This is a genomic window from Kitasatospora cheerisanensis KCTC 2395 (genome assembly GCF_000696185.1).
In the GTDB taxonomy this organism is placed as follows: domain Bacteria; phylum Actinomycetota; class Actinomycetes; order Streptomycetales; family Streptomycetaceae; genus Kitasatospora; species Kitasatospora cheerisanensis.
The window spans coordinates 7,457,102-7,567,440 of the sequence record NZ_KK853997.1; the positions used below are offsets into that span (position 1 = coordinate 7,457,102).

Annotated in this window: 95 protein-coding genes and 11 pseudogenes (1 of these 106 cut by a window edge); 40 read left to right on the forward strand and 66 right to left on the reverse strand. The window is 74.1% G+C overall.

Annotation, left to right across the window (positions count from 1 at the left end):
* Positions 1-3,246, forward strand: partial view of a DNRLRE domain-containing protein gene (locus KCH_RS33530; protein ID WP_051653731.1) — the 3' portion only. The gene continues 2,973 nt to the left of window position 1, outside the view; only the last 3,246 of its 6,219 coding nucleotides appear in the window; the start codon falls outside the window, past its left edge; it ends in the stop codon at positions 3,244-3,246.
* A gap of 121 nt (positions 3,247-3,367) precedes the next feature.
* A complete protein-coding gene (locus KCH_RS33535) occupies positions 3,368-3,595 on the forward strand; it encodes a hypothetical protein (RefSeq protein WP_035869500.1) in 228 nt (75 codons plus the stop codon).
* 273 nt (positions 3,596-3,868) lie between these two features.
* Here KCH_RS33535 and KCH_RS33540 read toward each other — a convergent pair whose 3' ends face one another.
* The 7 genes from KCH_RS33540 to KCH_RS38230 all read right to left on the reverse strand — a co-directional run bounded on the left by KCH_RS33540 (position 3,869) and on the right by KCH_RS38230 (position 12,971).
* A complete protein-coding gene (locus tag KCH_RS33540; protein ID WP_035874972.1) occupies positions 3,869-5,104 on the reverse strand; it encodes a cytochrome P450 family protein in 1,236 nt (411 codons plus the stop codon).
* A gap of 1,403 nt (positions 5,105-6,507) precedes the next feature.
* Positions 6,508-8,526, reverse strand: coding sequence for an ATP-binding cassette domain-containing protein (locus tag KCH_RS33550; protein WP_051653732.1), 2,019 nt, complete (start codon positions 8,524-8,526; stop codon positions 6,508-6,510).
* Positions 8,523-8,828 carry a hypothetical protein gene (locus KCH_RS33555; RefSeq protein ID WP_035869505.1) on the reverse strand — a complete coding sequence of 102 codons (306 nt, stop codon included), beginning with the start codon at positions 8,826-8,828 and terminating at the stop codon, positions 8,523-8,525. The genes KCH_RS33550 and KCH_RS33555 overlap by 4 nt, the downstream gene beginning before the upstream one ends.
* 35 nt (positions 8,829-8,863) lie before the next feature.
* Positions 8,864-9,757, reverse strand: coding sequence for an aminoglycoside phosphotransferase family protein (locus KCH_RS33560; protein ID WP_035869510.1), 894 nt, complete (start codon positions 9,755-9,757; stop codon positions 8,864-8,866).
* 43 nt (positions 9,758-9,800) lie between these two features.
* On the reverse strand, positions 9,801-10,751 hold the full coding sequence (locus KCH_RS40465; RefSeq protein WP_051653733.1) for an NUDIX hydrolase: 951 nt from the start codon (positions 10,749-10,751) through the stop codon (positions 9,801-9,803).
* A complete protein-coding gene (locus KCH_RS45440) occupies positions 10,748-12,229 on the reverse strand; it encodes an NUDIX hydrolase (RefSeq protein WP_063750225.1) in 1,482 nt (493 codons plus the stop codon). Before KCH_RS45440 ends, KCH_RS40465 begins: the two co-directional genes overlap by 4 nt.
* 355 nt (positions 12,230-12,584) lie before the next feature.
* Positions 12,585-12,971 carry a hypothetical protein gene (locus KCH_RS38230; protein ID WP_157032300.1) on the reverse strand — a complete coding sequence of 129 codons (387 nt, stop codon included), beginning with the start codon at positions 12,969-12,971 and terminating at the stop codon, positions 12,585-12,587.
* A gap of 340 nt (positions 12,972-13,311) precedes the next feature.
* Between KCH_RS38230 and KCH_RS33585 the strand changes: the two genes are divergently transcribed.
* Positions 13,312-13,539: a hypothetical protein gene (locus tag KCH_RS33585; RefSeq protein WP_035869513.1), complete on the forward strand. Its 228-nt coding sequence runs from the start codon at positions 13,312-13,314 to the stop codon at positions 13,537-13,539.
* Positions 13,540-13,769: 230 nt separating this feature from the next.
* Here KCH_RS33585 and KCH_RS33590 read toward each other — a convergent pair whose 3' ends face one another.
* The 4 genes from KCH_RS33590 to KCH_RS33600 form a co-directional block, all read right to left on the reverse strand.
* Complete coding sequence (locus tag KCH_RS33590; RefSeq protein ID WP_035869514.1) at positions 13,770-14,432, reverse strand: NAD(P)-dependent oxidoreductase; 663 nt, start codon at positions 14,430-14,432, stop codon at positions 13,770-13,772.
* 69 nt (positions 14,433-14,501) lie between these two features.
* Positions 14,502-14,666 carry a DoxX family protein gene (locus KCH_RS45445; RefSeq protein WP_244305544.1) on the reverse strand — a complete coding sequence of 55 codons (165 nt, stop codon included), beginning with the start codon at positions 14,664-14,666 and terminating at the stop codon, positions 14,502-14,504.
* Between the two features lie 56 nt (positions 14,667-14,722).
* Positions 14,723-14,860: a hypothetical protein gene (locus tag KCH_RS43605; protein WP_208866016.1), complete on the reverse strand. Its 138-nt coding sequence runs from the start codon at positions 14,858-14,860 to the stop codon at positions 14,723-14,725.
* Between the two features lie 34 nt (positions 14,861-14,894).
* A complete protein-coding gene (locus tag KCH_RS33600; RefSeq protein ID WP_244305545.1) occupies positions 14,895-15,644 on the reverse strand; it encodes a DsbA family oxidoreductase in 750 nt (249 codons plus the stop codon).
* 66 nt (positions 15,645-15,710) lie between these two features.
* Here KCH_RS33600 and KCH_RS33605 point away from each other — a divergent pair, with 66 nt between their 5' ends.
* The gene (locus tag KCH_RS33605; RefSeq protein ID WP_035869524.1) at positions 15,711-16,154 is read left to right on the forward strand and encodes a winged helix-turn-helix transcriptional regulator; all 444 of its coding nucleotides are present in this window, start codon (positions 15,711-15,713) and stop codon (positions 16,152-16,154) included.
* Between the two features lie 815 nt (positions 16,155-16,969).
* On the opposite strand, the gene KCH_RS33615 is transcribed toward KCH_RS33605, so the two are convergent.
* The gene (locus KCH_RS33615; RefSeq protein ID WP_035869529.1) at positions 16,970-17,770 is read right to left on the reverse strand and encodes an exodeoxyribonuclease III; all 801 of its coding nucleotides are present in this window, start codon (positions 17,768-17,770) and stop codon (positions 16,970-16,972) included.
* 197 nt (positions 17,771-17,967) lie between these two features.
* On the opposite strand from KCH_RS33615, the gene KCH_RS33620 reads away from it, so the two are divergent.
* Both KCH_RS33620 and KCH_RS33625 read left to right on the forward strand, forming a co-directional pair.
* Positions 17,968-18,729: a GntR family transcriptional regulator gene (locus KCH_RS33620; protein ID WP_035874987.1), complete on the forward strand. Its 762-nt coding sequence runs from the start codon at positions 17,968-17,970 to the stop codon at positions 18,727-18,729.
* A gap of 242 nt (positions 18,730-18,971) precedes the next feature.
* Positions 18,972-19,589 carry a hypothetical protein gene (locus KCH_RS33625; RefSeq protein WP_035869532.1) on the forward strand — a complete coding sequence of 206 codons (618 nt, stop codon included), beginning with the start codon at positions 18,972-18,974 and terminating at the stop codon, positions 19,587-19,589.
* A 36-nt stretch (positions 19,590-19,625) separates the two neighbouring features.
* Here the strand turns inward: KCH_RS33625 and KCH_RS33630 are convergent, their stop codons facing one another.
* Both KCH_RS33630 and KCH_RS33635 read right to left on the reverse strand, forming a co-directional pair.
* A complete protein-coding gene (locus tag KCH_RS33630; RefSeq protein WP_425268860.1) occupies positions 19,626-20,981 on the reverse strand; it encodes an ROK family protein in 1,356 nt (451 codons plus the stop codon).
* 191 nt (positions 20,982-21,172) lie between these two features.
* A complete protein-coding gene (locus KCH_RS33635) occupies positions 21,173-22,978 on the reverse strand; it encodes an alpha/beta fold hydrolase (protein WP_035869537.1) in 1,806 nt (601 codons plus the stop codon).
* A gap of 165 nt (positions 22,979-23,143) precedes the next feature.
* Here KCH_RS33635 and KCH_RS33640 point away from each other — a divergent pair, with 165 nt between their 5' ends.
* On the forward strand, positions 23,144-23,839 hold the full coding sequence (locus tag KCH_RS33640; RefSeq protein WP_157032301.1) for a class I SAM-dependent methyltransferase: 696 nt from the start codon (positions 23,144-23,146) through the stop codon (positions 23,837-23,839).
* 7 nt (positions 23,840-23,846) lie between these two features.
* On the opposite strand, the gene KCH_RS33645 is transcribed toward KCH_RS33640, so the two are convergent.
* Positions 23,847-24,494 (reverse strand): carbohydrate binding domain-containing protein, encoded by a 648-nt coding sequence (locus KCH_RS33645; RefSeq protein ID WP_051653736.1) that lies wholly within the window; start codon positions 24,492-24,494, stop codon positions 23,847-23,849.
* A gap of 144 nt (positions 24,495-24,638) precedes the next feature.
* Here KCH_RS33645 and KCH_RS33650 point away from each other — a divergent pair, with 144 nt between their 5' ends.
* Complete coding sequence (locus tag KCH_RS33650; protein WP_035869540.1) at positions 24,639-25,061, forward strand: GNAT family N-acetyltransferase; 423 nt, start codon at positions 24,639-24,641, stop codon at positions 25,059-25,061.
* A gap of 22 nt (positions 25,062-25,083) precedes the next feature.
* Here KCH_RS33650 and KCH_RS33655 read toward each other — a convergent pair whose 3' ends face one another.
* The 9 genes from KCH_RS33655 to KCH_RS33695 all read right to left on the reverse strand — a co-directional run bounded on the left by KCH_RS33655 (position 25,084) and on the right by KCH_RS33695 (position 36,600).
* Complete coding sequence (locus KCH_RS33655) at positions 25,084-25,869, reverse strand: SDR family oxidoreductase (protein ID WP_035869543.1); 786 nt, start codon at positions 25,867-25,869, stop codon at positions 25,084-25,086.
* A 148-nt stretch (positions 25,870-26,017) separates the two neighbouring features.
* Positions 26,018-26,602: a TetR/AcrR family transcriptional regulator gene (locus KCH_RS33660; protein ID WP_035874995.1), complete on the reverse strand. Its 585-nt coding sequence runs from the start codon at positions 26,600-26,602 to the stop codon at positions 26,018-26,020.
* A gap of 46 nt (positions 26,603-26,648) precedes the next feature.
* Positions 26,649-28,976, reverse strand: coding sequence for an arylsulfatase (locus KCH_RS33665; protein ID WP_035869544.1), 2,328 nt, complete (start codon positions 28,974-28,976; stop codon positions 26,649-26,651).
* On the reverse strand, positions 28,973-30,571 hold the full coding sequence (locus KCH_RS33670) for a dipeptide ABC transporter ATP-binding protein (RefSeq protein ID WP_035869546.1): 1,599 nt from the start codon (positions 30,569-30,571) through the stop codon (positions 28,973-28,975). Before KCH_RS33670 ends, KCH_RS33665 begins: the two co-directional genes overlap by 4 nt.
* Entirely contained in the window at positions 30,568-31,425 is an 858-nt protein-coding gene (locus KCH_RS33675; RefSeq protein ID WP_035869548.1) for an ABC transporter permease, read from the reverse strand. Before KCH_RS33675 ends, KCH_RS33670 begins: the two co-directional genes overlap by 4 nt.
* A 43-nt stretch (positions 31,426-31,468) precedes the next feature.
* On the reverse strand, positions 31,469-32,413 hold the full coding sequence (locus tag KCH_RS33680) for an ABC transporter permease (RefSeq protein ID WP_035869550.1): 945 nt from the start codon (positions 32,411-32,413) through the stop codon (positions 31,469-31,471).
* A gap of 3 nt (positions 32,414-32,416) precedes the next feature.
* Positions 32,417-33,970 (reverse strand): ABC transporter substrate-binding protein, encoded by a 1,554-nt coding sequence (locus tag KCH_RS33685; protein ID WP_035869552.1) that lies wholly within the window; start codon positions 33,968-33,970, stop codon positions 32,417-32,419.
* A 115-nt stretch (positions 33,971-34,085) separates the two neighbouring features.
* On the reverse strand, positions 34,086-35,060 hold the full coding sequence (locus KCH_RS33690; RefSeq protein WP_035869555.1) for a TauD/TfdA dioxygenase family protein: 975 nt from the start codon (positions 35,058-35,060) through the stop codon (positions 34,086-34,088).
* Positions 35,061-35,628: 568 nt separating this feature from the next.
* Complete coding sequence (locus KCH_RS33695; protein ID WP_035869557.1) at positions 35,629-36,600, reverse strand: hypothetical protein; 972 nt, start codon at positions 36,598-36,600, stop codon at positions 35,629-35,631.
* A 215-nt stretch (positions 36,601-36,815) separates the two neighbouring features.
* Between KCH_RS33695 and KCH_RS41940 the strand changes: the two are divergent.
* Positions 36,816-36,974, forward strand: a pseudogene (locus KCH_RS41940) (mycothiol transferase); the annotation flags it as partial.
* Between the two features lie 75 nt (positions 36,975-37,049).
* Here the strand turns inward: KCH_RS41940 and KCH_RS43000 are convergent.
* Both KCH_RS43000 and KCH_RS33705 read right to left on the reverse strand, forming a co-directional pair.
* On the reverse strand, positions 37,050-37,253 hold the full coding sequence (locus tag KCH_RS43000) for a hypothetical protein (protein WP_035869561.1): 204 nt from the start codon (positions 37,251-37,253) through the stop codon (positions 37,050-37,052).
* A gap of 41 nt (positions 37,254-37,294) precedes the next feature.
* A complete protein-coding gene (locus KCH_RS33705) occupies positions 37,295-38,254 on the reverse strand; it encodes a LysR family transcriptional regulator (protein ID WP_035869563.1) in 960 nt (319 codons plus the stop codon).
* Positions 38,255-38,370: 116 nt separating this feature from the next.
* On the opposite strand from KCH_RS33705, the gene KCH_RS33710 reads away from it, so the two are divergent.
* Both KCH_RS33710 and KCH_RS33715 read left to right on the forward strand, forming a co-directional pair.
* Positions 38,371-39,261, forward strand: a complete 891-nt coding sequence (locus KCH_RS33710; protein WP_084224080.1) for an aldo/keto reductase — start codon at positions 38,371-38,373, stop codon at positions 39,259-39,261.
* Positions 39,262-39,656: 395 nt separating this feature from the next.
* Positions 39,657-39,947, forward strand: a complete 291-nt coding sequence (locus tag KCH_RS33715) for a hypothetical protein (protein ID WP_157032302.1) — start codon at positions 39,657-39,659, stop codon at positions 39,945-39,947.
* 397 nt (positions 39,948-40,344) lie between these two features.
* On the opposite strand, the gene KCH_RS33720 is transcribed toward KCH_RS33715, so the two are convergent.
* Positions 40,345-40,560, reverse strand: coding sequence for a hypothetical protein (locus tag KCH_RS33720; protein WP_035869568.1), 216 nt, complete (start codon positions 40,558-40,560; stop codon positions 40,345-40,347).
* Between the two features lie 453 nt (positions 40,561-41,013).
* Here KCH_RS33720 and KCH_RS33725 point away from each other — a divergent pair, with 453 nt between their 5' ends.
* The gene (locus KCH_RS33725) at positions 41,014-41,394 is read left to right on the forward strand and encodes a hypothetical protein (RefSeq protein WP_157032303.1); all 381 of its coding nucleotides are present in this window, start codon (positions 41,014-41,016) and stop codon (positions 41,392-41,394) included.
* 80 nt (positions 41,395-41,474) lie between these two features.
* Positions 41,475-42,476 carry an RICIN domain-containing protein gene (locus tag KCH_RS33730; RefSeq protein ID WP_167574162.1) on the forward strand — a complete coding sequence of 334 codons (1,002 nt, stop codon included), beginning with the start codon at positions 41,475-41,477 and terminating at the stop codon, positions 42,474-42,476.
* A gap of 153 nt (positions 42,477-42,629) precedes the next feature.
* On the opposite strand, the gene KCH_RS33735 is transcribed toward KCH_RS33730, so the two are convergent.
* The 3 genes and pseudogenes from KCH_RS33735 to KCH_RS47530 all read right to left on the reverse strand — a co-directional run.
* Entirely contained in the window at positions 42,630-42,878 is a 249-nt protein-coding gene (locus tag KCH_RS33735; RefSeq protein WP_051653738.1) for a hypothetical protein, read from the reverse strand.
* A 117-nt stretch (positions 42,879-42,995) separates the two neighbouring features.
* Positions 42,996-43,307: a dienelactone hydrolase family protein gene (locus KCH_RS47525; protein ID WP_425268925.1), complete on the reverse strand. Its 312-nt coding sequence runs from the start codon at positions 43,305-43,307 to the stop codon at positions 42,996-42,998.
* A gap of 2 nt (positions 43,308-43,309) precedes the next feature.
* Positions 43,310-43,738 (reverse strand): annotated as a pseudogene (locus tag KCH_RS47530) (dienelactone hydrolase family protein); the annotation flags it as partial.
* Positions 43,739-44,040: 302 nt separating this feature from the next.
* On the opposite strand from KCH_RS47530, the gene KCH_RS33745 reads away from it, so the two are divergent.
* On the forward strand, positions 44,041-46,521 hold the full coding sequence (locus tag KCH_RS33745; RefSeq protein WP_035869574.1) for an RICIN domain-containing protein: 2,481 nt from the start codon (positions 44,041-44,043) through the stop codon (positions 46,519-46,521).
* 51 nt (positions 46,522-46,572) lie between these two features.
* On the opposite strand, the gene bioD is transcribed toward KCH_RS33745, so the two are convergent.
* The 6 genes from bioD to KCH_RS33775 all read right to left on the reverse strand — a co-directional run bounded on the left by bioD (position 46,573) and on the right by KCH_RS33775 (position 52,234).
* Positions 46,573-47,307, reverse strand: a complete 735-nt coding sequence (gene bioD / locus KCH_RS33750) for a dethiobiotin synthase (RefSeq protein ID WP_035869577.1) — start codon at positions 47,305-47,307, stop codon at positions 46,573-46,575.
* Positions 47,308-47,367: 60 nt separating this feature from the next.
* On the reverse strand, positions 47,368-48,678 hold the full coding sequence (locus KCH_RS33755) for an adenosylmethionine--8-amino-7-oxononanoate transaminase (RefSeq protein ID WP_063750226.1): 1,311 nt from the start codon (positions 48,676-48,678) through the stop codon (positions 47,368-47,370).
* Positions 48,678-49,904, reverse strand: coding sequence for a biotin synthase BioB (gene bioB / locus KCH_RS33760; protein ID WP_035869580.1), 1,227 nt, complete (start codon positions 49,902-49,904; stop codon positions 48,678-48,680). Before bioB ends, KCH_RS33755 begins: the two co-directional genes overlap by 1 nt.
* A gap of 262 nt (positions 49,905-50,166) precedes the next feature.
* Positions 50,167-50,661 carry a GNAT family N-acetyltransferase gene (locus KCH_RS33765; RefSeq protein WP_035869583.1) on the reverse strand — a complete coding sequence of 165 codons (495 nt, stop codon included), beginning with the start codon at positions 50,659-50,661 and terminating at the stop codon, positions 50,167-50,169.
* Between the two features lie 115 nt (positions 50,662-50,776).
* The gene (locus KCH_RS33770; protein ID WP_035869586.1) at positions 50,777-51,589 is read right to left on the reverse strand and encodes an SAM-dependent methyltransferase; all 813 of its coding nucleotides are present in this window, start codon (positions 51,587-51,589) and stop codon (positions 50,777-50,779) included.
* 99 nt (positions 51,590-51,688) lie between these two features.
* Positions 51,689-52,234 carry a hypothetical protein gene (locus tag KCH_RS33775; protein ID WP_051653740.1) on the reverse strand — a complete coding sequence of 182 codons (546 nt, stop codon included), beginning with the start codon at positions 52,232-52,234 and terminating at the stop codon, positions 51,689-51,691.
* 179 nt (positions 52,235-52,413) lie between these two features.
* On the opposite strand from KCH_RS33775, the gene KCH_RS33780 reads away from it, so the two are divergent.
* The 3 genes from KCH_RS33780 (at position 52,414) to KCH_RS33790 (ending at position 53,879) form a co-directional block, all read left to right on the forward strand.
* Positions 52,414-52,677: a hypothetical protein gene (locus tag KCH_RS33780; protein WP_035869589.1), complete on the forward strand. Its 264-nt coding sequence runs from the start codon at positions 52,414-52,416 to the stop codon at positions 52,675-52,677.
* A complete protein-coding gene (locus KCH_RS33785) occupies positions 52,674-52,934 on the forward strand; it encodes a hypothetical protein (protein ID WP_035869592.1) in 261 nt (86 codons plus the stop codon). Before KCH_RS33780 ends, KCH_RS33785 begins: the two co-directional genes overlap by 4 nt.
* Positions 52,935-53,141: 207 nt before the next feature.
* Positions 53,142-53,879, forward strand: coding sequence for a hypothetical protein (locus KCH_RS33790; RefSeq protein ID WP_157032307.1), 738 nt, complete (start codon positions 53,142-53,144; stop codon positions 53,877-53,879).
* Here the strand turns inward: KCH_RS33790 and KCH_RS33795 are convergent.
* The 6 genes and pseudogenes from KCH_RS33795 to KCH_RS33820 all read right to left on the reverse strand — a co-directional run bounded on the left by KCH_RS33795 (position 53,866) and on the right by KCH_RS33820 (position 62,376).
* A pseudogene (locus KCH_RS33795) lies at positions 53,866-54,938 on the reverse strand (MFS transporter). The gene KCH_RS33790 and the pseudogene KCH_RS33795 sit on opposite strands and share 14 nt — an antisense overlap.
* Before the next feature lie 217 nt (positions 54,939-55,155).
* Positions 55,156-55,643 (reverse strand): annotated as a pseudogene (locus KCH_RS47535) (RrF2 family transcriptional regulator).
* Positions 55,644-55,653: 10 nt separating this feature from the next.
* Entirely contained in the window at positions 55,654-58,851 is a 3,198-nt protein-coding gene (locus tag KCH_RS33805) for a tetratricopeptide repeat protein (RefSeq protein WP_035869598.1), read from the reverse strand.
* Complete coding sequence (locus tag KCH_RS33810) at positions 58,812-59,456, reverse strand: hypothetical protein (protein ID WP_035869600.1); 645 nt, start codon at positions 59,454-59,456, stop codon at positions 58,812-58,814. The genes KCH_RS33805 and KCH_RS33810 overlap by 40 nt, the downstream gene beginning before the upstream one ends.
* A gap of 233 nt (positions 59,457-59,689) precedes the next feature.
* Complete coding sequence (locus KCH_RS33815; RefSeq protein ID WP_244305548.1) at positions 59,690-60,247, reverse strand: fibroblast growth factor; 558 nt, start codon at positions 60,245-60,247, stop codon at positions 59,690-59,692.
* A 332-nt stretch (positions 60,248-60,579) separates the two neighbouring features.
* A complete protein-coding gene (locus tag KCH_RS33820) occupies positions 60,580-62,376 on the reverse strand; it encodes an acyl-CoA dehydrogenase (protein WP_035869603.1) in 1,797 nt (598 codons plus the stop codon).
* A 119-nt stretch (positions 62,377-62,495) separates the two neighbouring features.
* Between KCH_RS33820 and KCH_RS33825 the strand changes: the two genes are divergently transcribed.
* Entirely contained in the window at positions 62,496-63,350 is an 855-nt protein-coding gene (locus KCH_RS33825; RefSeq protein ID WP_035869607.1) for an acyl-CoA thioester hydrolase/BAAT C-terminal domain-containing protein, read from the forward strand.
* Between the two features lie 10 nt (positions 63,351-63,360).
* On the opposite strand, the gene KCH_RS33830 is transcribed toward KCH_RS33825, so the two are convergent.
* Both KCH_RS33830 and KCH_RS33835 read right to left on the reverse strand, forming a co-directional pair.
* Positions 63,361-63,744, reverse strand: coding sequence for a VOC family protein (locus KCH_RS33830; protein ID WP_035869609.1), 384 nt, complete (start codon positions 63,742-63,744; stop codon positions 63,361-63,363).
* Between the two features lie 10 nt (positions 63,745-63,754).
* Entirely contained in the window at positions 63,755-64,042 is a 288-nt protein-coding gene (locus KCH_RS33835) for a hypothetical protein (RefSeq protein ID WP_157032308.1), read from the reverse strand.
* A gap of 116 nt (positions 64,043-64,158) precedes the next feature.
* Between KCH_RS33835 and KCH_RS33840 the strand changes: the two genes are divergently transcribed.
* On the forward strand, positions 64,159-64,710 hold the full coding sequence (locus KCH_RS33840) for a P-loop nucleotide/nucleoside kinase family protein (protein ID WP_208866018.1): 552 nt from the start codon (positions 64,159-64,161) through the stop codon (positions 64,708-64,710).
* On the opposite strand, the gene KCH_RS33845 is transcribed toward KCH_RS33840, so the two are convergent.
* The 9 genes and pseudogenes from KCH_RS33845 to KCH_RS33885 all read right to left on the reverse strand — a co-directional run bounded on the left by KCH_RS33845 (position 64,689) and on the right by KCH_RS33885 (position 75,747).
* Entirely contained in the window at positions 64,689-65,870 is a 1,182-nt protein-coding gene (locus KCH_RS33845) for a type III PLP-dependent enzyme (RefSeq protein ID WP_035869613.1), read from the reverse strand. The genes KCH_RS33840 and KCH_RS33845 overlap by 22 nt on opposite strands.
* Positions 65,867-67,548: pseudogene (locus KCH_RS40480) on the reverse strand (IucA/IucC family protein). The gene KCH_RS33845 and the pseudogene KCH_RS40480 overlap by 4 nt, the downstream one beginning before the upstream one ends.
* 43 nt (positions 67,549-67,591) lie before the next feature.
* Complete coding sequence (locus tag KCH_RS33855; RefSeq protein ID WP_051653742.1) at positions 67,592-68,791, reverse strand: MFS transporter; 1,200 nt, start codon at positions 68,789-68,791, stop codon at positions 67,592-67,594.
* A pseudogene (locus KCH_RS33860) lies at positions 68,788-70,475 on the reverse strand (IucA/IucC family protein). Before KCH_RS33860 ends, KCH_RS33855 begins: the two are co-directional and overlap by 4 nt.
* Entirely contained in the window at positions 70,457-71,653 is a 1,197-nt protein-coding gene (locus KCH_RS33865; protein ID WP_035869619.1) for an ATP-grasp domain-containing protein, read from the reverse strand. Before KCH_RS33865 ends, KCH_RS33860 begins: the two are co-directional and overlap by 19 nt.
* Before the next feature lie 38 nt (positions 71,654-71,691).
* Complete coding sequence (locus KCH_RS33870; RefSeq protein ID WP_035869621.1) at positions 71,692-72,687, reverse strand: ABC transporter substrate-binding protein; 996 nt, start codon at positions 72,685-72,687, stop codon at positions 71,692-71,694.
* 84 nt (positions 72,688-72,771) lie between these two features.
* A complete protein-coding gene (locus KCH_RS33875) occupies positions 72,772-73,602 on the reverse strand; it encodes an ABC transporter ATP-binding protein (protein ID WP_051653743.1) in 831 nt (276 codons plus the stop codon).
* Positions 73,599-74,737: pseudogene (locus KCH_RS33880) on the reverse strand (iron chelate uptake ABC transporter family permease subunit). The gene KCH_RS33875 and the pseudogene KCH_RS33880 overlap by 4 nt, the downstream one beginning before the upstream one ends.
* Positions 74,734-75,747 carry a FecCD family ABC transporter permease gene (locus KCH_RS33885; RefSeq protein WP_035869624.1) on the reverse strand — a complete coding sequence of 338 codons (1,014 nt, stop codon included), beginning with the start codon at positions 75,745-75,747 and terminating at the stop codon, positions 74,734-74,736. The pseudogene KCH_RS33880 and the gene KCH_RS33885 overlap by 4 nt, the downstream one beginning before the upstream one ends.
* 185 nt (positions 75,748-75,932) lie before the next feature.
* Between KCH_RS33885 and KCH_RS33890 the strand changes: the two genes are divergently transcribed.
* Together KCH_RS33890 and KCH_RS33895 are read left to right on the forward strand one after the other, a co-directional pair.
* Positions 75,933-76,619, forward strand: coding sequence for a (2Fe-2S)-binding protein (locus KCH_RS33890; RefSeq protein WP_244305549.1), 687 nt, complete (start codon positions 75,933-75,935; stop codon positions 76,617-76,619).
* Positions 76,620-76,660: 41 nt separating this feature from the next.
* Positions 76,661-77,239, forward strand: a complete 579-nt coding sequence (locus KCH_RS33895) for a hypothetical protein (protein WP_157032309.1) — start codon at positions 76,661-76,663, stop codon at positions 77,237-77,239.
* Positions 77,240-77,252: 13 nt separating this feature from the next.
* Here the strand turns inward: KCH_RS33895 and KCH_RS33900 are convergent, their stop codons facing one another.
* Together KCH_RS33900 and KCH_RS47705 are read right to left on the reverse strand one after the other, a co-directional pair.
* Positions 77,253-78,005, reverse strand: a complete 753-nt coding sequence (locus tag KCH_RS33900; RefSeq protein WP_035869629.1) for a maleylpyruvate isomerase N-terminal domain-containing protein — start codon at positions 78,003-78,005, stop codon at positions 77,253-77,255.
* Between the two features lie 344 nt (positions 78,006-78,349).
* A pseudogene (locus KCH_RS47705) lies at positions 78,350-79,248 on the reverse strand (aminoglycoside phosphotransferase family protein).
* An 85-nt stretch (positions 79,249-79,333) separates the two neighbouring features.
* On the opposite strand from KCH_RS47705, the gene KCH_RS33910 reads away from it, so the two are divergent.
* Positions 79,334-79,780 (forward strand): hypothetical protein, encoded by a 447-nt coding sequence (locus KCH_RS33910; RefSeq protein WP_035869631.1) that lies wholly within the window; start codon positions 79,334-79,336, stop codon positions 79,778-79,780.
* A gap of 46 nt (positions 79,781-79,826) precedes the next feature.
* On the opposite strand, the gene KCH_RS33915 is transcribed toward KCH_RS33910, so the two are convergent.
* Both KCH_RS33915 and KCH_RS33920 read right to left on the reverse strand, forming a co-directional pair.
* Entirely contained in the window at positions 79,827-80,246 is a 420-nt protein-coding gene (locus tag KCH_RS33915; RefSeq protein WP_035869634.1) for a carboxymuconolactone decarboxylase family protein, read from the reverse strand.
* A gap of 133 nt (positions 80,247-80,379) precedes the next feature.
* Positions 80,380-81,389, reverse strand: a pseudogene (locus tag KCH_RS33920) (zinc-binding dehydrogenase).
* Between the two features lie 145 nt (positions 81,390-81,534).
* On the opposite strand from KCH_RS33920, the gene KCH_RS33925 reads away from it, so the two are divergent.
* The 4 genes from KCH_RS33925 to KCH_RS38245 all read left to right on the forward strand — a co-directional run bounded on the left by KCH_RS33925 (position 81,535) and on the right by KCH_RS38245 (position 87,752).
* Positions 81,535-82,218, forward strand: coding sequence for a TetR-like C-terminal domain-containing protein (locus KCH_RS33925; protein ID WP_244305550.1), 684 nt, complete (start codon positions 81,535-81,537; stop codon positions 82,216-82,218).
* Positions 82,219-82,360: 142 nt separating this feature from the next.
* Positions 82,361-83,233 (forward strand): MBL fold metallo-hydrolase, encoded by an 873-nt coding sequence (locus KCH_RS33930; protein WP_035869639.1) that lies wholly within the window; start codon positions 82,361-82,363, stop codon positions 83,231-83,233.
* 25 nt (positions 83,234-83,258) lie between these two features.
* Positions 83,259-83,792 carry a chloramphenicol phosphotransferase CPT gene (cpt, locus tag KCH_RS33935; protein WP_208866019.1) on the forward strand — a complete coding sequence of 178 codons (534 nt, stop codon included), beginning with the start codon at positions 83,259-83,261 and terminating at the stop codon, positions 83,790-83,792.
* A 90-nt stretch (positions 83,793-83,882) separates the two neighbouring features.
* Positions 83,883-87,752 carry a CU044_2847 family protein gene (locus tag KCH_RS38245; RefSeq protein ID WP_244305551.1) on the forward strand — a complete coding sequence of 1,290 codons (3,870 nt, stop codon included), beginning with the start codon at positions 83,883-83,885 and terminating at the stop codon, positions 87,750-87,752.
* Positions 87,753-87,759: 7 nt separating this feature from the next.
* On the opposite strand, the gene KCH_RS33945 is transcribed toward KCH_RS38245, so the two are convergent.
* Entirely contained in the window at positions 87,760-90,294 is a 2,535-nt protein-coding gene (locus KCH_RS33945) for a DEAD/DEAH box helicase (protein WP_425268861.1), read from the reverse strand.
* 418 nt (positions 90,295-90,712) lie between these two features.
* Here KCH_RS33945 and KCH_RS33950 point away from each other — a divergent pair, with 418 nt between their 5' ends.
* The gene (locus KCH_RS33950) at positions 90,713-91,717 is read left to right on the forward strand and encodes a nucleotidyl transferase AbiEii/AbiGii toxin family protein (protein ID WP_244305552.1); all 1,005 of its coding nucleotides are present in this window, start codon (positions 90,713-90,715) and stop codon (positions 91,715-91,717) included.
* A 40-nt stretch (positions 91,718-91,757) separates the two neighbouring features.
* Here the strand turns inward: KCH_RS33950 and KCH_RS33955 are convergent, their stop codons facing one another.
* Together KCH_RS33955 and KCH_RS33960 are read right to left on the reverse strand one after the other, a co-directional pair.
* Positions 91,758-92,708, reverse strand: coding sequence for a beta-ketoacyl-ACP synthase III (locus KCH_RS33955; RefSeq protein WP_035869647.1), 951 nt, complete (start codon positions 92,706-92,708; stop codon positions 91,758-91,760).
* Positions 92,709-92,819: 111 nt separating this feature from the next.
* Complete coding sequence (locus KCH_RS33960) at positions 92,820-93,953, reverse strand: NADAR family protein (protein ID WP_035869653.1); 1,134 nt, start codon at positions 93,951-93,953, stop codon at positions 92,820-92,822.
* Between the two features lie 128 nt (positions 93,954-94,081).
* On the opposite strand from KCH_RS33960, the gene KCH_RS33965 reads away from it, so the two are divergent.
* The 13 genes and pseudogenes from KCH_RS33965 (at position 94,082) to KCH_RS34020 (ending at position 103,825) form a co-directional block, all read left to right on the forward strand.
* A complete protein-coding gene (locus KCH_RS33965) occupies positions 94,082-94,408 on the forward strand; it encodes a hypothetical protein (RefSeq protein ID WP_035869657.1) in 327 nt (108 codons plus the stop codon).
* Positions 94,409-94,470: 62 nt separating this feature from the next.
* Positions 94,471-95,085, forward strand: coding sequence for a hypothetical protein (locus KCH_RS33970; protein ID WP_035869660.1), 615 nt, complete (start codon positions 94,471-94,473; stop codon positions 95,083-95,085).
* A 104-nt stretch (positions 95,086-95,189) separates the two neighbouring features.
* Positions 95,190-95,801, forward strand: a complete 612-nt coding sequence (locus KCH_RS33975) for a TetR/AcrR family transcriptional regulator (protein WP_035869662.1) — start codon at positions 95,190-95,192, stop codon at positions 95,799-95,801.
* 528 nt (positions 95,802-96,329) lie between these two features.
* The gene (locus tag KCH_RS33980) at positions 96,330-96,758 is read left to right on the forward strand and encodes a serine hydrolase (RefSeq protein ID WP_084224083.1); all 429 of its coding nucleotides are present in this window, start codon (positions 96,330-96,332) and stop codon (positions 96,756-96,758) included.
* A gap of 258 nt (positions 96,759-97,016) precedes the next feature.
* Positions 97,017-97,859: a nitrilase-related carbon-nitrogen hydrolase gene (locus tag KCH_RS33985; RefSeq protein WP_035869664.1), complete on the forward strand. Its 843-nt coding sequence runs from the start codon at positions 97,017-97,019 to the stop codon at positions 97,857-97,859.
* 5 nt (positions 97,860-97,864) lie between these two features.
* Positions 97,865-99,253, forward strand: coding sequence for a dihydropyrimidinase (gene hydA / locus KCH_RS33990; RefSeq protein WP_035875038.1), 1,389 nt, complete (start codon positions 97,865-97,867; stop codon positions 99,251-99,253).
* A gap of 16 nt (positions 99,254-99,269) precedes the next feature.
* A complete protein-coding gene (locus KCH_RS33995) occupies positions 99,270-100,271 on the forward strand; it encodes a TIGR03842 family LLM class F420-dependent oxidoreductase (protein WP_035869667.1) in 1,002 nt (333 codons plus the stop codon).
* 191 nt (positions 100,272-100,462) lie between these two features.
* Positions 100,463-101,113: pseudogene (locus tag KCH_RS47540) on the forward strand (multicopper oxidase family protein); the annotation flags it as partial.
* A 275-nt stretch (positions 101,114-101,388) separates the two neighbouring features.
* Positions 101,389-101,637, forward strand: a pseudogene (locus KCH_RS47545) (multicopper oxidase domain-containing protein); the annotation flags it as partial.
* Between the two features lie 202 nt (positions 101,638-101,839).
* Positions 101,840-102,319, forward strand: a complete 480-nt coding sequence (locus tag KCH_RS34005) for a macro domain-containing protein (RefSeq protein WP_035869671.1) — start codon at positions 101,840-101,842, stop codon at positions 102,317-102,319.
* A 52-nt stretch (positions 102,320-102,371) separates the two neighbouring features.
* Entirely contained in the window at positions 102,372-103,064 is a 693-nt protein-coding gene (locus KCH_RS38250; RefSeq protein WP_244305553.1) for a nitroreductase/quinone reductase family protein, read from the forward strand.
* Positions 103,004-103,267 (forward strand): hemerythrin domain-containing protein, encoded by a 264-nt coding sequence (locus tag KCH_RS45455; protein WP_341865453.1) that lies wholly within the window; start codon positions 103,004-103,006, stop codon positions 103,265-103,267. The genes KCH_RS38250 and KCH_RS45455 overlap by 61 nt, the downstream gene beginning before the upstream one ends.
* 63 nt (positions 103,268-103,330) lie before the next feature.
* A complete protein-coding gene (locus KCH_RS34020) occupies positions 103,331-103,825 on the forward strand; it encodes a MarR family winged helix-turn-helix transcriptional regulator (protein WP_051653747.1) in 495 nt (164 codons plus the stop codon).
* A gap of 41 nt (positions 103,826-103,866) precedes the next feature.
* On the opposite strand, the gene KCH_RS34025 is transcribed toward KCH_RS34020, so the two are convergent.
* From KCH_RS34025 to KCH_RS43610, 6 genes are all read right to left on the reverse strand, one after another.
* Positions 103,867-104,451 (reverse strand): AMIN-like domain-containing (lipo)protein, encoded by a 585-nt coding sequence (locus KCH_RS34025; RefSeq protein WP_157032311.1) that lies wholly within the window; start codon positions 104,449-104,451, stop codon positions 103,867-103,869.
* Positions 104,452-104,575: 124 nt separating this feature from the next.
* Positions 104,576-105,244, reverse strand: coding sequence for a thiaminase II/PqqC family protein (locus KCH_RS34030; protein ID WP_051653748.1), 669 nt, complete (start codon positions 105,242-105,244; stop codon positions 104,576-104,578).
* A 111-nt stretch (positions 105,245-105,355) separates the two neighbouring features.
* Positions 105,356-105,964, reverse strand: coding sequence for a YbhB/YbcL family Raf kinase inhibitor-like protein (locus KCH_RS34035; protein WP_051653749.1), 609 nt, complete (start codon positions 105,962-105,964; stop codon positions 105,356-105,358).
* A 152-nt stretch (positions 105,965-106,116) separates the two neighbouring features.
* Positions 106,117-106,899, reverse strand: a complete 783-nt coding sequence (locus tag KCH_RS34040; RefSeq protein ID WP_063750228.1) for a hypothetical protein — start codon at positions 106,897-106,899, stop codon at positions 106,117-106,119.
* 388 nt (positions 106,900-107,287) lie between these two features.
* Entirely contained in the window at positions 107,288-109,045 is a 1,758-nt protein-coding gene (locus tag KCH_RS43010) for a hypothetical protein (protein ID WP_051653750.1), read from the reverse strand.
* Between the two features lie 92 nt (positions 109,046-109,137).
* Positions 109,138-110,339 (reverse strand): helix-turn-helix transcriptional regulator (locus KCH_RS43610; RefSeq protein ID WP_244305554.1); only part of this gene is annotated, 1,202 nt, incomplete at its 5' end.

Sequence of the window (110,339 nt, forward strand, 5' to 3'; positions counted from 1 at the left end):
TACATGATCGCGCCGACCTCCGCCGCCACCGCCACCGCCTGCGCGGCCGACCCGGCCACCAAGGGCTGCCGCGTCCTGCAGTTCGTCTACGCCACCGCCACCACCGCGACCGGCAGCACCAACGGCACCGACTTCGGCGACTTCGCCGGACAGGTCTCCACCATCAAGCTGTGGGCCACCGCCCCCGGCGCCGCCAACGCCACCGCCACCGACGTCGCCGCCTACCGGTACGACCTGGCCGGCCGGCTGCGCCAGTTCTGGGACCCGCGCCTGGGCACCGGCGCCAAGACCCAGTACTCGTACATCGAGGGCACCGCCTCCGACGGCGCGCTCTACGCCGTCCTGCCGCCCGGCATGAACGGCGGCTACCACATGGCCTACGGCAACATCGCGGCCAACCCGGCCGCCGGCGACGGCATGCTCACCAAGGTGTGGACCAACACCCTCGCCCCGGGCACCAACACCGTCAACGGCACCGCCAACACCACCGTCGTGTACGGCGTGCCCACCAGCGGCAGCAAGGCCCCCGAGGACCTGTCGGTCACCGCCGGCGCCACCTGGGGCCAGACCGACCTGCCCACCGACGCCACCGCCGTCTTCCCCGCCGACCAGGTCCCCGCCTCCCACAGCGGCGCCGACCTGAACGCGGGCGACTACACCCGGGCCACCGTCAACTACCTGAACGCCTCCGGCCGCCAGGTCAACACCGCCGCCCCCGGACACCGCATCACCACCACCGAGTACGACAAGTGGGGCAACAGCGTCCGCACGCTGACCGCCGCCAACCGCGAACTCGCCCTCGGCACCACCGACGCCGCCAAGGCCCAACTGGCCGACCTCGGCATCAACAACCTGCCCGGCCGCGAACGCGCCCAACTGCTCTCCACCACCAGCGTCTACAGCGCCGACGGGCAGCGCGAGACGGAGAACTCCGGCCCCCTGCACCGCGTCACCCTCGCCGCGGACGTGGCCTCCGGCGGCGCGACCGTCGCCAAGGCCGGCACCCAGACCGTCGCCCGCACCCGCACCGTGAAGACCTACGACGAGGGCCGCCCCACCGACGGCACCGCCAAGGTCAAGGACCAGGTCACCACCACCGTCACCGGCGGCGCGCTGCGCGCCTGGCCCGAGGTGTTCGCCGAGACCCGAACCGACAAGAGCGTCTTCGACTGGGCGCTCGGCGTCGCCACCCAGCAGATCCAGGACGCCGGCGGCCTGAACCTCACCACCACCACCGGCTACGACAACCAGGGCCGGGTGACATCCAAGTCCCTCCCCAAGTCGAACGGCTCGGACGCGGGCACCACCCGCACCACCTACTGGTCCGCCACCGGCACCGGCGCCTGCGCCGGCCGCCCCGAATGGGCCGACCTCATCTGCAGCACCGGCCCGGCCGGCGACATCACCGGCGGCGGCGCCAACCCGGCCCAACTGCCCGTCAAGACCGTCCAGTACGGCCTGTTCGGCCAGGAAACCCAGACCGACGAGACCGCGGGCGGCATCACCCGCACCACCACGACCACCCCCGACGCGGCCGGCCGCCCGGTGACCACCACCGTCACCGGAGGCCTCGGCGCAGCCGCCCCGGCGGTCACCACCACCTACGACCCCGTCACCGGCAAGGTCACCAAGCAGACCTCCACCGGCGGCGGAACCCTCACCAAGGCGTACGACGCACTGCTCCGCCAGACCTCGTACACCGACGCCGACGGCGCGACCACCACCACCGAGTACGACGCCCTCGACCGGCCCACCAAGGTCACCGACAGCGCGCCGTCCACCACCACCTACACCTACGACACCGCCGTCGACCCGCGCGGCCTGGCCACCTCGGTCACCGACTCCGTCGCCGGCACCTTCACCGCCCGCTACGACGCCGACGGCACCGCCATCACCCAGGGCCTGCCCGGCGGCTACACCATGACCGACCGCCGTGACCCGTCCGGGACCGCCGTGAACCGCACCTACGTCCGCGACAGCGACGGCGCGGTGCTGATCGCCGACGGAGTCACCGAGACCGTCCACGGCCAGTGGGCCACCCACACCGGAACCCCCGGCGTCACCGCGGCCCAGAGCTACGCCTACGACAAGGCCGGCCGCCTCACCGGCGTCCAGGACACCTCCCCCGACGCCGTCTGCACCACCCGCAGCTACGGCTTCGACAACAACACCAACCGCACCTCGCTCGCCACGGCCGTCGCCGCCCGCGGCACCGACTGCACCACCACCGGAGCCACCACCCAGACCAGCAGCTACGACAGCGCCGACCGCCTGGTGAACGCCGGCCACACCTACGACGCGTTCGGCCGGACCACCGCACTGCCGGGCTCCACCGTCGCCTACCACAACAACGACCTGGTCCAGCAGCAGACCACCGGCGCCAACCGCCAGACCTGGACCCTCGACTCCAGCCAGCGCTTCCGCGCCTGGACCACCGAGACCAGCAACGCCGGCACCTGGACCACCAACCGCACGTCCACCAACCACTACGGCTCCGACTCCGACAACCCGCGCTGGACCGGCGACAACCTCGGCAACTTCACCCGCAACGTGGCCGGGCCGGCCGGCGACCTCGCCGCAACGACCGCCAACGGCGGCACCGTCACACTGCAGTTCGCCAACCTGCACGGCGACATCACCCTCCAACTCCCCCTGGCCGGAGGCGCCCCCGCCGTACTCGACCACGACGAGTACGGCAATCCCCGCCAGGACCAGGCCGCCGTCCGCTACGGCTGGCTCGGCGCCAAGCAGCGCGCCGCCGACACCCCGGCCGGCCTCACCCTGATGGGCGTGCGCCTCTACAACCCCGCCGCCGGCCGCTTCCTGTCTGTCGACCCCGTGTACGGCGGCAACGCCAACGCCTACGAATACGTGCACGGCGATCCGCTCACCAAGTTCGACCTCGACGGCCGCTGGTGCCTCATCCGGAACAAGGGCAAGGGCTGCTGGGGCGCGACCACCTGGAAGAACAACAAGCAGACCATCATCACCGGAGTGGCGACCGCCGTGGTCACCGGCGGCTGCCTCGCCGTCACGGGAGGCACCGGGTCTGCTGCCTGCCTCTGGGCCGGTGGTGCGGTCGGCGGCGCGATCGGCTATCGCTTCGGTGTCGACCAGGGCCGGACCTGGCGCGGGTACGCGGCCGCATCGACCATCAACGCGGTACTCACCCGATACGGTGGCGGCAGCGTCAAGAATTTCTTCAGGGGAACCGGTCGTCACCGCGGATCATGGAGCTGGTTCTGACGCCGACCCCACCGGATGAAATCGGCCGACAGTAGCGGCCACGAACAGAAGGGGCAGGTCGGGGGGTCGCACAGCAGCCACCCGACCTGCCCGCCTCCTCGGACACAGAGACGAGAATCAGGTGAAATTCGCAAAGGCCGCCAAGATTCTTACCGCCCTCCTCGCCTACGCAGCATTCGCCTGCCTGGTCCTCTTCGTTTCGGGCCGGATATCCGGCGACTCGACCACAGGCACAACAATTCGCGCCGCCGCCGGGGGAATTCTCGCCGCCGGCGGAATCCAGTTCGTCCGCTTCACCATCGGACTCCTCCGGCCGGACCGTCAGCGAAGGAAGCCGAAGAACGACTGAAAGGACCAGCACCCTGGACGCCAAGAAGGCCAAGAACCCCACCTAGCGCCACCTCTGGCCGCTGTTCGCCGGATTCGGCATCGTCATGGCCCTGCCCGCCACCGGTTCCGACGTGTGTCCGGCCCGGCCTCGGCAGGGCCGAACCGGTGGGAGGAGTCGCGGAGGTGGAGGCGGTGCAGGTCCTCGGGGTTCACCCAGTGTGCACGAGGACGCCCTCGCGCAGGCCCGGTGCCAGATCGCAGGAGCTGTTTCGATGCGCGACGAGGCGCCCCGTCAGGGCGCCGGGGGGCCGAGGAGGACCGGCAGGGTGCGGTGCCCGTTGGAGATGAGCGAGTCGACCGGCTCCAGTTGCGTGCCCGGGGCGAACGCGAGGTCGGGGAAACGCGCGAACAGGCGGCTCAGTGCGGTGCGTCCCTCCAGGCGGGCCAGCGGTGCGCCGAGGCAGAAGTGCGGGCCGTGACCGAAGGCGAGGTGGTCCTTGGCCGGGCGGGTGACGTCGAAGCCGGCGCCGCTGTCTCCGTAGCGCGCCGGGTGGCGCCCGGCGGCCTGGTAGGCGCCCAGGATCGGATCGCCCCGGCGGACCGTCACCCCGCCGGGCAGCTCGATGTCCTGCACCGCGAAGCGCATCGGCAGGTGCGCCAGCGGGGCGTCGCGGCGCAGCGCCTCCTCGACCACGTCGTCCCAGCCGGCCCTGCCCGCCCGCACCAGGGCGAGCTGGTCGGGGTGGGTGAGCAGGTCGGTGATGCCGTTGTCGATCAGGTTCACGGTGGTCTCGTAGCCGGCCGAGACGATCAGCAGCAGGGTGTCGCGCAGCTCCTCCTCGCTCAGCGCGGCGGGGCCGGCGCCGGACTCGGTGTCGCGGGCGGCGATCAGCAGGGAGGTCATGTCCTCGCCCGGCTCGCGGCGCTTGGCGGCGATCAGCTCCTCCAGCAGGGCCTGGAACGCCGCGCCGTTGGCCGCCGACTCCTCGGGGGTGAGGGTGGTGGCGAAGACCTTGTCGACCATGTCCCGGAAGCCGGCCGTCACCTCCCGCGGCACGCCCAGCAGTTGGGAGATGACCTGGATCGGCAGCGGGTAGGCGAAACGTTCGCGCAGGTCCACCACCTGGCCGGGGGCGCCCCCGGCCAGGTCGTCCAGCAGGGCGTCGGTCAGCTCCTCCACCCGCGCGGTCATGGCGACGATCTGGCGGGGCGTGAAGGCGCTGCTGACCAGCCGGCGCAGCCGCCGGTGGTCGGCGCCGTGGGAGTTGAACATGTTGCGCACGCTCACCCACAGCGCCAGCGGCCAGGTCCGCACCGCCCGGTCGTAGTCGGGCCAGTGCCGCAGGCCGTCCTTGGACACCCGAGGGTCCTTGAGCAGTTCTTCCAACAGCAGCGGGTCGGACACCGCCCAGGCCCGGACGCCCAGGAGGTCGACCGGTGTGGCCGGACCGCGCGCGATCAGCTCGGCGGTCTCGGCTTCACGGGCACGCCCGGTGGGGTCGAGCACGATCGGGTCCGGCACGTTCAGGTCGAGCGCGTTCGGGTCGAGCGCCTTCGGGTCCGGCACGTTCGGGTCGAGCACGTTGGGGTCCAGTACGGGACGCTCCACGGGGATCCTCCAGTCGATGCGGTACGGGGGCGCGGTCGTCAGCCGCCGGGAACGCGGGGCGACCCCGCGGGCACGGGAAGTCGATCCCGCCGACGTCCCGGTGCGCGGCCGGTCGTCAGCGTGCGCTGTGCGGGCAGGTGGCGCGGCGTTCGGGGATCGGGGCCGGCAGTGATGCAGAGCAGGCCGAACCCGGCCCGCGACGGGGGCAGACACGCTTCATCGCCAGCCGGTACGCGATCGTTTCTGCGAAGCCCAGGTTCCACGACCCGGTCGGCCACCTCGGCCTGAGTCACCCGGACTCGGGACCCCACAAACCGAACAGTCGTATTCGTCGACGGAGTCCAGGGCGACCTGGTGACCGCAGAAGTCGCACAGCCGCAAGCCCTTGCCAGTGGACATCTGAAGGGTCGACTGGTTTTCCATCCCATCAGCGTGCCAGACGATCTAGGAACCGCCACCGACTCGCTTGACCAGCGGTGAACCGGAGCGCCCCGCACAGGCAGCCGCCGGTGCGCAGCACTGCGCCAGCGGTGTGAGCGGGAAGGTCGGCGTGCCGCATGCGGGTGGGTCCTCCGGGACAGTGGTGGTGGTGTTCGAGGGCGTTCGCACCGGCGGTTGGACCAGGCGCGCGGTGCAGGCGGGCAGGGAGGCTTCGGTGATGGGCAGTCAGCGGGCTTGCGTCTCCGGACCGCTGACGGTCGTCCCGGGTGCGAGGGGCGCTGTGGCCTGGTGCGGCAGTGGGAGGGGGTGCGCTGAGCGGTGAGCAGGACGGCCGCGAGGGTGCCGGCCTCGGTGATCCGGCCGTCGCCGCACATTGCCACCGCTTCTCCCAGCGGGATCCAGTGCAGTTCCATGTCGGCTTCGCTGGGCTCCCGCTGGTGCTCACCGACGGTCAGGCCCGTGGCCAGGTAGAGGTGTTCGCGGGTCCGGGCGCCGGCGGGCATCCGCCACATCGTTGTCAGCAACTCGATCCGGGCGGCGCGAATGCCGGACTCCTTCTTCCCGTTGTGCGGCAGGGGCAGGGGCAGGGGCAGGGGCAGGGACAGGGGCAGGGGCAGGTTCGGGCGTTCGTGGTGGCGCTCGCTTCGGCCGCCCGGCCGGTGCGCGGTGCGGCGGACAGAGGGCACGGCGCTGCCGTCGGAGCGGACAACGCCTTCCGTCACGACGGGACGCCCGGCACCGGTGGCGTGGGCGGGAAGTGCTGACGAACCGTCACTACGTCTGAGGGGCAGCAGTGTTCGGTCCGCGATCCGCTGCGGTGTCTCTTCCGGTCGGCGACGAGGGTGGTCCTGCCCCTGCGAAAGGGCCACTGCTCCAGACGCTCACCGAAGGCTCCCCTGGTCGTCGGCTACGGGGCGCGGGTCGGGGAGCCGGGTGGCGTACTGCTGGGCTTGGAGCAGGTAGGCGGCGCGGTAACTGCCCGCGGCCGGCTGCTCGTCGTCGGCGGCGGCCATGAGTTCCTCGTGCGTACCCTGTGCGACGAGGCGGCCGTCCTTGAGGACGTAGATGAGGTCCGCGGAGGCGCTGGCGGCCAGGCGGTGGGTGATCAGCAGCACGGTCGCGCCCTGGCCCGCCAGTCGCCGCAGGTTGTCGAAGGCCCGCACCTCCGCTGCCGGATCGAGCGCGCTGGTCGGCTCGTCGGCGACGACCAGGAACGGCCGCCGGCCGTCGGTGCCCGCCGTGGTGGTCCGCAGGTAGGTGCGGGCGGTGCCGATCCGCTGCCACTGGCCGCCGGAGAAGTCGACCCCTCCTTCGAAGCCCTTGGCCGCCAGGGTGTCCCAGCCCCGGTCCTGCTTCTGGAGCAGGGCCTCCATGCCCGCGAACTCGGCCGCCTCGGTGAGAGCCCGGGCGTCGTCGTGGTGGCCGGGGCGGCCGGTGGTCACGATCGCCCGCAGGGTGAGGGGCCAGCGGAAGAAGTCCTGCGGGAGCAGCACGGTGGAGGCGAACTGCTGGGCGCGGTCGGCGGTCGCGGTGTCGACGCCGTCCCAGCGGATGGTGCCGCTGTCCGGCCGGTACAGCCCGCACAGGAGCCGGGCCAGGGTGGACTTGCCGGCGCCGTTGTCGCCGACCAGGGCCACGATCTTGCCCGTTGGCACCACCAGGCTGACCTTGTCCAGCGACGGCGTGGTGCGGCCGGCGTAGGTGAAGGAGACGTCCTCGACGTGGATGGCGTCAGGGCGCTCGGGCAGGTCGGTGCCGCCGGCGGGGATGGCCAGGGCTTCGGCCTCGATGGCGAGGGTTTGCAGGTCACCGACGTACAGCGCTTCCTCGAAGAGCTGGTTGACGCTGCTCAGCAGACCACTGACGTTCGCGGCGCCGGTGCGCACCGCGACGACGGCGGTGCCGGCGGCGGCGAGCGCCAGGTGTCCGGTGGAGACCAGCACGCCGAGCAGGCCGAAGGTGGCGACGAAGGCGAGGCCGGAGGCGGCCGCCGCGGCGACCTTGGTGCGAGCCCCGGCCGCGGCCAGCCGGGCCTGCTCCGCGTCCGAGGCCAGCGCCATCTGCTCGAAGTGGTGCAGCAGAAAGGCACCGACGCCGTGCACCCGGATCTCGGCAGCCGTGGAGGTCTGGGTGAGGAGCTGGGCGATGAGCTGGGACGCCCGCATGTGTTGCAGCCAGGCCATCACCGAGTTGCGCCGCCGCCGGGCGGTGACGGCCGCACCCCATGCGCGCGGGGCCGCGATCAGCACGAGCAGCGGGAGCAGCACCGGGGACAGGCTGAACAGCACGCCACCGGTGGCGGCCATGGACAGCAGGGTGCTGAGCACCGCAACGGACTCGTTGGTCAGCCGGTGGACCGACTGGATGCCGAACCGGGCGGATTCCAGCAGGCGGTTGAACGTCGGGTCCTCCAGGGAGGCCATCTCCACCCGCTGGGCCCGCTCCAGCAGGGCGACCGTCGCCGTGCGCTGGATGCGCGGGCTGAGCCGGTCCGACCCCCAGGAGGACACCACCGCGAGGACGGCGCCGGCACCGGCGGCGGCACCGGCCGCCAGCACGGCAGGCAGCACCGCGCGCAGCGCACCGGACTCCCCGGCGAAGGAGAACAGGTGTCCCAGGGCGGCGTTGACAGCGACCAGGGACAGCGCCGCCGCACCGGCACGGCCGACCTCGGCGAGCACCACCCCCACCAGGGCGGCTCGGTCGGCCCGCCAGGCGAGCCGCCACGCCAGGCGCAGCATCCCGGGGATCTGCCGCACGACCGTCCACAGGCCGGCTTGGGCACTGGCGGCCTCGTCACGGACGAACCCGCCGTCGTAGCGCATCGGGCCGCCGAACAGTAACTGCTCGCTCGGGGACGATCCGTCCGCAGCGCCCGCCTTGTGCAGGCTCTGCTTCACGCCATCCCTCCGCGGTCGCGGGACACGCCGTCCCCGGCCAGCAGCCGTCCGGCTCCGGCCTCGACGCCGGCGGCCCCGCGCAGGTGACGGGTGAGCGCGATGGCGGGCAGCTCGCTGTCCGTCAAGTTGCTGGGCAGGTCCCGGCCGCCCTCCGTGCCGCGGTCGACGACCAGCAGGAGTCCAGCGGGATCGCGCGGCAGGGCGTGGACGCCGAGCAGCGGGACCGCTCGGGCCTCGGCGCTGGGGCCTTGCACATCGTGCTGATCGGCGCGCGGGGCGGGGTGTTCGTCGGTGGTGGACACCGGTCTCCTCCTCGAAGGCGGACGGGTGGTGCGGGTCAGCAGCGGGTGGGTGGGGCGGCCATCCGGCCGAGGGCGAGGTGGCCGCGCTCCTGCAGGTCCGCCCGGCTCTCGCACAGACCGGTGCACAGGTAGGAGGCGCCGAGGCGGACGGTCAGCAGCAACAGCAGCCGCTCCTCCACGGCGTCGAGCGGCCGGCCGTAGCCGGTGAAGAAGGCTCCCCGCAGATCGGGGCGCTCGGGCCACAGCGCCCCGAGCAGCCAGACGAACTCCTCGACCACCAGGCCGTAGCGGGCCTGTTCGAAGTCGATCAGCCCGTGTCGCCCGCTGGCGGTGTCGATCAGCCAGTTGCGGGTCGCGTAGTCGCCGTGCAGGAAGTGCAGCGGCAGCCGGTCGGCCAGTGCGGAGATCTCGGCGGCCGCCGCGCCGACGAGGGCGAGCACCTCGTCCGGCACCCGTCCGGCCAGGGCCTCCCGGCACTCGGCGGCCTCCCGGGCGTGGGCGCCCACCGCCTCGCGGACCGCCGCCCGGTCGGTGGCGGTGCCCGCGTCCGAGTGGTCGTGCCAGCGCCGCAGCAACCGTCCGGCGTCCTCGTGCACCCGCAGCTCCACACCCCGGTCCAGCGGCAGGCCGCGCACGACCCGGCCGGGCAGCGCCGAGCTGAGGAGCGCGCGCAGCCGAGGCTCGCTCGCCAGCAGCCTCGGCACCTGCCGCTCGGGCAGGAACCGCGCGGCGTACGCGTATCCGGCCACTTCCCGGGCGAAGGTGTCGTCGTCCGGGTTGATTTTGAGGAAGGCCGCGGCGCCTTCGGGGCCGCTGATGCGCCACACCCGCGAGGTGGCCCGCGGCCCGGAGCAGTCGGCCGCCGTGACCGGGCCGGGCAGGTGCCCGGCGGCCCAGGCGAGCAGGACGGGTGGCGGGGAGTCGGTCATCGGATCAGGTTTCCGAACGGAACTGGGCGGGGCGGGCCGGGTGTCAGCGGACGATGTAGGCGGGCACGCCGGTGCTTGCCGCGTCCAGGACGGCGAGGGTGAGCTGCGCGCGGCGGGGGTCGCTCCGCGCGGCCAGTTCGTCGCGGGACAGGAGGACGACCTCGGTGTGCTCGGCGGCATCGAGGCGGATCGCCGCTACCTGCTCGGGCGTCAGCGTGCCGCCGTGGAAGGCGAAGCCGACCTTGGCCGGCCAGCCGCCCCGCGGCTGCTCGAACACGGTGGCCAGCAGGGGCAGCCGGTCGGGGTCGGGCGGCAGGAGGATGCCGGTCTCCTCGAAGCACTCGCGCACCGCGGTGTGCAGCGGGCTCGGGTCGGTGAACTCGACGTCCCCGCCCGCCCATTGGAGTCCCTTGGCAGGATCGGTGGCACGCAGCAGCACGGCCTTCCCGTCCTCGGTGGTGAAGAAGACGGAGCCCCACATCGGGGCGGCGGGGATCGTGGGCAGGTAGGCGGGCAGCGGCCGGTGCCCCGGCAGGGCAGGCGGCGGCGCGGTGTGTCGGCGGATCAGGTCCGCTTCGTGGGCGGCGATCGACTCCGGCAGGTCGGCAGGGAAGGCCCAGCGGTGGTTGTCGTGCTCGGGCGACAGCCGCACCTCCTCGGGGTGGTCGAGGTGGGCGGCGATGACGAACGCGCGGGTGCGGGCGCCGCGGGAGTTGGGGTAGTCCTCGTGGCCGAGGTGGGCGGTGACGCGGACGCCGGTGAGGCCGGCCTCCTCGCTCAGCTCGCGCAGCCCGGCCGCGACGATGTCCTCACCCGGTTCGATTCCGCCGCCGGGCAGCTCCCACAGTCCGGCCTGCAGGGTTCCGGGGGCGCGGCGCAGCAGCAGGACGCGGCCGCTGGGGTCGGTGAGCAGCACGCTGGTGGAGGTGCGTTCGATGCCGTCCGCCCGGGCCTGGGCCAGCGGGTCGGACAGCGGGTGGGCGTCGGTGGTCACGGGGCGCTCCAGGCGAGGGGGATCGGACCGGCCGGGTCCGGGTCGGTGAAGCCGAGGTCGCGGTAGAGCCGCTCGCCGTCCGGGGAGGCGGTCAGGCGGACCTGCCCGCAGCCGACCTCGGCGAGCCACTGCCGGGCGGCGGCGACCACCCGCCGGGCGTGGCCTCGGCGGCGGTGGGCGGGGTCGGTGGCCACGGAGGCGATGACCCCGCTGAACGGTGCCCGGCCCGGGCGGGGCAGGCAGTGGTCGTACTGGGCGACCGCGCACGACACCAGCACCCCCGCGCCGCCGTCGACGACGAACGCCGCGAACCCGCGCTGTCCGGTGAGGCGTTCGCGGAACCAGGCGGCACAGGTCTTCTCCCAGCCGGGCGGCGTGGCGACGTCCGCGGAGTGCAGCATCACCAGACGCAGCCGCGCCAACTCGTCGGCGTCCGTCGCGACCGCGCGTCGAACCTGGCCGGTGGCGGGCGGGGTGCGGGGTGCGGGTGGCCGGGCGGCGGTCCGGCTTGCGGCGTGCTCCTGGAGGAGTCGGCGGGTGGAGTCGCGCAGGTGGAGGCGGTGCAGGTCCTCGGGGCAAACCCAGTGCACGAGGACGCCCTCGCGCAAGCCTGCGGTGTCGGGGTGGCCGTCCCAGCGGGCGGTGAAGATCTGGATCGGGACGGCCAGGCCGTGGCGGTCGGTCGTCCACTCGACGGTCAGGGGCTCGACCGCGCCGAGGTCGATCCCGGGGACTTCTTCGGCGAGTTCGCGGCGCAGCGTGGCCTCGATGGTGGCGTCGCCCGCCTCTCGGCCGCCGCCGAGCAGGCTCCACTCGCCCGGTGCCCAGATGTGCGGGTGGTTGTCGCGCAGGTGCAGCAGGTACTGGCCGCGGCCGTTGTGGATGACGGCGGAGGCGTTCCCCGGCACAGGGACGCCCGTCAGGTCGGCGCCGAGGAGTTTGGCGCGCAGATCGGGGGAGGAGACCTCGACGAGGGGTCGCCACTCGGCACCGGTGACCTCTTCCTGCTGGAGGCGCACGGGCGGCGGCTCGCCGTCGGCGAGGTAGAAGACGAAGCGGAAGTCGTAGTGCTGGTGCGCGCCTTCGTTCTTGTCCGGGTTCGCGTCGATGGCGTTGACGTCGATGTCCACGGGCGCGTCGAGCAGGTGCGGCGCGAGGCAGAGCGCCCCCGGCGGGATCCCGGCTTCCTCGGCGACCTCGCGGATCGCGGTCGCCAGCAGGGTCTCGTCGGTGGCCTCGCCGTGCCCGCCGGGGCACAGGACCAGTCCGGTGGCCCGGTGGTGGACGTGCAGGACGCGCAGGTCGCGGTCGACGACGACGCCGCTGCAGGTGACGTGCGCGGGCAGCGTGGCGCGGCTCGCCGGGTCCGGTGCGGTGGCCAGCAGGTCCAGCAGCGGCTGGAGGCGGCCCAGTTCGCCGGGGTGGCGTTCGAGGTAGGCGCGGGTGGTGGCGGCGATCTCGGCGGAGGTGGCAGGCAATCAGGGCTCCCTGTCCGGTGTCGCGGGAGGGTCCGGCCGGGCGGGCCGGGGCAGTAAGTCTCGGCGTTTCCGGGTGTGTTGGGTGCTTGGTGGGCGTAGCCGGGGGTCCGATGGTCGGGGATGGGGCGGGTGCCGTTCAAGTGGGTCGCGTCCGGGCGTGCCTGGGTCGAAGGGGGCGTTTTCGAGCATGAGGGCGGCGGTGTCCAGTTGTTTGTGGGCGTGCTGGGGGAGGCTTCCGCTGTCCAGTGCGCAGGCGGCGAGAGCCTGTTCGAGGGCGGTTGCTCGGCCGGGGGCCAGGGCGGTGCGGGCGGTGGGGTGGGCGAGGAGGTCGCGCAGGGCGTAGCCGTCGCCGGATTCACTCGTTCGGCTGACGGTGGCCCTGGCGAGGTGTCGGGCGGCGGGTATGCCCGGGGTCGGTGGTGTCGAGGCGGGTGGTGAACACCGCGAGCCGGTCGCCCGGTTCGAGGGCGGTCCACAGGTCGGCGGCCTGTTCGGCTGCCTGCCGGTCGCCGGGGCGGGAGAGTGCGGTGCCGGCGTCCTCCCAACGGGCGCCTGGTTCGGCGTCGTCGAGCTGGGCGAGGGCGCCGGGCGGGTCGCTCGCAGTGGCGCGGGCGAGGACGGCGGTCTGGCGGCCGTCGAGGATGCGCCGGCCGATGCCGCGGTGCTCATCGATGTGGCGCAGGGCCTCGCTCCAGCGGCCGGTGGTGGTGAGGGCGAGGGTGCCGTCGGCCGCCACAGCCACGCCCGTACGTCGGTGCGCTGCTCGTCGGTCTCGGTCAGGCCGGCCGGGACGGTGATGCCGTCGAGGACGGTCTCGATGGCGCTGGTGACGGCGCGGTAGAGGCCGAGGAGTCGGTGGCCGCGCTGGTGGTGCCCGGCACGCATGTGGAGGCGGGCGAGGTTCACGATCGGCTCGAGTCCGCGGACGGCGCTCATCGCGGGGAGCGGGCTGCGGGGCATCCGCCCCGCCCACCCATGCCGGACGAGACGCTCGTCGAGGCAGCCGTCGAGGCGATCGTCGTCGCGCCGGACGCGGAGTCCGTGCGCGGCCTGGTCGACCACCTCGACCGGGCCGGGGCGCTGTGGACGGGCGTTCGCACGCTGAACACGGCGCGGCGGCGGCCCGGACGGTCTGGGACACCGCCGCGGCCGACACCCGCCGGGCCGCCGCCGCGCAGATGCTCGTCGGCCACTGCCACTGCCACTGCCACTGCCACTGCCACTGCCACTCGATCGGCGGCGACGCCGGCGTCCTGGACCCGAAGGCGACAGTCCGCCTGCTCCGCGAGGTCGTGCCCGTCACCTGGTGACCGCCACCACGCCGAGCGGCTGTGTCGGAGTCGAACGGCAGGTTCCCCGCCGAGCGGCGCAGCCGGGTGTGCGGCGGCGGGCCGTAGGTGAGTGAGTCGAGGGACGGCAGTCAGCGGCGGCAGGCGGAGGTCGGTGATCGGGGGCGTGCGAGGAAGGTCGCGGACGACCTCTGCGCCGAGCCTCCCGGTCGTGGGTTCCCCCGCTGGGGGCTGTCCCTGCGGACGGGCAGTCAGCCGCGGGCGTTCCACACCAGCGGGGCGCGGTGGATCCAGGTCTCCTGGTCGACGGAGTCGAGGAGGAAGCGGGCGAGGTCGGTCCGGTTGATCCAGCGGCCGGGGGCGGTGGTTCCGGGGTCGGCGGCGCGCAGGGGGCCGGTGGCGGGCTTGTCGGTGAGGGCGACGGCGCGGGCGAGGGTCCAGTCGGTGGCGGAGGCGCGCACGAGCTGGTCGACGCCGGTGTGGTCGGTGAAGCCGGCTTTGATGTTCGACAGGTTGATGAACGCCTTCACCAGCGGGTTGAGGCGGGCCCAATCGTCGCCGACGCCCTGTGAAGAGGCCAGGGCGATGCGGCGGATGCCCTGTTCGGCCATCACGGTCAGGGTGTTGCGGGCGGCGTCGGTCATGAACATCGGCGGGCTGACCGGCTTGGCCCAGGGGTTGTCGGACGCGCGGGCGTTGTTCAGCACGCTGATCACCGCCCGGGTGCCGTGGGCGGCCCGGCGGATGTCGTCGATGTTCGCGGGCGTGCCCTGGATCAGTTCGACGCCGGCCGGGGCGTGGACGGCGGAGGGGTCGCGGACGAGGGCGCGGACGCGGTGGCCGCGTTCGGCGGCCTGGGCCAGGACGTGGGTGCCCGTGCGGCCGCTGCCGCCGAGGACGAGCAGGTCGGTCATGGGGAGTCATCGCCTTTCGTGGGCGGAGCGCCGGGCGGCGGGAGCCGGCCGGGGACGGATGCGGAGGAATCAGAGGCGTGCGGGCCGAAGCGGCCACAGGCCCACCACGGCGGCCAGGGCCAGCAGCACGCTGGTGATGCCGATCGCGCTGTACTCCCGGCGGCGGAGGTGGAAGCCGGGGGCCGGCGCCATCGCCACCGCGAGGCCGGTGGCGGCGAGCGGCGTGAGGAGCACTGCGATGCCGGTGGCGGCGGGGAGTCCGAGGGCAGCGGCCTATTCGACCGCGCCGATCAGCCGAACCGGGCCGCGGGCGAGGTCCTCGGCGCAGGGCAGATGCCGGCGAGCTCGTCGGCCGGCTGGGTCGTCTCCCTGACGCCGGTCATCGCGAACACCGCGGCCAGCAGCCCCTGCACGACCAGGACGTTCACCGGACTCGTCGCCCTGTGAATGGGATAGGGGAAATCAGCCGTGAACGGGGACGGCGCAGCCGTCCGGGCCGCAGACCCGGGCGTCGCCACCGGCGGGGCCGACCGGGTGGGTGTCGTCCCAAGCGGTGCGGAGCAGGTCGAGCAGGGTGTCACTGTCCTGCGCGCCGGCGACGCCGAAGCGGCCGTCGACGACGATGAACGGGGCACCCGTCGCGCCGAGGCGCTGAGCGCGGGTCGCGTCGTCGCGGACCTGTTCGCGGTACTGGTGCTGGGCGAGGGCCTGCCGGGTCTGTTCGCGGTCCAGGCCCAGGGTGTCGGCCAGCGCCAGCAGGTCGTCCAGGGAGAAGACGGGCTCGGCCCTGCCGAAGTAGGTGTCGAAGATCGCGTCCCACGCTTCGTGGTTCTTGCCCTGGGCGGAGGCGTGGGCGAGGAACTCGTGGGCCAGGTCGGTGTTGCCGACCCGGTTGTCCAGCACCCGGTAGGGGCTCAGGCCCTCGGCCGCGGCCAGGGCCTCGATCCGCCGCGTCGACGCCTCGGCCTGGGCGCCGCCGACACCGTGCCGCCGCAGCAGCGCCTCGCGGACGGAGAAGGTCCGGCCCTCGGGGAAGCTGCTGCTGAGCGGGAACGAGTGGTGGACCACCTCCACGTCGCCGGCGTGCTCGAACCGCTTCACGGCCTGCTCCAAGCGGTGATGCCCCAGCCCGCACCAGGGGCACGTCACCTCGGACCAGATGTCCACCTTCACCGCGCACCTCCAATTCCTACGACTTGTTCGTAACGCCATGGTGGACCAGTATGAAAGGCGGTACAAAAGGCACATCCGTGTGCGTGCCGGAGAGGAATGTGCGGCATGGAACAGACCCGCGAAGCGAAGGCGACCGGCGGAGCGGAGGTAGTCGCGGCGGCGATCGGGCCGTGCGCGGCGATCCCCGCCGATCGCATGGCCTTCATCCGCGAGGTTCTGGACCGCGTCGGCGACAAGTGGAGCCTGCTGCTGATCGCCGTCCTGGAGCCGGGCCCGCTGCGCTACACCGGCCTGCAGCGCCAAGTCCCCGGGATCTCCCAGCGCATGCTCACCCTCACCCTGCGCCAGCTCCAGCAGGACGGCCTGGTCTCCCGTACCGCCTACGCCGAAGTGCCCCCGCGCGTCGAGTACACCCTGACCCCGCTCGGCCGTGGGCTCCACGAGATCGCCACGTCCCTGGTCGGCTGGGCCGCCGCCCACCACGACGAGATCCGCGAGAACCGGGCCCGCGCGATGTCGGCACAGCCGAGTGCGGGTGCACGCGGCTGAGCTACGTGGCGTTCCAGTGTTGTCCGCGAATCCCGCAGCCTCGTCAGCCGCCTGAATCGGTATCAGGGCGGACACATCGCCTGGCCGATCGGCAGCGGCGGAGCTCGTGCGCAGCCGGACCACCGAGCCGATCCGGACCTCCGGCCCGCCCGTGCCGAGGTGTCCGACTCTCCGGCCATCCCGGGTCCAGCCCGGGACCAGCCGGACCGTCGTCGGGTCGACCCGCAGGAAGACGACCAGTGGCCCTCGCCCAGGTCGAGCAGGCGGGAGTCGAGCTCCTCGTACAGTCCGCGGATCTCGCCGCTGGCCTGCGCAAGCACGTCGGCGACCGTCCGACCGTTGGCCGAGACCAGCCGGGCAAGTTCCGTCCGCAGAGCTGGGAGGGGCCGCACCCGTCGGCGACCGACGCCGCCAACTCCAGCGTCACCAGGTCGTCCCCGTATCGCCGGTAAAGCATCGTGTCGATCCGCTGGTGGGAGATCCCGGCCTCGGTCGTGCGGGCGATGAACGCCCCGCGCCCTTCGCCCGCCTTGTCGACCGGCGGCGTCGCTGCCTCTTCGCCGCCGTCGCGGTTCAGTCACGCAGGGGCGGTAATGCGGGCCAGGTCGAGAGACTGTCGGTGAGAGCGGCCGCCGCTCCTCGACCTGTGGCTGCTGTGCCGCCGGATGCTACGCCCCTCCGCTGTTCGCCGGTAGATCCACCAGATGCGCCCAAGTCCTATGCAGCTCAACCGCCGCCAGCCCCGGGCGGCGGGCGTCGATCGTACGGCGCTCGCAGCCCGGCAGCCGAAATGTAGGGAATCGAGGGTATCAGGGTCAGTGCGTGTCGAAGACCGCCGTCACAGGCGCGTGATCCGACCAGCGTTCCGCGTGGGTGGCGGCGCGTTCGACGTGGGCGGAGACGCAGCGGGCGGCGAGGGCGGGGGTGGCCATGTGGTAGTCGATGCGCCAGCCGGAGTCGTTGTCGAAGGCGCGGCCGCGGTAGGACCACCAGGAGTAGGGGCCGTCCTGGTCGGGGTGGTGGGCGCGGAGGACGTCGACGTAGCCGTGCTCGTCGAGGACGCGGGTGAGCCAGGCGCGTTCCTCGGGGAGGAAGCCGGCCTTCTTCTGGTTGGCCTTCCAGTTGCGCAGGTCGGCCTCGCGGTGGGCGATGTTCCAGTCGCCGCAGACCAGGACCTCCCGGCCCTCGGCGGCGGCACGCTCGCGCAGTTTGCCGAGGTGGACCAGGAACTCGGCCATGAAGCGTTCCTTCTCGTCCTGCCGCGGGGTGCCGACCTCGCCGGAGGGCAGGTAGAGGGAGGCGACGGTCAGGCCGGGCAGGTCGAGTTCCGCGTAGCGCCCGGTGGTGTCGAACTCGGCCGAGCCGAAGCCGATCCGGGTGGCGTCCGGCGTGCGGCGGGACAGCACGGCGACGCCGGCCCGGCCCTTCGCCACGGACGGCGCCCAGACGGCGTGCCAGCCGTCCAGACGTGCGATGACCTCGCCGAACTGCTCGGCCTCGGCGCGCACCTCCTGGAGGCAGACCACCTCGGACTTGGTGTCGTCCATCCACTCCAGGAAGCCCTTCTTCGCGGCTGCCCGGATCCCGTTGACGTTGACCGTGGAAATGCTTTGCACCCAGCGAGGGTACCGGTTCACGGCCCGGGGCCGTGGCAGGGAACCCCGCCCATTGGTCTTGACCATGTCCCCGGGCACCCCCTACTGTCACTTACTGCAAAGACCTTTAATAAAGAAGGACGGATAAAGCTCGCCCTCCCCACCTGCCGAAACCGGGGAGCGACGGCGGGCCGTCGGCCTTCAGGGTGGAGGACACGGTGGGGCAAGGAACGCTCACGGCGGTAGCGGAGCCGAAGTACTGGCACCTGCGCACGGTGCTGCTGCGGACCATGGACGCCGAGTTCTCCACCGGCCAGGTGCTGCCCAACGAGCGTGAGCTGTCGGCGCGCTTCGGCGTGGCCCGCGCCACCCTGCGGCAGGCCCTCGACCAGTTGGAGCTGGAGGGCCGGCTGGTCCGCCGCCGCGGCATCGGCACCCTGGTCGCCGCCCCGCGCGTCGGCGTCCCGGTCAACGACCGCGAGTCCGGCCGGGCCGGCGCCGCGCGCGGCTCGGAGTGGAAGGTCGTGGACTGCACCACCGCCGCCGCCTCCGCCGCGCTGTCCCGCACGCTCGGCATCGCCGAGGGCGAGCAGGTGCACACGGTGCGCCGGCTGCGCATCACCCAGGGCGTGACGGTCGCCACCGAGTCGCTGCACGTCCCGGCCGCCGCGCTGCCGCACCTGGCCGTGGTGGTGGACGAGAGCGACCGCGCCCGAGGCGTGCTGCGCCAGCTGGACCGGCTGAGCATCGACGGCGAGTCCCGCTCGGTGGAGCTGGGCGTGGCCGAGACCGGCGAGGCCGCGCTGCTGGAGCGCCCCCCGGGCACCCCGGTGCTGGTGGTCACCACTCAGTACGCAACGGCGGGCCGGCTGGCGGCGGTCGCGGTGTCGACCTACCGCGCCGACACCTGCAAGCTCACCTTCGGCGAGTCCGGCGCCGTCCAGGTCGCCACCGCCGTCCCCGCCACCGCCGTTTCCTGACGGGCCGTCGGGCAGCCGCTGACGCCCCGTCGGGTATTCGCTGACGCTCCGGCGGACAGTCACTGACGGCACGTCAGGCGTGAGCCGCCGCGCCCGCCCCCCCGCGTCCTGACGGGCCGTCGGACAGCGGCGGCAGGCCCTGTCGGCGCCGCCCGTTACGCTCCCGCTCGCCGGCCCGGAGACGGTCGGGCGGCAGAGCGAACAGGGGTGGCGCGACGATGAGTTCGACCGATCCGAGGGACGTGAGCCGGGGGCTCGTCGAGCGGGCGATCGCGGCGGTGGCCGCGGACCCGTCCCGGCAGGTGCTCTCCTACAACCGGTTCGCCGGCCCGTGGGTGGAGGGCGAGTTGCGTCCGCGCGGTGTCGACACATTCCCGGGCGGGCACCCGCTGCCGGAGAGCCTGCGCACCTGGCTGGCGTACGACGGCGGGATGTTGGCCCGGCACGGCTGGTTCGACCGGGCCGGCGGGCTCGCTCCGCGCACGCTCGGGGAGATCGCCGTCGAGGAGTTCGGCGAGCCGTGGGGGTCGTGCTTCGAGCCGTTCTCGGACCGTTTCGGCGGCTGCTTCCTGCTGCCCGGCGGCTCCGACTCGCGCCGGGTCCTCTCGCTCGGCCCGAACGGCGAGCGCGACGAGCTGGGGGAGTACCCGGTGTTCGCGCTCGACGTGGACGACCTGCCGTACGCGGTGCTGATGTACCCGGGCTTCGACGCGTACCTCGCCGACACCGCGGGCGTCCTCGACCCGGCCGAGGGCGAGGGCTACGACGCATTGAAGAACGACCGCCGTTTCGCGCACCGCATGCGCACCCACGCCCGCGACCGGCTCGCCGGCGACTACGACCTGCTCTGCCTCCCGTGACGCAGGCCGTCCGACCGCCGGCCCCCTGACGGTGCGTCAGCGGCCGGCCGTCGGCGGGTCGACCGCGAAGAGCTGCTCCTCGACGTGGTCGAGGGCGACCCGCAGGGCGCCCATGGCGACGACCTCGGTGCCGAGGGCGGCGAGTGCCACCTCGGGCGCGCGCAGCGTGTAGCGGGCGAGCTGGTCGCGCAGGGGTTCGAGGACGCCGTCCAGGCCGGCCGCCCAGCCGCCGACCACGACGAGTTCGGGGTCGAGGGCGAGGACCAGCGCCGTGACGTCGTGGACCAGGCGGCCGAGGAAGCGGTCCATGGCGATCTGCGCGACCTGGTCGCCCTCGCGGGCGAGTCGCAGGACGCGGGCCACGGCGGCCTCGTCCAGCGGGTCGAGCGGCTGGCCGGTGGTGGAGAGCAGACGTTCGGGGGTGGCCTGACGGCCGAGCAGGTGGAGGGCGCCGATCTCGCCGGCCGCGCCGCCGAAGCCGCGGTGCAGGCGGCCGCCGATGAGGGAGCCGGCGCCGGGGCTGAGGCCGGCCATCACGAACACCACGTCGCCCTTGCCGACGGCGGCGCCCTTCCAGTGTTCGGCGATGGCGGCCAGGTTGGCGTCGTTCTCGATGACGACGGGGCAGCGGAAGGAGCGGCGCAGCCGGGCGCCGAGGTCGAGTCCGGTCCAGCCGGGCATCGCGGTGCCGAGTTTGACGACGCCTTCGCGGTCGACGATGCCGGGGGTGCCGACGGCGACCTCCCACAGGCTGTCGCGGGAGACGCCGGCCTTGCGGAGGACCTCGGCGACGGTGGTGCGGACCTGGGTGAGGCGTTCCTCGGCCTCCGTGGTCTCGTCGACGGGCTTGGCGTAGCTGGTGATCACCTCGCCGGCCAGGTCGGCGAGGACCACGCGCAGGTCGTGGACGCCGATCTCGATGCCGAGGACGTGTCCGGCCTCGGCGCGGAAGCGGAACCAGCGGGCCGGGCGGCCGCGTTGACGGCCCGACTCCTGGACGTGTTCCACCTCGGCGACCAGTCCGGATTCCAGCAGGCCTTCGATGACGCCTTCGACGGTGGGTCTGGACAGGCCGGTGTCGCCGACCAGTTGGGTGAGCGTGACCGCCTGTCCGTCGCGCAACGACCGCAGGGTGACCGCCGCATTGATCCGCCGCAGCAGTGAGGAGTCCCCTCCGGTGAGCCGATCCGTCAAGTCGCTGCCCTTCCGCTTCGCGCGACTGCCCTGGCGCGCGGTGCCGTGAACGCGGTCGCGGCACACCGGCGTGTGGTACCGGGCGCGCCCCGTGCGAGCCGCCACCCGCGGCCGGGCACGAGCGTGTGCCGCGAACCGGGGCGTCTGCCCGGATCGTACTCGGGCGCTTCCCGGGGAGCGAGCGTTTCCGCAGCTCATAACGGCTTCGGTATCGAAACGGTACGTGGTCTGTGACCGCCGGGTGATCGCACGGCCCGGCGGGTGCGGCGGCCCGGGGCCGCGGGCGCGGCGGGGCGGACCCGGCGCCTGCCGGATCCGCCCGGACCGTCCGAAGGGTCGTTCGGCCGGCGCCTCCCGCTCGGACGAACGGTCGTTCGGTGCAGGGGTGTTCAGCCGAGGGGCAGCTCCAGCAGGGCTTCCTCGCCGACCGGGGAGCCGAGCACGGTGGTGCTGTTCTCCTTGCCGGTGAACGCGTAGAGCCGGTCGCGGCTGTTGACGACCAGGGCGAGGCGGTGGCCGTCGGGCAGGTCGTAGGCGGCGGGCTGGAGCGTCCAGTTGACGGTCCGTTCCGTGCCGGGGGTGAGGCCGGTGACGGTGCAGGGCTCGTGGGTGATGATCTGGGCGCTGTCGTCCGGGGCGACGTCGAGCAGGTAGGCGACCAGGGTCACGGCGTCGGCCTCGTCGGTGCGGGCCGTGAGCCGGAGCGTGGCGGAGCCGCGGATCCTGCGGCCGCCGGTCAGGCCCTCGGTGAACCAGAGCAGCAGCCTGGTCTCCTGGAAGTCGCCGGTGTCGTAGTTCTTGGGGTTGCCGAACCACTCCTTCTGACCGGTCGTCATGATGTCGTCCATCGCCGTGGCGTTGGTCTCGTGCCCGGCGGTGAACTCCCGGGCCCAGCCGGTGGACGGCTTGTCGGACAGGGTGCCGTCGCCGTCGTCGCCGGTGCCGCTGAGGTACCAGGCCTCGGTGCGGACGGTGGCCTCGGCCCAGGAGGCGAGCGGTTCGCGCCGCGCCGGGACGGTGATCCGCCGGCTGCCGCCGATGACCGGGGCGGTCTCGTAGCCGAACATCACCTGGCTGTTGACGGTGGGCCAGTCCGGCACGCCGTTGGCCGCTTCGAGCAGGTGGTGGTCGAGCCAGTCGTAGGCCTCCTTCATCGGCTTGAGCAGGCCGGGGAAGGCGGCGCCGCCGACCACGCCGGTGATGCCCGCGCCCTCGGGGGCGCCGTGGTCGCCGATCCACAGGTTCAGGTACTTCGGCACGGTGAGCTTCTCGAAGGCGTCGATCGCCTCGCCGGGCGGGAACAGGCTCTCGTGCCAGGTGCTGGAGAACATGGTCGGGATGCCGCGGGTGTTGGTGAGCTCGACGTACGTCTCCGGGGAGCGCACGGTGCCCCAGTCCACCACCGACTGCAGGTTCCGGCCCTGGCGGAAGTCGTCGAGGATCGCGCGGGTCTTCTCGTCGAACTTCTTGTCCTCGTCGTCGCCGGTGAAGTCGATCAGCGCCTGCACGGCCCGGGTGTGGCGGGTGTCGTGGTGGAGGAGGCTGGTGGCGAGGTTGCCCCAGGTGCTGAGGGCGACGACGGCGTCGACCCGGTCCTCCGGGTCGTGCGCGGCGACGAGCTGGCTGATGCCGGAGCCGTAGGACAGGCCCATCATGCCGATCCGGCCGGGGGCGAAGTGCTCCTGCGCGAAGGTGATCACCTTCGAGCCGTCGGACCAGTCCTCGGGACCGGCGATGTCGATGAACCCGTCGGAGGTGTACGGCAGTTCCGGGTCGCCGAGCCCGCGCGGGGTGTAGGCCAGCACGTGGTAGCCGCGGGCGGCCAGCGTGAGGTAGCCGGCCATGAACGGCAGCCAGCCGTAGGCGTTCCAGCCCGCCGGCATGATGACGACCGGACGGGGCTCCGGACCCTGCTGCTTGATCGCGAACGCGGAGAGGCCGATCTCCTCCGTCACGGCGATGCGCGGGAAGGTGACCCCGGCCTGGCGCAGCACGCGGGCCACCAGCTCGCGCAGCTCCTCCGGCAGCGTGCCCGCGGGTGCGACCCCTTGGACGGCTGCGAGCAGGGCGCGCGCGACGGCGAGCACCGACGGGTTGAGGTCGAAGCCCCCGCCGCGCCACATGCCGTTGGCCGCGATGTCGGCGAGCGTGGCGTCGGTGATCGACGCGATCGGCTCTCCATCTGCTGTGGTCATACGAACTGCCCTTTCCTCGCACGCGCAGGGCACCCGGGAGGGCGCCGTCGAGCCGGATCATGAACCGGAACGGAACGGACGAAACGGAATGCCGCGAAGGCTTACCCGAAAGGGTTGCCGGCGGCGTGACGGTGGACGCGCGCCGGTGACCTAGGCTGTGCGTCCATGGGGAACGACACCGCCACGCTGCGGAGTACTGCCGGCCGTCAGATCTCGGCGGCGGACGAGGAGTTCGTGCGCGCCCACACCCGGCCGGGCCCGGTGCCGTTCGTGCCCGAGGTGCGGTTGCACATGGCGCAGGACGCGATCGAGCTGTGGGAGGTCACCGAGCGGGCCCGCGGCGAGATCGGACTGCCCCCGCCGTTCTGGGCGTTCCCGTGGGCGGGCGGCGTGGCGGTCGCCCGGCACGTGCTGGACCGGCCCGAACTCGTCGCCGGCCGCAGCGTGTTGGACCTGGCGGCGGGCTCCGGCCTGGTCGGCGTGGCGGCGGCGCTGAGCGGCGCGTCCGCGGTGCGGGCGGCGGAGATCGACGCGTACGCGGTGGCCGCGATCGCGGTGAACGCCGCCGCCAACGGCGTTGCGGTGGCGGCGGAGTTGGCGGACGTGCTGGACGGCGACGGCGACGGCTGCCAGGTGGTGCTGGCGGGCGACGTGTTCTACGAGCGGGCGATGGCGGCGCGGTTCCTGCCGTTCCTGGAGCGGGCCGCGGCCCGGGGCGCCACCGTGGTGGTGGGCGACCCCGGCCGGGCCTACCTGCCGCGCGAGCGCTTCACCGCGCTGGCCGAGTACGCCGTCCCGGTCGCCGCCGACCTGGAGGACGCCGCGGTGAAGACCACCACGGTCTGGGCGCTGCGCGGCTGACCCGGGGTCAGCTGCCGGAGACCGCCGGGATCGGCGTCAGGTAGCAGGGGCTGACGGACGGCGACGGGCTGTTGCCGACGACGGGCGGCGTCGGGGCGCAGGAGTTGCGCGGCTGCCCCGGGCCCCACAGCTCGAACGAGCTGATCCGGTACGGGCCCTGCTGGTACCAGCCGTGGAAGTACACCTTCAGCGCGCGGGTGTCGTGGCCGGTGGTGACCGTCCCGGACAGCAGGTTCCAGTCCGCCTGGTTCGACCAGAGCGCGACGTCCGTGGTGCCGGAGCCGGTGACGCCCGCGAACACGTACGGGCCGCTGACCCGGGCGCTGAGCCGGTAGGTGGAGTTGGGCTCGACGTTGACGGTCTGGGTGCAGCCCGCGGTGCTGGTGTCGGTGGGGTGGCCCGCGAGCTGTCCGAAGGCGTCGGAGGGCGGGAGGACCTGGCCCGGGTCGCAGTACCAGCCCATCATCCGGTTGCCCTGGTCGAAGTGGCCGTTGACGACCACGTCGACGGTCGGCAGGGCCGCCGTGGCCGGGGCGGCCAGGCCGATGCCCGCCGCGGCCAGGGCGAGCGCGCCGGCCGCGACGCCGAGCGGCAGGCCGTCGCGGTGCCGGGCGCGCTGCCGGGGGCGGCGGGTGGTTCGGGTGGGTGCACGCATGCCATCTCCGATGGTGGGGGAGTTCGGGACGGGAAGCGGTGCGAGGGAGTGGCCCACACCCTGGTGGGGCCGGGGCGCCGCCGTCAAGGGCGGGGCCGTAAACCGCTGGTGGCCCGGGCATCGGCGCTGGTAGGAAGGGGGGCCATGAGCGAGTACGAACTGCGGGCCGCGGTGCCCGCCGACATCGGTGCGGTGCTGGAGTTCTGGGCGGAGGCCGCCGAGGGCACCAGCATCAGCGACGACCGGGCGGGCGTGGCGCGGCTGTTGGAGCGCGACCCGCGGGCGCTGATCCTGGCCGTGCACGAGGGCGCGGTGCTGGGCACGGTGATAGCGGGCTGGGACGGCTGGCGCTGCCACCTGTACCGGCTGGCCGTCCACCCGTCGGCCCGCCGCCGGGGCATCGGCGGCGCGCTGCTGGCCGCCGCGCACGCCCGCTTCGAGGAGCTGGGCGGCAGGCGGGCCGACGCGATGGTGCTGGAGCACAACGAGCTCGGCCAGTCCGCCTGGCGGGCGGCCGGGTACGGGCGCGAGGAGCAGTGGCGCCGCTGGACCCGGCCGCTCGCCTGACGGCGCGTCAACTCAGCGCGTGTCAGGCGGCCTTGAGGGTGCCGCCGTCCATCACGAGGTCAGCGCCGTGGAGGTTGCCGGCCCGGTCGGACAGGGCGAAGAGCACCAGGTCGGCGATCTCCTCGGGGGTGGAGAGCCGGCCGGAGGCGGTGCCGGCCATGGTGGGGAGGCCGGCGAGCAGGTCGTCCAGGGAGACGCCGGACGCCTCGGCGATCCGGCTGCCGTAGCCGTCGGCGGCGGTCCACTGGTCGGTGGAGGTCGGGCCGGGGGAGACGGTGTTGACCCGCACGCCGCGCGGCGCCAGCTCCTCGCTGAGGCGCTTGCCGAACTGGGTGAGCGCCGCCTTCGCCTCCGCGTAGCCGACCGGGGAGCCGCTGGGGATGCGGGAGTTGATCGAGGAGACGTTGACGATCGCGCCCCGCCGCTCCAGCAGGCCCGGCAGCGCGGCCCGGGTGACGCGCACCGCCGACATCACGTTCAGCTCCCACAGCGACTGCCACTGCTCGTCGTCGACGTCCAGCACGCTGCCCAGGGTGAACATCGACGGGTCGCCCGCGCCCACGTTGTTGACCAGCAGGTCGATGCCGCCGAGCAGGTCGAGCGCCTGCCGGACGGCGTCCTCCGCACCCTGACGGGTACTCAGGTCCGCGGTCGCGACGGCGGCGACGGCGGACAGCTCCGGGGTGGCGGTGCGGGTCGCGCCCACCACCTTCACGCCCTCGGCGGCCAGTGCGCGGGCGACGGCGAGGCCGATGCCGCGCCCCGCGCCGGTGACCAGGGCGGTGCGGCCGTTGAGTCCGAGATCCATGGCTCCCCATCTCCGGTCCGCCCGTGGGGCGGCCGAGTTTTCTTGAATTCGAGGTCAAATATCAAGGTGTGCGGGACCGCACGGCCACCACGGCCGTGCGTCGGTGTGCGGGTGGTGCGGGTGGTGCAGTCGGTGGCCGGGGCGGTCGTCAGGCTCCGAAGACGGCGTCGACGGTGGTGTCGACGACTTCGAGGACGGCCTCGCGGTCGTAGGCGCGGGCCATCACCCGCAGTCCGGCGAGCGCCGTCATCAGGAACCTGGCCTGCGCCGCCGCGTCCACCGAGGCCGGGACGTCGCCCTCCAGCTTGCCCCGCTCGATGCGCGCGGCCAGCAGGCCGGCGCTGAGCTCGGTCTGCCGGCGCACCGAGGCCGTGGCCTCCGCGTCCCGTCCGCCCAGTTCCAGGGCGGTGTTGACGGCGAAGCAGCCGCGCCGCACCGGGGCGGCGAAGTCCGCGTCCACCAGCATCACCAGGTAGGCGCGGATCCGCTCCTTCGCGGTGCCCGGCCCGGCGAGGAACTCCTCGCTGAGCTCGGCGGCCGCGCGCTGGTACGCGTCCAGCGCCCGGCCGAACAACTCCCGCTTGGAGCCGAACGCGTGGTACAGGCTGCCCTTGCCGATGCCGGCCGCCCCGGCCAGGTCGGCCGGCGAGGACCCGGCGTAGCCGTTCGTCCAGAACACCTGCACCGCCTGTGCGATCGCGGTGTCCTCGTCGAACTGCTTCGGTCGTCCCATGACCTGACGGTACGACATATTCGACCTCGGGGTCAACAACTCCCGGCTACTCGAACGCCGCCGCCGCCTCCCGCAGCGCCCGCACCACCGTCTCCGGGTCGTACGGGGCCGCCGGGCCCGGCAGGTAGGTGACCGAGCGCAGCACCCCCGAGTAGCGGAACGAGCGGTGGCGTTCCCACAGCGGCCAGGACACCGGCGACTTGCGGTCCACGCCCACGCTGATGCCCTGGAACGGCGCCATCCCGATCAGCTGGTGCACCGGCCCGAGCCGGCCCGTCACCACGTCGTCCACCCGCACCCGGAAGTCCCACTTCAGGTCGGCGACGGCCGCCGCCTCCAGCACCACCAGGTGCGCCCCGGCCGGGAGTTCGCCCGCGTCCGCCTCGAACAGCTCGCCGTACTGGTTGTAGGCGAAGTGCAGCCGGCCGTCCTCCACGTACAGGCTGTATCCGCCGCCCTGGTCGCCGTGCGAGACCAGCACGCCCCGGTCGTCCCGCGCGTGCAGGGCGAGCGCCACCTCCACCCGGAAGGAGCGGAACGAGATCAGCCGCGAGGAGCGGTAGCGCTCCAGCTCCGGCGTGCCCGGCAGCAGCGTCACCGGGCGGCGCAGCCACTTCTCGTCCGGCCCGCGCAGCGCCAGCGCCCCCGAGGCGTCCGGCAGCGGGAACACCCCGTTGCGCCAGGCCGCGTCCTCCCAGGCCTGCGCCAACTCCTTCACCAGTTCCGGCCGCTCGCCCGACAGGTCGTGGATCTCGGTCGGATCGGTGCGCAGGTCGTACAGCGCCCACTCGCCGTCGTCGTACGCGGTGCCCGGCCGGTGCAGCGTCACCAGCTTCCAGCCGTCCCGGTAGTACGAGCGGTTCCCGGTCATCTCGCAGTACTGCTCCGGGTGGGTGGACGGCGCGCTCGCCGAGCGCAGCACCGGCGCGAACGACACCCCGTCCAGCTCCTGCACCGGGCGGCCGCCGCGCTCCTGCGGCCTTGGCACGCCCGCGAGTTCGAGCAGGGTGGGCAGCAGGTCGGTGACGTACTGGTACTGCGCGCGCACCCCGGAGTCGTCCGCGGCCCGCGGCAGCCCCGCCGGCCAGGACAGCACGAACGGCACCCGCACCCCGCCCGCGTAGGTCTGCCCCTTGTACAGCCGGAACGGCGTGTTGGAGGCCATGCCCCAGCCGCGCGGGTAGTGCACCAGCGACTGCGGGCCGCCGATCAGGTCGATCTCCCGCTGCACGTCCGGGTTCCAGTCGGCCGGCAGGTTCGGGTGGTGGACGAAGCGGCTGAAGTAGCTGCGGGTGCCCTCCGCCCCGCCCTCGCCGGTGCCGCCGTTGTCGGAGGTGAAGACCACGATGGTGTTGTCCAACTCGCCGAGCTGGTCCAGCACTTCGGTCAGCCGGCCGAGGTTCTGGTCCACGTTGTCCACCATGGCGGCGTACACCTCCATGTAGCGGGCGTACAACTTCCGCTGCACCTCGTCCAGTTCGTCCCACGGCCCGACCGCGTGGCCGGCCTCCGCGTTGCGCTCCGGCAGCTCGGTGCCCGGCGGGAAGTGACCGGCCGCCAACTGCCGGGCGAACCGCTGCTCGCGCAGCACGTCCCAGCCGACGTCGTACCGGCCCCGGTGCCGGGCCAGGTCCTCCGGCTTGGCCTGAAGGGGCCCGTGCACCGCGTTGTGCGCCAGGTACAGGAAGAACGGCTTGTCCGCGTCGTGCGCCCGCAGCGACTTCACCATGCCGATCGCCCGGTCCGTCAGGTCGTCGGTGTAGTAGTAGCCGTCCGGGAACTCGTCGATGTCCAACGGCGAGTTGTCCTGGACCAGTTGGTGCGGATGGAACAGGCTGGTCAGCCCCTCCAGCACCCCGTAGTACTGGTCGAAGCCCTTCTGCAGTGGCCAGTTCGACCGGTCGTCCGCCGCCGAGGACGCCGAGTCCCGGGTCAGGTGCCACTTGCCGACCGCGTACGTCGCGTACCCCGCGTCGTGCAGCAGCTGGGCGAGGGTCGGGATGTCCTCGGCGATCTCCATGCCGTACCCCGGGAACCCCGGGTCCGCGTTCGCCACGAAGGAGTAGCCGACCCGGTGCGGGTTCAGGCCGGTCAGCAGCGCCGCCCGGGCCGGCGAGCACAGCGGCATCGTGTGGTAGTTCGCCAACTTGACGCCCCGCTCGGCCAGTCCGTCCAGCACCGGCGTCGGCACCTCCGCGCCGAACGGCCCGATGTCGCTGTAGCCGAGGTCGTCGACCAGCACCACCACGATGTTCGGCGCCCCCTCGCGCGGCCGCACCCGGTCCGGCCAGGACGGCACCGACTCGCCGAAGGTCCGCCCGATCCGGCCCGGAAAGCCCAGGTACGGGTCACGGCGGTGGGAAGAAGACGTCACAGCAGGCTCCCGGTCGTGGTAGGAAGAGTCGGCACAGCGGCCAACAGCGAAGCGGTGTACGGATGTTCGGGCGCGGTGACGACCCGGTCTGCCGGGCCGGACTCGACGATCCGCCCCTGGTGCAGCACCGCGATCCGGTGGCTGACCTGCCGCACCACCGCCAGGTCGTGCGCGATGAACAGCACCGCGAGGCCCAACTCCCGTTGCAGCCGCGCCAACAGCTCGATCACCTGGGCCTGCACCGACACGTCCAGCGCCGACACCGGCTCGTCGCACACCAGCACGCTCGGCTCCGGCGCCAGCGCCCGGGCGATGCCGATCCGCTGCCGCTGGCCGCCCGAGAACTCGCGCGGCGAACGCTCCGCCGCCGAGGCCTCCAGGCCCACCTGCTCCAGCAGTTGCGCCACCCGGGCCCGCCGCTGCGCCCGGTCGCCGAGCCGGTGCGCGATCAGCGGCTCCGCGACGATCTGCCCGACCGTCAGCCGCGGGTTCAGCGAGGAGTACGGGTCCTGGAACACCAGTTGGACGTCCGGCCGGGCGCCCGCCCGGCCCAGCGGCTCGCCGCGCAGCAGGACCTCGCCCGCCGACGGGGCGTGCACGCCCACCAGCGCCCGGGCCAGCGTGGACTTGCCCGACCCGGACTCGCCGACCAGCCCCAGCGTCTCGCCCGGATGCAGCTCCAGGTCCACCGAGTCCAGCGCCGTCGTCCGCCGCCGGCGCGGCCCGTAGTGCTTGGCCAGGCCGCGCACCACCAGCAGCGGCTCCCGCCCCGGCGTGCTGTTCGCCGCCGCCCGGGACGGCGCCTCCAGTCGCGGCACCGCCGCCAACAGGGCCTGCGTGTACGGATGCTGGGGATCCGTCAGCAGCAGCTGCACCGGGCCCTGTTCGAGCACCTCGCCGTCGCGCATCACCAGCAGCCGCGAGCAGGTCTCGGCGATCACGCCCAGGTCGTGGCTGATCACCACCAGCGCGGTGCCGCGCTCCCGGTTGATCCGGGCCAGCAGCCGCAGGATCTGCCGCTGCACGGTCGGATCCAGCGCCGTGGTCGGCTCGTCCGCGACCAGCACCTCGGCGTCGTGCGCCAGCGCCAGGGCGATCATGATGCGCTGCCGCTGGCCGCCGGAGAACTGGTGCGGGAAGTCGCCCAGCCGCTCCGCCGCCCCCGGAATGCCCACCAGGTCCAGCAACTCCACGGCCCGGGCAGCCCGTTCGGCCCGCGGGCGGCGGCCGCCGTGCGCCCGCAGCGCCTCGTCCAGCTGCCGGCCCACCGTCAGCACCGGGTTCAGCGAGGACATCGGATCCTGGAAGATCATCGCGATCCGCCGGCCGCGCACCGCCCGCAGCGCCGGCTCCGGCAGCGCCGCCAGGTCCTGACCCGCCAACTCCACCGACCCGCCGGTGATCTCACCGCCGCCCGGCAGCATCCGCAGCAGCGCCAGCGCCGTCGTCGACTTCCCCGAACCGGACTCGCCGACGATCCCCAGGCTCTCCCCGGCGCCGAGCGCGAAGTCCACCCCGCGCACCACCGCCCGGCCGCCGAACGCCACCGACAGGCCGCGCACCCGCAGCACCTCGGCACCCACCTGCCCGGTCATCCGCGCACCCCCCGGTTCAACGACTCCGCGATCAGCGTGAAACCCAGCACCAGCGCCGCGGTGACGCCAAGCGGGGCCGCGGCCAGCAGCGGAGCGGTGTCCAGGTACGCCACCGCGCCGCTGATCAGACTGCCGAGCGTCGGCTCCGGCGGACGCACCCCCAGCCCGAGGAAGCTCAGCGCGCCCTCGATGAACACCCCCACCGACAGCGCCACCGCGCCCTGCACCACCAGCGGATCCACCGCGTTCGGCAGCACGTGCCGCAGCAGCACCCGGGCCCGGCCGGCCCCGCCGACCCGCGCCGCCAGCGCGTACTCGCGCTCCCGCTGCACCAGCACACCGGCCCGCAACTGCCGCCCGAAGTACGGCACTTCCGCCAGCGCGATGACGATCACCACCGGCCAGCGGCCCGGCCCGAGCACCGCCGTGACGGCCAGGCCCAGGATCAGCCCCGGAAAGGACAGCACCAGATCGAACAGCCGCTGCACCACCAGGTCCGCGGCCCGCGAAGTGCCCGCCAGCAGCGCCAGCGCCGCCCCCGCGACCGCCCCCGCCGGGACGGCCGTCAGAATGATCGTCAGATCCGTGCCGATGCCGTGCAGCACCCGGCTCAACAGGTCCCGCCCGAGGTCGTCGGTGCCCAGCGGGTGCGCCCCGCTCGGGCCCGCCAGCGCCTCCGGCCCCTGCGCGTTCGGATCGGCGCCGCTCAGCACCGGAGCCAGCAGCCCCGCCAGCGCCACCAGGCCCACCAGCGCCAGCCCGCTGACGCCCCGCCAGGTCAACAGCCCCGCCACGTACCGGTTGCGGACCGGCCGGCGCAGCGCCCCGGCGAACGGAACGGAAAGCACCGTCATCGTCGCACCACTCCCTCCGAGGATCGAACCGACCCGACCCGCCTCACAGCGCACGCACCCGCGGATCGAGCCACGAGTACGCCAGATCGGTGAGCAACTGCACCGTCACGTAGCCCGCCACCACCAGCAGCAGCAGGTCCTGCACCACCGGGTAGTCGCGGCGCTGCACCCCCTGCTCGACCAGCTGCCCCAGGCCCGGCCAGGCGAAGATCCGCTCCACCACCACCGCGCCCGCCACCAACTGGCCGACCTGCAGGCCCAGGACGGTCACCGCCGACGGCAGCGCGTTCGGCAGCGCGTGCCGCCACAGGATCCGCCGCCGCGACACCCCGAGCGCCGTCGCCGTCCGCACGTAGTCCTCGGCGAGCGCCCGCTCCAGACCGTCCTGCAGGTAGCGCGCCAGGATCGCCGCACTCGGCAGCGCCAGGCACAGCGCCGGCAGCGCCAGGTACTGCACCGCCAGGTCCGGCGCGTCCCCGAGCGAGGCGTACCCGCCCGCCGGGAGCAGCCGCAGCGACACCGCGAACACCCCCACCAGCAGCACGCCCGTCACGAACGGCGGCACCGCCAATGCCCCGGTGGTCAGCGCCCGCAGCGCGCCCGCCCACGGCCGGCGCCCCGCGGACGCGCCCAGCAGTGCCACCGGGACGGCCAGCACCACCACCAACAGCAGCGCCGCCAGCGTCAGTTGGGCGGTCGCCGCGATCCCGTCGCCGATCAGGCCGGACACCTGACCGCCGATCGCGTAGCTCGGCCCGAGATCACCGGTCAGCACCTGGCCCAGCCAGTGCAGGTACTGCGCGGCCAGCGGCTCGTCCAGCCCCAGCCGGGCCCGGATCGCCGCGATCGCCGCCGGCGAGGCGTCCGGCCCCGCCAGCGTCGTCGCCGGGTCGCCAGGGATCAGACGCAGCATCAGGAACACCGCGAACGAGGCCGCGAGCAGCACCACCAGGCCGCTCGGCAGCCGCTTCAGCAGGAAACTCCGCACCGCTCAGCCCGCCAGGTACGCGTCGTCGAGGTTCAGGTAGCCGAACTTGTTGAGCGTCGCGCCGCGCGCCCGCTCGCCCGCCACCTCCACCAGCCCGGCGATCGCCAGGTCGATGATGAACTGCTCCTCCAGCAGCACGTCCGTCACCTGCTGGTACAGCGCCTTCGCCGCCGGGCTGTCGCTGTCCGCCCGGTTCCAGGCCCGCTGCACCACGTCGGTGTACGCGGGGGAGGAGAACCGCGAGGTGTTCTTCGCCTCGTTGAACGGGTACGCGCTGACCGCCAGCGTCGCCGGGTGCAGCTGCGCGAAACCGTGGCTCAGCGTCCACAGCGCGGGCATCGACTGCGCGATCAGCTGCTTCTGCATGGTGGGGGAGTCCACCGGCTGCAACTGCACGTCGATGCCGACCTGCTTCAGGTCGTACTGCAGCACCTGCGCGACCGCCGCCGACCCCGCCTCCGCCGAGTGCGCCAGCGGCAGCGACAGCTGGCCGACCCCCGCCTCCTTCAGCAGCTCCCGGGCCTTCGCCGGATCGTGCCGGTAGTGCGCCGCGTCCTGCTCCCGGTACGCCGGCGAGGACTTCGGCCACGGCACCGCCGACACCGTCGCGTACCCGCCGAGCGCCTGCTCGACCAGCCGGTCCCGGTCGATCGCCCAGGCGATCGCCTGCCGCACCCGCCGGTCCTGCACCTCCGGGTACGCCAGGTTCGCACCGATGTAGAACGCGCCGGAACCCGTGTCGTACTGGGTGATCCGGAACCGCCGGTCGGAGCGCAGCGTGGCCACGTCCTTGCCGCGCACCGCGTACGACAGGTGGGTCTGACCGGTCTTCAGCGAGGACAGCAGCGTCTCCGCCTGCGGGATCACCTTGATCTCCACGCCGTCCAGGTACGGGCGGCCCGGGTTCCAGTACTTCTCGTTGCGGGCGAAGCTCAGCGAGGAGCCCGGCTTGCGGTCGGTGAAGGTGAACGGCCCGGTGCCGATCAGGCGGGTGCCCGCCACGGCGTCCTCCACCGAGGCCGGATCGGCGATGATCATGAACTCGAAGAGGTCGAACAGGTTCGACACCGGGTGCGCCAGCACCAGCGTCAGGTCGAAGTCCCCGTTCCGGCGGAAGTCCGTCACGGTCAGCGCCGTCGACCTCAACTGCGCCGACCGCACCGGGTTCTGAAGGTTCTTCACCGCGAACACCACGTCGTCCGCCGTGAACCGCCGTCCGCTGTGGAAGGTCACGTCCTCCCGCAGCTTCAACCGCACGCTCAGGCCGTCCGGCGCCACCTCCCAGGAGGACGCCAGCTCCGGCTGCGGCCGCAGCTGGTCGTCGTACCTGGTCAGCGTGTTGAACACCAGCCGCTGCACCAGCACGTTCGCACTCTGCGCGAACAGCAGGGCCGGCGTGAAGTCGATCTGCGCCCCCACCGTCAACACCCCGCCCCGGCGCGGCGCCGCTCCGTCCGCCGCCGCCCGGGTGGACGCGTCGGCCGCCGAACGGCACGCCGACAGGGCCAGCAGGCCGGCCCCCGCGACCCCGCCGCGCAGCAGCGCGCGGCGGGACAGCGGGGAGAGGGAGGGCGGACCGGCGGAGGCCGGGCGAACTGCGTCATTTCGGAGTCCTCGGGGGAGAGTGGTGACGGTGTGGGGGAGAGGGAAGGGGGGCGATGTGGGGCGGGCGTCAGCGGGCGAGCGCCTCGGCCTCCAGTTCGGCGGCCGGGACCAGGCCCGCCACCCGCGGCGGGTCGGCCGGCTCCAGCAGGCGGCTGGGCCGCCCGTCCACGCCCACCGGCAGGTCGCCGTCCAGGGTGATCCGGCGCACCAGGCGCGGCTGGTCGCCGTAGTCGTTCACCGCGTAGTGCTGGGTGGCCCGGTTGTCCCACACCGCGACGTCGCCGACCTGCCACTCCCAGCGCACCGTGTTCTCCAGGCGCTCCACGTACCGCTGGAACAGCCCGATCAGCGCGCGGCTGTCCGCGCCGGACACGCCCACCACCCGCTGCGCGAACGCGCCCAGCAGCAGGTTCTTCTCACCCGTCACCGGGTGCACCCGCACCAGCGGGTGCTCGGTCTTGAACGCCGTCGACACGAAGACCTGCCGGAACAGCTTCGCCACCTCGGCGTTCTCCGCCAGCTCCGGGGTCAGCGCCAGGTTCGCCGCGTAGTCGTAGTCGTTGGTGTGCACCGCCCGCAGGCTCTCCGCGAGCACCTTCAGCGGCTCCGGCAGGTCCTGGTACGCCGCCGCCGTGTTCGCCCACACCGTGCTGCCGCCCGCCGGCGGCAGCTCCAGCGCCCGCAGGATCGACGCCTTCGGGTACGAGGGCACGAAGGTCACGTCGGTGTGCCAGTTGTTCGCCCGCGCGCCCTTGGTGGCGTCCAGCTCGAAGATGTACCGGCCGTCCGCGCTCGGCACCGTCGGGTGCGTCACCGGCTGCCCCAACAGCCGTGCGAACGCCTCGTGTTCGGCGTCGTCCAGGTGCTGCTGGCCGCGGAAGAACAGCACCTTGTGCTCGTACAGCGCCGCCTCGATCGCGGCCACGGTCTCGGCCGGCAGCTCCCCGCCCAGCTTCACGTCGTGGACGATCGCCCCGATCCGCCCCGCCGCCGGGGTCAGGCGCAGCTTGGTGGCGACGGGTGCGGTGGTGGAAACGGACATGGTGACACTCCTTCAGAGAACGGTCGCAGGACCCAGGACAGGGGGATCCGGCGGAGAAGAGGGGCGATGCAGCCGTGACGGCCACGACCGGAGGGGCCGGCCGCAGGGCGGACGTCAGCGTGCGAGGAACCGGCCGGGCGTCAGGACGCGCAACGGCACGGACAACAGCCACCGCAGCACGGGAACACCGGGGCCGGGCACGACGGACAACACACCACAGCGGTACGCATCGGCCCTCCTTCCGGCTCGCTACGAGTGGGCTCGGCACTCATCGTGGACGGGCCGCCGGACGGCTGTCAATCGCCATCTCCCCTGCTGAGAGCGGGTGTTGCCGCACATGACGGGAGATTGCGCGGCGTGGCGGCGCGACGACGAAGGCCGGAGCGCCCTTGTCGCGCCGCCTGCCGCCGGGCCACACTCGCCGGAACGGCCGGGGGGCCGGTGTGGCACGGGCCTCCAAGTCGGCCTCGGCTGCCGCGCGATCTCCCGATGGATCGTCAACCTCGTTGCGGTGGTGGCCTGTGGGTGCTTGCGGGTGCTTGCAGGTCCGTGCGGGTGCTTGCGGGTGTCAGGAACCGGTAGCGGTGGACGCCATGAGTGCGGTGGCGAGACGGTCGACGCCGACCCCGCCGATCAGCAGGCGTTCCTTGCGGTTGCCGACGAGCTGCCGGGTCCAGTCGGCGAACCCGCCGTCGCCGACCTCCAGCCGGTCCTCGCCGAGGACGGCGTAGATCTTGTAGCACAGGCCGGTGTAGTAGCCGCGACCGGTCTTCCGGTCGGGGTCGTCGACGACGTCCACGCCGGGTGTCCCGGACAGTTCGGCGCGGGTGCGGGCCAGGACCGGGGCGGTCGCCTCGTCGAGGCAGGTGAGGCGGATCTCGGCCCGGCACACGCCGGCCCGTGCCAGGGCCCGGACGGCGAACCGCAGGTGCTCGACCAGGTGTTGCTGCTCGAAGGCCCGGCCGCCGGTGTCCCGGCCGGCGGTCACGAAGCCGAACAGCTGGAAGTGGGCGAGCATGCCGGGCGCGTCGAAGTGCTGGGCGCGGACGACCCGTTGGCTCGCGGCCAGCCGCACCGGCAGGGCCGAGCGAGGATCGCCCGCCAGCGCCCGGGCCCGCCGTCGGGCCGCCTCCAGGGCCAGGCCGTTGGTCGGGTCGGCCGCGACCTCGCTGCCACGGACGGTCGCCACGACCTTGCGCGGATCGACCGTCGCCACCGCCGTGTGCGTCGCCAGGGGCACCAGCGGCGACAGGGCGAGCACCTCGAAGTCGACCGGCAGGGCCGCGAGCAGGGCGTCCTCGGCACGTCGCAGCTCCGTGAACGGTAGCGAGGCCGGAATGACGAACCGGTCCGTCCGGTAACGGCGCATCACGTCGGACGGACCGAGACCCTCGGCGCGCCGCCGGAAGACCTCCAGCAGCAGCGTGGTCAGGTCCGCCCCGCTCAGCCCCTCGGCCAGCAACTCCAGCAGCTCCGGCCCGCCGGCCTGCGCCAGTACCCGCCGCAGCGCCGGACCGGTCGTCCACTCATCGCCCGTCATGGCAGACCACTATCGCCCGGCCGGCCCGGGCAGGACCAGCGAATTCCACCCGGCGCGGGCAAACGGGGGACAGCCGTGCGGCCCTGTGGCGGATGTGCGGGCCTTTGCCGGACGTTCGCCCGGCCGGAACCCCGGGTCTGCCGGGGAGGCTTCCCTACACGGGCGACTTTGGCGGTACCGCGAGGCGCTGTTCTGGAAGCTCGACGGGGTGTCCGATGCCCTGGTGGCCCGAGCCCGCCCCGGACACCAACCTGTTCACCGTCGTGGTCCACGTCCTCAGTGAATCCGTCCGGCACGCCGGGCACGCCGACATCCTGCGCGAGGGCCTCGACGGCCGGATCGGGTTGCACGGCCGCCAAGGCCGCCGCGTTGAGATCGTCCGAGGGGGCGTGACGCCTCGTCATCCTTGCGGAGGCGGGCTACGTCGGGCCACGTCGGGCTACGTCGGGCTACTGGCCGAGGAGGCGGGCGAAGTCGTTGCCGAGGGTGCCGAGCATCGGGAGGGCGCCCAGGTCGGTGATGGCGCCGACCGGGATGCTGTAGCCCTGGTTCGGGATCGGGGCCGGGGTATCGGTGGCGGTCTCGGCTGCGGCGGCGGCGGTCGGCAGGGCGGCGAGGAGGGCGGCGGCCAGGGTGGTGAGAGCGGTGCGCATGGGCGGGGTCCTTCGCGGGCCGGGGCGGGGCTGACGGCCGTTCAACGGGCAGGCGTGGCCTGGGGTGACGCGGGGCCGTCCGTTCGGGTGTACGCGAGGGTCGCCGACTCGGCGGTGAGGCGGGCCGCCAACTCCTCGGCCAGGCGGGCGCGGTGGCCGCGGCGCCGGCGGGAGAGCACGAGGCCGAGGTGGCGGTGCGGGGCGGGCTCGGCGAGGGGGAGGGAGAGCAGGTCGGGGTGATCGGTCAGGCCGATCCGCGGGATCAGGGCGATGCCGATGCCCGCCCGGACGAGCGACTGGGCGAAGTCGTAGTCCGTCGCGGTGCAGGAGATCCGCAGCTCCACCCCGGCCAGCGCGCCGAACCGGGCCAGCTGGCCGGCGGACTTCCGGCAGCCCAGGATCCAGCGCTGGTCGGCGAGTTCGGCCAGGTGCAGGGTGGAGCCCGGGACCGCGAGCGGATGCGCGCGGGGGAGGACGACGCGCAGCGGATCCGCGGCGAGCGGCGTCCAGTCCAGGCCGGAGCGGTCGCCGGGCCGGGACGGCGGCGGGCCGTCCAGGTGGTACGCGAGGGCGAGATCGGCCCGGCCCTCGCGGACGGCGGGCAGGCTGTCCTCCGGCTCGGCCTCCAGGATGGTCAGCTCCACCTCGGGATGGTCGGCGACGAAGCCGCCGAGCGCGCCGGGCAGCAGGCGGCGGCCACCGCTGGCGAAGGTCGCGACGGTGAGCGCGGTGCGTTCGGCGGTCAGCCGGGTGATCCGCTGCTCGGTGTCGGCGAGTTCGGCCGCGATGGCGTCGGCGGCCTCCACCAGCACCCGGCCCGCGTCCGTCAACGTGACGCCCCGGGTGGACCGTTCGACCACCGGCGCGCCCAGACTCCGTTCCAGCGCGGCGACCTGCTGCGAGACCGCCGAGGCCGTGCAGTGCAGCGTCGCGGCCGCCCGGTTGAAGCTCCCCTGCTTGGCGACCTCCCGCAGGACGGCCAGCCGCTGAACATCAATCAACAGTTCTCCTGCACACGAGGTCTCCTGATCGACACTACCGCTGGCGACACCGGTTCGGCAGGCTGCCACCCGGAACGAGCAACGGCGGTCCGCGGACCGGAGGAACGGGGAAGAACATGCACGCAGCGGCGAGCACGGATCGCAGCATCGGCGGCGTCCCGGTGGGCAGGATCGGACTCGGCGCGATGCCGCTGTCCGTCGAGGGCCGACCCGACGAGGCGCAGGCCGTCGCCACCCTGCACGCCGCACTCGACGCGGGCGTGCGGCTGATCGACACCGCCGACAGCTACCACTGGCACGCCGACGAGGTCGGCCACAACGAGGAGTTGATCGCCCGCGCGCTGGCCGCGTACGGCGGCGGCACGGACCACGTCCTGGTCGCCACCAAGGGCGGCCGGGGCCGGCCCGGCGACGGCTCCTGGACCGTCAACGGCGACCCGCGCCACCTGCGCCGCGCCGCACAGGCCTCGGCGGCCCGCCTCCGAGTGGAGAGCATCGGCCTCTACCAGCTGCACAAGCCCGACCCGGACGTGCCGTTCGCCGAATCGGTCGGCGCGCTGCGGGAGTTGGCCGACGCGGGGACGATCCGGGCGGTCGGCCTGTCGAACGTGGACGCCGCACAGATCCTCGCCGCCCGGGAGATCCTCGGCGACCTGCTGGTCTCGGTGCAGAACCGCTTCTCGCCCGCCCACCAGGAGACCCGCGACACCCTCGACCTGTGCACCCGGCTCGGCCTGGCCTTCCTCCCCTGGAGCCCCCTCGGCGGCCTCTCCCGCAGCGCCGTCGACGCCCCCGACACCGCCACCCCACCTCCCACCACCCCCTTCCACACCCTCGCCACCACCCACGGCGTCAGCCCCCAACAAATCTGCCTCGCCTGGCACTTGGCCCAGTCCCCAACCCTCCTCCCGATCCCGGGCGCCCGACGCCCCACCTCCATCCGCGACTCCGCCGCCGCGGGCTCCCTCACCCTCACCACAGCGGAACTCGCCACCCTGCGCCTCTGACGCCGGTCGAATCCTTCCGGCACGGAATGAGCGGTTCGGCTATTGGCCGGGCACGGAGAGGAAGGGGAGTAGGAGGGCCCGGAAGTGGTGAGCCTGCCAGGAGCCCGGGAAACTCGGCGCAGTGCGAGTGCTTTCAGGGCGGTGCGACGCCGTCTTCGGGCGCCAGCACACGGTGCCGCCTGCCCGGGTTGCCCGGAGCGGATGGAGGGGGCGGTTCTCAGAAGACCGATGCGCTTACCGGGCCAAATAGCAGATCAGTACGCTGCCCCAAGGCGTATTCCCGATGCCTGACCCAGCAACTTGAGACGGAAGGATGCTGGGTGCTCCGACGTTGCGAGGACACTCGGCAGATGCATCTTCGGCTACGGTCCGCGACCGTACTCTCCGACACGGCAGTGGCCCTGACTCTCTGTGCCGAGGACGGGAGCGAAGTCACCTACACCTTCACTCTCACTCCCGGCGAGATCCCTGTGGTCAACGGCGACGAAGCCTTCTTGGCCCGGTACCGGACGATGGCGAGCCCGTACACCTCAGGGTGGCCGGAACAGCTCGTCCGAGCGATGCTCGACGCCCTCAAGGAGCCACTCCCAGCAGGTGAGACACGCGACCGCCTTGAAGAAGAGATCCGCCGCAGTCGGATCGAGGAGTGGGAGCGTCAGCGTTCCGACGAAGCGTCACCAGACTGACCGGGGAGCGATGCTTGGTCCCCTTGCCGGGCTTTGAAGACCCCGACATCACCCGATCAAGTTCAGTACCTCACCCGGCACCTGACCGGCGTCCCCGGTACGGAGATCACGCCGATGCCCGAAGGAGTGATCCCCTCCTGGTACGGGTTGACGGCCACTTACAAGCCGGACGAGATCGGCAGTCTGCCGATCGAGAGGTTCCACCGCGCGCTGATGGCCTTGTTGTCGGTGTCGCCGGTGATGGTGCGGTCCGCCGCGGTGCGCCCGGAGACGGCCCGCAGGGAGGGTGGAGCCCACGGAGGTGTCGGGGGGAAGTGCGGGCCCTGGGTGAGCAGTTGGAAGGGTGGGTGGGTGGCGGGCCGGCCGGGTTGTCGGGCGGCCCGCCGGGTCGTGCGGGTCAGGCCCAGACCTGGAACTTGTACTTGCCGCTGCCGGCCGGGGACTCGATGCAGCGGACCGGCTGGGTGGCGCCGTTCATCTCGGCCTTGCAGGTGGCGAGGCTGATCCCCGAGCGCAGGGTGATCCAGCTCGCGGCGTGCGCGGTGCCCGCAGTGCCCAGGACGACGCTGGCGGCGACGGCGACACCGACGGCCGCGTGCTTGAGTTTGATCATCGTGAACTCCTCGTGGTGTGACGGGCGGTCAGGCCCGGACGAACCCGGTCGTCGGCCCGGACCGTTCGTGGCGGAGCGCCGGGGGCCGAGCGCCTCGAACTCCACCACCCACCGAAGCGGCCGGGCAAGGAGATCAGCCGTCCCGGACACCCGTGGACAGCCGCCCGGCCGCTGACCAGCGGTGTCCGACCCGTCCGGGACGGACGGCGCGGCGGCGCCGGAGCCGGCCACCGCGCCGGGCCGACGGGATGAGGGCCCGAGGGCGGCGTCCGGCCCGATGGGCGGACGCGTCCCGGACGGCCCGGGACGTGCGGGGCCACGGGCCACCGGTTCGCCGCGCCATGTCCCGGACGGGCGAGTGCCGTTGACCCGCTCCCAGGCCGGTTCACAAGCTGGCAGCGCCCACCACGGCAGTCGTGCCGACGTCACGGGCCCCGATCGAGGAGCACACCCATGAAGAGTCGCATCGTCGTCACCGCGGCAGCAGCCCTGGCAGCAATGACGCTGGCGGTGACGCCCGCCGCCGCCAAGACCACCGCCCTGCGCACCACCAACAACCTCGCGGGTGTCGAGTACATCAGCGAGACCGACACCTTCCGCCTCTGGGACAACCGGGTCGACGACACCACCTCGGCCAGGGTGGTCTGGAAGAAGGTGAACTCCAGCCTCACCGGCACGCTCTGGCACCGCTGGCAGAGCGGCGTGAACGGCCAGTCCGCCAACCAGTCCCCGAGCACCGGCATGAAGTCCGGCGACCAGTTCACCTTCCAGGTCTGCTCGCTGAACGGCAGTCAGGTGGTGGAGTGCTCCGGCTGGGGCACCGCCTGGTACTAGGCACACCCGCCCGGGATTGGTGGTCATGAACGGCTCAAACTCCGATGGCTCCGCCCGCGGTGCTCCGCAAGAATCGCGGGATGAGTTCTCCGCCACCGTCGCCCGATCCGGCCCGCGCCCGTGACGCGGCTCAATTCGTCGCGCTGCTGCGGGAGTTGCGAGAAGGGTCCGGACTCACCTACCGCGCCCTGGAGAAACGCGCCGCCGAACTCGGCGAGACGCTCCCGCGGAGCACGGTGGCCGCCGTTCTGCGCCATGACCAACTGCCCAGGCCCGAAGTGCTGCGGGCGTTCCTGCTCGCCTGCGGCCACCAGGGGCCTCCGGCCGCCTGGCTGGAGGCACGCGCCCGGCTGGCCTCGGGCAAGGAGGAGCCCGACGACACCGGTGGGGCGGGGCCGAGCACCCCCGCTCCACCGCCTCCGCCGGTGCCCGGCTCGCGGCGGCTGCTCCGGGGTGCGGCCCTGCTCGGGGTCCTCCTGGCCGTGCTCTGCGCGGTGGTGGGCGTCCTGGCGCTCCGGAACGGCCCCGCGCGGTCGTCCGGCCCCGCCCGTTCCGCCGGCACCGCTGCGCCCCACGGAAGCGCCGCCCAGGATCCGCCCCCGCTCGCCGCAGGGGCGTACCGGATCCGGCCAACGGGATCGGGCCTGTGCCTGGGCGAGTCGGCGGTCCACGACAGCGGCGGCCGGGTGACGCAGGTCGACTGCGCCAACGCCGTGCCCACCTACGTCCTGGAACCGGGGGCCGACGGCCTCTACACGATCCGCTCGCTCCATCCCGTTCTCGGCCACGGCTGCCTGGGAGTCGACTCCGGCCTGCTCACCGAGGGCGCCACCCTGATGAACGACTACTGCGGCCGCCGGGGCACCGCCGAACGGTTCAGGCTGCGCCCGTCGCCGGACGGCTCCGGCGCCTACCTGATCCGGCCGGCCCACACCGACGCGTGCGTCACCGTCCCCGGAGGCATCGCCACCCCGGGTGCCTCGGTGCTCCAACTCCCCTGTGCCACCACGCCCACGGGCCAGACTTTCGCCCTCGAACCCGTCCCTGCCCCCACCGGGATTCCGGACATCACCAGCAATTAGGAGGCACACGGGCTCGTGGTCGAACTGGCCGAGGCCAGGCGGCCGAGGGCTCGCCGGCGAGGAGCGGGGCCGTGCGCTGGAGGCGCTGCCGCGGACGGCCACGGCAGGCGGGTTCGGTGAGGGCGGTCTGCGGCGATGGGTCCGCAGGACGGTTCAGCCCGAGCGGCCGGGCTCTGTGGTGGCCGAAGGCCCTTGCGCCGCTGGTCGGTTGAGCGGGGGCCGCTGGTTGTCCGCAGCGCGGTCGCGGAGCAGGCGGGTGAGGCGGCGGAGGGCGTGGCGGTCCGTCAGGGCGAGGTGTTCGAGGTCCGGGACGCGTCCGGCGCGGGCGAGCAGGTCCAGGTGCCAGAGGTGGTTGTTGTGGAGGGCGGGGTCGGCGCTGTAGCACTCGGCGCGGGCGCTCACGAGTGCGATGGCCGTGTCCCAGTCCGCCGTCTCTTCCGCGGCCCGGGCCTGTTCGAACCAGTGCATCGGACGAGTATTCCGTGCTGCGCCCGACGGCGGGTCAGGACGGCAGCGTGCTCAGGGCGGTGAGGATGCGGGACCAGGCGTTGGAGGCTTCGGGGCGCGGTGGGTGGACGGGCGGTCGGGGCAGAGGAAGCCGTGCGGGGTGGCGGGGTAGGAGACCAGTGAGCGGGGAACGCCGGCGTCGGTGAGGCGGGCGTCGATGCGGGCCCAGTCGGCGGGCGGGACGAGGTGGTCCTCGGCGCCGACCAGGCCGAGGACGCTGGTGCCTTGGGCGGCGAGGGCGGCGGCGCCGGCGGGGAGAGCGGGGGCTCGGGGGCGGCGGTGAACGGCGAGGCGTCGGCGTCCAGCAGCCAGCCGGGGTAGCAGGCGACGATCAGGTCGAGCGGCAGGCGGGTGCCGGCGACGAAGGCGAGGTGGCCGCCGACCGAGAAGCCCGCGAAGGCCCGGCCGGGCCCCGCCCCCAGGGACGCGCCCTGGGCGAGCGCCACGGCAGTGTCGGCGGCGACCTGATCGGCCGTCAGCCCGGCCAGCAGCCGGAAGCCCTCGTCGCGGCCCGCCGCGTCGTACGGCAGGTCGGCGCGCGGCGACGTCCGGCCGAAGAAGTCGGGGGCGACGGCGGCGTAGCCCGCGGCGGCCAGCCGCTCGCAGACGCCGCGCACCCAGGCCGTCACCCCGAACAGCTCCATGCCGACCACCACCGTGCCCCGCGGCGCCGCCCCCTCCGGCGCGGCCACGAAGAGCTCCGGGCCCTCGCCCTCGGGCCGGACCCAATCGGAGCTGATCTGCGGTGAGTTCATGAAGCGTCGGCCCCCGTGCTCGGGCCCGGCACGGCGCCGGGCGGGGTCCACGGTACCCAACGGTCCGTCGGAAGACGGTGCGCTTTTCGGGAGGGGGAGGCGGGCGGGCAGTGGGGTGGCGGTGCCGGGCGGCGCTCGGTGCGATGGGTGTTGGTCTCTGATCGATCGGTCGCCATGGCGGGCCGATTCGCACACTCCTGAACGGGTCGAGGTGCAAGATTCTGTGCGCAGATGTTGACAGGTGCGCGATCCGGGCCCGGATACTGCATCTCATTGCAGAACCGCCCATCGAGGGAGTGCCCGTGTTCTCATCCCCGCGCAGACCGGCCGTCGCCGCGCTGGCCGCCGCCCTGCTGACCGCCGCGGTCGGCCTGGCAGCCGTCGCACCGAACGCGGCGGCCGCGCCCGACGCCGCCGGCTACACCGTCACGGTGAGCGCCCCCGCGACGTACAGCCACCCGACCGACACCCCGGCGGTGCCGTACCTGGACAAGGACGGCACCTTCTGGTTCCAGCAGTCCGCCGCGCTGTACGGCGCCAACGACCCGCGCTACTGGGACTTCTTCACCGGCGCCGACTTCGACACCGCCACCCGCTCCGCCGCCGTCTCCAACGCCGTCAACCCGGCCAACGCGCAGGACAAGAACAACGACACCACCTGGCGCTGCAACAACAGCCCGACCGGGAGGACCGCCACCGCCGCCACCGGCAGCAGCAGTTACGCGCACAAGAACTACTGCGACCTGTCCGGCATCTGGATCGACCCCGACACCGGGGACTGGTACGGCCTGGTGCACAACGAGTTCACCCCCCAACCCTTCGGCGACGGACTGCACTTCGACGCCATCGACTACGCCGTCTCCACCGACCAGGGCCGGACCTGGACCATCCGCGACCACGTGATCACCTCGCCGTACAGCACCACCCGCGGCGACACCACGCAGTTCCCGAACCAGACCTACTCGTACGGCGATGGCGACCAGCGCCTGCTGGTCGACGCGGCCTCCGGGTACTTCTACGTGTTCTACGGCTCCCGCGTGGTCGACAAGAGCGGCGGCTGGAAGGCGTTCTACGAGCACGTCGCCCGGGCCCCGATCGCCGCCAAGATGGCCCCCGGCTCCTGGCAGAAGTGGTACGACGGCACCTGGAGCGAGGCCGGCGTCGGCGGCCGCGAGTCCAACATGGTGCCCGTCGGCGCGAACAGCAGCACCGGGTACACCCCGGTCTCCGGCGAGTACGACCCGGCGCACACCGGCACCTCGGCCCAGCAGATCGCGGCCGGCCAGATGCCCGCCACCTCACCGCTGTTCGTCATGGACGTCACCTGGAACGCCTACCTCGGCCTGTACATCGGCGAACCGCAGGCCGTCGACCAGAGCGGCAACGCCCCGCAGCAGTTCTACGCCACCGACAACCTGGCCACCCAGAAGTGGACCCCGATCGGCGACACCGGCAGCTACCACACCGCGTCCTGGTACCGCTGGTTCCTGGACGGCGCCAACCGCACCAGCTCCGCGATCGTCGGCAAGTCCTTCCGCTCGTACTGCGCGTTCGGCTGCTCCGGCGGCGCGTCCGGCCAGTACGTCAACGTCACCATCGACTCCGCCGCGCCCGCCGCGCCGGTCGACCCGAGCAAGGCGTACCGGATCGCGGGCGGCAACGGCCGGGTGCTCGCCCAGGTCTCCGGCAGCGGCGCCACCACCTCGCTGGCCGCGCCCACCGGCTCCGCGCTGGAGTCGTGGACCTTCGCGGCCAACGGCGACGGCTCCTACCGGATCGTCAACTCCTCGACCGGGCAGCTGCTCGGCGTCAACTCCGGCGCGACGGCCGGGCGGGCCTGGGGCGCGCAGCCGACCGCGGCGTCCGCGCCCGCCGGCGGGCCGACCGTCGGCCAGCAGTGGTGGGTGCTGCGCGGCACGAACGCCGCCGGCGCGGCCGACGGCACCGTCCGGCTGGTGAACCGCTACAGCGGCCTGGCGCTCGGCGTGTCCGCCGCCACCGGCCGCCTCGCCGAGACCGCCCCCGCCCGCTCCTGGACCGACAGCAGCGGCAGCGGCGTCGGCGCGGGCCGCGCCGCGAGCGAGCAGGCCCTGACCCTGACGGCGGCCGGCAGCGCGCCGGAGACCGTCACCGTGACCAACCCCGGCAACCAGTCCACCAAGGTCAACACCGCGGTGTCGCTGCAACTCGGCGGCAACGACTCGGCCGGCAAGGCCCTGACCTTCAGCGCCACCGGTCTGCCCGCCGGCCTGTCGATCAGCCCGGCCGGCCTGATCACCGGCACCCCGACCGCCACCGGCTCCGCCACCGTCACGGTCACCGCGAGCTCCGGCACCGCCAGCGGATCCACCGCCTTCACCTGGGCGGTGAACCCGGCACTCGCCGGCACCCACACCCTGACCGCCTCCGGCAAGGCCCTCGACGACCCCAACCACTCCACCACCGCCGGAACCCAGTTGGTGACCTGGACGCCGAACAGCGGGCAGAACCAGCGCTGGGTCTTCACCGCGCAGGCCGACGGCAGCTACCAGATCAGCAACGCCGAATCGACGCTCTGCATGGACGTCAACGGCGGCTCCGGCAGCGCCGGCGCGGCGATCATCCAGTACACCTGCACCGGCGGCAGCAACCAGCGCTGGATCGTGAGCGCCGCCGGCAGCGGATACACCATCGCCTCGCAGCAGAGCGGGCTGCTGGTCACCACCGCCTCCAGCAGTGACGGCGCGCTCGTCACCCAGCAGGCCGACACCGGCACCGCGCTTCAGCGCTGGACCATCGGCTGACGGAACACCACCGGCGCGGCGGAGGCACCCGGCCCCGCCGCGCCGCACCGGTCAGCCCGGGTGGTGGGCCGCCGCGAACGCCGCCGCGTCCCAGTGGCCGCCCAGCGACGGGGCGAGCGAGGCCGCCGCCAACTCCCGGAACGCGGCCGGGGTTTCGGCCGCCGCCGCACCGGCCGGCAGCGCGCCGAGCAGCGGGGCGCCGGCGGCGGACGGCAGGTCGGCCAGGTTGCAGCGGGCCGCCAGGTCCGGATCGGCGGGCCAACTGCCCACCAGCACGCCGCGCAGCGCCAGACCGCGGTGGCGCAGCGCCTCGGCGGTCAGCGCGGTCGCGTTCAGGGTGCCCAGCCCGGCCGCCGCGACGAGCAGGAACTCGACCTGCACGCCCGCGAGTTCGCAGGCCGCGGCGAGATCGGCGAGCGTCCGGCCCTGCTGGTCGTAGCGGACCAGCAGCCCGCCCGCGCCCTCCACCAGCACCGTCCCGAAGCGGTCCGCCAGGTCGGTGACGGCCTTCGCCACGTCCTCCGGTGCGAGCGGCGGCAGCCCGGCCCGGCGGGCAGCCGTGTCGGGCGCCAACGGCTCGGGGTAGCGGGCCAGTTCGACGCCGTGCACCAGCGGCCCGGCCAGCCGGGCCACCTCGTCCACGTCCCCCGGCTCGCCCGGCGCCAGCCCCGTCTGCCCCGGCTTGAGCACCGCCACCGGGTCGGTGCGGAGCGCGGCCAGGGCGGCGGTGCTGACGGTCTTGCCGACCTCGGTGCCGGTGCCGGTGACGAACAGGACGGGCGACATGGTGCTTCCTCGGGACGACGGTGCGGTGGAGCAGCTGGAACAGGAAGGGCCGACGGCGGGTCAGCCGCCGTGCGCCGCGTGCGAGGCGGCGGCCGCGGCGGCGACGGCGCGGCCGATCGCAGCCACGTCCGGATCGCCGGTGACGAACGGCGGCATGGTGTAGATCAGGTCGCGGAACGGCCGCAGCCAGACGCCCTGTTCGGCCGCGGCGGCGGTCGCGGCCGCCATGTCGACCGGCGCGTCCAACTGCACCACGCCGATCGCGCCGAGCACCCGGACGTCCCGCACGCCCGGTTGCCCGGTGCACGGGGCGAGCGCGTCGCGGAGCGCCGCCTCGATGCGCTTGACCTCGGTGCGCCAGTCCTGACGCAGCAGCAGGTCGATCGAGGCGTTGGCGGCCGCAGCGGCCAGCGGGTTGCCCATGAAGGTGGGGCCGTGGGCCAGCACCGGGACCTCGCCGCGCGAGATGCCCTCGGCGACCCTGCTGGTGCACAGGGTGGCGGCCAGCGTCAGGTAGCCGCCGGTCAGCGCCTTCCCGAGGCACATCACGTCCGGCGAGACGCCCGCGTGGTCGGCGGCGAACAGCTCGCCGGTGCGGCCGAAGCCGGTGGCGATCTCGTCGAAGACCAGCAGCACGTCGTGCGCGTCGCACAGCTCGCGCAGCGCGGTCAGGTAGGCGGGGGAGTGGAAGCGCATGCCGCCCGCGCCCTGCACCACCGGCTCGACGATCACCGCGGCCAGCTCGCCGGCATGACGGCCGATCAGCTCGGCCAGGTGCGCCAGGTACGCCGGGTCGGCAGGCGCGTCGTACCCGGAGGGCGGCTCCTCGGCGAACAGCTGACGGGGCAGCACCCCGCCCCACAGGTGGTGCATCCCGCCCTCGGGGTCGCACACCGACATGGGGTGGAAGGTGTCGCCGTGGTAGCCGCCGCGCCAGGTCAGCACCCGGTGCTTCTCCGGCCGGCCCAGCGACTGCCAGTACTGCAGGCACATCTTCAGCGCGACCTCGACCGCCACCGAACCGGAGTCGGCGAGGAACACGTGCTGCAACGGATCCGGCGTCAACTCCACCAGCTTGGCGGCGAGTTCGACCGCCGGACGGTGCGTCAGCCCGCCGAACATGACGTGGCTCATCCGCCCCAGCTGGTCGCGGACGGCGGCATCCAGCTCCGGGTGCCGGTAGCCGTGGATGGCCGCCCACCAGGAGGACATGCCGTCGATCAGCTCGTGGTGCCCGCCGACCGGCTGGGCCAGCCGCAGGCGCACGCCCGCGGCCGACTCCACCACGAACGGCCGGACCGTCCCCGGCATCGGACCGTACGGGTGCCAGACGTGCGCCCGATCCAGGTCGAGCAACTGCGCGGCGTCCATCAGGCGTTCGGCGCCAGCTCGGTGCCCGCGCCGCGGCGGCGGACCCGCACCAGGTCGGTGCGCGCCTCGTCGCTTTCGCCGGCCGCGGCCTCTGCTTCGACGTCGGCCCCGGTCGCGGAGTGGCCGCCGCACGGGCCGCAGGCGCCCGTCCCGCAGGCGTCCGCCGCGTCCTCGCCGTGGCCGCCGCAGGCCGAGGCGCCGCCGCAGCCGCCGGCCGCGGTGACCCGGTGCCGGGGCAGGGTGGTCTGCTCGGCGCCCTCAACCTCGAAGCCCGCGTCCTTGATCATGTCGAGGTCGGCCTGACCGGCCTGGCCCTCGCTGGTCAGGTAGTCGCCGAGGAAGATCGAGTTGGCGATGTGCAGGCCCAGCGGCTGCATGGAGCGCAGGTGCACCTCGCGGCCGCCCGCGATCCGGACCTCGATGTCGGGGCAGACGAACCGGACCATCGCCAGGATCCGCAGGCAGCGCTGCGGCGTCAGGTTCCACTCCTCGGCGAGCGGGGTGCCCTCGAACGGGATCAGGAAGTTGACCGGCACCGAGTCCGGGTCCAGCTCGCGCAGCGCGAACACCACGTCGACCAGGTCCGCGTCGCTCTCGCCCATGCCCGCGATCAGGCCCGAGCAGGCCGACAGGCCCGCGCCGTGCGCCTTGGCCACGGTGTCCACCCGGTCCGCGTAGGTGTGGGTGGTGGTGATGTCGCCGTAGGTGCTCTCGGAGGTGTTCAGGTTGTGGTTGTAGGCGTCCGCGCCGGCCGCCTTCAGGCGCTCGGCCTGATTGTCCGACAGCAGGCCCAGGCAGGCGCACACCTCGACCTGCTCGTCCGCGTCCTTGATCGCCGCGATGGTGTCCGCGACGCGGTCGATGTCCCGGTCCGTCGGCCCGCGCCCGCTGGCGACCAGGCAGACCCGCTTCGCGCCGCCGGCCACACCGGCGGCCGCCGCCTCGGCGGCCTGCTCCGGCTTCAGCCAGGTGTACTTGAGGATCTCGGCCTTGGACCCGAGGCGCTGCGAGCAGTACGAGCAGTCCTCCGGGCAGAGGCCGCTCTTCAGGTTCACCAGGTAGTTGAGCTTCACCCGGCGCCCGAACCACTGCCGGCGCACCCGCCCGGCCGCCGCGACCACGTCCAGCAGCTCGTCATCCGTGGTGGCCAGTACGGCCAGCGCCTCCTCGCGGGTGGGCAGTTCCCGGCGAAGGCCCTTGTCGGTCAGCGTGTCGAGGAGATCCATGGGCTCGATCCTGCCCGGGCGGCCCCGCAGTCCGCCAGAGGGAACACGCCAGAAGATCGCCCGGAGCGTGTGCGAGTAGTCACAACCCGCCGTGACCTGGCGCTTTACACACCATCGGACGGGATGCGGAGTCCGTTCGGCAGCTGTGAGACATTCCTCACACAATGTGACGACGGGTCAGCGGGGCGCTGCCGCGGCGGGGGTCGGCGGCGGTCCCGCGTGCCCGAGCACGGCGCACGGCGGAGGGAGCACGGAGCACGGCTCAGGGTCGGAGCCCGCGCCGGTACCAGGTGCCCGAAGCGCCGCCGAGATCGGCCGGACCCGCCGGGCCGACCGGGGTGAACCCGGCCTTGGCCAGCACCCGTTGGGAGGCGAGGTTCGCGTGCGTGGTCGCCGCCCGCAGCGTGTGCAGGCCGTACCGGGCCGCCGCGATCCGGCACAGCTCCAGGACGGCCCCGGTGGCCACGCCGCGGCCGGCCGCCCGCTCGGCGACCCGGTAGCCGAGAGTGGCTCCACCGTCCGCCAGGTCGTACAGGTTGAACCTGCCGAGGACCGCGCCATCCTCGGCGACCAGCAGGTGGAAGACGCAGACGCCGGCCTCCTGTTCCGCCAGCAGGGCCTGGTGCCGCTCGGCGAAGCGGTCGAAGTAGGCGTCGCCGCGGTCGGGGACCGAAGCGGCGAAGTACGCGCGGTTCGCCGCCTCGAAGGCCAGCACCGCCGGGGCGTGGTCGGCGCGCAGCCGCTGCAACTCGGTCATCCGCCCGACAGTACCGAGCCGGTGGGGCCGGCCCCATCCGATTTTTCGCGGGCAGCGGGCAGTGAGCAGTGAGCGGTGGGCGGTGGCAGCGGGCGGCGCTCGGGCCTGCGGGGCGCTACGGCTTGCGGGCCAGCGCGCAGGAGATCATCTGCTCCCACACCGTCGGCTCGCGCCGCGGCGAGCCGGTCGGGGCGGACACCGTCTCCGGGCGCCACGCGGAGCAGCTCACCAGGCCGGGTTCGAGGAGTTCGAGACCGCCGAACAGGTCCAGGATCTCCCGGTCGGTGCGCCAGCGGCCGCGGCCGAGGCTGCCCTGCAACTTCCGCTCCGCCAGCCGGCATTCCTCGTTCCCGCCGGACCGGAAGTGCGAGAGGTAGAGCTGACTGCCCGACGGCACCCGCTCCGTCCACCAGCGGACCAGCTCGGCGGGTCGCTCGGCGTCGTCGAGGTGGTGCAGGACGGCGCTGAACACCAGGCCCACCGGCTGGTCGAAGTCGATCAGGTCCGCCACCTCGGGGCGGCGCCGGATCTCCGCGGGCTCGCGCAGGTCCGCCAGGACCACCGAGCTGCGCCCGTCGGCGGCCAACAGGGCGCGCCCGTGGGCGAGTACGGTCGGGTCGTTGTCGACGTACACCACGCGCGCGTCGGGACGGTGCCGGCGGGCGACCTGGTGCACGTTGTCGGCGGTCGGCAGTCCGCTGCCCAGGTCGAGGAACTGGCGGATGCCGGTGGTCGCCATCGCCGCCACGGCCCGGATCAGGGCCCGGCGGTTCTCGACCGGGACGGCCACCGAACCGGGCAGCTCCCGGAGGAAGTAGTCCCCGATCTCGCGGTCGACCGGGTAGTTGTCGTGCCCGCCGAGCAGATAGTCGTAAATTCGGGCGACGCTCGGCTTCGAGCGGTCCACTGCCGGAGTGTCATCCGCCATCGAACCAACCCCTGTCTTCCGGATTGCCGACGGACCGATGGTAGGAGCGGAACCGGCCGGCGGAGAAGGTGAATCGCCGTGCGCGACCGATTCCTTCGGTCAACCGCAGTCGCACGGGCCGGATTCGACCGAGCCCACCCGTTCCATCCGCCGGACCTCCCTCCGTGCCGCCTCCAGGTGGCCGAGGTCCAGGGCCATCGCGGCCCGCCCGGCGACGTAGAAGACGTCCTCGCGGACCCGCGGGTCCAGGTGCCGCCGGCGGCACAGCGCCAGGAACCGCACCTCCAGGCTGAGTTCGACGCACGCCAGTTCGTCGTGGAGGACCACGGGGAGCACGGCCCGCCGCAGGTCCTTGGCGTAGTCGCGGGTCTGCCGGTCGGCCTCGTCGGGCCGGGCCTCGGCGGGGCGGTACGGGTGGTCGGCCCAGTCCTCCTCGGCCCAGTGGACGAGCTCGTCCAGGCACTGCGCGGCGACGTCGAGTTCCGGGGGCGAGGCCGCGAGCGCGGCTTCGGCCTCGGCGGTCAGCAGGGCGAGCCGGCGCCGCGCGTCCTCGTCCCCCGCCACGCACACGGCGACGAAGCCCGCCAGCACGTCGAGCCGCTGGGACACCTCCGCGCGCTGCCAGATCTCGTGGAGTTCCGTCATTCACCGTTCCCGTTCGCCGGCCGTTCCTCCGGGCACCCTACGACGCGTCCCCGCCGGTGGGTCCAGCGGTTATTCGCGGGCCCGGAAAGCCGGTCCCGGGCGAATTCCGTGGCGAAAGGTGGCAGACGGATCGCGCGGTCGCGGGTACGGTCGGAGACATCGGGACGGGAGGGCAGCACATGACCGCCATGGCGGAGTCCGGCACCCTGCGGGTGCCGCGGAGCATCAACGGCATCGAGCATGCGCTCACTTACGACGAGCGCGCCCGCTTCTACGCCGAACTCGGGCCGCTGGAGGACCCGTTGGACCGGGAGGCGGTGATCACCTCCTGGTGGCTGCGGGCGATGTCCGCCGCGTACGGCAGCGACCGGTCCGGGTACCGGGCGGCCGTCGGGCAGGTGCTCGCCACGGGCCGGGGGCCGCAGGCCGGGGCGGTCGCGTGAAGGGCTGGCGGGTCTGGTTGCAGGAGCAGCCCGCCCAGACGATGGTCGAAATCTCCAAGGCGGACGACCTGCTCTTCGCGCTCGTCACGGCGGTGCTGGTGACGCTCGACGACCGGGCCGGCTCCGCCGTCGACGAGTGGGGCGAACTGCGCAGCGCGGTGCTCGCCCCCTCCGTCACGGCCGAACTGTTCGTCAACCCGGACGAGCGGACCATCGACGTCCTGCGCCTGGTGTGGATCCCGGGCCTCGGCGACTGAGCGGGCGGCCGGTGCGGCGGCTGCCGGCCGTGCGAGGGCTGCTGGCGGTGCGAGGGCTGCCGGCGGTGCGCTGCCGCCTGGAAGTTGGACATACCGTGCCATCTGCTGACAAGCCGAATGGCCGTCGTGCGCAGGCCGTGCGGGGATGCTTCCGGTGCGTCCGACCCGAGGGTGGGATTGTGGGATGAGCTGCTTAGAATCTGCGCCATGACCATCCAGGGGGATGCGCCCGTGGGCGCCGACGCGGACCTGCCGGTGGCCAGGCATCGGGCCGTCGGTGAGCGGCGGCGCCTGGCCTTCCTGTGGAGCGTCGTCGGGGTGCTCGCCGCCGGTGGCGTGTGGGTGGTCTCCACCCCCCACCCGGGCGACGTCCTGCCCGGGCTCGGCCCCACCAGCACCCAGCCGGCAGCCGCCGCCGCGCCCGCCGGGCAGGCCGCCCAGCCGCTGACGGAGGCTCAGTCCTTCAACGCGGAGCGGTACTTCCCCGGCCAGCGCGCCTACGAGTCCGACCTGTACAAGGCCCGCCGCACGGCCGCCCGCGACGGCGCCGACTGCAAGGCCGTCCAGAACGACAAGACCCGCAACGTGCTGGAGAAGCTCGACTGCCAGGGCTGGCTCGGCATCGCGCTCACCCGCAACGACCAGCCCGTGATCACCAGCATCACCGTGCTGCGGTTCACCGACCCGGCCGCCGCCGCCCGCGCCGTGCAGGCCGTCCGCGAGCACGCCGCCGACTTCGAATTCACCTTCCCCGACGGGCTGGTCGCCCCCGCGGCGGGCGTGAAGCCGATGGCCGCCGTCCGGGTCGACCTGGTCGGCCACTACCTCACCCTCACCGTCTCCCGCTACGCCGACCAGCGCGCCGGCGACAGGCCGGACGAGACGCTGAGCGCCAGCACCAGGTCCGCCGCCGCCGTGGCCGGCCAGCCGTTCATGTGGATGTAGGCCCCGCCCCGGCCGTCCCCCGCAGCAGCACCGCCGCGCCGCCGGCCAGCAGCGCCGCCAGCGCGAACACCGCCGCCGCGCCCGCGGGCAGCGCCAGCCCGCCCAGGACGGTGCCCGCGCCGATCCCCAGGTAGATCGCCGAGGCGTTCAACGACACCACCAGCGGGGCCTGTTCGGCCGCCGCCGCCAGCAGCCGGTGCTGCTGCGCCGGGGTCTGGCACCAACTGCTCGCCCCCCACAGGAACACCAGCACCCCCACGGCCGGGACGGCCGCCCACCGGCCCGCCGCGAGCGCGGCCAGCACCGCGAACGCCACCGCCATCGCCGCGTAACCCGCCGTCAGCACCCGCACCGGGCCCACCCGGTCGGTCCACCGCCCCGACAGCAGGTTGCCCGCCACCGCACCCGCCCCGTACAGCACCAGCGCGACCGGCACCGCGACCCGGCCCGAGACGCCGACCGCCGCCAGCACCGGCACGCTGTACGAGTACGGCACGTAGCAGGCCGCCATCCCGAGCACCGTCAGCGGCAGCACCCGGAGCACCCCCGGGCGGCGCAGGGCGGCCAGCCGGGTGCGGAGCGGAACCGGTGCCGCGCCCGGGAGTTGAGGCAGCGTCAGGCGCACGCCGAGGGCTCCCAGCGCGGACAGCGCGGCGACCGCGCCCAGCGCCGTCCGCCACCCGAGGCCGGCGGCGGCCACCCGGCCGAGCGGCACCCCGAGCGCGGTGGCGACCGTCAGCCCGCCGATCACCACCGCGAGCGCCCGGCCGCGCGACTCGGCCCGCACCAGCGCCGCGGCCGTCGCCCCGCGGTGGGGGTGAACGCCGCCGCCCCGAGCGCCGCGAGCACCCGCCCGACCAGCAGCACGGCGTACGTCGGGGCCAGCGCGGACAGCGCGTTCGCGGCGGTGAGCAGCACCAGCGCCGCCACCAGCAGGGTGCGGCGCGGCAGTCGGGCGGTGGCGACGGCCAGCAGCGGCGAGGCGAGCGCGTACACGCCGGCGAACAGGCTGACGGACTGACCGGCGGTGGCCGTCGACACGTGCAGCGCCCCCGCCATCGCGGGCAGGAAGCCGGCGGTGACGAACGCGTCGGTGCCGACGGCGAAGGTGCCGAGGCGAGGACGGCGGCGGGGCGGAGGGTGTCCTGCGGCGGTGAAGTCGTGGGTGGGGGAGTGGCGTTGACGGTGCTGGTCATGGCTCTCCAGGGCTACTATTCGGGACAACTGGTATCCGGAATCGGCGCAGTCGGGTGCGCCGGGGGTGCGGCGGGGCGGATCAGGCGGCCGAGGCGAGGCGGGCGTAGTTGCGGCGGACCCGGGCGACGGACGCCGCCGGGGCCTCCCGGGCCAGCTCGGCGACGGTGCGGGCGGCGAGCTCGCGGCGCCAGGCGAGTTCCGCGCGGCGCATCGCCGCCGCGATCCCGCACGGGCGGGCGAACTCGCGGTCGGCCGCGCCCTCCGCGGAGACGCCGCGCTGCCGGATCTCGGCGCACGCGAACAGCGGATCGGCCCCCTCGACGGCCGTCACCACGTCCATCATGGTGATCCGCCCGGGGTCGCGGGCCAGCCGGACGCCGCCGCGCGGCCCGAGACCGACGTCAACAGGCCCGCCCGGGTGAGCCGTTGCAGCACCTTGTTGAGGTACGTCGGCGACAGCTCGAACATCGCCGCGAGCCGAGCCGAGGGCACCGGGCCGGGTTCGTCCAGCCACACCAGGGTGAGGCAGCAGTGCAGCCCCCACTCGACGCCTTCGCTCGTCCGCATATTCGGGATACTAGCTGTCCGGGATCGCGCCCGCCGGGAGTTCGTCGATCGCGGCCAGGATGCCGGTCAACTGCGCCACCACGCCGTCGAATTCGGCGGGCCGCTCGGCGGCCAGCGCCCGAACGAGGTCGAGCGCCTCCCGCGCGGTGGCCCGGGCCTCGCCGCGGCGGCCGAGGTTGAGCTGGACCACGGCGAGCACGCGCAGGGCGGCGGCCAGCGGCGACCTGCGGAGACCGGGATCGGCCCGGCAGATACGGACGGCTTCGAGCGCGGGCGCGAGGGCTTCCGGTACGCGACCGGCCATGCCGGACTGGGTGGCCAGGACGATCAGCGCATGGGCCAGCAGCGGGAGATGAGTGCCGGGGTCGGCCTCCGCGAGGGCCCGCCGGAGGACCGCCGCCTCCTCGGCCAGGGCCAGGCCCTCCGCCCACTGGTCGGGTTCGTCCAGACAGTCGGCGAGGTTGGTCAACGCAGCGGCGAGCAGGGCGAGATGACGCCCCGGCACGGCTTCGTCAAGGCTGCGGCACAGGTCGAGGGCGTCGCGGCCACAGGCGGCCGCAGGGCCGGCGGTCCCGGCGAGGCGGAGCTCCTCGGAGAGCCGGAGCAGTGCGAGGACCAGCCGGGGCAGGTGGGTGCCCGGATCCGCGGTGGCCAGGGCGGTGCAGACCTCGACGGCCTCCGCACCCAGGGGCACCGCGTCGAGGTGCCGGCCCAGGTGGCCGAGCGTGTCGGCGAGGCGCTCCAAGGAGTCGGCCAGCTGGAGGAGATCGGCCGGCCGGTCGAGCCCGCGGAGCAGGTCCACCGCTTCCCGGCCGGCCGGCAGCGCCTCCTCCGGGCGGTCGAGCATGAGGAGGTGATTGGCCAAGTGGCCGAGAGCGCTGGCGAGTTTGGGCGCGTGGACGGTGCGGGAGCGCTCGGCCAGCAAGCGGTAGAGCGCCACCGCCTCCTGAGCGGCCGTCATGCCCTCCTCGGCCCGGCCCTGGTGACCCAGATGGCGGGAGAGGCAGATCAGCGCTGCGGCGAGGTGGCCCGCGTGCGCGTCCTGCGGTGTCGTGCGCAGGGTACGGGCGACGGCCACGGACTCCCGGGCCCGGGCCAGTGCTTCGGTGCTCCGGCCGAGCGCGTCGAGGTGGTCGGCGAGGGCGGTCAGGACGACGATCAGCTCGGGCAGGCGGGCGTCCGGATTCCCGGCCGCGAGCCGGCGGAGCAGGGCGGTCGCCTCCTCGGCGGACGCCAGCCCCTGTTCCGGCCGACCGAGCAGGTGGCAGGCCTGGGATTCGTTCGTCAGCGCGCCGGCCAGGGCGGGCAGGTAAGCGTCCGGATCCCCCTCCGCGAGCACCCGGTAGGCGGCCACCGTACGGCCGGCGGCAGTGACGGCCTCGGGAAGGCGGCCGAGCTCACCCAGTCGAACCGTCAGCGTGGCCAGCGCGGCCGCCCGTTGCCGGACGTGGCTTCCGGCGAGCTTCTGGTAGAGGGCGACCGCTTCCTGGACGGCGGCCAGACCGTCCTCGTGCCGACCGAGCGTTCCGAGGACGTTGGACTGGGTGAGCAACGCGCCGGCCAGTCCCGGGAGACCCGCTTCGCCGCGCCCCCGGTGCAGTGCCACGGCCTCCACCGCCGCGGTCAGCCCGTCGTCCGGCCGGTGGGCCCTGGCGAGCCGTGAAGCGAGACTGCCGAGCGCGGAGGCCAGAGCCTCGGCGTGGCGTTCCGGATCGACGGCGTGGAAGGCACGGTACAACGCGACCGCCTCCTCGACGGCCGTCAGGCTCTCCTCCGTGCGGCCGAGCTGCCTCGTCCGCACGGAGAGCTCGTTGAGCGCCGTCGCCAGGTGCAGCCCGTACCGGTCGGGGTCGGTGGCGGCCGGCTCTCGCAGACGTCCCGTCAGAACCCGCGCGAGGAAGGCGGCCTCGTGCACCAGGGCCTGGCTGGCGTTCGGGAGCAGGTCGCTGAGGTCCATCAGCTCCCGCAGCGGTGCCCCCGGGTCCTGGACGATCGCCCGCAGGGCGGCCAGCAGCGGGCCCGGACGGGGGCTGCGGGTGGCCAGGCGGACGAAGTGCGGGGCCAGCGTGGTGCGGTGACGGACGCACAGGGAGGTCAGGTGGGGGTCGAGGCGGCCGGCGAGGGCGGGGTGGGCGGCGGCGCGGGTGTAGACGGTGAGGAGGTGGGCGGTGCGGTCGGGGCCGAGCGCGGGGAGGAGCTGCTCGGGGAGGGCCGGGTCGGTGTCGAGGACGCGGGCGATGTGGCGTTCGGCGAGGCGGTCGGGCGGCAGCGGGGCGAACGGCTGGGGCGCGGGCGCGGGGTAGAGCGCGCCGAGCCAGGCCGTCACGGTGTCCCGGCGGTCGCGGGACCGGTCGGCCAGCGCCGGGAGCCGGCGCCACAGCAGGTCGGCCTGCTCGCGGTCGGCCGCCCCGGCCAGGTTCGCCGCCGCGACGACCGCGTCCAGCGCCCGCGCCGACAGCGCGGGCGCGAGACCGAGCGCGCTCGCGGTGCGCTGCCAGTAGCGGCGCTCGTGGCCCAGCAGCCGGTCCTCCACCGCGGCCGCGCCGTGCCCGGCCGGGGACTCCGCGCCGCCGGTGGTGTCGAGCAGGTCGGCCAGCGCCGCCATCTGCAGGGTCAGCGCGTTGCCGTACCCGGGCTGGTCCAGCCCGGACGCCATCGGCATCGCGGCGGCCACGCCCGCCCAGTCCGGCCCCGACTGGCCGTCGACCAGGGGCAGTGCGGCGGCCAGCGCCTCCAGCGCGGCCCGGTACGCGGCCGGGCGGCCCGCCGGGTCGTCCTGGAGCGGGTCGAGCCGCCGGGTCGGGGCGTGCTCCAGGAGGTCCTGGGCCAGGTCGTCGGCGGTGACGGCCTGCTGCCACCAGTCGCCGTCGGTACGGGCCAGCAGCAGGAGCTTGAACGCGGACGGACCGCGGTGCGCGGCCGCCGCCGCGACCAGCGCGGCCAACTGCCCGGTGCGGTGCTCCGCGTAGTCGAGGACGACCAGCAGCGGACGCGCCGCCCACCGACACTCCGTCAACTCCTGCGCCCCGGCGTCCGGGCGCGGCCACAGCACCGCCCACTGCCGCCCCGACAGCCGGGCCGCCAGCTCGTGCGCCAGCCGGGTCTTGCCCTGCCCGCCGGGCCCGTGCAGCAGCCAGGCACCGAAGCCGCCGCGCCCGCACCAGTCCGTCAACTCGTCCAGCAGCGCGTCCCGCCCGTGGAACGGCACCGCCTGCCGGGCCGCCCGCAGCAGCGCCGCGGGGGAGCGGACCGGCCCGCCGCCCGGTCCGGGGCGAGCGCCGGATCCGCCAGGTGCCGCAGCTCGACCGGCTCCAGCGCGGCCGGCACCCCGTGCGCCGCCAGCACGGCCCGGAACGCCGGGTCGTGGAGCAGCACGTAGGCGGGCACCAGGTTCAGCTGCGCCCCGCCCGAGTGCGCCCGCTCCGAGGCGACCACGCCGGTCAGCAGCTCCTCGCAGTGCACCGCGGCCCCCGACAGGCCGCCCCAGGCGGACCCGTCGGACCACTGCGGCGGGTGCTGGCGCAGGTCCATCACGTGCCGGTTGTCGGCGAAGCCGGTGCCCGGGTTCAACTCCCCGAGCAGCTGCACCGCCTCCGCGGGCCGGCCGGGACGCTGGGCGAGCTCCGGCAGGCCCCAGGTCTCGCAGACCGTGCCCGGACGGTCCGTCACCAGCCGCCCCCAGCGCACCGGTCCGGGCGGCTCCGGCCACAGCGACGCGTCGACCAGCAGCAGCGCGGCGTCGTCCCGGCCGCCCGGGGTGCCGCACCACAGCACCTCGGCGCCGACCGGGCCCGCGCCCGCGGGCCGGAACACCTCGACGCCTCCGCCCGCCCGGCGCCCACCACATGAGCGGAGGTCAGCACCAGCCGCCCGCCGACCGCGTACCCCGAACCCGGACCGCCCGGGCCACGGACCCCACCAGCCGCGACCGCTCCACGCCGCTCCCGCCCTCCCCGAACCTGCGAACCGCACCAGCGTAGAGGGGCGTCCGCGGGCACGGGCGCGGGCCGCACCCGCCGAACGGCAGGTGCGGCCCGCGGAGTCGCTCAGGCGAGGTCGAGGTAGAACTTCTCGTCACCGCCGCCGTTGGCGTTGATCTGGCAGTTCACCGTGCCGCCGGGGCCGGTCGCGGCGGTCACGCCGCTGCCGACCACCAAACGCAGGAAATGGTTGGGAAAAGCCGTCGCCGATTCGAACGAGAACGAGCCGTTCGCCTGCGGGCGGAGGGTGTACATCTCGTACGCCATGGCGCCGAACTGACAGTTGACCGCTCCTCCGCCGGCCATGGTGTCCGGAACTCCGGCGCCGTCCATGCGGAGGAAAACGCCGGGGAAAGCCACCGACTCGAATGCGAACGAACCGTCACTCTGCGGCCGGACCCGGAATGCCGTCCAGGGGCCGGTGCCGAACTGGCAGTTGACCTTTCCGGCGCCGCCGCCGGCGAACTCGGTCACGCCGGTGCCGTCCATGCGCAGGTAGATGTTCGGGTAGTGGTCCGACTGGATCGTGACCGGGGCGTCGCCGAGCTTCGCGAGGTCGGCCGCTGACAGAGGCATGAGGGTGTCTCCTTGATCCGGGCGAGTTTGCGGACGAGTTGCGGACAAGGGCCTTCGAGGGTGCGTCGAGCCGTGCGGAACCGCCACTTTCGCGCGCTGAATTCCGGAATCGGCAGACCTGTCGACGCCGAACCGGAAAGCATGGTGAATCGCCGGACAGGGCGGCATTTCCGCCGCCGACGATGAATGTGCCGCCCCCGCTTGTCTTTCCTGCTGTCGCAGGCCCCGCACCGACTGTAATCGGGCCGGTGCGGGCTGTCCAGAGTCCCTGCTTCCGCTTAGCCGGGCGGATCATGGAATGCGCCCGCGAAAGGCCCATTGACCTGGGAGCGGCGGGAATGCCGAGGGCGGAAATTCCGGTCGGAACGGTGGGGGACGGTTCAGAACCACTCCGACGGGGTGTCGGCGGCCGTCCGGTCCAGCGCGTCGAGGAGGTCGAACTGCGGGCCGGTACGGGGGAGTTCGACCCGGAAGAACCAGCGGGCGGCCTGCCGCTTGCCGTGGTGGAACGCGGAGTCGGCGCCGCCCAGCGCCAGGTACTGCTCCAGCCAGATCCAGGCCAGCACCACGTGGCCGACCGCCTCCAGGTACACCGAGGCGTTCGGCAGCGCCACCTCCGGGTCGCCGGACGCCCACAGCACGCCGGTGGTGTGCCGCACCCGCCCGGCGGCGGCCTCCAGCGCGGCCGCGAACTGCCCGGCCTCGCCGCCGAGTTGGGCCGCCCGGGCGGCGGTCGCCGCGAACGCGTCCAGCAGCACCGCCAGGCCCGCGCCGCCGCCGCGCACCACCTTGCGGCCTAGCAGGTCGAGCGCCTGGATCCCGTGCGTGCCCTCGTGGATCGCGTTCAGCCGGTTGTCCCGGTAGAACTGCTCCACCGGGTGGTCGCGCGTGTAGCCGTACCCGCCGTGCACCTGGATCGCCAGGTCGTTCGCCGCCAGGCACCACTGCGACGGCCAGCTCTTCGCCACCGGCGTCAGCACCTCCAGCAGCTGCCCCGCCGCCGCCCGCGCGGCCGGATCCGGCGCGGTCCGCTGCTCGTCGATCAGCCGGCTGCAGTACAGGCCGAGCGCCAACGCCCCCTCCACGTACGACTTCTGGGCCAGCAGCAGCCGCCGGACGTCCGGGTGCCCGACGATCGGCAGCTGCGGCGCGGACGGGTCACGGCCCGTCAGCGGACGGCCCTGCGGACGGGAGCGGGCGTACTCCAGCGCGTGCAGGTACCCCGTGTACCCGAGGGCCGCCGCGCCCAGGCCGACGCCCGTCCGGGCCTCGTTCATCATGTGGAACATGCAGGCCAGCCCCTGGTGCAGCTCGCCCACCAACTCGCCCACCGCACCCGGCTCACCGCCCGGACGGTGCCGCCCCTCGCCGAAGTTCAGCACCGTGTTGACCGTCCCCCGGTAGCCCATCTTGTGGTTCAGCCCCGCGAGCACCACGTCGTTCCGCTCGCCGAGCGAACCGTCCGCCGCCACCAGGTACTTGGGCACCGCGAACAGCGACAGGCCCCTCACCCCGGCCGGTGCGCCCGGGGTCCGCGCCAGCACCAGGTGGACGATGTTCTCGCTCAACTCGTGGTCGCCGCCGGAGATCCACATCTTCGTCCCGAACAGCCGGTACCCGCCGTCCGGCCGGGGCTCGGCCGTGGTCCGCACGTCCGCCAGCGAGGAGCCGGCCTGCGGCTCGGACAGGCACATGGTGCCGAAGAAGCGCCCGGCGGCGAGCGGCCGCACCAGGCGCTCGCGCTGCTCCGAAGTGCCGTACACGGCGAGCAGGTTGGCGTTGGCGACGGTCAGGAACGGGTAGGCCGCGGTGCCGACGTTCGCCGCCTGGAACCAGGCCGTGCAGGCGTTCGCCAGCAGCGTCGGCAACTGCTGGCCGCCCAGGTCGTGGTCCATCGCCGCGGCCATCAGCCCCGAGTCGACGAACACCTTCAGCGCCGCCCCCACCTCCGGGTGCAGCACCACCCGCTCGCCGTCGAAGCGCGGCTCCTCGACGTCGTTGCGGCGGTTGTGCGGGGCGAAGTGCCGTGCGGCGAGCTCCTGGGCGAGATCCAGCACCGCGTCGAAGGTCTCCCGGTCGTGCTCCGCGAACCGCTCCCGCGCGATCAGCTCCTCCGCCCCCAGCCAGTCGTACAGCAGGAAGTCCAGATCCCGGCGGGACAGCAGGAGTTCGGCCATGGCACACCCCGATCACGAAGGAAGTCCGACGGCCGGAGAGACTAGTACCGCAACGGTGCCCGCCGCAGGGCCGGCGGTCCCGGCGGCGCCGACCGCCGATCAGCCGTGGGAGGGCTCGGATGGACGTCGTCGAACGGGAGCTGACGGAGCCGTGGGAGGCGCTGCTGGTCGGGCCGGCGGGCGGGAGCGGGGCCGCGGTGGTGGTGCTGTCCGGATCCAGCGGGCGGGTCGAGCGGGAACGGGCGCGGCTGCTGGGGCGGGCCGGCGTGACGGCGCTGACGATCCGGTGGTTCGGCGGGCCGGGGCAGCCGCCGGGGGTGTGCGAGGTGCCGCTGGAGACCTTCACCGCGGCGGTCGACCTGCTGCGGGAGAACGGGGCGCGGCGGATCGGGATGCTCGGGACGTCGAAGGGCGCCGAGGCCGCGATGCTGACGGCCGTTCACGACCCGCGGGTGGACGCGGTGGTGGCGCTGGCGCCCACCTCGCTGGTGTGGAGCAACGTCGGTCCGGGCCGGGACGGCGCCGACCGGCCGCTCCGCTCCAGCTGGACCTGGCAGGGGCGGCCGCTGCCGTTCGTGCCGATCGACGAGACCTGGCGGCCCGGCGAGCCGGAGGGCCGGCCGGTGGCCATCCGCGGCTGGTACGAGCAGAGCCGGCGGACCTCCGCGGAGGCCGTCCCGGCGGCGGAGATCCCGGTGGAGGCGACCCGCGCCGAGCTGCTGCTGATCGCGGGCGGCGCGGACGCGATGTGGCCCGCCCTCCCGTTCGCCGAGCAACTCGCCGCGCGGCGGCGCGCGGCCGGCCTCGGCGTGCGGCTGGTGGAGCGCCCCGACGCCGGCCACCGGATCCGGCTCCCCGGCGAGAGCCCGGCGCCGGAGTCCGCGCAGTTCGACTACGGGGGGACGCCGGAGGCCGACGCCCTGCTCGGCGCGGCCGCGTGGCCGCACGTGGTACAGGTGCTGACGGGCCGTTAGAGCGGCCCGGTCAGACGGCCGGGATGCGGGTGCGCAGCAGGCAGAAGACGTTGCCCTCGAGATCGGCGAGGACGTGCCAGCTCTCCTCGCCGCTCTGACCGACATCGGCGGGCTTCGCGCCGAGGGCGAGCAGACGGGCGAGTTCGGCGTCCTGGTCGCGGTCGGTGGGGCTGACGTCCAGGTGCAGCGGAAGCTTCGCCGGGCGCGGGTCGGCGGTCGGGCTGAGGATCAGCGTCGGCAGCGGCCCGCCGAATCCGACGCCGGGCGGCCCGATCTCGATACCGCCGTCGGGTTCGCGGCCCAGCTCGACGTAACCGAGGACCTCGCACCAGAAGGCGGCGAGCAGCTCGGGGTCGGCGCAGTCCAGGATCAGCTCGCTGATGCGGCATGCCATGACGGGCAGTCTAGACGGGTTCGTCGCCGTCGGAGGAGCCACTGCGGCGGAGCAGCGAGCGCAGTGGGGCGGCGACCACTGCGGCGGTGCCGGAGGTGATCAGGAGGCAGGCTGCGAGGAGCAGTCCGTTGCGTCTGACCCGGCAGTCGGGGTTGAACTCGGCGGAGTAGCCGGGGCCGCCGAAGCCGGAGCCGCAGTAGAGGGTGCTGTGCCCGTCGTTGTCGTACGGGTCCGGGTACAGGCCGACCCCGGTTCCCACCAGGACCGCCAGGATTCCGGCCGCCACCATCCGACGCATGCGCCGCCTCCCGTTCGCTTCGCGGACCTGCCGTTCACGAGCACGGACGAGTGGCCGGGCCGATCGGTTGCGGTGCGGTCGGTGCCCGGGCGCCGCCGGGGCACTGGCCTGACGGCGTGACAGGGCGATCGAGCACCGTGGTGCTGATGTGCGGCCTTCCGGGGTCGGGGAAGACCACCTATGCGCGGGGGCTGGTGCGGCGGGGCTTCGCCCGGCTGTCGATCGACGAGGAGGTCTGGCGGCTGCTCGGGCAGCGGGACGCCGGACTCGTGCTGGCGGCCGAGGAGTTCGACCGGCTCAAGGAGGAGGTGCGCGGGCGGCAGCGGCGCGAGCTCGTCGAACTGCTGCGGGCCTGGCGGGACGTGGTGGTGGACTACAGCTGCTGGAGCCGCGCCGCCCGCGAGGACTACCAGCAGCTGGTCGAACAGCACGGCGGCCGCTGGGAGTTGGTGCACCTCAAGGCCGACCGGGCGACGCTGGAGCGCCGCCTGGAGGCGCGGAACCGCGAGGAGGGCGCCGACTCCGTGACGGTGGACCGGGCACTGTTCGACCGCTACGTCGCCATGTTCGAGGAGCCGGTCGGCGAGGGCGAGCAGCTCGTCCCGCAGCCCGCGCCGCCCGGCGGGCGGGCGGGCCTGAACGGCGGTCAGGCCCCGTCGTCGAGGTAGTGGAAGGACGGACGGGGGTGCATCAGGAACTCGTGGTGCGAGATGTTCCACCCGTACGCGCCGGCCATCGCGAACAGCAGCCGGTCGCCGGCCCGGAGTTCGGCGACGGGGGCGCGGGCGGCCAGCACGTCCTTCGGGGTGCAGAGCTGGCCGGAGACGGTGATCCGGGTGCCGGTGGCGGTCGGCCGGGGCCAGGGGTGCGGCCAGTGGTCGACCGGGAGGACGGTGAACGGCTGGGAGTGGCCGCGGGTGGCCGGGGTGCGCAGGTGGTGGGTGCCGCCGCGGACCACGGCGAAGGCCTCGCCGTGGCTGTGCTTCACGTCCAGCACCTCGGTGGCGTACCAGCCGCAGTACGCGGTGAGGGCCCGGCCGGGCTCGATCCGGAGCGTCCCGAGGGCGGGGTGACGGTCCAGCAGGTCGGCGAGGCCCCGGCCGAACGCGGTCCAGTCGAAGCGGGCCTCCGGGTCCGCGTAGTCGACCGCCATGCCGCCGCCGACGTTGACCTCGTGCAGCGGGAAGCCGTGCCGGGCGGCGAGTCCGGCCGACCAGCCGACGATCCGCTCGGCGAGCCGCAGCAGTTCGGTGGCGGGCAGGCCGCTGGCCAGGTGGGCGTGGATGCCGCGCAGGCGCAGCCGTTCGAAGCCGGGGGAGGCGAGCAGCGCCAGGCAGTCCTCGATCCGGTCGGGGTCCATGCCGAACGGGGTGGGGCGGCCGCCCATCGCCAGCGCGACGCCGTCCAGGGCGCCGTCACCGACCGGCAGGTTGGCGCGCAGCAGGACGTCCACGGGGCGGTCGGCCGCGGCGGCGAGGGCGCGCAGTTCGCGTTCGCTCTCCACGTGCCAGCGCCGGACGGCGGGCAGCCGGAGGGCGGCGGCGATCTCCTCGGGCGACTTGCCGGGGCCGCCGAACGCCAGCGGCGCGTCCGGGACGGCGGCGTGAACGTGCGTCAACTCGCCGCCGGAGGACACCTCGTAGCCGTCGACCAGGCCGCGCAGCGCGGCCAGCAGCGGCGCCTCCGGGTTGGCCTTCGCGGCGTAGTAGAGCTCGACCCGGGCGGGGAGGGCGGCGCGGACCTCGGCGGCGTGGGCGCGCAGCGCCGCCAGGTCGTACAGGTAGGCCGGGAGGCCGGTGAGCGTGGCGGCGGCGGTGCGGACGGTCACACGTACTCCTTGGCGGCGGCGGGGAGCGCCGGGCAGGCCCCGGCGGGGAGGGAGAGCGGCGAGGCGATCGGCAGGTAGCCGGCCTCGCGGTCGGGGCGGCGGGCCCAGCGGGTGAGCAGGTTGGCCTTGGCGGGCAGCGGAACCCCGGCCAGCAGGCGGCGAGCCGCGGCGGGCAGCCGTGGCGGTCGGCGTGCTCGCCGAGCACCGCGCGGACCTCCGCCCAGAGTTCGGCCTCCAGTTCGGGATGCCGGTCGGCGAGCGCGGCGAGCAGTTCGGCGACGTGGTTGACCAGCAGGCAGTAGACGACCCGGTCCCAGCCGCGCCGGGCGTCGTAGGCGATCGGGCCGGCGACCTCGGCGGGCAGGGCGGCGAGCCGGGTCGCGTGGTGCTCGGGGAGCAGCTTGGTGCCCTCCAGGTCGCGGAACAGCGCCTGCGCGGGCCGGCCGTCCGCGTCCACGCAGATCAGCACGTTCTGCAGGTGCGGTTCCAGCACCACGCCGTGGTCGAAGTACGCGGAGAGCACCGGCGGTACGACGAGCCGCAGGTAGGCCGCCCACCAGGCGCGGGCGTCGGCGGCGTTGCGCCCGGCCAGCAGGGCGGAGACCTGGGCGGGACTGGTCGGGTACTCGTCGGCGACGGCGGCGGCCAGCAGCGGGGTCAGGCCCGGCCGGACGGCCTGCCCCAGGCCCTCGCGGACGATCAGCCCGAGGCCCTCGAACAGCTCCGGGTCCGGGGCGCCGTCCGGGCCCGGCAGCGCGAGGGTGCGGAACGCGGGCTCCCGCAGCACCGCGGCGTCGGGGAAGCGGTCCGCCAGCTCGGCGAGCGGCCCGGCGAGCAGCCGGGTGAGGGCGACCGCGCCGGTCAGCTCGTACGCCGCGTTCTTGCGCAGGCAGTTGGTGATCCGCACGTTCAGGCTGAACTTGAGGAACGCGTCCTCGCCGTACAGGGTGCGCACCGAGGCGGTGGCCGCGTACGGGGCGCCGCCCTCGCCCAGGTCGAGCACGTCGCCGCGTTCCAGCGCGGCGGTCAACAGCGGGTGGTCGGACAGCAGTTGGTACTGCCAGGGGTGCGCGGGCAGCAGGGTGTAGCCGTCCGGGACGGCGCGCAGCGCGTCGAGGCGGGCGAGCGCGGCCGGGTCGGCGGCGTCCTGGGCGAGGTAGGCGCTGCGGACGGCGAGGTGGCGCAGGCGGAACGCGGCGCGCGCCTCGGGCGCGTGGTCGGACCACGAACCGCGGGCGGCGGAGCGGGACTTGGGCGCCGGGTGGAAGCGGTGGCCGAAGAGCAGGGCCTGCTCGGACTCCAGGTACCGGTCCGCCCCGGCGGCGGGCCGGCCGGCCAGCGCGGCGGCGACGCCCCGGTGGCTGGAGGCGACCTGCTCGACGAACTCGTCGTTGGCCACGCCGGTGCGCAGGGTGAGTTCGGCGCGGACGTGCTCGGCGAGTTCGCGCCACCCCGACTCCCGCCAGCCGTCCGGGGTCTGCTCCTCGACCGGGCCGGTGAAGCGGTGCGCGCCGAGCAGCGAGGTGCGGCGCAGCGCGACCCGGAGCAGGACGCCGCGGCGCGGCAGGCGCAGCAGCAGGACGCCGTCGGCGACCGCCGCCTGGTGCTCGGGGCCGGAGACCTCGCGGAGCAGGCAGTTGAGCAGGGTGTGGGAGACGACGTGGTCGGCGGTGGGCAGGGCGTCCGGGCCGCCGCCGCGGGGTGGCGTTCGGTCTGCGTGGTCATCGGGGGCTCCAGCGGATCAGGAGGACGAGGAGGGCGGCGAGCACGGCCGCCCCGGTGCCGGCCAGCACCGGGGCGGCCGGGCCGTAGCCGCCGTTGACCAGGGCGGCGGCGCCTCCGGCGGCGACCGCGCCGCCCTTGGAGACCAGTTCGAGGGTGCCGAACATCCGCCCGGGCGCCCGGCCTTCGGCCGCGGCCGCGGCGAGCACCGACAGGCAGACCAGGCCGAGCGTGAGGCCGGCGCCGAGGACGGTCCGGGTGACGGCGAAGGCCGGCAGGGAGTGCGCGGCGCCGTGTCCGGCCAGGCCGAGGCCGACCAGGGCGAAGGCGGCGAACAGGCCGGTGCGCGGTCGGTGCCGGAAGTGCCGGTGCACCCGTCCGGCGGTCAGCAGGTACACCAGGTGCGGCAGGGCGAACAGCAGGCCGGAGACGGTGCCGGAGACGCCGGGCAGCCGCTGCTCGACCAGGGCGATCAGGTAGGGGAAGGAGATGACGGTGGCGAACACGAAGGCGAACTCGAAGAGGTACAGCAGCCGCAACGGCCTTGTCGGCGCGGCCGCTTGTGCGCCGCCGGCGGCCGCCGGGGCAGCGGCCGGGCGCCGCGGTTCCGGCAGCAGGGCGAGCAGCCCGGCGGCGGCCAGCGGCAGCGCCGCCATCAGCAGGTACTGGCGGTGCGGCGCGATCCACGGGGAGAGCGCGCCGACCAGGATCGGCGCGGCGACCAGCGAGGCCCGGGCGCTGCCCTGCATCAGGGTGAGCGCCCGGGAGAGTTCGGAGCCGCGCAGCGCCGCGCCGAGGTAGCCGTTGGTGGCGGCGAAGGTCCCGCCGAGGAAGCCCTGCAGCACCAGCGCGGCGGCGAACGCGGGCAGCGAGTCCGCCGCCCCGGCCAGCAGGAACGAGACGGTGAGCCCGAGTTGGGCGCGCAGCAGCAGCCGCTTGCGGCCGAAGCGGTCCGCGAGCCGCCCCCAGAACGGGGCGCCGAGCGCGCCGAACACGGTCGGCACGATGTACAACAGCCCCGCCCAGCGCCCTTCGCGGTCGCCGAGGGTGGGCAGGATCCCGGTCAGGTACGGCGGCAGGCCGAGCGCCGCGAACGAGGCGACGAAGTAACAGGCGGCCACCGCGTGCACCTGGCGCCGGTCGAGGCCGGCGGGCCGCTCGGCGGTGGCGGAGTCGCGCTCCAGCGCCCCGGTGCTCACGACGTCCCCGCGCGGCGCAGGTAGTTGGGCCCGTCGGTGTAGTGCTTGTTGATGTCGGCGGCGCCGGAGCGTTCCTTGCTCAGCAGGGTGCCCGCCGTCACCATCGCCTTGACCGGCAGCCGTTCGGCGTCCAGCAGGTCGGCGCGCAGCGCGGCGCCGGCCGGGCCGAGCCGGTCGACGGCCTCGGTGAGTGCTTCGCGCAGCAGGCCGAGGGTGCGCTCCAGCGGGGCGCGGCCGTGCTCGGCGAGGCCGAACGCCAGGGCGGCGGTGCAGAGATGGCCGGTGATGGTGGTGAACAGGTCGGTCAGCGGCCGGTCCTGGTCGCCGAAGATCCGCCGGTCGTCGAACAGCGCCCGGTACGGGGCGAGTTCACCGAGCCGGGCGGTGTTGATCCGGGGGCCGTCGTTGTCCTTGTAGAGCAGCCGCAGCCTGGTCCGGCCCTCGACGGTGTCCAGCACCAGCGAGGTGTTCTGCTGGTGCGACTCCAGCGCGATGCCGTACCCGAACAGCGTGGTCTGCCAGTCCAGCAGCAGTTCCACCAGCTCGCGGTACAGGTCGAGCACCGAGCCGCCGTGGAAGCGGTCCGCGAGGTGGTCGACCACCAGCCGGCCGCCCGGCGCGGGCGCCAGCAGCGCGGCCAGCGGCACCGTCACGGCCTCGTCCAGGCCGGCCGGGTAGCGGCGCAGCAGGACGGCGAGCAGTTCCTCGCCGGCGGCCTGCGCGTGGCACTGCTCGTCGGCGTGCAGGATCCGGGCGGCGAGCCGGGGTTCGCGCTCCAGGACGGCCTGGAGCAGGAGCTGCCCGGCGGCCCCGTCGGTGAGCGTGCCCGGCTTGATGGTGCGCCGGTTGCGCTGCCCCAGGGTCGCGGTGGCCAGCGGCAGTTTCAGGTGCACGGACGGGTCGTGGGCCACCGCGACGGTGCGCATCGACAGCGTGGGCAGCACCCGCCAGTACGGCTCCTCGGCGAGCACCGCGCCCGGCAGGTCCGGGAGGTGACCGACCGTCAGCGGATGCACCGGAATGGTCGCGTAGGCGCCGTGCACGCCGAGCCGGCGGGCGCTCGGCCACCAGTCGGGCAGCGGCCCGGCGCCGTGCGTGTCCAGCTCGCCGGCGGCACGGCCAGCCAGCGCAGCTCGAAGGACGGATGGAACTCCGGCGCATAGGCCGTCAAGTGACTGACCGTCAGCCCGGAGCGGCCGCGCGCGGTCGGGTACACCGGGTGGTCGAGGTAGGCGGCGAGGGTGTCGAAGGCCAGCGAGGGGCCGAGGCCGGACCACCGCGCCGGGTCCGCGCCGTAGGTCTCGGCGAGCCGCTCGTGCACCCCGTCCCGAACGCGCTCGTGCAACTCCATGGTGGCCAGGGTCTGCCGGCACTCCTCGGCGAACGCCAGGTGCCCCGGCCGGTCCGGCGGGTCCGCCTCCTCGGCCAGCCGGGCCAGGATGTCCGGCAGCCCGGTCAGCTCGACGCCGTCCACCGCCAGCAGCGGCAGCCGGGCCGCGTACGCGCACTGGAAGCCGTCCGCCACCACCGGCAGGCCGAAGCGGCCGCTGCGCAGCCACGGCCCGTCCGCCCGCCGCTCCAGCGCGGCACCGCTGCGCAGGCCCAGCACGTCCTCGCGCAGCAGCGCGCTCAGCACCCGCAGCGTCAACTGCCGCTCCGCACCGGTCACGGCGTGATCTCCCAGCGGTTGGCGGCGAGGAACCCGGCGACGGCGGCGTCCACCTGCTGCTGGCTCGGGCCGGTCGCCCAGACCACGCCCAGGTAGTCGCGGTTGGTGCGGTACAGCTCGTGGCGCTCGCCGATCCGGCGCACCGGCCGGTAGGAGAGGGTGACGCCGTCGGCCTCGCGGTCGAACGGGCCGGGCGCGGCGACCAGGGTGCCGGCCCGCCCGGCGAGCACCGGCTCGTTGCGGGCCCGCCGGTCGGTGCGCAGCCCCAGGTCGGCGGGCAGCCGCTCGCCGAGGTGGGCGCGCAGTACCAGTTCGAAGAACGGGATGCCGAGGATCCGCGCCAGCATCAGGTCGCACTGGTCGCCGATGGCACGGTAGTTGACCTCGATGATCCGGGCCCGGCCGTCCGGCTGGACGACGAACTCGGTGTGGCAGGCGCCGAGCCCGACGCCGAGCGCGTCGAGCTGCGCCAGCACCTGGGCGGTGACGTCCTCGGGGTGGGCCGGGACGAAGGTCAGGACCTCCTCGATGAAGTCCGGCGGCGGCGAGAGCCTGGTCCGGAAGCCGCCGAGGACGTGCCGGGTGTGCCCGTCGCCGAGGGTCTCCAGGGTGTGCAGCTCGCCCGCCAGGAACTCCTCCACCACCAGCGTCGCCCCGGCCCGCCGGGCGCGGATCTCCGCGCAGCGGCGGGCGAGTTCGGCCGCGTCGGCGACCAGCGAGACGTCCTCGCTGGCCACCCCCTCGCGCGGCTTCACCACGCACGGGAACGGCACGTCCAGCCCGGCCGGGTCGGCGCCCGGCGGCAGCTCGGCGGCGCGGACGGCGTCCAGCCCGGTCCGCGCCAGGTGCCGGCGCAGCTGGCCCTTGTCCTTGGCCCGCAGCGCTGCCCGCCAGTCCTTGGCGGGCAGCCCGAAGTACTCGGCGGCCAGTGCCGTCTGCGTCTGCAGGTGGTCGCTGTTGCTGAACACCGCGTCGGGCGAGGCCAGTTGGGAGACGGTGCTGATCACCGCGCGGAAGTCGCGGACCTCGCACTCGACCAGCTCCACCGCGAACTCCCGGTCCGCGTAGGCCCGGCGATGGTCCTCGACGCTGTCGGTCAGCACCGTGACGTCGAGTCCGAGCCTCGCCGCCGCCGGCAGGAAGCCGTCGGTCACCGAGTCGGTGGGGTTCAGGGCGAGCAGGTACAGCCGCATGGTGATCGGTCCCCGATTCGAGTGGCGGAAGGAAAGGGCTACTTGGGCGCGTCGACGCCGGCGGCCCCGGCGATGTCGCCGAGCATCCGGTCGGCGGCCTGGACGCCGATGCCGGACATCCAGGTCTCGTCCGGCACGGTGAAGACCTTGTTGTTCTTCACCGCGTTCAGGCCCTGCCAGACGGCGGTCTGCTGGACCTCGGCCTGCTTGGTCTTGGCCGGGTCGTCCGAGGTGGTGACGAACACCAGGTCCGCGTCGGCCTGGCCGAGCTGCTCGGGGCTGACGTCCAGCATCGCCTTGTCGACGTCCGGCGCCGGGACCGCCCGGGCCAGGCCGACGTCCTTGAGCACCACGCCGCTGAACGAGGCGTTCTGGTAGAGCCGGGTCGGGCCCGCGACGAAGCGGACCACCGAGACGGTCGGCGCCTTGCCGTCGTACTTGGCCCTGACCGCCTCACCGAGCTTCGCGGCCCGGGCCTGGTAGTCGTCCAGCGCCTTCTTCGCCTCGGCCTCCTTGCCCAGCGCCTGCGCGTACAGCGCCAGGTTCGCCTTCCACGGCTCGCCGGTGGTCTCGGCCATCACGGTCGGGGCGATCGCGTTGAGCTTGTCGTACACCTTCTGGTGACGGACCTTCGAGGTGAGGATCAGGTCCGGCTTGAGCGAGGCGATCAGCTCCAGGTTCGGCTCGTTCATCGGGCCGACGTCCTTGGTGCCGTCGACCTTGCCCTTCAGGTACGCGGGGAAGCCGCCCTCGGTCTTCAGGTGCGGGGCGACCGCGCCGACCGGGGTGATGCCGAGCAGGGTGACGTCGTCCAGCTCGCCGGAGTCCAGCACCACGACCTTCTTCGGCTGCGCCTTGATCTCGGCGGTGCCCATCGCGTGCTTGACGCTGCGCGGGAACACCGCGGCACTGTCGCCCGCGGCCCGGCTCGCGGCCGGCCCGGCGTCCGAGGAGCCCTCGCTGCCGCACGCGGCCAGCAGGGTGGTGGACAGGACGGCGGCGAGCACGGCGGCGGGGAGTCTGCGGTTGATCATCTCAATGTCCTTGCGGGGGAGGGGTTTCGGGCAGGGGTCATCGGCCGGCGGCGCACGGGCGCCGCCGGAAGCGCGGGGGCGGGGTCAGCGGCGGGCCAGCGGCACGACCAGCGGCGTGCCGGTCTCGGGATCGGGGATCACCCGGCAGGGCACCTGGAAGACCTCCTCGACCAGTTCGGCGGTCAGCACCTCGCCGGGCGGGCCGGCCGCTGCCAGCTCGCCGTCGCCGAGCACCACCAGGTGGTCGGCGTACCGGGCGGCCTGGCCGAGGTCGTGCAGGACCATCACCACCGTCCGGCCGGCGTCCCGGTGCAGGTCGGTGACCAGGTCGAGGACGTCCAACTGGTGCCGCAGGTCCAGGAAGGTGGTCGGCTCGTCGAGCAGCAGCAGGTCGGTGTCCTGGGCCAGCGCCAGCGCGATCCAGGCGCGCTGCCGCTGCCCGCCGGAGAGCCGGTCCACCGGCCGGTCGCGGAGCACGTCGGTGCCGGTGCGGCGCAGCGCCTCCTCGACGGCGGCCTGGTCGGCGGCCGACCACGGGGTGAGCATCCGCTGGTGCGGGTACCGGCCGAGCCGGACCAGCGCCTCCACGGTGACCGCCTCCGGGGTGACCGGCTGCTGCGGCAGCAAGCCCATCCGGCGGGCCAGCGCCCGGGCGGGCATCCGGTGGATGTCGGCGCCGTCCAGGGTGACCGTGCCGGCCGCCGGGTCCAGCAGCCGGACCAGGCCGCGCAGCAGGGTCGACTTGCCGCAGGCGTTCGGGCCGACGATCGCGGTGACCGCGCCGCCCGGCAGCTCCAGGTCCAGGCCCCGGACCACGGTGCGGTCGCCGTAGCGCAGGTGCAGGCCGTGCGCGGCCAGCCGGTCGGTGCTGCCGGACGCCGCCGGGGCGGGGGTCGTGGTGGCGGGGGCGGTCATCGGGAACTCCTCTGCGGCAGGCGGCCCTGACGGACCATCAGGGCCAGTAGCCAGGGGGCGCCGAGCGTCGCGGTGACGGCCCCGACGGGAAGGCCGTGCACCGGCAGCACGTGCAGGACGAGGTGGTCGGCGGCGAGCAGCAGCAGCGCGCCGGTCAGCGCGGTCAGCCCCAGCGTCGCCGGGGTCGGCGGCCCGCCAGCAGCCGCACCAGGTGCGGCACGGCCAGCGCCACGAACGCGACCGGCCCGGTCAGCGCGGCGGCCAGCGAGGCCAGTACCACCGCGAGCAGCAGCAGCCCGAGCCGCATCCGGTGCGGGTCCAGGCCGAGGCCGCCGGCCGAGTCGTCGCCGAGGTCCAGCACCGCGACCTGACGGTTCAACAGGAACACCGCCGTCACCGCGACCGCGATCGCCCCGCCCGCCCCCCACACCTCGGGCCAGGTCCGCCCGTACAGCGAACCGGTGGTCCACTGCAGCGCCTGACCGGCCAGCTCCGCCGGGAACCGGACGATCATCAGGTTGACCGCCGCCGCCAGGCCCGCCTGCACGGCCAGGCCCACCAGCACCAGCCGGGTCACCGCCATCCGGGCGCGCCAGGCGAACGTGCCGAGCAGCGCCGCCGCCAACAGGCCGCCGCCGAGCGCCGCCAGCGGGGTCAGCGCCTGCGAGGCGCCGGTCGCCAGCAGCAGCACCGCACCGAAGGAGGCGCCGCCGGTCACCCCGATGACGTCGGGCGACGCCAGCGGATTGCGGAACAGCCGCTGGAGCAGCGAACCCGCCACCGCCAGACCGGCGCCCGCGATCAGCGCGGACAGCACTCGCGGCGCGCGGAACTCCCGCACCACCAGCACGTCGCCGTCCGCGCCGAAGCCGAACAGCGCGCGCAGCGCGTCCGACGGAGCGATCGTCACCTGGCCGGTGGACAACGCCACCCCGGTCATCAGCACCAGCAGCCCGGCGGCGACGGCGAGCAGCAGCACGCTCCGGCGGCGGGCCCGGGCCGGCGCGCCGGACGCCGGCCGGCGCGAGGCCTGATCGGGCGTCAGCTCGTGGGCCGGGCCTGCGGAGGGCTGCGCGGCCGGGCGTGCGGAGGGCTGCGCGGCCGGGCCCGCGGAGCGCTTCGTGGTCGGGTTCATCGGGAGGCCACCTTCCGGGCCAGCACCGCGAGCAGCGGGGCGCCGAGGAACGCGGTGACGATCCCGACCTCGATCTCGGACGGCCGCAGGACCAGCCGGCCCAGCACGTCGGCGGTCAGCAGCAGCACCGGACCGGCGATCAGGCAGCCCGGCACCAGCAGGCGGTGGTCGTTGCCCAGCAGCGGGCGCACCAGGTGCGGGGCCGCGAGTCCGACGAACGCCACCGGGCCCGCCACCGCGACCGAACCGGCCGCCAGCAGCACCACCGCCAGACCGCCCACCACCCGGATCCGGGCCACCGGCACGCCCAGCGCCTGCGCGGTCTCGTCGCCGAGCGCCAGCGCGTTGAGCGCGGGGGAGACCAGCAGCGCGAGCAGGACGCCGATCAGGATCAGCGGCAGCACCTGGTACAGCGCGTCCAGGCTGCGGCCGCTGATCGAACCCGCCAGCCAGAACCGGGCCTCGTCCAGCGTCCGACGGTTCATCAGCATCAGCGCCGAGGTCCAGGAGGCCAGGACCGCGGACAGCACCGTGCCGCCCAGGGCGAGGCGCACCGGGTCGAGGTCGCCCGAGCGGCGGGCCATGCCGTACGCGAGCAGCGCGGCGCCCGCGGCGCCGGCGACCGCGAACCAGACGAACTCCAGCGGCCGGGACAGGCCCAGCGCGAAGATCGCGGTGACGACCGCGAAGCTCGCCCCCGCGTTGACGCCGAGCGTGGTCGGCGAGGCCAGCGGGTTGCGGGTCACGCCCTGGGCGACCGCGCCGGCCACGCCGAGGGCGGCGCCGACGGTCAGCCCGATGACGGTCCGCGGCACGCGCAGGCCCACCACCACGTCGGCGTCGCCGCCCCGGACCGTTCCGGACAGGGCGTCAATCACCGTGGAGAGCGGGATCGATCGCGATCCGAGGGCGAGGCTGAGCGCGGCGCAGAGCACCAGCACGCCGAGGCCGACAGCCAGCAGCAGAGGCCGCCGGACTGCCGGACGTCGAGGTGCCGGGGCCGTGGCCACCGGCGGTTCGGTTCTGAGCACAAGATTAAAGTCTGGTGAGGCTTACCTAAATTAGTCAAGCCGCCTGTAAGGTTTGGCTCACCTCAGTCACCCCGGGGGTCACCTTGCACCACCTGCCCGTCGGCCGTGCACGCACCGCCGACAGACTGGCCGATACGTACCGTCAACTCTACGCGATCTGCCCGGTGCTGACGTTCACCCAGGTCGACGGCGCGCCGGCCGACGGCCGCCCGTGGATCCCCGCCGACCGGCTCGCCTCCTCCGTCGAGCAGCTCGTCGCGGGCGAGAGCGCCCGGATCCGGAGCCGGCACGGCATCACCCCGCGGCCGCACGTCGCCGCCTCCCGGCTGCTGCACCACTACCTGTGGACCAGCTCCCTGCTGATCGGCGGAGTCTGGTACCTGGAGCGGCAGGTGCCCGTCCTCCCCGCCCGCGACCTGTGGATCGCCGCCGACACCGGCGAGTTCGCGCTCCGCCCCGGCGAGTGGCGGCCCGGCGACGAGGCCGTGCTGCGCGAGGCCGTCGCCGCCCACGTCGGGCCCGTGCTCGCCGCCTTCCAGCCGTACGTCCGGCGCGGTCCCCGCGCCCTGTGGGGCATGGCCACCGACGACCTGCTCTCCGGCCTCTGGTACCTCGGCCGGACGCTCGGCGAGGAGGACCGGGCCGTCGCCGTCGCCACCGCCCTCGTCCCGGCGGACGCCGCACCCTGGACCGGCCCCGCCGGCTTCCGCCGCGCACACGGGGAGTGGACCCGCACCCGCGACGGCTGCTGCCTGTACTACGCCGTCGATCCGGCGAACCCGTGCGGAACCTGCCCGCGCCGAAGAGGAGTTGGACGGGAAGTGGACACCCTCGGCGCGTGCGGGGGATAGGCTGCGCGGGCATTCGGGGGTTCATGCGAACGGGGTGGGGCGTGGAAGTTCTGCGGGGCAGCTACCGGGTGCACTTCGTCGCGGCATGGGTGCTGTGCGGCATCGAACTGCTCTGCCTGGCCGCGACCGCGCCCCCGCTGCGCTGGGTGGCGCCGGTGTGGCTGTGGGCGTCCACCTTCGGCGCGATCGTCCTGGTGGTGGCGGCGGCGCTGGCCCGGTCCTGGTCGGTGCCGTTCCTGCGCCGGGGCAGCGGCTTCGACCTGGTGCAGTACATGATGGTGCTGCCGCGCGGCCTGAAGATCTGCTACGTGGTCGTGGCCTGCCTGCTCGGCCTCGGCCTGGCGACCGCCGGCGGCGCGGAGGACGTCCACAAGGACTCCGCCGGCTACTACTGGACGAAGCGCGAAGCCGCCCACCGGGGCGGGCAGTTCGTCCGGGTGGACATCACCCGGGACGAGTGCGAGCGCCGGCGCGGCGCGCAGGTGCGGATCTTCACCGGCATTCCGGCCGTGTTCGCGCTGGTCGGCAGCTTCCTGGTGCTGGCCTCCGCCGAGACGGCCTACGGCACCGCCGTCACCGCCGCCCGCGCGGGGTCGGGCGCGCGACGGCGACGGGCCTGAGCCTGACGGGCACTCAGCCCAGCCGGGGCCAGGCGAGCAGCACGGCGAGGACGGCCGGGTCGCCGGTGACGCGCACCGCCGAGGCCGGGCGGCGGCGGTGCAGGGTGAGGAGCAACTCGCTCGCCGGGGCGGCGAGTTCGAGGGAAACGGGATCGGTGTCCGGGTCGAGCGGCTTCGCGCCGTCGGCGGTGAGCTCCACCAGCCAGCTCGGGCCCTCGTCGGCGTGGAGCCGGATCCGGGCCGGCGGGTGCGGCCAAGCGCCGGCGGTGCCCCAGGAGAGCGTGAGGAACTCGTCGATGCCGTCGAGGGCCACCGCCCCGGGCACCGGAAGCGGTGCGCCGGCCGCGAGTTGGGCGTCGTAGGCGTGCACGGCGCTCTCCTGCACCTGGTGCCGGGCGATCGCGCCGCTGTCGTTCGGGGCGCCGGTCTCCTGCCACCACGTCCAGCACGGGCGGTCCGGTCCGGCCTCCCGAAGTGCCGCCAGCAGCGCGGAGGTCGCCTCCGCCGAGCGGGCCAGCGCCTCGGCCGCCGAGAGCTCCCCGTCCGGCTCCGGCGGGGCCGGCACGAACTCGGCGCCGGCGATCACGGCGGCCGTCCAGAAGCGGTGCACGACGGTGAGGTGCGCGAGCAGGTCCGGCAGCCGCCAGTCCGGGCAGGTGGGGACGGTGGCCTCCGGGGCGGGCGCGGTGGCGACGGCGTGCCGCAGCGCCGCCGAACGCTCCTCGATCAGGTCCAGCAGGTCCGGAAAAGCAGGAGTGGTAGCCATGGCGTCTGCCTATCACGGGCGGACGGCGCGCCACCGGGAATTGTCGCGGGACGTGCGCCGAGATGTCGGCCGCCGACCGCCCGCCGTCGGACCGGGGACCGCCTCGCGGACGCCGTGCGGCGCGGCACCGGGCTCGTCCGCGTGCCGCAGCGAACTCGCGCGCCGCATCCGGGTGTTCGAGGCGGACCGCCGCCCTGGCGTCGAGGAGATGGCCGCCCTGCCCGGCGCGTACGGCCTGCGTCGGCACGAGGCCGTCGCGGCGCGGGAGGGGAGAACGGGTCGGTGCGCTGCGCCCGTTCGGACTCCCGGGGCCGGCGCACGCTGAGCGCCGGGGCCGCTCGGGCTCAGTGGTCCGCGAGGACGGCGCGCAGCCGGGTGAGGCACTCGGCGACGAACGCCGGGTCGGAGTGCCAGTAGTACGGGACGCCGCTGATCGCCACGGCCACCGCCCAGCCGCAGGCCCGCTGCCAGACCTGCTCGTCGAGGCCGAGCGCGGCGCGGTAGGCGTGCCGGGCGGCGGCCGGCACGTCCCACAGCGGGGCGTGCTCGGCGTCGGGGAAGCCGATCGACAGGCCGCCGAAGTCGATGACCGCGCACAGGCGGCCGTCGCGGACCAGCAGGTTGGACGGCTTCAGGTCGCCGTGCAGCCAGACCGCGGGGCCGGACGGGGCGGGCAGGGTGAGCGCCCGCTGCCAGATCGCCTCCAGCCGGTCGAGGTCCAGGTCGAGGCCGGGGAGGGCGCGGGCCTCCGCGAAGCGCTCGCGCACTCCGGCGTCGCAGGGCGCCAACTCGCCGCCCCGGTACCAGCGGAGGCCGTCGCGCTCGGCCTCGGGCGGCAGCGGGACGGCGTGCAGGCTGCGGACGGCGCCCGCCAGGTCGGCCCCGAACGCGGCCCAGTCGTCGACCGACCCGGGCCCGGGCACGGCGCCCTCGATCCACCGGTACACCGACCACGGCAGCGGGAACCCGGCCCCGGGACGCCCTCGTGCACCGGCTCAGGCACGGCGCACGCCAACTGCGGTGCCAGGCGCGGCAGCCAGCGCTGCTCCTTGCGCACCGACTCGGCCGTGCCGGGGGTGCGCGGCAGCCGCACGAGCAGGTCGTCGCCCAGCCGGAACATCCGGTTGTCGGTGCCCGACCCGGCCTCCCGGACCGCCAACCCGGCCCACTCCGGGCGCTGTTCGGCCAGCAGGCGGCGGACCAGGGAGGCGTCGGTCGGGATCTCGTCCTCGTGCAGTGTCATGCCGCCACCCTTCCGCACCGATCGTCGCGGCGCGAACGAAATATTCGCGGGCACGGCGGGCGGCCCGCGAGTACCATCCCCGGCCGTGACAGACACCTGGGAGGCGGGCCGACTGATCGCGGACGGCTTCGAGTACGCGGTCGTCGAGCACGAGTGGTACGACGGCCCGCGGGCCGGCCTGGCGCCCGTCGACGGGGAGTTGCACTACTTCCGGTGCTTCCGCTGGGACGACAGCGAGGAGCCGGACACCTACCACGTGTGGCCCGCGAGCGCGGCGGCCGCGCTGTGGGAACGTGAGTGGTGGGCGATCTTCGCGGCCTGGAACGCCCGGAGCGAGGCCGGTGAGGACACCCCGCATCCCGACTCCGGCGGCGTCGACGCCCGGTACGACGCGCTGGCGCGCCTGCTCGTCCCGCACCGTCAATGCCCGGACGGGGCGCGGCGGTTGATCGGTGAGCTGTACTTCGACGACGGCGACCGGTACCGCCGCGACGGCACCGACTACTGGTTCCGGTGGCACCCCGTCGGCTGACGGGCGCCCGCCGGGCGGTGGCACCCCGTCCGCCGACGGCCGGCCGTCAGGCGGGGAGGACCGGGAGCAGGCCGCGCTCGGCGAAGACCTGCTTGGCGGCGAGGGTGGCGTTCAGGGCGCGCGGGAAGCCGCAGTAGACGGCGGAGTGCAGCAGGGCCTCGACGATCTGCTGGGGCGTCAGGCCGACGTTCAAGGCGGCGTTGACGTGCACCCGGAGCTGCGGCTCGCAGCCGCCCAGCGCGGTGAGCATGCCGAGGGTGACCAACTGGCGGTCGCGCGGCGCGAGTCCGGGACGGGAGTAGATCTCGCCGAAGCCCCAGGCGGCGACCTGGTGGGCGAGTTCGGGCGACACGTCGGACAGCGCGGCGAGGACGTTCCGGCCGGCCTCGCCGTCGATCCGGCCGAGCACGTCGAGCCCGTGCTCGAAGCGCTCCCGGCGGGTGGTGGCGGTGTCGGTGGTGGTCATCGGGCTCTCCCTCGTTCGGCGGTGCGGGGCAACGGGGGAGACGGTAGGAGTTGGAGCGCACTCGAAGGCAAACGGCCCGGCCCGCCCCGGTGGAGCCGGGGCGGGCCGGACGCGCGGCGCCGCCGACGGGGCGTCAGGGCTTCAGGATGAGCCGGATCGGGTTGCCCTGCTTGGTGTGCAGGCGCTCGACGGCCTCCGCAGCCTGCTCCAGCGGGAGGACCTCGCTGACCGAGCGGGAGAAGTCCAGCCGGCCGCCGGCGGCGAGCGAGATCAGCTGTGGGACGGCGGTCTCCTCCGAGCCGTAGTGGCCGAGGATCTGCTGCTGGAGGTAGGAGAACCGGACGCTGTTGGCGACCGTCAGCGGCTGGTCGGTCAGACCCACCAGGACCAGGCGCCCGTGCGCGCCGAGCACCGTCATCGCCTGCTCGCGGACGGCGGGCACCCCGGCGAAGTCGAAGGCGGCGGCCAGGCCGGCCCGCCGGTGGCGGCGCCGATCTTCGCGGCCAGCTCCGGGTCCGCCGAGTCCAGCGCCAGGTCCGCGCCGAAGGCGAGGGCCCGCTCGCGGGCGGCGGGGGACGGGTCGACGGCGATCACCGGGTTGGCGCCGATCGTGCGCAGCAGCTGCACGCCGTGCGCGCCCAGCCCGCCGACGCCCCAGACGCCGACCGGCTCGGCCGGCCGGACCTGGCCGGTGGTGGTGATGGCGCCCCACGGGGTGGAGACCGCGTCCGGAATGATCGAGCCCTGCTCGAACGGGATCGACTCGGGCAGCCGGATCAGGGTGTCCGTGCGGGCGAGCGCGAACTCGGCCCAGCCGCCGTCGTAGTCCACGCCGCGCGTCCAGGTGATCCCGTCGCGCTTCTCGCCGGCCTGCAGGACGACCCGGTCGCCGACCTGCCAGGGGCCCGGCTCCGGCCCCAACTCTGCGACGGTGCCCGCCACTTCGTGGCCCAGTGTGACGCTCTCGCCGGGCAGGTACAGCGGCGTCAGCGAGCCGTCGATCAGGTGGACGTCCGACAGGCAGACGCCCGCCGCCTCGACCTTGACCAGCACCTGGCCGGCGCCGGGGACGGGACGCTCCACCTCCTCCACGCTCAGCTTGCGGGTGGGCAGGTGCAGACGGACGGCACGCATCCGGGCCATGGTCGATCCTCTCCGGCCGACGGCGGACTGTCGGCGGCCTCGTTGCCGCAACGCCCCGCCGATGGTCTATCGCAAGGCGACTTGCATTGCCGAGGCTACGTCGCGCTCCACGCCAATGCAAGGAGGCCTGCGTTAGGCTTCGGGCGTGTCGAGAGCAGACAGGTCGAAGCCGGGGCCGCGCCGCTCGGAGCCCCGCCCGCAGGGCGCGGAGCCCGGAGCGAACGAGCCGGAGGGGCGCGGCGCGCCGCCCGGCAGCGGGGCGCCCGCCCCGCTGCGCCGCCGGGGCGCGGCGATGCGGCGCGCCGTGCTCGACGCCACCGTGCGCCTGCTCGCCGAGGGCGGACTGGAGGCCGCCAGCGTGTCGGCGGTGGCCGCGGCCGCCGGCGTCCACGAGACGTCCGTGTACCGCAACTGGGGCACCCGGGAGCAACTGCTCCGCGAGGCGCTCGCCGACTACACCGACCACGCACTGCCGCTGCCCGACACCGGCAGCCTGCGCGAGGACCTGCGCCAACTCCTCACCGCCCTCGGCGCGTTCCTCGCCACCCCGGAGGGCCCCGCACTGCTGCACCTGAGCATCGCGCCCGCCACCGCCGAGACCCGAAGCGGCCGCGACGCCTACTGGGCCGACCGCCTGGAGCGCGCCGAGGTGCTGCTGCGCCGGGCCGCCGAACGCGGCGAGATCCGCGCGGACGCCGACCCCCGGGCCGCCGTCGAGGCGCTGATGAGCCCGCTGTTCGCCCGCCACCTGCTGCTCGGCGAACCCGTCACCCCCGAGTTCCTGTCCGCCCTGGTCGACCTGCTGGTGGACGGTCTGGCCCCGCGCTGACCCGCCGTCGGCAGAGCGCCCCCGTCCACGAAGCACAAGACCCGGACCCCCTTCCGGTTTCCCCCCGCCCCGGGATACCTCTTGAAGGAGCGGGCCGCGACGGCCCGGTGACGATCCGTTACCGACTTCCGGGGGCAGTGTCATGGACGAAGACTGGTACGTGGACGACCGGTGCACCGGCTGCGACGTCGCGCGGCAGCTCGCGCCGGAGCTGGTGGTGCAGGCCGGCCGGCGCTCCGAGGTGGTGCGGCAGCCGCGGACCGCGGCCGAGCTGGCCGACCTGAACGCCGCCGCCTACGCCTGCCACACCCGCTCGATCCGGCGCCGCTCCGGCCCGCTCGACCCGGCCGCGGACCCGTACCCGCTGGCGATCGACGAGAACGTGCTGCTCTGCGGCCACAACTCGCGGCGCACCGCCGGGGCCAACTCGTACCTGCTGCGGCGGCCCGGCGGCACCCAGGTGATGATCGACACGCCGCGCTGGTCGGAGTCGCTGGCCGCCCGCTACGAGGCGCTCGGGCCGGTCACCGACGTGCTGCTGACCCACCGGGACCACGCCGCGCACGGCCGCCGCTACGCCGACCGCTTCGGGGCCAGGCTGTGGATCCACGAGGGCGACCTCGAATTCGCGCCCGACGCCGACCGGGTGATGCGCGGCACCGAGCCGATCACGATCACGGACGGCGTGGTCGCCCACCCCGTACCCGGCCACACCGAGGGCAGCGTGCTGTTCCTCGCCGACGACCGGTACTGCTTCAGCGGCGACACGATCTACTGGTCGCGCACCGCCGGCGCGCTGGCCGTCGCCGAACACGTCACCTGGTACTCCATCGAGGCCCAGGCCGCCTCGCTGGCCCGGGTCGCGCCCGGGCTGCGCTTCGAGTGGATGCTGCCGGGCCACGGTGACCGCAAGCAGCTGACGGCCGATCGGATGGCCGAGCAGCTGAGCGCCCTGGTCGCCCACGCCGGCCGGCTCCGGCCCGGGCCGGTGGACTTCGCCGCGCACCGGTGGTGAGCGCCCGCGCGGGTACGGTGGGCCGATGACCATTCGGGTGATCGTGCTCAACGGCGGTTCCAGCAGCGGGAAGAGCAGCCTCGCCCGCGCCTTGCAGGCACAACTGCCGGAACCCTGGCTGACGTTCGGCATCGACGACCTGATCGCGGCGATGCCTCCGGCGCTGCTGGAGGGGGGCGGCGGCATCGAGCTCGGGGAGGGCGTCGTCACGGTCGGCGACGCCTTCCGGCGGCTGGAGGGCGCCTGGATGGCCGGCGTCGCCGCCACCGCCCGGGCCGGCGCGCCGGTCGTCGCCGACGACGTGTTCCTCTCCGGCCCGGCCTCCCAACAGCGCTGGCGCACGGCGCTGTCGGGCCTGGACGTGCTCTGGGTCGGGGTCCGCTGCGACCCGGACCAGGCCGCCGCCCGCGAACGCGCCCGGCCGGACCGCACTCCGGGCATGGCCGCCGACCAGGCCCTCCGGGTCCACGACGGCGTCCACTACGACCTGGAGGTGGACACCACCCGCACCCCGCCCGCCGCCTGCGCCCGCACGATCGCGGACCGGCTGGGCGGGTAGCCGCCAACGGGTCGGCGAGCCCAGAACTGGGCATCCTGGTAAAGACTTTGACGATTCATTAGAATTCCTTGCCTCGGGGGTGAGGCTGGAATGGAACCGAACACTGCCGTGCCGAGCGACACCTCCGTGGTGAGGATCCTCGGTGCGGGCGGCCGGCCGGAAGGGGCCGGGTTCCTGATCGGGCGGCGCGAGGTGGTCACCTGCGCGCATGTGGTGGCCCGCGTGCTCGGGGTGGCGGCCGACGCGCCGGAGGCGCCGGACGGGCAGGTGGAGGTGGACTTCCCGCTGGCCGCGCCGGGGCGGCGGATCCTCGCGGAGGTGGCCGGATGGACGCCGATCGGGCCCGACGGCTCCGGGGACGTCGCGGTGCTGCGGACGGTCGAGGCCGCACCGGCGGGGGCGGCCGTGGCCAGGATCGAGCAGCGCGCCCAACCCGATCGGCGGGTAAGGACGTTCGGGTTCCCGGCCGGGTACGACGACGGGGTGTGGAGCGTCGGCCGCCTGCGCGGGCGGACAGCGGCGGGCTGGTACCAGTACGACACCGACCCGGCCGGGGAGCACCGGGTGCAGCCCGGATTCTCCGGTGCGCCGGTGTGGGACGTCGCCGAGGGCGGCGTGGTCGGCATGGTGGTCGCGGCGGACGGCGGCGGCAGCCGCTCCGGGTATCTGATCCCGACCGAGGCGCTTCGCGAGGCCTGGCCCGAACTCGAAGCCTCCGCGAAGCCGTTGAGCCCGTTCCGCGGGCTGGAGCCGTTCGAAGAACGCCACGCCGACCGGTTCCACGGCCGTGAACAGCTCGCCGTGCGGATCGTCGAGCAACTCGGCTGGGCACCGGTGCTCGGCGTGGTCGGCCCGTCCGGCTGCGGAAAGTCCTCGGTGCTGCACGCCGGAGTGCTGCCCCGGCTGCGGGCCCGCGACGGCCTCCACGTGGTGGCGTTCCGCCCGGGCCGGCACGGCCGCGGCCCGGTCGAGGCGCTGGCGGCGGCCCTGCTGCCGGCCCTCGAACCGGCGCTCGGAGAGACCGCCAGACTGGCCGAACTCCCCACCCTCGTCAGGCTGTTGCGGGACGGCAGGCTGCCGGAGGTGACCGATAGGCTGCTGGCCCGGCAGCGCAAGGACCGGCTGCTGCTGGTGATCGACCAGTTCGAGGAGGCACTGACCGGCGCCGACGGCGCCGACCTGGACATCCTCGCGGCCGCCCTCGGCGCCGCCCTGCTCCCCGGCTCCCCGCTGCGCGTCGTCACCGCGCTGCGCAGCGACTTCCTCACCGCCGCGCTCACCCACCCCGGGCTGGCCCCGCTGTTCGGCGGCGACCGCCTGGTCACCGTCGGCGCGATGACCGACGCCGAAGTGCGCACCGCCGTCGAGCGGCCGCTGGAGGGCAGCGGCGTCCGCTACGAGCCCGGCCTGGTCGACCGGATCCTCGGCGACCTCGGCGGCGAACCGGGCCGCCTGCCGCTGCTCGAATTCACCCTCACCGAGCTGTGGGAACGCCAACAGCACGGCGTCATCGGCCACGCCGCGTACGAGGCGCTCGGCGGTGTCGGCCGGGCGCTGGCCCGGCATGCCGAGCAGCTGTGGACCGGCAGCCTGAGCGCGGACGAGCAGCGGGCCGCCCGGGCCCTGCTGGTCCAACTGGTGCAGCCCGGCGCCGACGGCACCGCCCCGACCCGGCGCACCACCGCCCGCTCCGACCTGAACGATGGTCAATGGCGGATCGCCCAGCGCCTGCTGACCACCCGCCTGATCGTGCCCGGCGCCGAGTACCTGCCGCCCGACGGGCCGCCCGAGGAGACCGTCGAACTCGTCCACGAGGTGCTGCTCACCCACTGGGACCGGCTGCGCGACTGGTTCGACACCGACCACGAGTTCCGCACCTGGCAGGAGGATCTGCGCCGCCGGATCGGTCGCTGGCAGGACGACGGCCGCCCCGGCCGCCGACTGCTGCGCGGCGCCGAACTGCGCGACGCCCGGAGCTGGCAAGGCCGCCGAGGCGACGAACTACGGCCGATCGAACGGGAGTTCGTCGCCGCGAGCGTCCGTGGCAGCCGTCGGCGGTGGAGCGCGGCGGTGGCCCTGACGGTCGTCCTCGGCCTGGTCGCCGGCCTGGGCACCTGGGGCTGGCAGGACGCCGTCCACGACGACGCGGCGACCACCGCGTCCCGGGTGCTCGTGCAGCAGTCCCGGGACGCCGAGTCGATGTCCGACATCACCGACCGCGGTTCCTCGTACACCGCGCTCCTGCTGGCACTGCGCGCCTACCGCACCCGCGACACCGAGCAGACCCGGGCCAGGCTCGGCGAGATGTACGCCACGTACGGCTTCGCCGACCTGCTCGCGCCCCGCTACACCAGCGTCGCGGCGCTGCTCGTCGGACCGCTCGGCCGTCTCTCCAGCTCCACGCTCGCCGACGCGACCGGCCGGGTGGTGGCGGGGCGGGCCGCGGACGGCACCGTGGTGGTGCTGCGCCTGGACGCCGAAGGCCTGCACCGGCAGCCCACCGGCCGGCCGGCCGACGTGATCGGCGTCAGCCCGGACGGCTCCACGGTGGCGATGGGCCGCTCGTCGCTGTCGCTGTCCCGAGCCGTCCCGACCGGGCCGCCCGACCCCCGCGGCCTGCCGGCCGAACTGTACGACGTGCGGACCGGCGCCGTACGGGAGCTCGAACGCCCACCGGACGGCGACCCGTGGACCGGTGACCTGGGCGGCGAGATCCTGCCGGGCCTCGACCTGTCGGACCTGCCCGACCTGCCCGACCTGCCCGGTCTGGCCATGCCCACCGAGTACGCGCGGTTCACGTTCTCGCCGGACGGCTCGGTGCTGCTGGGCCGCACCGGCGTGTACGGCAACCCAGGGCGGCTGGTGCTGTGGGACACCGCGTCCGGGCGGATCAGGAAGATCCTGCCGTCCTCCGAGGACCTGGCCGGCGAACTGTGGCTCGGCGCGGGCGGCGAGAGCGCCCTCACGCTCAGCGACGCCGTCGGCCTCGACCCGACCGGGACCGTCTCGGTGAAACTGTGGGACCTGAGCGGCAACGCCCCGGTCGGTCGGGAACTGCTGCACCGCCGCGGCTCGCCCACGCTCGCCCTGCAGGCCGACGTCAGCCCCGCGCTGGACCGGATGGCGCTTGTGGAGTCGCAGCAGGCGGCCGACCTGACGGTCACTTACCACCTGGCGGTGTACGAGCTGCCGAGCGGACGCGTGCTCGGCGAGAGCACCGGCGCAGAGCTGCTGGCAGTCTCCGGCGTCGCGGTGGCGTCCGGCAGTTCACGCGCCGTCCCCTACGCCCTCGCCGACGGCTCCCCCGCCGAGCGGCGACCGGCCGACGGCCCGATCCTGCCGCTCGGCGGCTCCTGGACGGCCGACCTGCTCGGCACCGACACCGACCCGGCGGTGCTGCTGGCCGACAACGGCGTGGTCGCCCTCGCCGCCGGCCGCGACCCGCTGGCCCGCCTGCCGCGCCCGGACAGCGCCCCGATGCGGCGGACGCCGGACGGCGGTTCACCGCGCTGTGCCGGGCGCTCGGCGACGAGACACTGCCGGCCGCCGCGGCCCAGAAACTGCCACCCGGGGCGTACCGGGGGCCCGTGTGCAACCGACCGAAGGAGAGCCATGACTGACGGAACGCAACTCGTCCGGGTGCCGCTGGGCGACGTGGAGGGCGGCGGGCACGTGGTGCTGGAGCTGGACAGTGCGGCCTCCGGCATCGTGCGGGCGGCCCGGCCCGGGGAGGTCGCGGCGACCGCCACCCGGAGCCTGACCGAGAGCTTCGATCAGGTCCGCGGCGCGGCCGCCGCCCTGCTGGAGCGCCTCACCACGCTGCCCAGTCCGCCCAGCAGCGTCGAGGTGGAACTCGGCGTCAAGATCAACGCCGAGGCCGGGGCGGTGATCGCCAAGACCGCCGCCGAGGGCAACTTCACCATCAAGCTGACCTGGGAGCGCCCCACCGCCACGGACTGACCTCCCGTCAGTGGGCGCCCACCGAGGTGATCTTGACGACGGCCCGGCCCTCCTCGTCGGAGCCGTACAGGTCGACCTCGGCGGAGATGCCCCAGTCGTGGTCGCCGTTCGGGTCGTCGAAGATCTGCCGGACCCGCCACAGGCCCTCGTCCTCGACCTCCTCGATCAGCAGCATCTTCGGGCCGCGCGCGTTCGGACCGGTGAACAGGTCGTCGTACTCGTCCCAGTAGCCGTCCATCGCGTCCGCCCAGCGGTCCGCGTCCCAGCCGTCCTCGCCGTCGAGTTCGGCGAGCGAGTCGTAGTGCTCCAGCGCGCACAGCTCGACCCGGCGGAACAGCTCGTTGCGGACCAGCACCCGGAACGCGCGGGAGTTCGCGGTGACGGGGGCCGGCTTGTCGTCGAGCCGGACCTCGCCCGCCTCCGGCTCGGTCGGGTTGGCCAGCGCCTCCCACTCGTCCAGCAGCGAGGAGTCGACCTGGCGGACCAGCTCGCCCAGCCAGGCGATGACGTCCTTCAGGTCGTCGGTCTTGATGTCGTCCGGGACGGTCTGCTCCAAGGCCTTGAACGCGCCCGCCAGGTAGCGCAGCACGATGCCCTCGGTCCGGGCCAGCTCGTAGAAGCCCACGTAGTCCGTGAACGTCATCGCCCGCTCGTACAGGTCGCGGACCACCGACTTCGGCTGCAACGGGTGGTCGCCGATCCACGGGTGCGCCCGCCGGTACACGTCGTAGGCGTGGCCGAGCTGCTCCTCCAGCGGCTTCGGGTACGTGATCTCCTGGAGCCGGTTCATCCGCTCCTCGTACTCGACGCCGTCGCGCTTCATCTCCGCCACGGCCTCGCCGCGCGCCTTGTTCTCCTGCGAGGCGAGGATCTGCCGCGGGTCGTCGAGGGTCGCCTCGACCACCGACACCACGTCCAGCGCGTACGACGGCGACTCCGGGTCCAGCAGGTCGAACGCGGCCAGCGCGAACGTCGACAGCGGCTGGTTCAGCGCGAAGTTCTCCTGGAGGTCCAGCGTCAGCCGGACGGTGCGGCCCTCGGAGTCCGGCTGCTCCAACTGCTCCACCACGCCGCCCTCCAGCAGCGACCGGTAGATGGCGATCGCGTTCCGGATGTGGCGGCGCTGCGCCGGGCGGTCCTCGTGGTTGTCGGTGAGCAGCTTGCGCATCGCCTCGAAGGCGTTGCCCGGGCGGCCGATCACCGACAGCAGCATGGCGTGGCTGACCTTGAAGCGGGACACCAGCGGCTCCGGGTCGGCCGCGATCAGCCGCTCGAAGGTCTCCTCGGTCCAGGACACGAACCCGTCCGGGGCCTTCTTGCGGACCACCTTCTTGCGCTTCTTCGGGTCGTCGCCGGCCTTCGCCAGCGCCCGGTCGTTCTCCACCACGTGCTCCGGCGCCTGCGCCACCACCTGGCCGACGGTGTCGAAGCCGGCCCGGCCCGCCCGACCGGCGATCTGGTGGAACTCGCGGGCCCGCAGAATCCGCACCCGCTGCCCGTCGTACTTCGACAGCGCCGTGAACAGCACCGTGCGGATCGGCACGTTGACGCCCACGCCGAGGGTGTCGGTGCCGCAGATCACCTTCAGCAGACCGGCCTGCGCGAGGCGCTCCACCAGGCGGCGGTACTTCGGCAGCATGCCGGCGTGGTGCACGCCGATCCCGTGCCGGACGTAACGCGACAGGTTGCGGCCGAACTTGGTGGTGAAACGGAAGTTGCCGATCAGGGCGGCGATCGCGTCCTTCTCCTGCTTCGAGCACATGTTGATGCTCATCAGCGACTGCGCCCGCTCCACCGCCTCCTTCTGCGTGAAGTGGACGACGTACACCGGCGCCTGACCGGTGTTCAGCAGCTCCTCCAGCGTGTCGTGGAGGGACGTCCGGCGGTACTCGTAGAACAGCGGCACCGGGCGGGTCGCCGACCGCACCACCGTGGTCGGACGGCCGGTGCGGCGGGCCAGGTCCTCCTCGAAGCGGCGGACGTCGCCGAGGGTCGCCGACATCAGCAGGAACTGCGCCTGCGGGAGCTCGAGCAGCGGGATCTGCCAGGCCCAGCCGCGGTCCGGCTCCGCGTAGAAGTGGAACTCGTCCATCACGACCTGGCCGATGTCCGCCCGCGGGCCGTCGTGCAGCGCGATCTGCGCCAGCACCTCCGCCGTGCAGCAGATGATCGGCGCGGTCGGGTTCACCGAGGCGTCGCCGGTCATCATGCCGACCTGCTCGGTCCCGAAGATCTTGCACAGGTCGAAGAACTTCTCCGACACCAAGGCCTTGATCGGCGCGGTGTAGAACGTCCGCTTGCCCTCGGCCAGCGCGGCGAAGTGCGCGCCCGCCGCGACCAGGGACTTGCCGGAGCCGGTCGGGGTCGCCAGGATCACGTTGTTCCCGGAGACCAGCTCGATCAGCGCCTCCTCCTGCGCGGGGTAGAGAGTGATGCCGCGCTCCGACGCCCACTCGGCGAAGGTCTCGAACAGCGAGTCGGGCGTGGCGGGTTTCGGCATCAGGTCCAGGAGGGTCACCCCGCTATCTTGCCCGTCCGGCATGACCATGGGCAAAGCTCGGACCCGCACCGTCCGTCCGTGCCGCCGCCGAGCCGTCCGGGCGGTTTCTCCGGGTAGTCGAGAGGCGACACGCCGTCACGGGAACGCTCCGGTCCGGCCGCCCCCGCCCGGGAGCGGCCCGACCCGCACGTCACCGACGGGGACGGCAACCCGCTCGGCCCCGACCAGCGCGTGCGCACCACCGCCGTCGGCTCCACCGGCGTCGGCGCCTGGATCGCCCCCTACCAGGGCTCCCCGCCCCCGCCGGCCTCGATCCGGCTGACCGTCACCTGCACCGACGGCAGCTGACCCACCGCGAACGGGCCTGTCACCGGCGCCTGGCATGCTCGGCCCCAGGACGGTGACGGCCCGTCAACCACCCCGCCCCGGGGCCGGACCGGCCGCCGGGAAGGAGCTCGTGGTGCACGACGACGGGTCGGCGGTCCGCGCACTGCCGGACGCGCGAGGGCGGGACGCGCGCCGGGCCGTGCTCGACCACCTCCTCGGCCTGGTCGCCGACTCCCCGCTGAGCGAGACCCTGGTGCTGCGCGGCAGCGCCGTGATGCCGGCCTGGGTCGGGGACGCGGCACGCGAACCCGCCGACCTCGACTGGATCGTCCCCGGGCCGTGGCTGCTCCCCGTCGACACCGAACACCCCTACCCGTACGTCGACGAGGTGGCCGCCGTCCAGCAGTGGCCGGAGGCCGCCGACGGCGCCGGCCGGTACGAGATCTGGACCTTCGAGGAGTTCGACACCCGCGGCGCGCGGCCCGTCGTCCCGCCCGAGGGACTGCACTGGATCACCGAAGCCGAACCGGAGACCCACGCACCCCACGAGACGCTGCTCGACCTGGTGCGCGAGCGGCCGACCGTCGCGCCCGGGCTGGTGCTCGACCCCGACGCCGCCCGGGAGGACGGCACCTGGACCTACGCCGCCGCCCTCGCCGGGTACGACGCTCCGGGAGTGCGCCTGGCCCTCCCCTGGCAGGCGGACGGCCACCCGCCCGGCGAGGTGCGGCTCGACTTCGCCCGCGACGAGTGGCTCCCCGAACCCCCGGTGTGGACGGCCATACCCCGGGCCGACGGCAGCGGGCCGACCGTGCTGCGCACCGCGAGCCGCGAACTGTCGCTCGCCTGGAAGCTGCTGTGGCTGCACGCCGACAGCGCCGCCGCCGGCCGGGCCCGGGCCAAGGACCTGCACGACGCCGTCCTGCTCGCCGAGACCGCGGCGGCCCCGCCCGCCCCCGACCTGCTGCGCAGGGTGTTCCGCCGCGAACCGGGCCGCCCCGCGGCCGGCGGGGCGCCACGCCTGGACGCGGTGCTGCTGCCGGCCGCCGACTGGGCGCAGTTCCGCGCGAGCCACCCGCGGGTGCGGGGCAGTGCCGAGGAGTGGCTCGCGCGGCTGCGCCGGGCACTGGAACGGTAGGCCCTCGTCCGCAGCGGTTCCGGGTGCCCCGGCCGACGGCTCAGGGGCAGGTGACGACCTGGCCGGCCCAGGACAGGCCGCCGCCGAACGCGAACAGCAGCACCCGCGCGCCGGAACGCAGTTCGCCGCGCTCCACGAGCTTCGCCAGTGCCAGCGGGACGGACGCCGCCGAGGTGTTGCCGGAGTCCACCACGTCCCGGGCGACCACCGCGTCCTCGGACAGGCCCAGCTTCTGCACCAGCGACTCGATGATCCGCAGGTTCGCCTGGTGCGTCACCACCCCGTCCAGCTCCGCCGGGCTCAACCCGGCCGCCCGGCACGCCTGTTCGGCCAGCGCCGGCAGCTCCGTGGTCGCCCACCGGAACACCGCCTGGCCGTCCTGCTCGAACCGCGGGTGCCAGTCGCCGAGCAGCCGCACCGCACTCGCCCGCGACGGGTCCGAGCCCCACACCACCGGACCGACGCCGGTGCCCGCGCCCTCGGTCGCCGAGAGCACCGCCGCGCCCGCGCCGTCGCCCAGCAGGATGCAACTGCGCCGGTCCGTCCAGTCGGTGACGTCCGACATCTTCTCCGCACCGATCACCAGCGCGTGCCGGGCCGCGCCCGCGCGCAGCGAGTGATCGGCGAGGGAGAGCGAGGTGCAGAAGCCCGCACAGCCGTTGTTCACGTCGAACGCCACCGCCGACGGGATGCCCAGGCGGGCCGCGACCTGCGCCGCGATCGACGGGCACCGGTCCATCGCGCTACAGGTGGCCACCGTGATCTGCCCGATCTCCGCCGGGTCCAGGCCGGACGCCGCGAGCGCCTTGGCGGCGGCCGCCGAGGCGAGGTCCGCCACCGACTCGTCCGGCGCGGCGATCCGCCGGGTGGCGATGCCCGTCCGCCGCCGGATCCACTCGTCGTCCGTCTCCACCATGGTCGCCAGCTCGTCGTTGGTCAGCACCCTGCTGGGCTGGTGGTGGCCGAGACCGGCGATACGCACTCCGGACATGGCAGCTCCCTTCCGCGACAACGGCCACCGACCGGTGCCGGAGGCAACGGCGCGAAATATAGCAACCGACCGGTCGGAAGCTAAACGCCGCCCCGCACCCCGGACACCCCGTCACCTCCCGCCGGCCGCCCCGAAGAGGCCCGCCCGGTGCGCCAGGAGTTCGGAGCGGACGAGTTCGAGGAGGCGGCCCGACCAGTTGCGGCCGCGGCCCGCGTTGTCGCCCCAGAAGGCCGAGTTGACGTCGTCGTAGATCACGGTGGCGTCGCCGGTGCCGAGCAGGATCTCGGCCAGCTCGGGGTGCTGCTCGTACTTGGCGCGCAGCAGGCGGGTCAGGACGGCGGTGCGGACGTGCTCCCAGCCCTCGCGGCGCGAGGACGCGGCGGCGAGGGTGCGGGCCGCGGCCGCGTTCGGTGCGGCGGCGACGGCCGGCCGGGTCTCCGGGTCGGCGACCGACAGGGCCCAGTAGGCGTGCGCGACGGAGGGGTAGGCGGCGCCGTCGACGGTGATCGGGGCGGGGTAGTCGTGGCGCAGGCCGAGCTTGCCGGGCTCGTCCAGCGGCTTGTTCGGGTACGAGTGGTAGAGCTGGACGGCCGGGGCGTGCGAGGTCGCCGGCCCGTCGGCCGGGGTCCGGTCCGGCCGTTCGGCGTTCCGGCGGGCCCGCTCCTCGAAGTACCCGAGGGCGTTGTCGTAGCTCTCCTGCGTGATCGTCCCGTCGAACGGCAGGTACGTCCGGCCGCCGGGCCCGGCCACCAGCACCCGCAGCGGCCGGTCCTTGCGGTCCATGTCGCCCAGCGCGTAGCGGCGCTGGGACTCCGGGATCGCCAGGAACGCGTCCCGGGCCGCGGCCCGGTTCTGCTCGGTCCGGTCGGCGAGGAAGACGTCGACGGCGGCCAGGCAGCGCCCGGTCGAGTCCGGCCGCCCGTTCAACAGGTCGATGGTGTCGCGGACTTCGCCGAGCAGCTCGTCGGGGGTGGTCCAGCTCTCCGGCTCGGCGAAGTTCCAGTCCACCAGGTCGTGCACGGAGGCCTGGGCGCCCGCCGGGAAGCTGGTGGCCACCCAGCCGGTGCGCAGCTTCTCCGCGAACTCCTCGACCGTGACCAGGCCCCAGCAGTCGATCAGCCCGTCCGCGTAGACGAACAGGTCGGTGAGGAAGTACTGGCCGCCGTTGCAGATGAACGCGGGCCGCCAGGTGCCGGGTATGCGGACGCCGTCCGCGATGCGATGGGTGAGCCGGTTGCCGATCATCCCCGGATTGTGCCGCAGCCGCCGCCGGGCGGGCCGCGAATTTCCCGGCCGCGGGTCGGCCCGGGTCGGGCGGTGACAGTTCGTGGACGGCGCGTCATAATGGCGCGCTCAGGGGGATGTTCGGAGCAATGGGCAGCGCGAGCACGACCAAGGACTTCTCCACCTTCTGCGATCTGGGCCTGGCCCTCGCCAGTCAGGTCGGCCTGAACACCGACCACAGCGTCGGCAAGGACCTCGCCAAGGCGGGCACCCGGCAGGTGGACGGCCACAAGGCGGTCGTCGTCACGATGATCGACGAGGACGGCAACCCCGTGTCCTACACCATCGCCGCGGAGGGCAAGCCCCACCTCCTGTCGACGGAGACCAGCCCGGGCCTGATGACCGTCCGGCTCGGCGACTTCGGCACACCGGTGAACGCCACGCCTCCGCCGGACGACCGGATCGCCCGCCGCTGACCCGCGCTCCCTCGGGCCCGGCCGGGCGCGGCCTGTCGCCGGGAGGTGGCAGACTCGCCGGCGTGACGAAGATCGAAGCGATCGAAGCGGTGCTGACCGCCAACAGCCGGGGCGGGCACCGAGGTTGGTCCGGCGAGTTCGCGGCGGCCGGGCAGCTGGCGAGCCGGGGCGAGGTCGCGCTGTGCGGGCTGGACGGCGCGGAGTTCTACACGTACGGCGCGCTCGGCGACGGACTGCACGAGGTGTACCTGGCGTACGAGCAGGACGACGAGCGGGGCGCCACCGTCACGGCGGTCGCGCTGCTCGCGGGCGGCTGCACGCCGCAGGCGCTGACGGCCGCACGCTGGGAGCAGGTGTCGGACGACGTCAACGAGCTGAGCGAGCGCGCCACCGCGCTCCACTCCGGCACCCCGGAGCGGTACGGCATCCGCAAGGCCCTGCACCTGACGCCGGAGTTCGCGTCGGGCGAGGACCCGATCGCGCAGGCCGTCGCCGAACTCCGGGCGCAGCAGGAGGCCGGCTCCCGGACGCCGGTGCTCGACGTCCTGGTCGACCCGGCGACCGGCGCGAACGCGCTGGTGTTCCCGACCTGGGCGTTCACCTCGAACAGCATCCTGATCGGGCGGGACGCCGCCGGGGCGGGCGTGGGGATCCTCTGGTCGCACTTCGGCGAGTGACCCGGTGGGCCGGGCGCCGCGCGTCGGGCGGGTGACCACGTAGGATTCGCGGCCGGGGCGCCGACCGGCGCGCCCGGCCCCGCGGACCCGACGGAGGAGGACCGATGAGCCCGCGCAGCACCGTGGTCGAGGCCCGCCGCACCCGGGCCCGGATCATCGACCGGAGCGTGGCCCTGGCGTCCGTGGACGGCCTCGAAGGCCTCACCATCGGACGCCTCGCCACCGACCTCGGGCTGAGCAAGGCCGGCGTGCTGGGCCACTTCGGCACCAAGGAGACGCTCCAACTCGCCACCCTGGAACGGGCGTCCGCGCTCTTCACCGCCCTGGTCTGGGATCCGGCCGCGGACGCCGAACCCGGCCTGCCCCGGCTGCGGGCCGTCTGCGACAGCTGGATCGCGTACCTCGAACACGCCCGCGAGGTCTTTCCCGGCGGCTGCCTGTTCACCACCGCCGCGGTCGAGTTCGACGCGCACGACGGCCCCGTCCGGAAGAACGTCGCCCGCCTGCTGCTGGTCTGGCGCCGCCGCCTGGCCGGCGAGGTCCGGCTGGCGATCGAGGCCGGCCAGTTGCCCGCCGACACCGACCCCGAGCAGATCGTCCACGAGCTGACCGGCATCTACCTGGCGCTCAACCAGTCCCTCCAGCTGCTGCGCGACCCGCTCGCCGCGACCCGCACCCGCAACGCCCTCGACCGCCTCCTCCCGCCGGCCGCCTGACGCCCCGGGGGAGCCCCCCGGGGCGTGTCGGCACGGGGGATCAGGAAGCCAGACCGTCCACGCTGGAGACGGTGGCGCCGAGGTCGCACCAGACGGTGGACGTTCCGCCGGTCTCCACCCGGTTCCCGTAGTGCACGTAGGTGCCGTAGTTCGGCTTGTAGCAGGTGGCCTTGGCGACGAAGGCCCCGCCCGTGCACCGGATGGACGCCCCGGCGTGGCCGCCGCTCCCGGTGAAGTACTGCCGGTTCCCGCACGACAGCGACGCGGCCCGGCGGACGAGGACGACATCCCGACGAGCCCCGCGGCCGCCAGCACCACCGAGGCGACCACCGAGGCCATGACCCGAGCACGCATTCCAACCTCCTGCAGACGAGGAATCGACCGTATGCGGAGAACCGTAGACACCCCCGCCCCCGACCCACCACGGCGCACCACCCGCACCAGTTGGCTCCGGCGCGCACCGTCCCCGCACTCACCGGCCCCGCGCCGCCCCGTACTTCCGAACGCCCCCCGGGGAGAATCGGAGGCATGACGAGTGCGATACGGGAGTTGTTCGGGCGGGCCGGGACGCACGTGGAGTCGGACCTGCGGACGCTGCTCGACACGATCGGGGAGGACTTCGGCCGCGCCGACATGGCCGCCCTGCTGGAGCTGATCTGGACCGACCGGGCCGGCCCGGCGGCGGCGTGCGCCAGGGTGCGGGAGGTGATGGGGCGGCAGGTGACGCGGCATCGGATCGCCGCCGGGTTCCGGCCGCCGGTGCGGGTCGCGGCGAAGAGCGGCAGCCTGCTCGGCGTGGTCCGGAACGAGGTCGGCGTGGTCTCGTTCCCGGACGGCCGGGAGTACGTCGCCGCCGTGTTCACCCGTTCCCGTCCCGGCTCGGACGACGTCGCGATCAGCCGGGCCGTGGGCGAGGCCGCCGCGCTGGCCGTCGGCGCTCTGCGGGAGCACGGCTGACGGCGGGCCGGGCGGGGGACCTGACCTCGAACAGGTCGCCGGCGGGGTCGGTGAAGTGGAGGCCGCGGGCGCACAGCGGGTGGTCGGTGCGGCCGTTGCCGGGGGCGGAGGGCGGCCGACGGACCGGGCAATCGCAGTAACAGGCCGTCCATCGTTCGAGTGCTGAATGCCCGTCACCACCCGTGTGGCACCCGGACATCGCCGGGGCGGCTCCTACTGTCGGCGCTCTAACGGTGCGTTCGAACGAGGAGGACGGCCATGGGTCGTGTCGTCAGGGCTGCCCTGTTCCAGACCGCGTGGACGGGGGACAAGGAGTCGATGGTCGCGGCGCACGAGAAGGCCGCCCGGGACGCCGCCGCGCAGGGGGCGCGGATCATCGGGTTCCAGGAGGTGTTCAACGCACCGTACTTCTGCCAGGTGCAGGAACCCGAGCACTACGGCTGGGCCGAAGCCGTCCCGGACGGGCCGACCGTGCGGCGGATGTGCGCGCTGGCGCGCGAGCTCGGGATGGTGATGGTGGTGCCGGTGTACGAGATCGAGCAGGCCGGCTTCTACTACAACACCGCCGCCGTGATCGACGCCGACGGCAGCTACCTCGGGAAGTACCGCAAGCACCACATCCCGCAGGTGCACGGCTTCTGGGAGAAGTACTACTTCCGGCCCGGGAACCTCGGCTGGCCGGTGTTCGACACGGCGGTCGGCAAGGTCGGCGTGAACATCTGCTACGACCGGCACTTCCCGGAGGGCTGGCGGGCGCTCGGCCTCGCCGGCGCCGAGATCGTCTACAACCCGTCCGCGACCAGCCGCGGACTCTCCGCCTACCTCTGGCAGTTGGAGCAGCCCGCCGCGGCCGTCGCCAACGAGTACTTCGTCGCGGCGATCAACCGCGTCGGCGTGGAGGAGTACGGCGACGACGACTTCTACGGCACCAGCTACTTCGTGGACCCGCGCGGCCAACTCGTCGGCGAGGCGGCCTCCGACAAGCGCGAGGAACTCGTCGTCCGGGACCTCGACCTGGACGTCATCGACCAGGTCCGGCAGCAGTGGGCGTTCTACCGGGACCGGCGGCCGGACGCGTACGGCCCGCTCACCGGGGCGTGAGCGCGGTGGCCCGGACCCTGATCACCGGCGGGCTGGTCGTCACGGCCGCCGAGGAGACGCCCGCGGACGTGCTGATCGAGAACGGCACCGTGGTCGCGCTCGCCCTGACGGGCCGCCAGCACTGGACCGCCGACCGGGTGTTCGACGCGACCGGCAAGTACGTGATCCCGGGCGGGGTGGACGTGCACACCCACATGGAGCTGCCGTTCGGCGGGACGTTCGCCTCCGACACCTTCGAGACCGGCACCCGGGCCGCCGCCTGGGGCGGGACCACCACCGTCGTCGACTTCGCCGTCCAGTCGAAGGGCGCCTCGCTGCGCGCCGGACTCGACGCCTGGCACGCCAAGGCCGACGGCCGCTGCGCGATCGACTACGGCCTGCACATGATCGTCTCGGACGTCAACGAGTCGACGCTCCGTGAGATGCCGGGCCTGATCGGCGAAGGCGTCACCTCCTTCAAACTGTTCATGGCCTACCCCGGGGTCTTCTACTCCGACGACGGCCAGATCCTGCGCGCCATGCAGCAGGCCGCCGACACCGGCGGACTGATCATGATGCACGCCGAGAACGGCCCCGCCATCGACGTGCTGGTCGAACAGGCCCTGGCCGGCGGCCGGACCGACCCCCGCTACCACGGCGAGGTGCGCAAGGCGCTGCTGGAGGCCGAGGCCACCCACCGGGCGATCCAGCTCGCCCGGGTGGCCGGCGCGCCGCTGTACGTGGTGCACGTCTCCGCCCGCGAGGCGCTCGCCGAACTCGCCGCCGCCCGCGACCTCGGCCTCCCGGTGTTCGGCGAGACCTGCCCGCAGTACCTGTACCTCTCCACCGACAACCTCGCCGAACCCGGCTTCGAGGGCGCCAAGTACGTGTGCTCCACGCCGCTGCGGCCCGAGGAGCACCAGGCCGCGCTCTGGCGCGGCCTGCGCACCGACGACCTCCAGGTGGTCTCCACCGACCACTGCCCGTTCTGCTTCAAGGGGCAGAAGGAACTCGGCCGCGGCGACTTCTCGAAGATCCCCAACGGCCTGCCCGGCGTCGAGAACCGGATGGACCTGCTGCACCAGGCCGTGGTGGACGGCCACCTGACCCGCCGCCGGTGGATCGACATCGCCTGCGCCGCGCCCGCCCGGATGTTCGGCCTGTACCCGCGCAAGGGCACCCTCGCCCCCGGCGCCGACGCCGACGTGGTGATCTACGACCCGCACACCACCCACACCCTGTCCGCCGCCACCCACCACATGAACGTCGACTACTCGGCCTACGAGGGCCGCACCGTCACCGGCCGGGTCGAGACCGTGCTGTCGCGCGGCGAGGTCGTCCTCGACCGCGGCCACTACCTCGGCCGCCCCGGCCACGGCGCGTTCCTGCCCCGCTCCACCTGCCAGTACCTCTGAAAGGGGAACCACCGCAGTGGACTTCGGACTCGTCCTGCAGACCGACCCGCCGGCCGCGAAGGTCGTCGACCTGATGCGCCGCGCCGAACGCAACGGCTTCCGCTACGGCTGGACCTTCGACTCCGCCGTGCTCTGGCAGGAACCGTTCGTGATCCACAGTCAGATCCTCGAACACACCGAGCGGATGCACGTCGGCACCATGGTCACCAACCCGGGCACCCGCACCTGGGAGGTCACCGCCTCCACCTTCGCCACCCTCAACGACATGTTCGGCAACCGCACCGTCTGCGGCATCGGCCGCGGCGACTCCGCGATGCGGGTGGCCGGCCGGCCCCCCAACACGCTGGCCCGGCTCAGCGAGGCCATCGACGCCATCCGCGACCTCGCCGAGGGCCGCGAAGCCGTGGTCGACGGCAGCCCGATCCGGATCCCGTGGATCACCGACGGCCGGCTCCCGGTCTGGATGGCCGCCTACGGACCCAGGGCGCTCGCCCTGGCCGGACAGAAGGCCGACGGCTTCATCCTCCAACTCGCCGACCCCTACCTCACCGAATGGATGGTCAAGGCCGTCCGCCGCGCCGCCGAGGAGGCCGGCCGCGACCCCGACGCCATCACCGTCTGCGTCGCCGCGCCCGCCTACGTCGGCGAGGACCTCGACCACGCCCGCGCACAGTGCCGCTGGTTCGGCGGCATGGTCGGCAACCACGTCGCCGACCTGGTCGCCCGCTACGGCGAACACTCCGCCCTGGTCCCCGACGAACTCACCGCCTACATCAAGGACCGGCACGGCTACGACTACAGCCACCACGGCCGCGCCGGGAACCCGTCCACCGACTTCGTGCCCGACGCCATCGTCGACCGCTTCTGCCTGCTCGGCCCCGCCGAGGCCCACCTCGCCAAGCTGCGCACCCTGCGCGAGCTGGGCGTCGACCAGTTCGCGCTGTACGCGATGCACGACGCCCGCGAATCCACCATCGACGCCTACGGGGCGCGAGTGATCCCGGAGTTGACCGCGTGAACCGCCGAACCTTCCTCGCCCTCGCCGCGCTGACCGGCGCCGCCGGCCCCCTCACCGCCTGCGGCAGCAACACCGGCACCGCACCCGGCCGGATCGCGCCCCCGCCGCCCGACCCGTCCAACCCGCTGCGGATCCCGATGCTGCTCCACCCCGAGGCCGGCCCCGACGGCGTCCGCACCTTCGAACTCGCCATGGCCCCGGGCCGGTTCGCCCTGCTGCCCGGACGCCCCACCACCACCTGGGGCTTCAACGGCCCCTACCTCGGCCCCACCCTGCGCGCCAGTCGCGGCGACCGGATCGCGATGACCGTCCGCAACCAGCTCCCCGAGGCCACCACCGTCCACTGGCACGGCACCCGGCTGCCCGCCGCGATGGACGGCGGACCGCACCAGCTGATCGAACCCGGCGCCATCTGGACGCCCAGCTGGACCCTCGACCAGCCCGCCGCCACCACCTGGTACCACCCCCACCCGCACGGCGAGACCGCCCAGCACATCTACCGCGGCCTGGCCGGCCTGTTCATCATCGACGACGACCAGGACCCGCAGGCCCGCCAACTCCCCAGCGGCTACGGCATCGACGACATCCCGCTGATCCTCCAGGACAAGACCCTCACCGCCGACGGCGCCCTCGACGGCGACCCGCTGGCCGGCCCCTACGGCATCCTCGGCGACCGCGTCCTGGTCAACGGCACCACCGACGCCCGCTTCGACGTCACCACCGCCCGCGTCCGGCTGCGCCTGCTCAACGCCTCCAACGCCCGCCTCTACAACCTGGCCTTCGCCGACGGCCGCCCGTTCCGCGTCATCGCCACCGACGGCGGACTGCTGCCCGCCCCCGTCGAGACCGGCACGCTCGCCCTCAGCCCCGGCGAACGCGCCGAGGTCCTGGTCGACTTCACTCCCGGCGACAGCGCCGTGCTGCGCACCGTCGACGACGGCACGGACCTCGCCAGGGGCGACTTCGACCTGCTCCGGTTCGTCGCCGCCGCCCGGCTGCGACCCGCGCCGGCGCTGCCCGCCACCCTCGGCGGGCCCCCGCGATCGTCCCGCCGGACGGGGCGACGGTCCGCCGCTTCCTGCTCAACGGGCGTGACAACACCATCAACGGCCGGCCGATGGACATGGACCGGATCGACGAGGTGGTGGCCACCGGCACCATCGAGATCTGGGAGATCCAGAACGGCGGCGGCCTCTCGCACAACTTCCACATCCACGAGGTCGCCTTCCAACTCCTGGACGAGGACGACCGACCCGCCCCCGGGTACGCCGGCGGCCACAAGGACACCGTCTTCGTGCCGCCCAACGGCACCGTCCGGCTGGCCGTCCAGTTCGGCCCGTACAGCGACCCGGTCGAGCCGTACATGTACCACTGCCACGTGCTGCGGCACGAGGACAGCGGCATGATGGGCCAGTTCGTGACCGTCGAACCCGGCACGGAGGACGAGGTGCCGCGCACCTACCGCGGCACGGGCCGGCCGGCTGACGGGCGGGCCGGCCGAGGGGCGGGCCGGCGGAGGACCGGCCGAGGGGTGAGCCGGTGTCAGGGGCGGCTGGCAGCATGGCCGGATGGAACAGCCGATCACCTACCTGCGCGGGGACGCCACCGCGCCGCAGGGCAAGGGCGTGCGGATCGTCGCGCACGTCTGCAACGACCTCGGCGGCTGGGGCAAGGGCTTCGTCCTCGCCCTGTCCCGCCGCTGGCCCGAACCCGAGGCCGCCTACCGCCGCTGGCACCGGGAGCGGGCCGGCAACGACTTCGGGCTCGGCGCGGTGCAGCTCGTCCAGGTCGAGCCCTACCTGTGGGTGGCGAACATGGTCGGCCAACGGGGCATCAGGACCGGCCGCTCCACCGGCGTCCCGATCCGCTACGAGGCCGTCGACACCGCGCTCGCCGCGCTCGGCGGCCACGCCCGCCGGCTCGGCGCCTCCGTCCACATGCCGCGGATCGGCTGCGGGCTGGCCGGCGGCCGCTGGGAGCGCATCGAGCCGCTGGTGGCCGCCCGGCTGGGCGCGCGCGGCATACCCGTGACGGTCTACGACCACTGACGGCGCGTCAGGAAGGTGTTGACCGGCGGCGAGCGGCCTGCCTAGATTGTCTTTGCTTGCAAATGCAATCGAGGGCGGGGAGGGCGAGACCATGGCCGAGGACTTCAACCAGCGGGTCGTCAGGGAATTCCGGGCCGGCGGGGGACGGGTCGACGGGTTCCCCGACCTGCTGCTGCTCACCACCGCCGGCCGGCGCACCGGCCGGCCCCGCACCACACCGCTCGCCTACCGGCAGGACGGCAGCCGCTACCTGGTGTTCGGCTCCAACGGCGGCGCCGCCGAACACCCCCAGTGGTACCGCAACCTGCTCGCCGCCGGCGGCGGCACCGTCGAACTCCCCGACGGCGAGGGCGGACTGACCATCCTGTCGGTCCGCCCCGTCGAACTCGACGCGGCCGAACGCGACCGCGAGTTCGCCGAACAGGCCCGCCGCGTCCCGTCCTTCGCCGACTACGCCGAGCGCACCGACCGCACCATCCCGGTGCTCGCCCTGCACCCGCTCGACCTGTCCGCCGACCCCGCGCTCGCCGCCCGCGTGCTCGGCCAGCTCCAGCAGCACCACGAGGACCTGCGCCGCCAACTCGCCGACCTGCGCACCCGCCTCGACCACGCCGGACCGGCCCCGCACCCGACCTCGCCGCCCAACTGCGCGAGCGCTGCCTCACGTTCTGCTACGGCCTCGGCATGCACCACACCCGCGAGGAGGGCGCCTTCACCGCCTTCGAGCGGCAGTACCCGCAGCTGATCCCGGCCCTCGCCCGGCTGCGCGCCGAACACCGCACCGTCGCCGAGGCGCTCGACCGCTTCGAGGCCCGGCTGTCCGCGCCCGGCGCCGACCCCGGCGAGCTGCGCGCCGAACTCGACCGCCTCACCGAGGGGTTGGAGGCGCACTTCGCCTACGAGGAGACGCACCTGCTGCCGCCGTCCGCCCCGCACCCGCCGCGCTGACGGCCCGTCCGGTAGCGTGGGCCTCCCTTGCCCGCGCACCGACGGACCGCACCAGGAGGCCGGATGGACCGCACCTCCCGCCCCCGGTCGGAGCCGGAGCCCGACGGCGGGCTGACCGGGCCGGACGCCGTCCGCGCCATGCTGCTGCTGATGCCGAGGGTGGCCGCCCGGGTCAAGCGGATCGCCGTCCCCGAGGCGCTGGCCGGCTTCCAACTCGCGCCCCGGCACCTGTCGTTGCTGTCCTACCTGGTCTACGACGGCCCGATGCCGGTCGGCACGCTCGCCGCCCGCCTCGAAGTCGCCCACACCACGGCCAGCCTGATGGTCGGCGACCTCACCCGGCAGGGCGTCCTGGAACGCCGCCCCGACCCCGCCGACCGCCGCCGCACCATCGTCTCGCTCACCGCCGACCCCGCCACCCGCACCGCGATCGAGACCTGGCTCGCCAACGGCGCCGCCGCCTGGCACGCGGCCTTCGCCCCGCTCACCCCCGCGGAGCGCGCCCTGTTCGTCCGCACCATGGCCGCGTACGAGCAGGGCGCGGCGGCGGAGAGCTGACACTCCGTCGGGTGCGACCCCGTGGCTGTGGCGGTGCGGCGTCAGCCGGCGGCGGTCCAGCTGTGGGCGACGTCGATGACGAGTCGGTTGTCGAGCTGGAAGACCTCGAACGGCAGGCGGGCCCGGACGCCGAGGCCGAACTTGGACTGGCCCTCCAGGCTGCCGGCGAAGCGGCCCTCCACGAAGGTGCGGTAGCCGGTGAGGTCGACGCCGGGGAGCGCGTCGCCCGAGCGGGCCGGGTAGACCTTCTGCCAGGTGGCCGGGTCGTAGGTGCTCGCGCCGACGATGATCTCCAGGACGGCGCCGCCACTCACCGGGACCGGCGTGCCGGAGCCGTCCTGGTAGACGACGTTGCCGGTGGTGTAGTGCACCTGGTAGGCCAGCGGGTTCTCCGGCGAGGTCTCCGGGGCGTCGATCACCAGCCGGTCGAAGCACTCGTGCGCGCCGGTGCGGACATTCGTCAGCGCCTGCGGCTGGTACGGGACGGTCCGGTCCTGCCGGTCGAGGCTGCCCCACGCGGTCGAGCAGTCGGTGGTGGCGGTGACGGCCGAGGCCGTCGGGACCGTGGTCGCCGCCACCCCCGCGGCGAGCATCACGGCAGCCAGCGCGGTGGTCCACCGTCGCATGTCGATTCCCCCTCTCGTGCCGGCCCCAGTGGCCGGCCCGCAGTAATCCACGCGCCGGCGCACGGAAAGGTAGCGGGCCCACCGGAGTTGATCCGCTCCGCCCGGCTGCTTCCCTGACGGACCTTCAGGTCCGCGGGGCGTCCGCCGGCAGCACCGCGGCCCAGAACGAGGACTCGTAGGACTGCATCAGGCGGGCCGCGTGGCGGGCCTCCGCGGCGGACTCGCCGTCGTCCAGGGCGGACTGGAGCAGGGCGAGGGCCTCGGACTCGAAGTCCGGCGGGAGGGCGGCGAAGAACGCGAAGAAGGCGGTGGCCTCGGCGGAGAGGCCGTAGTGGCGGGGGAGCGCGGCGGCCAGGCGGGCGCAGTAGCCGCCCCAGAAGCCGAAGTTGGCGAGCAGGGCGAGGACGGTCTCGGCCAGGGTGCCGGACTGGGCCAGCCACGCCAGGTAGTGCGGGTAGGTCTGGGCGGCCGGCCGGGAGCGGTAGGTCGCCAGGTCCGCGGGGGAGAGGCCGACGGCGGTGGCGAAGGGCGTGAGGAGGCCGAGTGCCTCGCCCTCGCCCGCCGCCAGCCCGAGGAAGAACGGGGCGGCCCGGCCGCGGTCCGCGAAGCGCGCCGCCAGCAGGGCGAAGGAGCGGCGGTCGCTGCGGATGATCCGGTGCTCCTCGCCGGCGATCCGCCGCAGCGCCTCGCGCGGTGCGACGCCGGCCTCCACCAGCTCGACCAGGCGGTTCCCGGCGGCGGCCGGGGCCAGTTCGGCGACCGTCCGCTCGTACAGCTCCCGCGCACTGGTCACGGCGGCACCTCCGGCGGCGGGACGGCTGCGGGACAGCGCCCATGCTACGGGCGGGCGCCGCGGCCTCCGGGACGGCGCGCCGGGGACGGCCCCCGGCGCGCCGACGCGGCGTCAGGCGGGCAGGCGGAAGGTGCCCACGATGGTGGTGGCCCCGAGGACGTACGGCGTGATGGCGGTGGTGACCTCCTCGTAGGTCATCCCCGCGTTCGGGAGGGTCGGGGTGGAGAGCGCGTACAGCGTGAACACGTAGTGGTGCGGCTGGCCGGTGGCGGGCGGGCACGGGCCGCCCCAGCCGACCACCGGCGGGCCGAAGCTGTTGGCGCCCTGGGTGAACTGGACGGTGCCGTGGCCGTCGATCCGACTGGCGGAGCCGGGGATGTCGTAGAGCACCCAGTGGTGCCAGCCGCCGGCCCGCGGGGCGTCCGGGTCGTTCACCAGCAGGGCGTAACCGGCCGTGCCCTCGGGCGCGTTGCGCCAGTTCAGCTGCGGGGCGAGGTTCTTGCCGTGGCACGGCGCGTCCTCCGAGCCCGGCCCGCCGAACTCGGTCCACGACGGCAGCTTGCCCCCGTCCCGGAAGTCCGGGCTGGTGAGCGTGAACGGCGTGAGCCGGGTCGCCCCCGACTCGGCCGCCGGCGCGGCGGCGGTGAGCGTGCAGGAGACCGCGAGCGCGGCGGCGGCGACGGCGGCCGCGCGGAGCGCGGGCAGGCGGGACGTGTTCAACTTGACCCCCGTGTCGATGAACTGATGGCCCGTCAGGAGAACGGGCGGGCGCCAGCTAAGCGGCGTTCGGGCGGCCGGTCAAGAGGTTCGACGTAAACGAAGATTCTTCCGTCCGGATTCGTGCGCCTGCCATTGACGTGGCGAAACACCGCTCAGGACGCGGCTGGAGCGGCTTCGGCGGGCGGCCACGGCCCGGCCAGCAGGCGGCGCGCCTCGGTGACGACCGCCCGGGCGATGTCGGTGCGGCTCAGCGCGTCCGGGGAGAGGCGTTCGGGGCTCAGCTCGACCAGCGGGCGCAGCGACTCGGGGCGGCCCAGCGGGGCCCAGCCGGCGTGGGCGACCACACCGACGCCGGTCGAGGCGCGCATCCCGCCGTCCACGATCAGCCGCAGCCACCAGCGGACCAGCTCCCAGCGGGCCCGCTCGTGCGGCAGGTCGGTGTCGTCGGCGGGCAGCGCGTCGGACAGGCCCAGCTCCGCCAGCACCTGTTCGAACAGCGGCACCGCCTGCCCGCGCCCGTCCTCCGGCAGGCGGGCGAGTCGCGGCAGCGAGGGCGCGACCACGCCGAGCGCGTCCGCCACCAGGCCGGCCGTGACCAGCTGCCCGTCGTCCACCTGACGGCCCACCAGGCGTTCCAGCGCCAGCATCCGCAGGTACTCCACCGCCTCGGAGTCGGTCGCCGCCGTCGGGTCGTGCGGGGTGGTGACCGCGCCCTCCGGTGCGTCCGTCACGAAGTACGACCAGAACGGGACGGTGGCGAGGGAGCGGGCATTGGGGCGGGCCGTGCGGCCGGTGAACTCGACGTCCAGCCAGTCGGCCAGATCGTGCCCGTACTCGATGACGTCGGTCTGATGCACCGACAGCACCGGATGTCCGGGCCCGAACGGGGCCGGCGGCAGGTAGCGGTGGCCGTACAGCGGCACCAGTCGCGGCACGGACGACAGGGCGGCCCGGGCGACCCGCTCCCGCTCCGCCGCGTCCTGCGGCCGCGGACCCCAGCGCGGGTACCAGAACCCGTTGTGCCGTACGTCGAACAGGGTGCCCTCGACCGGCCGGCCAGCCGCTCGCGCAGCTGCTCCGGATCGCCGTGCCGCCAGTCCGGCCAGCTCGGCCCGGTCGGCAGCCCGGCGGCCAGGAACACCCGGTGGTCGGCCGCGAACCGGAACCCGAACCGGCGCTCCACGGCCTCCAGTTCACGGCCCGTCAGCCCCGGCGCGACACCCCGCAGCCGGCGCTGCCAGACCCGGGCCTCGTCAATACTCGGAACCCGCACGGCCCACCCCCTCCGACGCCACCGTACCCGGCCCGCCCGGGAAGAGACGCCTAGTCGTGCACGCGGCCCTGCAGGGCCTTGGACAGGTCGGCGACGCAGGTGGCGAGTTGGGAGGTGGTGAGCTGGTCGGGGGCGCTGCCGCAGGTGGTGGCGGGCTGGCCGGTGGGCTGGGGCTGGGGCTGTTGGGGCTGGCCGCCGGGTGGGGTGATCGGGCCGGTGAGGGAGACCAGGTTGGGGGTGACGGTGGCGTCGCCGGAGAGGTCGATGTAGTCCTGGGTCTGGCCGTTGAAGTCGACGAAGCCGCGCCACATGTCGCGGCCGAAGGGGATGAGCTCCTGGAGGGCGCCGCCCTGGCCGGTGCTGATGGTGATGGAGGTCTGCTGGGCCATGTACGAGACCATCCGGCTGGCCAGCACGTCCAGGTTGACCGGCGGGGCGTCGTCGGCGCGTACGTACACGTGCAGGTCGTTCAGGCCGTCGCCGACCCGGTCGGCCTGGAGCACGGCGAAGGCCACCACCAGCTGGGAGGAGCTCTCCCGGGGCACCAGCGGCGTCACGTAGTAGAGGTGCCCGTCCGCCTTCGAACGGAGCAGGAACTCGCCGGGGTTGGTGGCGTTGGTGCTCGCCGAGGTGTGCGAGAAGCCGAAGCCGCGGTCGTCCTTCGCGCCCCGGCCGCCCAGCCACTGCACCTCGTGGATCTGCGAGCGCACCACCGAGGCCGGGTACACCGCGCCCGGCAGCTCGCCGGGCGCGACCTTCGGACGGTACGTCAGGTCCGGCTTCCCGTTCTTCGAGCCGCGCAGCACCAGCACCCCGGCGGGGGCCACCACGGTGCGCTGCTCGAACGCGGTCTGCCGGGCCACCGAGATCACCACCACCGGCTCGGCGGTGCGCGGGTCGGGGCCGTCGCAGTACCCCCAGATGTCCTGCTCGCTGTAGACCAGGTCGGGGAACCGCTCGGCCAGCAGGTTGCGCAGGCTGACCGCGCCCGTCCCGCCGAACGCCCGGCCGAACGCGTGCTCGCCGCGGAACGCGCAGCTGACCACCGAGTTGGACCGGCCGTCCCAGACCGCGACCCCCTCCATCGGCTGCTCGCCCGAACCGTCCAGCACCGCCGTCCACACGCCGCCCTGCGCGTCCTTCGCGCCCGGAAGGTAGTGCAGGCTGTGGCCCATCAGGTGGACGCCCGAGGCGAGCCCGGCGCTGTCGGTGAGCGCCTTGGTCGCCGCCGCGTACGAGGCGGTGCGCGCCTCGAAGTCGAAGTCCGGCATCGGCGCGTTCTTCACGCAGGCCGGCACGTCCGCCGTGCCCACCAGGTCGCAGCGGTCGCCGTCGCCCGGCCGGGTGTGCTCCGTCACCGCCAGCACCGAACGCGGCGTGGCCGCGCCGCCCGACGGTACGTCAAGAACCGTCGCCGCCGCGTAGAACCGCCCCGCGTCCTTGTCGTCGTCCCACACGCCCGTGCCGGCCCGCACCAGCGAACCGGCCATCGCCAGCAGCAGCACCGCGACGGTGATCCGGGCCCACGGGCCGTTGAACTCCAGCCCCGGCTCGTCCATGCCGAACGCCACCGCCCCGGCGGTGCCGCACAGCCCCACCGCCAGCCAGAACCAGAACAGCGGCGCGGCGTCCACCAGCCCGCCGTGCGGGAAGAACGTCCGCTCCAGCAGCAGCCGGTAGCTCTGGTCCTGCTGCCCGAACCCGCCGAACACCGCGTGCTTGACCACCCAGATCAGTGCGGCCAGCAGAGGCATCCACAGCCACCACACCGCCACCCACTTCGCCCACGCCCAGATGTCGTGCCGCATCGGCTTCCCCTCCCCGTTGCCACGGACCTTCCCCGCTCCGCAGGTCCGCCAAGCCTCCCACCCGACCGTGACAAGCGTCGGGCGGGGGAAGGTCAGGACGCGAGGGCGCCCGGGAGCTGGTCGCGGGACGCCACCCCGAGCTTGGGGAAGGCGCGGTAGAGGTGGTGGCCGACCGTGCGCGGGCTGAGGAACAGCTGCGCCGCGATCTCCCGGTTGCTGTGACCCGCCGCGGCGAGCCGGACCACCTCGCGCTCCTGCGGGGTGAGCCGGCCGAGCGGGGTGCCGGTGCTGCTGGTGGCGTCGATCACCTCGCCGGTGCCCCGGAGTTCGGCCCGGGCCCGCTCCGCCCACGGCCGCGCGCCCGACTTCTCGAAGGACTCCAGCGCCTCCCGCAGCACCCGCCGCGCGTCCGACCGGCGCCGCCGCCGGCGCAGCCACTCGCCGAACAGCAGCCGGGTGCGGGCGAGTTCCAGGCCCGCGCCGGCCCGCTCGCCGTGGGCGACGGCCGCGGCGAACAGTTCCTCCGCCTGCTCGTCCCCGGCCTCCAGCGCGCGGCACCGGGCCGCCAGCGCGAGGGCGGCCGGACGCCCGGACCGCTCGGCCCAGCGCACCACCCGCCCGGTGGCCCCGGGCCGGGACGCGCCGGTGCGGGCCGCCGCCTCGACCAGGTCGGGCAGCAGGAACGCGGACAGCACGGGCGGCCCGGCCGGGTGCCGGTCGGCCCGGTCGAGGTGCGCGAGGGCCGGCGCCGGGTCGCCGGCCCCGAGGTGGGCCAGCGCGAGGGCCCGGTGGGCGTGGGCGGCGGCGCAGCCGAGCTCGTGCGCCTCGGCGTGGTCGAGCGCGGCGTGCGCGAGTTCGCGGCAGCGCTCCGCGTCGCCCTCGACCGCCACGCAGGCGGCGAGGGTCGCCCGCAGGTAGCAGGCCCGGTGGTCCAGGCCCGCGTACTCGGCGATCCGCAGACCCTCCGCGGCCGTCCGGGAGGCCGACTCGAGCGCGCCCAGCGCCAACTGCGCCTCGGCGAGCAGGTGCAGGCAGGTGGCCTGCCAGCCGAGCAGGCCGTGCGAGCGGCAGTGGTCCAGCAGCAGCTCGGCGAGGCGCAGGGCGGTCGGGTGATCGGCCAGGGCGTGCGCGGCGTGCGCGGCCAGGAACCGTTCGCTGAACAGCACCTCGACGTCGCGCGCCGCCTCCTCGAACACGCCCGCCCGGACCGGCTCCCCGCCGTAGAGGTCGGCCAGCGCGGCCAGCGTGCCGGACGCCGACGCGGAGCCGCGCACCCGGACGCCGACCCGCGCCA

Excerpts from the sequence above, each read along its gene's own strand:
- KCH_RS33670 (WP_035869546.1), bottom strand. The coding sequence starts at position 30,571 with ATGACCGGGCAGGTGGGTGCCGAGGTGCTGCGGGTGCGCGGCCTGTCG.
- KCH_RS33605 (WP_035869524.1), top strand. The coding sequence starts at position 15,711 with ATGGAACAGACCCGCGAAGCGAAGGCGACCGGCGGAGCGGAGGTAGTC.
- KCH_RS33690 (WP_035869555.1), bottom strand. The coding sequence starts at position 35,060 with ATGTCCGTTTCCACCACCGCACCCGTCGCCACCAAGCTGCGCCTGACC.
- KCH_RS33645 (WP_051653736.1), bottom strand. The coding sequence starts at position 24,494 with ATGCGTGCACCCACCCGAACCACCCGCCGCCCCCGGCAGCGCGCCCGG.
- KCH_RS33820 (WP_035869603.1), bottom strand. The coding sequence starts at position 62,376 with ATGGCCGAACTCCTGCTGTCCCGCCGGGATCTGGACTTCCTGCTGTAC.
- KCH_RS33765 (WP_035869583.1), bottom strand. The coding sequence starts at position 50,661 with ATGACCGAGTTGCAGCGGCTGCGCGCCGACCACGCCCCGGCGGTGCTG.
- KCH_RS43000 (WP_035869561.1), bottom strand. The coding sequence starts at position 37,253 with ATGCGCACCGCTCTCACCACCCTGGCCGCCGCCCTCCTCGCCGCCCTG.
- KCH_RS33695 (WP_035869557.1), bottom strand. The coding sequence starts at position 36,600 with ATGACGGGCGATGAGTGGACGACCGGTCCGGCGCTGCGGCGGGTACTG.
- KCH_RS33865 (WP_035869619.1), bottom strand. The coding sequence starts at position 71,653 with ATGCGGCTGTACCTGCTCGCCCTGAACCCCACCGACTCGGTGACCGAC.
- KCH_RS33875 (WP_051653743.1), bottom strand. The coding sequence starts at position 73,602 with ATGACCGCCCCCGCCACCACGACCCCCGCCCCGGCGGCGTCCGGCAGC.
- KCH_RS34025 (WP_157032311.1), bottom strand. The coding sequence starts at position 104,451 with ATGCGACGGTGGACCACCGCGCTGGCTGCCGTGATGCTCGCCGCGGGG.
- KCH_RS33675 (WP_035869548.1), bottom strand. The coding sequence starts at position 31,425 with ATGACGGTGCTTTCCGTTCCGTTCGCCGGGGCGCTGCGCCGGCCGGTC.
- KCH_RS33965 (WP_035869657.1), top strand. The coding sequence starts at position 94,082 with ATGGGCAGCGCGAGCACGACCAAGGACTTCTCCACCTTCTGCGATCTG.
- KCH_RS33655 (WP_035869543.1), bottom strand. The coding sequence starts at position 25,869 with ATGGATCTCGGACTCAACGGCCGCACCGCCCTGGTCACCGGCGCGGGG.
- KCH_RS33780 (WP_035869589.1), top strand. The coding sequence starts at position 52,414 with ATGACCGCCATGGCGGAGTCCGGCACCCTGCGGGTGCCGCGGAGCATC.
- KCH_RS33710 (WP_084224080.1), top strand. The coding sequence starts at position 38,371 with ATGCACGCAGCGGCGAGCACGGATCGCAGCATCGGCGGCGTCCCGGTG.
- KCH_RS33915 (WP_035869634.1), bottom strand. The coding sequence starts at position 80,246 with ATGACCACCACCGACACCGCCACCACCCGCCGGGAGCGCTTCGAGCAC.
- KCH_RS33960 (WP_035869653.1), bottom strand. The coding sequence starts at position 93,953 with ATGATCGGCAACCGGCTCACCCATCGCATCGCGGACGGCGTCCGCATA.
- KCH_RS45455 (WP_341865453.1), top strand. The coding sequence starts at position 103,004 with ATGCACCACACCCGCGAGGAGGGCGCCTTCACCGCCTTCGAGCGGCAG.
- KCH_RS33955 (WP_035869647.1), bottom strand. The coding sequence starts at position 92,708 with ATGTCCGGAGTGCGTATCGCCGGTCTCGGCCACCACCAGCCCAGCAGG.
- KCH_RS33790 (WP_157032307.1), top strand. The coding sequence starts at position 53,142 with ATGACCATCCAGGGGGATGCGCCCGTGGGCGCCGACGCGGACCTGCCG.
- KCH_RS33980 (WP_084224083.1), top strand. The coding sequence starts at position 96,330 with ATGACGAGTGCGATACGGGAGTTGTTCGGGCGGGCCGGGACGCACGTG.
- KCH_RS33730 (WP_167574162.1), top strand. The coding sequence starts at position 41,475 with ATGAGTTCTCCGCCACCGTCGCCCGATCCGGCCCGCGCCCGTGACGCG.
- KCH_RS33870 (WP_035869621.1), bottom strand. The coding sequence starts at position 72,687 with ATGATCAACCGCAGACTCCCCGCCGCCGTGCTCGCCGCCGTCCTGTCC.
- KCH_RS33775 (WP_051653740.1), bottom strand. The coding sequence starts at position 52,234 with ATGACGGAACTCCACGAGATCTGGCAGCGCGCGGAGGTGTCCCAGCGG.
- bioD (WP_035869577.1), bottom strand. The coding sequence starts at position 47,307 with ATGTCGCCCGTCCTGTTCGTCACCGGCACCGGCACCGAGGTCGGCAAG.
- KCH_RS33720 (WP_035869568.1), bottom strand. The coding sequence starts at position 40,560 with ATGATCAAACTCAAGCACGCGGCCGTCGGTGTCGCCGTCGCCGCCAGC.
- KCH_RS34020 (WP_051653747.1), top strand. The coding sequence starts at position 103,331 with ATGGACCGCACCTCCCGCCCCCGGTCGGAGCCGGAGCCCGACGGCGGG.
- KCH_RS38245 (WP_244305551.1), top strand. The coding sequence starts at position 83,883 with ATGGAACCGAACACTGCCGTGCCGAGCGACACCTCCGTGGTGAGGATC.
- KCH_RS33985 (WP_035869664.1), top strand. The coding sequence starts at position 97,017 with ATGGGTCGTGTCGTCAGGGCTGCCCTGTTCCAGACCGCGTGGACGGGG.
- KCH_RS33590 (WP_035869514.1), bottom strand. The coding sequence starts at position 14,432 with ATGACCGACCTGCTCGTCCTCGGCGGCAGCGGCCGCACGGGCACCCAC.
- KCH_RS33830 (WP_035869609.1), bottom strand. The coding sequence starts at position 63,744 with ATGGCATGCCGCATCAGCGAGCTGATCCTGGACTGCGCCGACCCCGAG.
- KCH_RS33725 (WP_157032303.1), top strand. The coding sequence starts at position 41,014 with ATGAAGAGTCGCATCGTCGTCACCGCGGCAGCAGCCCTGGCAGCAATG.
- KCH_RS33835 (WP_157032308.1), bottom strand. The coding sequence starts at position 64,042 with ATGCGTCGGATGGTGGCGGCCGGAATCCTGGCGGTCCTGGTGGGAACC.
- bioB (WP_035869580.1), bottom strand. The coding sequence starts at position 49,904 with ATGGATCTCCTCGACACGCTGACCGACAAGGGCCTTCGCCGGGAACTG.
- KCH_RS33900 (WP_035869629.1), bottom strand. The coding sequence starts at position 78,005 with ATGGCTACCACTCCTGCTTTTCCGGACCTGCTGGACCTGATCGAGGAG.
- KCH_RS33560 (WP_035869510.1), bottom strand. The coding sequence starts at position 9,757 with ATGACCGACTCCCCGCCACCCGTCCTGCTCGCCTGGGCCGCCGGGCAC.
- KCH_RS33975 (WP_035869662.1), top strand. The coding sequence starts at position 95,190 with ATGAGCCCGCGCAGCACCGTGGTCGAGGCCCGCCGCACCCGGGCCCGG.
- KCH_RS33755 (WP_063750226.1), bottom strand. The coding sequence starts at position 48,678 with ATGGACGCCGCGCAGTTGCTCGACCTGGATCGGGCGCACGTCTGGCAC.
- KCH_RS33635 (WP_035869537.1), bottom strand. The coding sequence starts at position 22,978 with ATGACCACAGCAGATGGAGAGCCGATCGCGTCGATCACCGACGCCACG.
- KCH_RS43010 (WP_051653750.1), bottom strand. The coding sequence starts at position 109,045 with ATGCGGCACGACATCTGGGCGTGGGCGAAGTGGGTGGCGGTGTGGTGG.
- KCH_RS33650 (WP_035869540.1), top strand. The coding sequence starts at position 24,639 with ATGAGCGAGTACGAACTGCGGGCCGCGGTGCCCGCCGACATCGGTGCG.
- KCH_RS33600 (WP_244305545.1), bottom strand. The coding sequence starts at position 15,644 with ATGGCGTTACGAACAAGTCGTAGGAATTGGAGGTGCGCGGTGAAGGTG.
- KCH_RS33825 (WP_035869607.1), top strand. The coding sequence starts at position 62,496 with ATGGACGTCGTCGAACGGGAGCTGACGGAGCCGTGGGAGGCGCTGCTG.
- KCH_RS33930 (WP_035869639.1), top strand. The coding sequence starts at position 82,361 with ATGGACGAAGACTGGTACGTGGACGACCGGTGCACCGGCTGCGACGTC.
- KCH_RS33660 (WP_035874995.1), bottom strand. The coding sequence starts at position 26,602 with ATGGGACGACCGAAGCAGTTCGACGAGGACACCGCGATCGCACAGGCG.
- KCH_RS33640 (WP_157032301.1), top strand. The coding sequence starts at position 23,144 with ATGGGGAACGACACCGCCACGCTGCGGAGTACTGCCGGCCGTCAGATC.
- KCH_RS33945 (WP_425268861.1), bottom strand. The coding sequence starts at position 90,294 with ATGCCGGACGGGCAAGATAGCGGGGTGACCCTCCTGGACCTGATGCCG.
- cpt (WP_208866019.1), top strand. The coding sequence starts at position 83,259 with ATGACCATTCGGGTGATCGTGCTCAACGGCGGTTCCAGCAGCGGGAAG.
- KCH_RS34005 (WP_035869671.1), top strand. The coding sequence starts at position 101,840 with ATGGAACAGCCGATCACCTACCTGCGCGGGGACGCCACCGCGCCGCAG.
- KCH_RS33770 (WP_035869586.1), bottom strand. The coding sequence starts at position 51,589 with ATGGCGGATGACACTCCGGCAGTGGACCGCTCGAAGCCGAGCGTCGCC.
- KCH_RS33630 (WP_425268860.1), bottom strand. The coding sequence starts at position 20,981 with ATGAGCTGCGGAAACGCTCGCTCCCCGGGAAGCGCCCGAGTACGATCC.